The 115,343-nt window shown below is 62.4% G+C and carries 91 protein-coding genes, 5 tRNA genes and 2 pseudogenes (1 of these 98 running past the window's edge); 41 read left to right on the top strand and 57 right to left on the bottom strand.

From position 1 onward, the window contains the following. Together ADJ95_RS01220 and ADJ95_RS01215 are read right to left on the bottom strand one after the other, a co-directional pair. Nucleotides 1-459: the 5' portion of a MaoC family dehydratase gene (locus ADJ95_RS01220; protein WP_049331803.1), read on the bottom strand. It extends 3 nt beyond the left edge of the window; the window shows 459 of its 462 coding nt (coding positions 1-459); its start codon is at nt 457-459; its stop codon lies beyond the left edge, outside the window. Further along, nucleotides 459-911, bottom strand: a complete 453-nt coding sequence (locus tag ADJ95_RS01215; protein WP_049331801.1) for a MaoC family dehydratase N-terminal domain-containing protein — start codon at nt 909-911, stop codon at nt 459-461. The genes ADJ95_RS01220 and ADJ95_RS01215 overlap by 1 nt, the downstream gene beginning before the upstream one ends. Before the next feature lie 252 nt (nt 912-1,163). Here ADJ95_RS01215 and ADJ95_RS01210 point away from each other — a divergent pair, with 252 nt between their 5' ends. Further along, a complete protein-coding gene (locus ADJ95_RS01210) occupies nt 1,164-2,165 on the top strand; it encodes an LLM class flavin-dependent oxidoreductase (RefSeq protein WP_049331799.1) in 1,002 nt (333 codons plus the stop codon). 170 nt (nt 2,166-2,335) lie between these two features. Here ADJ95_RS01210 and ADJ95_RS01205 read toward each other — a convergent pair. From ADJ95_RS01205 to ADJ95_RS01185, 5 genes are all read right to left on the bottom strand, one after another. Then, nucleotides 2,336-2,407 (bottom strand) — tRNA-Thr (locus ADJ95_RS01205). Nucleotide 2,408: 1 nt separating this feature from the next. Continuing rightward, nucleotides 2,409-2,482: transfer RNA gene (locus tag ADJ95_RS01200), tRNA-Met, on the bottom strand. 34 nt (nt 2,483-2,516) lie between these two features. Next, a tRNA-Thr gene (locus ADJ95_RS01195) sits at nt 2,517-2,588 on the bottom strand. A 258-nt stretch (nt 2,589-2,846) separates the two neighbouring features. Continuing rightward, the gene (locus ADJ95_RS01190) at nt 2,847-4,961 is read right to left on the bottom strand and encodes a DEAD/DEAH box helicase (protein ID WP_049331797.1); all 2,115 of its coding nucleotides are present in this window, start codon (nt 4,959-4,961) and stop codon (nt 2,847-2,849) included. A gap of 645 nt (nt 4,962-5,606) precedes the next feature. Next, nucleotides 5,607-7,394 carry a DUF2079 domain-containing protein gene (locus ADJ95_RS01185; RefSeq protein ID WP_049331794.1) on the bottom strand — a complete coding sequence of 596 codons (1,788 nt, stop codon included), beginning with the start codon at nt 7,392-7,394 and terminating at the stop codon, nt 5,607-5,609. Nucleotides 7,395-7,563: 169 nt separating this feature from the next. On the opposite strand from ADJ95_RS01185, the gene ADJ95_RS01180 reads away from it, so the two are divergent. Continuing rightward, nucleotides 7,564-8,802 (top strand): DNA-3-methyladenine glycosylase family protein, encoded by a 1,239-nt coding sequence (locus ADJ95_RS01180; protein WP_049331791.1) that lies wholly within the window; start codon nt 7,564-7,566, stop codon nt 8,800-8,802. Between the two features lie 87 nt (nt 8,803-8,889). Here ADJ95_RS01180 and trxA read toward each other — a convergent pair whose 3' ends face one another. From trxA to ADJ95_RS01165, 3 genes are all read right to left on the bottom strand, one after another. After that, nucleotides 8,890-9,267, bottom strand: coding sequence for a thioredoxin (trxA, locus tag ADJ95_RS01175; protein WP_012902990.1), 378 nt, complete (start codon nt 9,265-9,267; stop codon nt 8,890-8,892). Between the two features lie 304 nt (nt 9,268-9,571). Beyond that, nucleotides 9,572-9,653, bottom strand: a tRNA-Tyr gene (locus ADJ95_RS01170). Nucleotides 9,654-9,830: 177 nt separating this feature from the next. Then, nucleotides 9,831-10,217, bottom strand: a complete 387-nt coding sequence (locus ADJ95_RS01165; RefSeq protein WP_049331788.1) for a hypothetical protein — start codon at nt 10,215-10,217, stop codon at nt 9,831-9,833. Nucleotides 10,218-10,358: 141 nt separating this feature from the next. Here ADJ95_RS01165 and ADJ95_RS01160 point away from each other — a divergent pair, with 141 nt between their 5' ends. After that, the gene (locus ADJ95_RS01160) at nt 10,359-10,850 is read left to right on the top strand and encodes a YajQ family cyclic di-GMP-binding protein (protein WP_049331785.1); all 492 of its coding nucleotides are present in this window, start codon (nt 10,359-10,361) and stop codon (nt 10,848-10,850) included. Between the two features lie 206 nt (nt 10,851-11,056). On the opposite strand, the gene htpX is transcribed toward ADJ95_RS01160, so the two are convergent. Beyond that, entirely contained in the window at nt 11,057-11,941 is an 885-nt protein-coding gene (htpX, locus tag ADJ95_RS01155; RefSeq protein ID WP_049331782.1) for a zinc metalloprotease HtpX, read from the bottom strand. Nucleotides 11,942-12,080: 139 nt separating this feature from the next. Continuing rightward, complete coding sequence (locus tag ADJ95_RS01150; protein WP_239662744.1) at nt 12,081-12,395, bottom strand: hypothetical protein; 315 nt, start codon at nt 12,393-12,395, stop codon at nt 12,081-12,083. A gap of 186 nt (nt 12,396-12,581) precedes the next feature. Between ADJ95_RS01150 and ADJ95_RS01145 the strand changes: the two genes are divergently transcribed. Next, on the top strand, nt 12,582-13,178 hold the full coding sequence (locus ADJ95_RS01145; RefSeq protein WP_080974909.1) for a Fur family transcriptional regulator: 597 nt from the start codon (nt 12,582-12,584) through the stop codon (nt 13,176-13,178). 133 nt (nt 13,179-13,311) lie between these two features. Here ADJ95_RS01145 and ADJ95_RS01140 read toward each other — a convergent pair whose 3' ends face one another. Continuing rightward, complete coding sequence (locus ADJ95_RS01140) at nt 13,312-14,646, bottom strand: SseB family protein (protein WP_049331777.1); 1,335 nt, start codon at nt 14,644-14,646, stop codon at nt 13,312-13,314. Between the two features lie 347 nt (nt 14,647-14,993). Between ADJ95_RS01140 and ADJ95_RS01135 the strand changes: the two genes are divergently transcribed. Then, on the top strand, nt 14,994-16,307 hold the full coding sequence (locus ADJ95_RS01135) for a DUF6882 domain-containing protein (RefSeq protein WP_049331775.1): 1,314 nt from the start codon (nt 14,994-14,996) through the stop codon (nt 16,305-16,307). Between the two features lie 184 nt (nt 16,308-16,491). Further along, nucleotides 16,492-17,517, top strand: a complete 1,026-nt coding sequence (rarD, locus tag ADJ95_RS01130) for an EamA family transporter RarD (protein ID WP_049331772.1) — start codon at nt 16,492-16,494, stop codon at nt 17,515-17,517. Between the two features lie 108 nt (nt 17,518-17,625). Here rarD and ADJ95_RS09080 read toward each other — a convergent pair whose 3' ends face one another. The 4 genes from ADJ95_RS09080 to ADJ95_RS01115 form a co-directional block, all read right to left on the bottom strand. Then, nucleotides 17,626-17,769 (bottom strand): methionine/alanine import family NSS transporter small subunit, encoded by a 144-nt coding sequence (locus tag ADJ95_RS09080; protein ID WP_080974908.1) that lies wholly within the window; start codon nt 17,767-17,769, stop codon nt 17,626-17,628. A gap of 8 nt (nt 17,770-17,777) precedes the next feature. Beyond that, nucleotides 17,778-19,361, bottom strand: a complete 1,584-nt coding sequence (locus ADJ95_RS01125; RefSeq protein ID WP_049331769.1) for a sodium-dependent transporter — start codon at nt 19,359-19,361, stop codon at nt 17,778-17,780. Nucleotides 19,362-19,717: 356 nt separating this feature from the next. Then, nucleotides 19,718-20,779, bottom strand: coding sequence for a polyprenyl synthetase family protein (locus tag ADJ95_RS01120; protein WP_049331767.1), 1,062 nt, complete (start codon nt 20,777-20,779; stop codon nt 19,718-19,720). 104 nt (nt 20,780-20,883) lie between these two features. Continuing rightward, entirely contained in the window at nt 20,884-21,615 is a 732-nt protein-coding gene (locus tag ADJ95_RS01115; protein WP_049331764.1) for a demethylmenaquinone methyltransferase, read from the bottom strand. Between the two features lie 276 nt (nt 21,616-21,891). Here ADJ95_RS01115 and ADJ95_RS01110 point away from each other — a divergent pair, with 276 nt between their 5' ends. The 3 genes from ADJ95_RS01110 (at nt 21,892) to ADJ95_RS01100 (ending at nt 24,476) form a co-directional block, all read left to right on the top strand. Further along, nucleotides 21,892-22,731, top strand: coding sequence for an ABC transporter substrate-binding protein (locus ADJ95_RS01110; protein ID WP_049331762.1), 840 nt, complete (start codon nt 21,892-21,894; stop codon nt 22,729-22,731). A 127-nt stretch (nt 22,732-22,858) separates the two neighbouring features. After that, complete coding sequence (locus tag ADJ95_RS01105) at nt 22,859-23,662, top strand: amino acid ABC transporter permease (RefSeq protein ID WP_049331760.1); 804 nt, start codon at nt 22,859-22,861, stop codon at nt 23,660-23,662. 34 nt (nt 23,663-23,696) lie between these two features. Further along, entirely contained in the window at nt 23,697-24,476 is a 780-nt protein-coding gene (locus tag ADJ95_RS01100) for an amino acid ABC transporter ATP-binding protein (protein WP_049331757.1), read from the top strand. A 100-nt stretch (nt 24,477-24,576) separates the two neighbouring features. On the opposite strand, the gene ADJ95_RS01095 is transcribed toward ADJ95_RS01100, so the two are convergent. The 3 genes from ADJ95_RS01095 to ADJ95_RS08965 all read right to left on the bottom strand — a co-directional run bounded on the left by ADJ95_RS01095 (nt 24,577) and on the right by ADJ95_RS08965 (nt 27,624). Continuing rightward, nucleotides 24,577-25,410 carry an oxidoreductase gene (locus ADJ95_RS01095; RefSeq protein WP_049331755.1) on the bottom strand — a complete coding sequence of 278 codons (834 nt, stop codon included), beginning with the start codon at nt 25,408-25,410 and terminating at the stop codon, nt 24,577-24,579. 224 nt (nt 25,411-25,634) lie between these two features. After that, nucleotides 25,635-26,012, bottom strand: a complete 378-nt coding sequence (locus ADJ95_RS01090) for a cupin domain-containing protein (RefSeq protein ID WP_049331751.1) — start codon at nt 26,010-26,012, stop codon at nt 25,635-25,637. A gap of 187 nt (nt 26,013-26,199) precedes the next feature. Beyond that, nucleotides 26,200-27,624: a phosphatase PAP2 family protein gene (locus ADJ95_RS08965; RefSeq protein ID WP_053088798.1), complete on the bottom strand. Its 1,425-nt coding sequence runs from the start codon at nt 27,622-27,624 to the stop codon at nt 26,200-26,202. Between the two features lie 399 nt (nt 27,625-28,023). On the opposite strand from ADJ95_RS08965, the gene ADJ95_RS01080 reads away from it, so the two are divergent. The 3 genes from ADJ95_RS01080 to ADJ95_RS01070 all read left to right on the top strand — a co-directional run bounded on the left by ADJ95_RS01080 (nt 28,024) and on the right by ADJ95_RS01070 (nt 32,327). Next, nucleotides 28,024-29,061, top strand: a complete 1,038-nt coding sequence (locus ADJ95_RS01080; protein WP_049332177.1) for an o-succinylbenzoate synthase — start codon at nt 28,024-28,026, stop codon at nt 29,059-29,061. 128 nt (nt 29,062-29,189) lie between these two features. Next, nucleotides 29,190-31,082 carry a 2-succinyl-5-enolpyruvyl-6-hydroxy-3-cyclohexene-1-carboxylic-acid synthase gene (gene menD, locus ADJ95_RS01075; protein WP_049331749.1) on the top strand — a complete coding sequence of 631 codons (1,893 nt, stop codon included), beginning with the start codon at nt 29,190-29,192 and terminating at the stop codon, nt 31,080-31,082. A gap of 225 nt (nt 31,083-31,307) precedes the next feature. Beyond that, nucleotides 31,308-32,327, top strand: coding sequence for a glycosyltransferase (locus ADJ95_RS01070; RefSeq protein ID WP_049331746.1), 1,020 nt, complete (start codon nt 31,308-31,310; stop codon nt 32,325-32,327). A gap of 165 nt (nt 32,328-32,492) precedes the next feature. Here ADJ95_RS01070 and ADJ95_RS01065 read toward each other — a convergent pair whose 3' ends face one another. After that, entirely contained in the window at nt 32,493-33,401 is a 909-nt protein-coding gene (locus ADJ95_RS01065; protein WP_049331743.1) for an MBL fold metallo-hydrolase, read from the bottom strand. Nucleotides 33,402-33,578: 177 nt separating this feature from the next. On the opposite strand from ADJ95_RS01065, the gene gluQRS reads away from it, so the two are divergent. The 6 genes from gluQRS to ADJ95_RS01035 all read left to right on the top strand — a co-directional run bounded on the left by gluQRS (nt 33,579) and on the right by ADJ95_RS01035 (nt 40,759). Continuing rightward, nucleotides 33,579-34,583, top strand: a complete 1,005-nt coding sequence (gene gluQRS, locus ADJ95_RS01060) for a tRNA glutamyl-Q(34) synthetase GluQRS (protein ID WP_049331740.1) — start codon at nt 33,579-33,581, stop codon at nt 34,581-34,583. A gap of 419 nt (nt 34,584-35,002) precedes the next feature. Further along, nucleotides 35,003-36,490 (top strand): sodium/proline symporter PutP, encoded by a 1,488-nt coding sequence (putP, locus tag ADJ95_RS01055; protein ID WP_049331739.1) that lies wholly within the window; start codon nt 35,003-35,005, stop codon nt 36,488-36,490. Between the two features lie 207 nt (nt 36,491-36,697). Beyond that, nucleotides 36,698-37,651, top strand: coding sequence for a 1,4-dihydroxy-2-naphthoyl-CoA synthase (locus ADJ95_RS01050; RefSeq protein ID WP_049331736.1), 954 nt, complete (start codon nt 36,698-36,700; stop codon nt 37,649-37,651). 173 nt (nt 37,652-37,824) lie between these two features. Beyond that, complete coding sequence (locus ADJ95_RS01045; protein ID WP_049331734.1) at nt 37,825-39,189, top strand: AMP-binding protein; 1,365 nt, start codon at nt 37,825-37,827, stop codon at nt 39,187-39,189. 91 nt (nt 39,190-39,280) lie between these two features. Then, on the top strand, nt 39,281-40,195 hold the full coding sequence (locus ADJ95_RS01040) for a 1,4-dihydroxy-2-naphthoate polyprenyltransferase (RefSeq protein ID WP_049331731.1): 915 nt from the start codon (nt 39,281-39,283) through the stop codon (nt 40,193-40,195). Nucleotides 40,196-40,306: 111 nt separating this feature from the next. Continuing rightward, nucleotides 40,307-40,759: a PLD nuclease N-terminal domain-containing protein gene (locus ADJ95_RS01035; RefSeq protein WP_049331729.1), complete on the top strand. Its 453-nt coding sequence runs from the start codon at nt 40,307-40,309 to the stop codon at nt 40,757-40,759. Between the two features lie 98 nt (nt 40,760-40,857). On the opposite strand, the gene ADJ95_RS01030 is transcribed toward ADJ95_RS01035, so the two are convergent. The 4 genes from ADJ95_RS01030 to ADJ95_RS01020 all read right to left on the bottom strand — a co-directional run bounded on the left by ADJ95_RS01030 (nt 40,858) and on the right by ADJ95_RS01020 (nt 45,404). Further along, entirely contained in the window at nt 40,858-41,547 is a 690-nt protein-coding gene (locus ADJ95_RS01030; protein ID WP_049331726.1) for a histidine phosphatase family protein, read from the bottom strand. A gap of 95 nt (nt 41,548-41,642) precedes the next feature. Continuing rightward, nucleotides 41,643-41,741: a 30S ribosomal protein bS22 gene (locus ADJ95_RS09075; protein WP_005504750.1), complete on the bottom strand. Its 99-nt coding sequence runs from the start codon at nt 41,739-41,741 to the stop codon at nt 41,643-41,645. A gap of 251 nt (nt 41,742-41,992) precedes the next feature. Further along, the gene (locus ADJ95_RS01025; protein ID WP_049331724.1) at nt 41,993-44,071 is read right to left on the bottom strand and encodes an FCD domain-containing protein; all 2,079 of its coding nucleotides are present in this window, start codon (nt 44,069-44,071) and stop codon (nt 41,993-41,995) included. An 85-nt stretch (nt 44,072-44,156) separates the two neighbouring features. Beyond that, on the bottom strand, nt 44,157-45,404 hold the full coding sequence (locus ADJ95_RS01020) for an ArsR/SmtB family transcription factor (protein ID WP_049331721.1): 1,248 nt from the start codon (nt 45,402-45,404) through the stop codon (nt 44,157-44,159). Between the two features lie 503 nt (nt 45,405-45,907). Here ADJ95_RS01020 and ADJ95_RS01015 point away from each other — a divergent pair. Together ADJ95_RS01015 and ADJ95_RS01010 are read left to right on the top strand one after the other, a co-directional pair. Continuing rightward, nucleotides 45,908-47,557, top strand: a complete 1,650-nt coding sequence (locus ADJ95_RS01015) for a TrkH family potassium uptake protein (protein WP_049331717.1) — start codon at nt 45,908-45,910, stop codon at nt 47,555-47,557. Beyond that, nucleotides 47,550-48,212 carry a potassium channel family protein gene (locus ADJ95_RS01010; RefSeq protein WP_049331713.1) on the top strand — a complete coding sequence of 221 codons (663 nt, stop codon included), beginning with the start codon at nt 47,550-47,552 and terminating at the stop codon, nt 48,210-48,212. Before ADJ95_RS01015 ends, ADJ95_RS01010 begins: the two co-directional genes overlap by 8 nt. A 137-nt stretch (nt 48,213-48,349) precedes the next feature. Here ADJ95_RS01010 and proC read toward each other — a convergent pair whose 3' ends face one another. Further along, complete coding sequence (proC, locus tag ADJ95_RS01005; RefSeq protein ID WP_049331710.1) at nt 48,350-49,195, bottom strand: pyrroline-5-carboxylate reductase; 846 nt, start codon at nt 49,193-49,195, stop codon at nt 48,350-48,352. Nucleotides 49,196-49,534: 339 nt separating this feature from the next. Between proC and ADJ95_RS01000 the strand changes: the two genes are divergently transcribed. Then, nucleotides 49,535-50,944, top strand: coding sequence for a chloride channel protein (locus tag ADJ95_RS01000; RefSeq protein ID WP_049331707.1), 1,410 nt, complete (start codon nt 49,535-49,537; stop codon nt 50,942-50,944). Nucleotides 50,945-51,018: 74 nt separating this feature from the next. Here ADJ95_RS01000 and ADJ95_RS09460 read toward each other — a convergent pair whose 3' ends face one another. The 5 genes from ADJ95_RS09460 to ADJ95_RS00975 form a co-directional block, all read right to left on the bottom strand. After that, complete coding sequence (locus ADJ95_RS09460; RefSeq protein ID WP_049331703.1) at nt 51,019-51,567, bottom strand: DUF6609 family protein; 549 nt, start codon at nt 51,565-51,567, stop codon at nt 51,019-51,021. Nucleotides 51,568-51,928: 361 nt separating this feature from the next. Beyond that, nucleotides 51,929-53,095 carry a hypothetical protein gene (locus ADJ95_RS09215; RefSeq protein WP_152691678.1) on the bottom strand — a complete coding sequence of 389 codons (1,167 nt, stop codon included), beginning with the start codon at nt 53,093-53,095 and terminating at the stop codon, nt 51,929-51,931. Nucleotides 53,096-53,293: 198 nt separating this feature from the next. Next, nucleotides 53,294-54,265 (bottom strand): Ppx/GppA phosphatase family protein, encoded by a 972-nt coding sequence (locus ADJ95_RS00985; RefSeq protein ID WP_049331697.1) that lies wholly within the window; start codon nt 54,263-54,265, stop codon nt 53,294-53,296. Nucleotides 54,266-54,519: 254 nt separating this feature from the next. Then, nucleotides 54,520-57,336 carry a type I DNA topoisomerase gene (gene topA / locus ADJ95_RS00980; protein WP_049331694.1) on the bottom strand — a complete coding sequence of 939 codons (2,817 nt, stop codon included), beginning with the start codon at nt 57,334-57,336 and terminating at the stop codon, nt 54,520-54,522. A gap of 303 nt (nt 57,337-57,639) precedes the next feature. Beyond that, nucleotides 57,640-58,098, bottom strand: a complete 459-nt coding sequence (locus ADJ95_RS00975; protein WP_049331691.1) for a pyridoxamine 5'-phosphate oxidase family protein — start codon at nt 58,096-58,098, stop codon at nt 57,640-57,642. 99 nt (nt 58,099-58,197) lie between these two features. Here ADJ95_RS00975 and ADJ95_RS00970 point away from each other — a divergent pair, with 99 nt between their 5' ends. Both ADJ95_RS00970 and ADJ95_RS00965 read left to right on the top strand, forming a co-directional pair. Next, a complete protein-coding gene (locus ADJ95_RS00970) occupies nt 58,198-59,958 on the top strand; it encodes a DUF7059 domain-containing protein (RefSeq protein WP_239662743.1) in 1,761 nt (586 codons plus the stop codon). A gap of 2 nt (nt 59,959-59,960) precedes the next feature. Further along, a complete protein-coding gene (locus ADJ95_RS00965; RefSeq protein WP_049331687.1) occupies nt 59,961-60,509 on the top strand; it encodes a pyrimidine dimer DNA glycosylase/endonuclease V in 549 nt (182 codons plus the stop codon). Between the two features lie 247 nt (nt 60,510-60,756). Here ADJ95_RS00965 and ADJ95_RS09585 read toward each other — a convergent pair. The 7 genes and pseudogenes from ADJ95_RS09585 to ADJ95_RS00930 all read right to left on the bottom strand — a co-directional run. Further along, nucleotides 60,757-60,843: pseudogene (locus tag ADJ95_RS09585) on the bottom strand (luciferase); the annotation flags it as partial. Nucleotides 60,844-60,881: 38 nt separating this feature from the next. Next, nucleotides 60,882-61,526, bottom strand: coding sequence for a cation diffusion facilitator family transporter (locus ADJ95_RS00955; RefSeq protein ID WP_049331681.1), 645 nt, complete (start codon nt 61,524-61,526; stop codon nt 60,882-60,884). Beyond that, a complete protein-coding gene (gene cmtR / locus ADJ95_RS00950; protein WP_049331677.1) occupies nt 61,523-61,882 on the bottom strand; it encodes a Cd(II)/Pb(II)-sensing metalloregulatory transcriptional regulator CmtR in 360 nt (119 codons plus the stop codon). Before cmtR ends, ADJ95_RS00955 begins: the two co-directional genes overlap by 4 nt. Nucleotides 61,883-62,674: 792 nt before the next feature. After that, on the bottom strand, nt 62,675-63,628 hold the full coding sequence (locus tag ADJ95_RS00945) for a hypothetical protein (protein ID WP_049331675.1): 954 nt from the start codon (nt 63,626-63,628) through the stop codon (nt 62,675-62,677). 869 nt (nt 63,629-64,497) lie between these two features. After that, nucleotides 64,498-65,589 carry an LLM class flavin-dependent oxidoreductase gene (locus tag ADJ95_RS00940; protein WP_049331672.1) on the bottom strand — a complete coding sequence of 364 codons (1,092 nt, stop codon included), beginning with the start codon at nt 65,587-65,589 and terminating at the stop codon, nt 64,498-64,500. A 312-nt stretch (nt 65,590-65,901) separates the two neighbouring features. Beyond that, nucleotides 65,902-66,399 carry a GyrI-like domain-containing protein gene (locus tag ADJ95_RS00935; protein WP_049331670.1) on the bottom strand — a complete coding sequence of 166 codons (498 nt, stop codon included), beginning with the start codon at nt 66,397-66,399 and terminating at the stop codon, nt 65,902-65,904. Further along, entirely contained in the window at nt 66,399-67,310 is a 912-nt protein-coding gene (locus tag ADJ95_RS00930; RefSeq protein WP_049331667.1) for a rhodanese-related sulfurtransferase, read from the bottom strand. The genes ADJ95_RS00935 and ADJ95_RS00930 overlap by 1 nt, the downstream gene beginning before the upstream one ends. A gap of 167 nt (nt 67,311-67,477) precedes the next feature. On the opposite strand from ADJ95_RS00930, the gene ADJ95_RS00925 reads away from it, so the two are divergent. Continuing rightward, nucleotides 67,478-70,225: a DEAD/DEAH box helicase gene (locus tag ADJ95_RS00925; protein ID WP_080974907.1), complete on the top strand. Its 2,748-nt coding sequence runs from the start codon at nt 67,478-67,480 to the stop codon at nt 70,223-70,225. Nucleotides 70,226-70,254: 29 nt separating this feature from the next. On the opposite strand, the gene ADJ95_RS00920 is transcribed toward ADJ95_RS00925, so the two are convergent. From ADJ95_RS00920 to ADJ95_RS08960, 6 genes and pseudogenes are all read right to left on the bottom strand, one after another. Next, nucleotides 70,255-70,767 carry an Rv3654c family TadE-like protein gene (locus ADJ95_RS00920; protein WP_080974906.1) on the bottom strand — a complete coding sequence of 171 codons (513 nt, stop codon included), beginning with the start codon at nt 70,765-70,767 and terminating at the stop codon, nt 70,255-70,257. Further along, complete coding sequence (locus ADJ95_RS00915; RefSeq protein WP_049331664.1) at nt 70,715-71,182, bottom strand: TadE family type IV pilus minor pilin; 468 nt, start codon at nt 71,180-71,182, stop codon at nt 70,715-70,717. The genes ADJ95_RS00920 and ADJ95_RS00915 overlap by 53 nt, the downstream gene beginning before the upstream one ends. 79 nt (nt 71,183-71,261) lie before the next feature. Then, nucleotides 71,262-71,951: a DUF4244 domain-containing protein gene (locus ADJ95_RS09070; protein ID WP_049331661.1), complete on the bottom strand. Its 690-nt coding sequence runs from the start codon at nt 71,949-71,951 to the stop codon at nt 71,262-71,264. 87 nt (nt 71,952-72,038) lie between these two features. Next, nucleotides 72,039-72,440: a type II secretion system F family protein gene (locus tag ADJ95_RS09455; protein WP_239662747.1), complete on the bottom strand. Its 402-nt coding sequence runs from the start codon at nt 72,438-72,440 to the stop codon at nt 72,039-72,041. A 360-nt stretch (nt 72,441-72,800) separates the two neighbouring features. Beyond that, nucleotides 72,801-73,112, bottom strand: a pseudogene (locus ADJ95_RS09450) (type II secretion protein F); the annotation flags it as partial. 131 nt (nt 73,113-73,243) lie between these two features. Next, nucleotides 73,244-74,740 (bottom strand): CpaF family protein, encoded by a 1,497-nt coding sequence (locus ADJ95_RS08960; protein ID WP_152691677.1) that lies wholly within the window; start codon nt 74,738-74,740, stop codon nt 73,244-73,246. A 525-nt stretch (nt 74,741-75,265) separates the two neighbouring features. On the opposite strand from ADJ95_RS08960, the gene ADJ95_RS00895 reads away from it, so the two are divergent. Further along, nucleotides 75,266-77,296, top strand: a complete 2,031-nt coding sequence (locus ADJ95_RS00895; protein ID WP_049331656.1) for a bifunctional 3'-5' exonuclease/DNA polymerase — start codon at nt 75,266-75,268, stop codon at nt 77,294-77,296. A gap of 85 nt (nt 77,297-77,381) precedes the next feature. Here ADJ95_RS00895 and ADJ95_RS00890 read toward each other — a convergent pair whose 3' ends face one another. Both ADJ95_RS00890 and nth read right to left on the bottom strand, forming a co-directional pair. Continuing rightward, a complete protein-coding gene (locus ADJ95_RS00890; RefSeq protein ID WP_049331653.1) occupies nt 77,382-78,137 on the bottom strand; it encodes an NUDIX hydrolase in 756 nt (251 codons plus the stop codon). 110 nt (nt 78,138-78,247) lie between these two features. Then, nucleotides 78,248-79,174: an endonuclease III gene (gene nth / locus ADJ95_RS00885; protein WP_049331651.1), complete on the bottom strand. Its 927-nt coding sequence runs from the start codon at nt 79,172-79,174 to the stop codon at nt 78,248-78,250. A 140-nt stretch (nt 79,175-79,314) separates the two neighbouring features. Here nth and aroQ point away from each other — a divergent pair, with 140 nt between their 5' ends. After that, the gene (gene aroQ / locus ADJ95_RS00880; protein WP_049331649.1) at nt 79,315-79,755 is read left to right on the top strand and encodes a type II 3-dehydroquinate dehydratase; all 441 of its coding nucleotides are present in this window, start codon (nt 79,315-79,317) and stop codon (nt 79,753-79,755) included. 167 nt (nt 79,756-79,922) lie between these two features. Here the strand turns inward: aroQ and ADJ95_RS00875 are convergent, their stop codons facing one another. Further along, nucleotides 79,923-81,098 (bottom strand): MarP family serine protease, encoded by a 1,176-nt coding sequence (locus ADJ95_RS00875; RefSeq protein WP_049331646.1) that lies wholly within the window; start codon nt 81,096-81,098, stop codon nt 79,923-79,925. Between the two features lie 327 nt (nt 81,099-81,425). Between ADJ95_RS00875 and ADJ95_RS00870 the strand changes: the two genes are divergently transcribed. After that, on the top strand, nt 81,426-82,103 hold the full coding sequence (locus tag ADJ95_RS00870; RefSeq protein WP_005504653.1) for a Crp/Fnr family transcriptional regulator: 678 nt from the start codon (nt 81,426-81,428) through the stop codon (nt 82,101-82,103). Between the two features lie 233 nt (nt 82,104-82,336). Here ADJ95_RS00870 and ADJ95_RS00865 read toward each other — a convergent pair whose 3' ends face one another. From ADJ95_RS00865 to ADJ95_RS00855, 3 genes are all read right to left on the bottom strand, one after another. Further along, a complete protein-coding gene (locus ADJ95_RS00865) occupies nt 82,337-83,533 on the bottom strand; it encodes an NUDIX hydrolase (protein ID WP_049331642.1) in 1,197 nt (398 codons plus the stop codon). Further along, nucleotides 83,526-84,008: a RidA family protein gene (locus tag ADJ95_RS00860; protein ID WP_049331639.1), complete on the bottom strand. Its 483-nt coding sequence runs from the start codon at nt 84,006-84,008 to the stop codon at nt 83,526-83,528. The genes ADJ95_RS00865 and ADJ95_RS00860 overlap by 8 nt, the downstream gene beginning before the upstream one ends. Before the next feature lie 217 nt (nt 84,009-84,225). Then, on the bottom strand, nt 84,226-84,429 hold the full coding sequence (locus tag ADJ95_RS00855; RefSeq protein WP_049331637.1) for a hypothetical protein: 204 nt from the start codon (nt 84,427-84,429) through the stop codon (nt 84,226-84,228). Nucleotides 84,430-84,617: 188 nt separating this feature from the next. Between ADJ95_RS00855 and ADJ95_RS00850 the strand changes: the two genes are divergently transcribed. The 5 genes from ADJ95_RS00850 to ADJ95_RS00830 all read left to right on the top strand — a co-directional run bounded on the left by ADJ95_RS00850 (nt 84,618) and on the right by ADJ95_RS00830 (nt 91,926). Beyond that, nucleotides 84,618-86,774: a transglycosylase domain-containing protein gene (locus ADJ95_RS00850; RefSeq protein ID WP_049331635.1), complete on the top strand. Its 2,157-nt coding sequence runs from the start codon at nt 84,618-84,620 to the stop codon at nt 86,772-86,774. Nucleotides 86,775-86,800: 26 nt separating this feature from the next. Continuing rightward, nucleotides 86,801-87,814 (top strand): metallophosphoesterase, encoded by a 1,014-nt coding sequence (locus ADJ95_RS00845; protein ID WP_049332171.1) that lies wholly within the window; start codon nt 86,801-86,803, stop codon nt 87,812-87,814. Next, the gene (locus ADJ95_RS00840; RefSeq protein WP_049331633.1) at nt 87,814-89,862 is read left to right on the top strand and encodes an ABC transporter ATP-binding protein; all 2,049 of its coding nucleotides are present in this window, start codon (nt 87,814-87,816) and stop codon (nt 89,860-89,862) included. The genes ADJ95_RS00845 and ADJ95_RS00840 overlap by 1 nt, the downstream gene beginning before the upstream one ends. Further along, entirely contained in the window at nt 89,862-91,724 is a 1,863-nt protein-coding gene (locus ADJ95_RS00835; protein WP_049331631.1) for an ABC transporter ATP-binding protein, read from the top strand. Before ADJ95_RS00840 ends, ADJ95_RS00835 begins: the two co-directional genes overlap by 1 nt. A 128-nt stretch (nt 91,725-91,852) precedes the next feature. Continuing rightward, a tRNA-Pro gene (locus tag ADJ95_RS00830) sits at nt 91,853-91,926 on the top strand. Between the two features lie 136 nt (nt 91,927-92,062). Here ADJ95_RS00830 and ADJ95_RS00825 read toward each other — a convergent pair. Then, on the bottom strand, nt 92,063-93,196 hold the full coding sequence (locus ADJ95_RS00825; protein ID WP_049331629.1) for a hypothetical protein: 1,134 nt from the start codon (nt 93,194-93,196) through the stop codon (nt 92,063-92,065). Between the two features lie 302 nt (nt 93,197-93,498). Between ADJ95_RS00825 and ADJ95_RS00820 the strand changes: the two genes are divergently transcribed. Next, on the top strand, nt 93,499-95,001 hold the full coding sequence (locus ADJ95_RS00820; RefSeq protein ID WP_049331627.1) for a cation:proton antiporter: 1,503 nt from the start codon (nt 93,499-93,501) through the stop codon (nt 94,999-95,001). 590 nt (nt 95,002-95,591) lie between these two features. Further along, nucleotides 95,592-97,151, top strand: a complete 1,560-nt coding sequence (locus tag ADJ95_RS00815) for a molybdopterin-dependent oxidoreductase (protein ID WP_049331625.1) — start codon at nt 95,592-95,594, stop codon at nt 97,149-97,151. Nucleotides 97,152-97,569: 418 nt separating this feature from the next. Here ADJ95_RS00815 and ADJ95_RS00810 read toward each other — a convergent pair whose 3' ends face one another. From ADJ95_RS00810 to ADJ95_RS00800, 3 genes are read right to left on the bottom strand one after another with little or no spacing between them, the layout of a single operon-like run. Further along, nucleotides 97,570-98,217 (bottom strand): LutC/YkgG family protein, encoded by a 648-nt coding sequence (locus tag ADJ95_RS00810; protein ID WP_049331623.1) that lies wholly within the window; start codon nt 98,215-98,217, stop codon nt 97,570-97,572. After that, the gene (locus ADJ95_RS00805) at nt 98,217-99,845 is read right to left on the bottom strand and encodes a LutB/LldF family L-lactate oxidation iron-sulfur protein (RefSeq protein WP_049331621.1); all 1,629 of its coding nucleotides are present in this window, start codon (nt 99,843-99,845) and stop codon (nt 98,217-98,219) included. Before ADJ95_RS00805 ends, ADJ95_RS00810 begins: the two co-directional genes overlap by 1 nt. A 16-nt stretch (nt 99,846-99,861) precedes the next feature. Next, a complete protein-coding gene (locus ADJ95_RS00800) occupies nt 99,862-100,656 on the bottom strand; it encodes a (Fe-S)-binding protein (protein ID WP_049331619.1) in 795 nt (264 codons plus the stop codon). Between the two features lie 806 nt (nt 100,657-101,462). Here ADJ95_RS00800 and ADJ95_RS00795 point away from each other — a divergent pair. Together ADJ95_RS00795 and ADJ95_RS00790 are read left to right on the top strand one after the other, a co-directional pair. Next, a complete protein-coding gene (locus ADJ95_RS00795) occupies nt 101,463-103,136 on the top strand; it encodes an L-lactate permease (RefSeq protein ID WP_049331617.1) in 1,674 nt (557 codons plus the stop codon). Nucleotides 103,137-103,348: 212 nt separating this feature from the next. After that, entirely contained in the window at nt 103,349-104,251 is a 903-nt protein-coding gene (locus tag ADJ95_RS00790; protein WP_080974905.1) for a FadR/GntR family transcriptional regulator, read from the top strand. 119 nt (nt 104,252-104,370) lie between these two features. Here ADJ95_RS00790 and ADJ95_RS00785 read toward each other — a convergent pair whose 3' ends face one another. The 3 genes from ADJ95_RS00785 to ADJ95_RS09445 all read right to left on the bottom strand — a co-directional run bounded on the left by ADJ95_RS00785 (nt 104,371) and on the right by ADJ95_RS09445 (nt 107,343). Continuing rightward, the gene (locus ADJ95_RS00785) at nt 104,371-105,297 is read right to left on the bottom strand and encodes a phosphoribosylaminoimidazolesuccinocarboxamide synthase (RefSeq protein ID WP_049331615.1); all 927 of its coding nucleotides are present in this window, start codon (nt 105,295-105,297) and stop codon (nt 104,371-104,373) included. 269 nt (nt 105,298-105,566) lie between these two features. Then, the gene (gene purD / locus ADJ95_RS00780; RefSeq protein WP_049331613.1) at nt 105,567-106,850 is read right to left on the bottom strand and encodes a phosphoribosylamine--glycine ligase; all 1,284 of its coding nucleotides are present in this window, start codon (nt 106,848-106,850) and stop codon (nt 105,567-105,569) included. A gap of 151 nt (nt 106,851-107,001) precedes the next feature. After that, the gene (locus tag ADJ95_RS09445; protein ID WP_049331610.1) at nt 107,002-107,343 is read right to left on the bottom strand and encodes a membrane protein; all 342 of its coding nucleotides are present in this window, start codon (nt 107,341-107,343) and stop codon (nt 107,002-107,004) included. A 574-nt stretch (nt 107,344-107,917) separates the two neighbouring features. Here ADJ95_RS09445 and ADJ95_RS00770 point away from each other — a divergent pair. The 5 genes from ADJ95_RS00770 to ADJ95_RS00750 all read left to right on the top strand — a co-directional run bounded on the left by ADJ95_RS00770 (nt 107,918) and on the right by ADJ95_RS00750 (nt 115,257). Next, a complete protein-coding gene (locus tag ADJ95_RS00770; RefSeq protein WP_049331609.1) occupies nt 107,918-109,045 on the top strand; it encodes an asparaginase in 1,128 nt (375 codons plus the stop codon). Between the two features lie 2 nt (nt 109,046-109,047). Continuing rightward, nucleotides 109,048-109,500 carry a sterol carrier family protein gene (locus ADJ95_RS00765; protein ID WP_065423969.1) on the top strand — a complete coding sequence of 151 codons (453 nt, stop codon included), beginning with the start codon at nt 109,048-109,050 and terminating at the stop codon, nt 109,498-109,500. A gap of 240 nt (nt 109,501-109,740) precedes the next feature. Continuing rightward, on the top strand, nt 109,741-111,492 hold the full coding sequence (gene purF / locus ADJ95_RS00760; protein WP_049331605.1) for an amidophosphoribosyltransferase: 1,752 nt from the start codon (nt 109,741-109,743) through the stop codon (nt 111,490-111,492). Further along, the gene (purM, locus tag ADJ95_RS00755) at nt 111,492-112,637 is read left to right on the top strand and encodes a phosphoribosylformylglycinamidine cyclo-ligase (RefSeq protein ID WP_049331602.1); all 1,146 of its coding nucleotides are present in this window, start codon (nt 111,492-111,494) and stop codon (nt 112,635-112,637) included. The genes purF and purM overlap by 1 nt, the downstream gene beginning before the upstream one ends. A gap of 643 nt (nt 112,638-113,280) precedes the next feature. Continuing rightward, nucleotides 113,281-115,257: a S8 family serine peptidase gene (locus ADJ95_RS00750; protein ID WP_152691676.1), complete on the top strand. Its 1,977-nt coding sequence runs from the start codon at nt 113,281-113,283 to the stop codon at nt 115,255-115,257. Nucleotides 115,258-115,343 lie beyond the last annotated feature (86 nt).

The following is a 115,343-nucleotide window of genomic DNA, read 5'->3' as shown; positions in this document are numbered from 1 at the left end:
TGCCGAGAGACGAACCACAACCTGGCTCTTCATCAGAACCTTCTGTTCCTTGCCTTCCTCATCACGAGCGGTGACGGTCAGGTCAATGCGGGCGGTGCGCTCTTCTTCATTCAGGGCACCCACCTTACCGCTGATGGTCAGGGCGTTCGTGGGGGTATCGGGGTTTTCGCCGCCGGGTGCATCCGCCACGGGAACGGGCTTGGTGAATCGAGTCTGGTAGTCCACAATCGCGCCGGGGTCGCCCACCCAGTCGCTCACGAGCTGCACGGCGGTACCCATGGTCAGCATGCCGTGGGCGATCACGCCGGACAGGCCCACGGACTGGGCAAAACGCTCGTTCCAGTGAATCGGGTTGAAGTCACCGGACGCGCCAGCGTAACGCACCAGCGAAGCGCGGGAAAGCTCCACGGTACGCGAACCAATCTCCTGGCCCTTTTCAAGATCTTCAAAACGCACCATTAGTTTTCCTCCTCAGCACGAACCAGCAGGGAAGAGATGCAGGTGGTGACCGGCTCGCCCTGCGCGTCAACGATTTCTTCGCGAGTGGTCAGCATGGCGCCGGCACCCATGACGCGTACGGAGTCCACGTGAACTTCGGTGCGCAGCTCATCACCGGCAACGATGGGGCGGTGGTGGGTGAAGCGCTGGTCGGCGTGCACCACGCGGGAGAAATCAATACCGGCGGAATCGTCGTTGATGAGTGCCGCGTCAGCTGCCTGTGCCAGGATAATGGCGAAGGTCGGCGGGGCAATCACATCTGCGTACCCTGCCGCGCGGGCTGCCTCAACGTCGTGGTGGAGGGGGTTTTCTGCGTGAACTGCTCGGGCAAATTCGCGGATCTTTTCACGGCCGACAACGTAGATGTTCTCGGACGGGTAGACTCTGCCCACAATCTCAGGGTTAATGCTCATGATTTCAGTCTACCGCTCTTATGCACAGTGTTCAGCTCGAACGCACAGAGTGGACAGACCATAGAGTGGACAGACCATAGAGTGGACAGACCGCTGTGCAGGTAATCGCCATGCAGGCAACCAGAATGCAGGCGTGTAGTATTTCGTCGCATTTTTTACCTGCTAGCGAAGGCGCCCGGCGCACCCCTACCCCTACAGCCTGAGCAGGCGTAGGCTGAATGAGTACCCGCAATCAATCAAGAAGGAAAAGTTATGTCTTCCAATGTAAAAATTTCGGTACTTGACCTGATGCCGCACCGCCCCGATCAGCGTCAGCACCAGACCATGCTCAACACCATCGATGCCGCCCGCGCAGCTGAGTCCTACGGCTACGAGCGTTTCTGGGTCGCCGAGCACCACAATGCCGGCTCCCTGCTGTCCTCGGCGACCGTCGTGGTCATGGCGGAGATTGCCGCCGCAACCGAGCGTATTCGCGTGGGTTCGGGCGGCATTATGCTCCCCAACCACGCACCCTACGTGGTGGCCGAGCAGTTCGGTACCCTCAACGCATTCCACCCCGGCCGCATTGACCTGGGTGTGGGCCGTGCGCCCGGCACCGACCCGATGACCGCCGCCGCTCTGCGCCGCGATGATTCTGCCGCCATGAGCTTCCCCGCTGAGGTGCAGCAGCTACAGCGCTTCCTGGGCGAGCCCTCCCCCATGCACCGCGTGCACGCCATCCCGGGCCAGGGTTCGAAGGTTCCCATGTACATTTTGGGTTCTTCCCTGTTCGGTGCGCAGCTTGCCGCGCAGCTGGGTCTGCCCTACGCCTTCGCCTCGCACTTTGCGCCCGCAATGCTGCAGGAGGCGGTGGACACCTACCGCGCAAACTTCAAGCCCTCGGAGCACCTGGAGCAGCCCTACGTCATGGTGGGTGCCACTGCAATGCTCGCCGATACCGATGAGCGCGCACGCTACCTGTACACGAGCCAGCAGCAGCATTTCCTGGGCGTGGTGCGCGGCAATCTGTCTTTCGCACCTCCCGTGGAAGATATGGACGCCGTCTGGACCGACGCGGAGAAGATGCACGTTGAACGCATGACCGCCGAGGCAATCGTAGGCTCTCCCGCCACCGCGCAGGCTCGTATTGAGGACCTGGTGGCACGCACGGGCGCTGACGAGCTTATCGTCATGACCGAGGCGTGGGAGCACGAGGACCGCCTGCGCTCCTACGAACTGCTGTCCCAGCTGCCGGTGGTGCGCCGCGCCTCCTAACGCTTAGATCAGAGCATAAAGACGAAGCCCCCGAGTTTTTCTCGGGGGCTTTGCTATACCCGGCATGCTCTACCCGGCATTGAGCCGTGCACTGAGCGCATGCAGACCAGGCTTTAGGCAAACAAATAGGTAAACAAAAAAGCCTGCCTCCGAAGAGACAGGCTTATCTGAGCCCCGACCGGGAATCGATCCCGGGACCTCCATCTTACCAAGATGGCGCTCTACCACTGAGCTATCGGGGCGTAGCGGTGGACGGGCTCGATCCGTCGACCTCACGATTATGAGTCGTGCGCTCTAACCAGCTGAGCTACACCGCCACATCATTAACGCCGCATAACGGGCTAATGACAGAGCCCCGACCGGGAATCGATCCCGGGACCTCCATCTTACCAAGATGGCGCTCTACCACTGAGCTATCGGGGCAACAGGTAAAACTATACATGGCTTTGGGGGCACCCGCAAGCGCGAATAGTATGGCATACACCACAATTTTATCCTCGGGAATCCACTCCTCCATGCTCCCCGCCATGCCGCCGCAATCGGACGCGCGAGACAAACAAAAGGCCGGCGGAGAAACGGATAATTCGTCCCCCACCGGCCTGGATGCTTTGGGTCCTCCCCGCGCTACGCGACGCTCCGGTCACGCGGCGCGGGATACGGCTTCCGGGCTACAACGCCCGCTTAGTAGCGTTTGCCGCGACCGCCGCGGTAGCCGTCGCGACGGTTATCGTCACGACGGTTATTACGGCCGCCGAAGTCGCGGTTACCGTACTCGCGACCGCCGCGGTCATCGCGGCGAGCACCGCGGTCGTCACGACGCTTGAAGTCGCGGTCGCCGCCAAAGTCACGACCACCGTCACGGTTACCGCGGTAACCACCCTCGCGACGGTTATCGTCACGACGGTTATTACGGCCACCCTCACGGCGGTCGAAGTCGCGGTATCCGCCCTCGCGACGGCCGCCGCCGAAGCCGCGTCCGCCACCCTTGGGGCCGTTGTCCTTACGGATGTTGATGAACTCACCGGCAATCTTGGTGTCGCGCAGACGATCGAAGAAGTCGCGCGGCAGGTCCTGGGGCAGGCCCACAATGGTGAAGTGCTGACGGATATCAATCGAGCCAATCTGCGAACCCTTGATGCCGCCCTCGTTAGCCAACGCACCCACGATGGCGCCCGCGGTCACGCGGGAGGAACGGCCAACGTTCAGCTTGTAGTTGACCATGCCCTCGTCGTTGTGCACGCGCTTGCCCTTGCGGCCGCCGCGGTCCGAATCATCATCGGAGAAGGGGCGGGAGTTGCGAGCGATGTCCTCAGACTCGTCCAGGAAGAACGGGCGACCCTGCTGAGCGATAACAGCCAGTGCGGCCGCAATGTCCTCAGCGGTGGTGTCGTGCTCGTTCTCGTAGTCTTCAATAATCTGGCGGAAGAAGCTCAGGTCCTCGGACTCGATGGTCTCGGTAATCTGCTCGGCGAAACGCTGCTTACGGGTCTCGTTCACGGCCTCCGCGGTCGGCATGTGCATGGGCTCGACCTTCTGGCGGGTAGCCTTCTCGATCTGGCGCAGCATGTACTTCTCGCGCGGGGTCACGAACAGAATGGCGGCACCCTCGCGGCCCGCACGGCCGGTACGGCCAATGCGGTGCACGTAGGACTCGGTGTCGTGGGGGATGTCGTAGTTGACGACCAGGGAGATGCGCTCCACATCCAGGCCGCGTGCCGCCACGTCGGTTGCCACGAGGATGTCGATGCGGCCGTCGCGCAGTGCATCCACGGTGCGCTCGCGCAGCTGCTGGGGAATGTCACCGTTGATGGCAGCCGCCGCAAAGCCGCGGGCCTTCAGCTTGTCGGCGACCTCCTCGGTCTCCTTCTTGGTGCGCACGAAGACGATAATGCCGTCGTAGTTTTCAACCTCGAGCACTCGGGTCATGGCGTCCAGCTTGTGGGAGTGCATGACCTGCATGTAGCGCTGGGAGATATTGGCGCTGGTGGTGGTCTTAGCCTTCACGCGAATCTCGACCGGATCGGTCAGGTACTGCTGAGCGATCTTGCGGATCGAGTTGGGCATGGTGGCGGAGAACAGGGCCACCTGCTTACTGTCGGGGGTGCCTTCGAGGATCTTCTCCACGTCTTCGGCGAAGCCCATGCGAAGCATTTCGTCGGCCTCGTCCAGAACCAGGTACTGCAGGTTGGACAGGTCCAGGGAGCCCTTTTCCAGGTGGTCAATCACGCGGCCGGGGGTACCGACGACGACCTGCGCACCGCGGCGCAGGCCGGCCAGCTGCGGGCCGTAGGGGGAGCCGCCGTAAATCGGCAGCACGGTGAAGTCCTCCATATGGGTTGCGTAGGAGGAGAAAGCCTCAGCAACCTGCAGAGCCAGCTCGCGGGTGGGAGCCAGGACCAGCACCTGGGTGTCGCGGGAGACACCGTTGATGTCGGCGAGTTCAGCCATGCGGGAGAGGGCCGGCAGCGCGAAGGCTGCGGTCTTACCGGTACCGGTCTGCGCCAGACCGACCACGTCGCGGCCCTCGAGCAGCAGCGGGATGGTCTGTTCCTGAATGGGGGACGGCTTCTCGTAGCCGACCTCTTCCAGAGCGGCCAGGACGCGGGCGTCCAGGCCCAGGTCGGTAAAGCGCACGCCCTCTTCCTCAGCCTTTTCGGTGGGGGCGTCTGCGGTGGTTTCTGCGGTAGTCTCCGCAGCGGTTTCTTCTGCGGCGGGGGTCTCAACGTTGTTCTCAGCGGTCACAACGGTCTCTGCCTCGGCGTTCAGTTCGGCCGGGGTAGCGGTATTCTCAGTCAATTTTTCCTCGTATACGGTAGGGGTGGATAGCGCACGCTCTTCGGCGCTTACCGGGTGTCCCCTTCACGGCCCAGCCACATGCGTCCGGCGTATTGTTCAGCCGACGGTTTCACCGCACACACCCGGTTATCCCCTCGCGCGGGGCGCAGAGGGCACAGTGAGGGTGTGAGGGTTACTGCTGGGAGCGGTCTTGAATTTCTCGCTGCACAATTGGAGACTCGTACGTCATCGCGCCGAGAACGCGCACCGGGCGCGCGGGGCGGAGAGGGGTACGGTCAATTGTGCTCACATAAGGCGTCACGTATTCCTGGCGTGGGGCCTCACCCGTATGGTGTATCAGTCTGTAACAGCAGACGCGTCAGGAGGCTTTGACCAGAGATCGTTCAGAGAAGCCCGAGTGCGGCGGAGCCGCAACTTTCGGGGCGTATCAATCGGTGATGGTGAGTACGGCGCACTTTCCAAAATGACACCACCTGGGGTGCTCGGTGCGCACAAGACCTTCATCGGGGGTTCCCGTGTTTATACAGTGTACCGCAGGGTCCCTTCCTCGGCTATAAAAAGGTGCTTAAAACCTCATCTCTTAGGCACGAGCGCCCACCCTCACTCTTGGAGGGTGGGCGCTCATCTAGAGGCTTAGCCGAGGGGCTAGTCGACGCGGCGCACGATATCGATCGTGCCGACGGTCGCGTGCTTAGCGTAGGAGTGGCCGTAACGGTCAGCGGCGTACTGGGCCACATTCGCCGGAGGATTACCACCCCAGGAGTTATTGCTGCGGTCAATCACCACGTACTCGGGGGCCGGCTCGCCGGTATGACCAATCCAGTAGACGGTGCGACCCGGAATCAGCTGCGTCAGAATGGACAAATCCGAGGCCACGGTAACGCCCTCGGGCACCTGCTGCACGGCCTTGAGCTTCATCTGATCGCTGGAAGTCAAAGCAGAGTCGGTAAACTGCGAGTTCGCCAGGGCTGCGAGAGGCTGCGTCGAGCCCGGCACGAAAATCGGGGAAGCGGCCAAGAAAAGCGCTACGACAGGAAGAATCCACACCGGCAGGTTGCGAACCCGGATGCGGCTGCGACCGGAAGGCTCCTTGGGGGCGTCGGGAACCTCGGCGGGCTCCGCGAGTTTGCGGGCCGGAATCGCACCGTAGCGCATCCGTAGCACGGTATCCAGCAGGGCGCAGAAGACGACCGGCATCAGCACCAGAGAGTAGTGCCAGGTGCTGGCCCAGTAGGACTCCATCGTGGAGAGCAGACGCCACGCGATGGTCGGCAGAGCCACCAGCGCAAGGGGCGAGCCAACCCACAGCACCGCACCCGTGATGAGTAGCAGGCCCAGGGTCGCCATCTTCGTGTTGTTATTCATCATCTGAATCAGGGAGCCGAAGGGATCCCCAACGGCAGCGGCAACATTCACCTTGTCGGCGTAGTCAAAGGTTCCGCCGCTGTTGAAGTAGGGCAGAATCACGGCGATTGAGACCACCGACCAGAAGATGCCCCACGCAATTACCATGCTCGACTCGGCAACCGCGCGAGTGCGGGCCCAGGAGTGGTACAGGGAACGCAGGCGAACGCGGAACGAAGCCGGTTCTCCCTCAGAGAGGCGGGGCAACAGAATATCGTACGCGACACCCAACCAGCCGCTACGAATCAGGGCCACAACGCCGATGACGGCCACGGTTACGCCCATATCCTCCTTGACGAAGGCGATGGGCAGCGCCCACCAGCAGGCGCGGGCAAGGTATCGGTTTCGTTCGTCGCCGCTCACGCGCGAGGCGAGCACCAGATAGCCCAGGCTCACGGTCAGCAGGGGCACAGCAAAGGCCACTTCGTGGAACTGCGCCGCGACGGCCTGCTGCACGCCAAAGCTCAGGGCGAAGCCCGCACCGAGCAGAAGACCGGTCAGCGTCGGCACGAACCGCTGGAACCGGGACGGCTCAGATTCCTCACCGGTTCGGGAGGCTCGAGCCAGGGTAAAGGCACGCTGGGTGAAGAAGACGATGGCACTCGTTGCGGCCGCAATTAGGGCGTTCTGCACAACGAGCAGGGTCGTGGGCGAGGGAAACATCCCGTAAATCGGCCCCAGCAGCATCAGAATGGGGTGGAAGTGATCGCCCCAGAGGTTAAAACCGGGCCCCTTAACCGGCACGATTGGTGCGGAGAAGTGCGAGTACGCCTGGGCCATCTGCGTGAAGATTGCCAGATCCCACGAGGGGGTCACCCAGTGCTTAACCTGCTGCAGCGAGTAGTAGGTGTACAGCGCCATAACGGCCACGCCCAGCACCAGTCCGGGGAACAGGTCAAGCAGACGGATGCGCTTGAAGCGCTCGCGGAGGCCCCCGGCGACGCCCGACCGGGAAGCTGAGCCGCCGGTGGTTCGAGGCCTCGTCGGAGCCGCGCTCTGGGCGGCTACTTCAGTCTCTTCCGATGCCATGGGCGTCCTTCCCTCGGGAGCGCATCCGTCGAAGCCCGGGTTTCACCGCCAGCCCTGTGATGCACTGTACACACTCCTTATCACTCTAGGGTAGCGTATGAGTCCGGGACGCTCCATCGCCGGGCTCCGTCGGCTCGAAGCCCAGAACCCGGCCGCGTAGACTGGTGCTGTGAGCACGCAACCCTCCTCAATCCCCCGGACGCTGCCCCCGGCGCCGGGCGCTAACCCGCACCCGCTGGCCGCGGCGCGCCTGCCCTATGCCCCGGGACCGTTGAGCGCCGAACCGCGCGTGACGATTCGCTCGCTCTCCCCTGCGGGTACGCGCTCCCTGCCGGGCACCCTCGCGCCCGAGTCCTGCGAGGTTATCGTCGAGCCGCAGGTTCCCGTGCACCTGGCGCAGACGCTGGGCGCGCTGAGCCGAGGCGCGAGCGATCCGGCCTACCGCGCGCTCAGCCGAGAGGCCGGAGCCGAACGCATCTGGATTACGGCCCGCACGCCGGAACATAGCTTTCCCGCGGTGCTCTTCGCAGAGCGCCTTCCCGATTCCGCGACGGGCTCTCCCGATTCCGCGGCGGCCGCCCTTCCGGCCCTGCACCGGCTGCTGATGCGCCCCGTCCGCGTTCGCATCTGGGCTTCCTACGACTCCGCCGAGCGGCAGCTGGCGGCACGCCACGACGTACGAGCGCTGGCCGATGAGATGACCTACTGGCTGGGTCTGCACGACCGTCCCGAGGATTTCGCGTCCCTTCCCTCGTTCGGGGAGCTCCCCGAGCGCGTCCGTACCGCGTGGCGGGCCAACCCCGGGCTACGGCTAAGCGCCTCGGGCCAGCTGGACCGGCACGTACTCAACGCCATTGTGGAACAGCGCATCACGCAGACCGAAGCCTTCAGGACGTTGCGGTGGATTCTGTACCGGCACGGCGAACCTGCCCCGGCAAGCGGCCTCTCCGCTCAGCCCGAGGGCATGCGCGTCTACCCCACGGCCCGCACCCTGGCGGCCATCCCCACCTGGGATTGGCACCGGGCGGGCGTGGATAAGAGCCGCTACGATGCGGTGCGCGCCTACGCCAGCTCCGCCCCCGCCATCGCTCGGGTCGCCGGCACCGGCGATGTCACCGCCCTGGCCCGGGCGCTCAACACGCTACGCGGAGTAGGCCCGTGGAGCATTGCCGAAACCCTCCAGCGCGTCTGCGGGCATCCGGACGCTATCAGCGTCGGCGATTACCATCTGGCCCACTCGGTTGGCGAACTGCTCGGGGGCCGCCGCACCGATGATGCGGGCATGCTCGCCTTGCTCGCCCCCTACAGCCCGCACCGGCAGCGCGTGGTGCGCTACATGTACGCCTCCGGCTTCTGGAAGCAGCGCTTCGGCGCGCGCATGAGCATTGAGGATCACCGCGAGCGCTGAGTGCCCGGTGAGAGCACAAGCAACGGGGCGCACCCTCCGGTTAATCCGGTGGGTGCACCCCGTTCAAGCTCTGATGCGTGGTTGAGCTTACTTCTTCTCTGCGGAACCTTCAGCCGCTGCAATCTCTGCACGGACCTTGTCCATGTCGAGCTCGCGAATCGAACCGATTACGGTCTCCAGCTGGTCTTCGCGCAGTGCGCCAGCCTGCTGGTAAACCAGGATACCGTCACGGAAGCCCATGATGGTGGGGATGGAGGTGATGCCTGCTGCCTGAGCGAGCTGGCCCTGGTCCTCGGTGTCGACCTTGCCGAAAACAATGTCGCTGTGCTTCTCCGAAGCCGCCTCGTAGACGGGGGAGAACTGCTTGCAGGGACCGCACCAATCTGCCCAGAAGTCCAGGAAGACGATGTCGTTGCTCTCGACGGTAGCAGTCAGGTTCTGCTGAGTAATTTCATTAGTAGCCATGAGATAAAGCTACACCCTCAAGACCCCAATCGCTAATTGTTCGCTCTGGGATTCAAACATTGTGAAAGATATGACAAGCAGCCGTCATAGTTAGCTCTTTACGCGGTAGTTTCCGCCGAGTTTTAGGCGTGTCGCGGGAACTCCGGTGAAGGTTCCTGTGGCCGATTGTGGAGGCGCGCTACCCGGCAGGCACAAACCGTACCGGGACTTCGCTGAGGAGCATCATCGCGCAGATGCGCCTCACCGCTAAGCTTTTGGTTTTAGATACACAAAAGCCCGGTTACTTTCGTAACCGGGCTATTTGTGGCAGGTGAGGGATTCGAACCCCCGTAGGCAGTGCCAGCTGATTTACAGTCAGCCCCCTTTGGCCGCTCGGGTAACCTGCCGCCTAGCTAGGTGCTAGTTGCTCGCTCACGCGAACAGAGACTACTCTACAGCAGATTGCGAGCCGTGTACACTTCAGAGCTAGATTTGTGACGAAGGTTATACTCGATGATGGCTCTTGGTCCGGAGCCCCGTAAGAACGGCAAACCTCACGACTATCAGTCTGGGAGGCACCCAGCCTAGAAGGAACGGGAGGGTATATCGCCGTCTTGCTCAAGCAACAGCACAATCTCAAGGTGCTCCAGGTAGCGGCGCGCCTGCTCAACCGTGCACATGCCGCCGGAAATTTCGCGCTCCAGGTCGCGACGAACGCCGCAGAATCGAGCTACGAGCGAAGGCTCCGTCAGGGTGATACCAATACCGTCGAAGGGGGAGGGCTCAGCATCTTCCCCATACAGGTCAAGATGAATCTCGTGGTGGTCAGATTCATTGAGACGCTCAGCCTCAGGAATACCCTCGGGTTCAGGACTCAGAGAATTATGCAAGTCCATAAAGAGAAGGGTCTGCAGGTCTCGAGCTTCTTCGCTCGCTTGCACGTCCGTCACGGACAGGTCATAAGTGGTCATGCTTCTATTATCCTCTTCAAAGATTAGAGTGACCTGTAAAACAGGTCGGCATTTCTGTTAGTTAGCTGTGAACAACTCCGCAGACCCGGTAGGCTAGTACTAACCGGTGCCTGTAGCACCTCATTCACGAAAGGAATATCCATGGCTAGCGAATCTTCGTTCGACATCGTCTCCAAGGTCGACAAGCAGGAAGTATCCAACGCCCTGCACCAGGCACAGAAGGAAATCTCCCAGCGCTACGACTTCCGCGGCGTCGGCGCCGAAATCGACTACTCCGGCGACAAGATCCTCATCAAGGCCAACGCTGAAGAGCGCGCCCTGGCAGTGCTCGACGTTTTCCAGTCCAAGCTGGTCAAGCGCGGCATCTCCCTAAAGTCCCTGGACTCCGGCAAGCCCTACGCATCCGGCAAGGAAACCCGCATCGAATGCTCCATCAAGGAAGGTATCGCTCAGGATCAGGCGAAGAAGATCTCCAAGATGATCCGCGAAGAGGGCCCCAAGGGCGTGAAGGCAACCATCCAGGGTGATGAACTGCGCGTCTCCTCCAAGTCCCGCGATGACCTGCAGGAAGTCATTACAATGCTCAAGTCCGCTGACCTTGAGGTTGACCTCCAGTTCGTCAACTACCGCTAAGCGCTCGGGGTCCAATGGAGCCGGCGGATGCACCCGTCGCATCCGACGCGCACCATCGAGCGCAAAAATCCTCGGGACGACTACTTCCACAGTAGCCACCCCGAGGATTTTTGTCTGTAGTCCCGTCATCGCGGGTCATAATCGTCACGCCGAGTCATCTTCCGACTCGGCGGGTTTGACGAAAAAACTATACGGGCTTGCTCAGCCTAGTACTGACCCATTTCGCGGGCCATCTGCTGCAGGCGCGCAATGCGCTGATTCATCGGCGGGTGGGTGGACATCACATTCTGCAGGGAACCGAAGGGGTTCGCAATCATCATGGCGCTTGCAGCCTGGGTGCTACGGTCGTCCGGATTCATCGGGTATAGAGAGACGCCGCGCTCAAGCTTATTCAGAGCGGAGGCCAGGGCGATGGGGTCGCGAGTCAGGCGTGCGCCATCCTCGTCCGCGTCATACTCGCGGGTACGGCTAATGGCCATCTGAATCACCTGCGTAGCAATAGGGGCCAGCAGAGCAATCACGAACGCCGCGAGGGGGTTGGCCCGGTTATCGTCGCGGTTCGAGCCGCCGAACATCGCACCAAAAGAAAGCACCTGGGCGATTATGCCGATGATGGAGGCGATACCCGCCGCCACGGAGGAGGTCAGAATATCGCGGTTGTACACGTGCATGAGCTCGTGGCCGAGCACGCCGCGCATCTCACGCTCGTCCAGCAGCTGCAGGATGCCCTCGGTGCAGCACACGGCCGCGTTCTGCGGATTACGGCCAGTCGCGAACGCGTTCGGGGTCATCGTGGGGGCCACGTAGAGGCGGGGCATCGGCTGGCCGGCGGTGCGTGAGAGCTCCTCCACGATGTCATAGAGCACCGGCACCTCATCGCGGGTGACCGGGTAGGCGTTCATCGAACGCAGAGCCAGCTTATCGGAGTTCCAGTAGGTGTACGCGACGCCGCCCAGGCTCAGCAGGCCCATAATCCAGATGAAGGATGAGGATTTAAAGGCTGCCGACAGCAGGCCGCCAATGAGCAGCATAAGGCCCACCATGGACCCCATAAGAAGGGTGGTTTTAAGGCCGTTGTGGTGACGATGCATGAGGAACCTCCTGAGCTCCAAAGTGCGGGTGGACAGCGCGGGTAGACCGCGCTTGACTCTTCAGGATACGGAAGCGGCCCGCCGGGCGCATCCCCAAAAGCGGCAGATTCACCCAGAGCGTCAGAACGGGGCAGGACGGCTAGGGTATAGCCCCGGGGATAGTCACGAGCGGCACCTGCTCCAGAACCTGCGCGGTTGCGGTAGGAAAGATACCCAGTATGAGGATGGTGCCGTAGGCTCCCAGAAAGATAATGAAGAGCAACCCCAGCATAATTTGCCCCTCCAGGTCAAATCCTGACCTGACGCTACGGTACTGGGCGTAGAGAACGGGAGTTACAAGGGGCGCACCAAAGAGCAGAACCATCAGCAGGATATAGATGGGGTTCGTGAAGTTGTAGACCACGTTCGTACCCTCCCCGGTGGTTCCTTGACGGTTTATCGGTCGCGCCTTCATTGCGCGGTCCTTCGTTCCCGATTGTACGGCATCGGTCGTCGCAGGAACGGGAGATACCACCAGTTCCTCGAGGACTGGAAAGAGGACCGAAAATGGTGAGCCGCTGCTGAGTCCCCCCTAAGGATTTATTATGAATTCATAATAATATAATGATGAATTCCTCATAATAACGTGTAGAATGGGATCATGACCGACGTACACAACACCACAGACGTTAAGACAACCCCCATCCCAGAACAACAACTAGCCGGGCCCGGATGCGCACACCTCACCGGGCTACCCGTCCTCTCCCCCATGAGCGACGAGCAGCTCGAGGAAGCCTGGACCACCGGCCTGCGCACCCGCGGACGCCGCGTCACCAAGCAGCGACTCGCAGTGCTCCACGCCGTGCAGGACCACCCGCACTCCACCGCGGACACCATCGTGCAGGCCGTGCGCGAGCGCATCCCCGCCATCACGGTCCAGTCCGTCTACGTCATTCTCGCGGACCTGACCGATATCGACCTGCTCCGCAAGTTCGAACCGCCCGGAACCCCCGCCCTGTACGAAACCCGTACCGGCGACAACCACCACCACGCCTTCTGCGTGCGCTGCGGCAAGGTTGAGGACGTCGACTGCGCCGTGGGCTCCGCCCCCTGCTTGACCCCCAGCGATTTTCACGGCATGGCGCTCTTCAGCGCCGATGTGCTCTACCAGGGCGTCTGCACCGACTGCCAGACCGAGGAAGAGGCCAAGCTCGCCCGCGCCCAGCGTGAGGCGGCGGCCCACCTGCTGGGTAACTAACCGTTAAGCGCGGCGGCGCCCCGCATCCTACGCGTCGGCTGGATCCCGGAGCGCATCCGCCTGCTAAAAGACTGACCGCTAGAGACGACCATCGGGTCGCCGCTAGCGGTCAGCTGTTTTAAGTATGTTGAAGCTACATGCCGGGACGGGGCTGCGAATCCACGATCTCCAGCAGCTCACGAATCTGCTGGGCGCTCAGCACGGTCGAGGGGTTAATCGCGTTTACCTTCACGCTCGGGGCGCCAATCTCCAGCGCGTAGCGCAGAATCTCCAGGGCGTTCGCCGAACGCACCTCAATATGCGGGTCCAGCGCCGCAATCTCAATCGGCGAGGTGAAGACCAGCAGACTCTGCGGGTTGCCGTTCTCGTCGGGATCAAACACGAACGAGGAACCCGAGGGGTCGTTCGGGTCCACGCCCACCAACAGCACCGAGGCAGGAGACACGAGCGAACCCAGCAGCATCTGCATGTTGTCCTGGGTCAGCGCCATCTTCGCGCCATCGTTGCGGGGAGAGGTCACAATCCACTGCACCTGAGCGCGCTCAATGTAGCACTCGTGATCGGTTCCGGGATCGACCACAATCAGGTCGAGCGCCTCGTTCGCGAGGAAATCCATGAAGACCTTCATCGCGGGCTCGCGAAGAATCAGCTCTTCACCCTCGGATTCCTGGCGCACGTAGCTCTTACCCACGTGCTCCGAGGATGAGAAGACGCACAGGGCCTGCATGCCGGTCTCAGGCATGCGAATCACCTGGTGGGTCAGCACGGATTCGGGGCCCATCGGGTCGGTCTCCGAGGGAATCAGCAGCGAACCGGTCGCGTCCAGCAGAACATCGCCGCCAAGCATCGTGCGCACCACGTTAATGAGGGTGCGCTCCTGCACATCGTTCCGGAAGGTCTGCAGCGCAGCCACCAGGTAGGGATTCGGAATCTCGTGCTCGCTCGAACCCAGAGCCGCTGCGGCCGAGTGGCGGGCGCGCCCCTCCATACGTTCGCGGGCCCACTCGGGCACGCGGGAAGCGTCACGCGGGAACTCAGCCAGGTGCTCGCGCACGTCCGTGGCGGTCAGGGTGCCTTCGTTCTTCCAGTTGTCCGGCTCGTCGTCGCGGTTGTACGATGCGCCCACGCTGAACTGCGGGTTGGGCCAGCCGGTAGCCGCCACCACGATAGATGCGGTGAACCAGGTGCCGCGGTTACCGTCGTAGGCTGCGCGCTGCAGCTTGCGCACCTCAGCGATAATGGGCGAACCCTCCTTGAGGGGGCCAACCGTACCGATGTACTCCTCGCCGTCACGGAATTCGCGTACCCGCACAAAAATCTGCCCCGCGAGAGGCTTCACGTCGAGTACCATTTCGCTCCAGCCGGGGTCGGCGTTCACAACGTCGAGCAGCCAGCTACCAATGTTATTGAGCGCGTCCTGGATGCGCGCAGCGCGGCTACTCGTCTCGGTGAGGCGGGGTTCAGTCATGTGTTCATACATCCTTGAGTGTTGAATTACGGCGCGGCAGAGTGCATCCGTGATTGCATGTGAAAGATTTATGGGCTTGCAGTGGTGCCGGAAAAAGCCGCTCACTTCGATTCTAACGAACGTGTCAGCTTCACGGTCATAGTTTACGCCGAAAGATGTATGTTCGCCCTCTCCTCGACGCTCCTTAAAACCCCGAATCAGACCCCCGCCCTCAACCTCAGCAAGAGGCTGAACCGAGGTCCGCGGCCTCCTCCATCGAGCCCTGCCCGCCACGCATCCGTCGAAAGAGCGCCCGAAACGGGGGATACAGGGCAGATACACCCTCAAAAGGTTGATAATCTTAAATCATGACGAATTCTCTGCAGGATCTTATCGACGCATCGATTTTTATCTCCACCGAGTACCAGGCTCGACTCGCCGAGCTCGTGGGTACCTCCGAGTGGAACGTGGACTTCACTTCTCAGTCCCTGGACTTTGAGACCGTTCCCCCGCTCTCGCTCAAGCCGCACCTGCTGGGCACCGAATCCGAAAACCGCGGCACCTGGATTTGGTCCTGGCAGCAGCTGGGCTACTTCCCCGACTCCGTGGTTTCCGCAGCCATTCAGGCCCGCGAAGCCGGCGAGCGCGACGGCCTGGTCGAACTGACCACCGATGAGCTTCCCCTCTCGGAGTCCCTGGCCCGCCGGCTCACCCTGGCGGCCAAGACCCTGAGCGGTCTCTACGCCCACTACCCGCTGCCCGCCGGTGCCGGTGTGCGCGCGTGGACTCTGCTGGAGGGTCACGAGCTGGCCCTCGAGGCCCCCACCTACAAGGGCATCGGCCGTGTTATCGCCAAGACCCTGCAGAGCGAAGAGATTCACAACCAGGTTCTGGCGGTGGATTCCTACGCCCAGCAGCGCGGCTTCCACATTGCCTGGGATACCGAGGCAACCGCCGTGCTGACCGCAACCGACGGTGCACTGCGCCTGTGGTTCGACGACGGTCGCATCAGCGGTATTGAGGAGGCCGAGCCGCAGGTTGGCCCCGAGGTTCTGGAGCAGTGCGCCGCCGCCGCTGCCCAGCGTCGCGAGTCGCTCGCAGCCGCCCGTACCGAGATTGAGCGCATCGCCGCTGCCGAGGCCGCCGCTCAGAGCGCCCAGCGCGAGCAGGAGGCCGCCGAGCGCGCCGCCGCCCGCGCCGAGGCCGAGCGCGCCGTCGAGATTGCGGAGCACGCACCGGTTGCTGATACCTACGAGGCACCCGCCACCGAAGCTCACGAGGAGTACGAGGCACCCGTCGCCGAGGCTCAGCCCGCCCCGGCGGAACAGCCCGTCGAGGAGCACGAGCCCGAGCAGGCCCGCGTCTACACCGACGCCTCGATTGGTGCCGAGGACGAGCAGCACGTTGAAACTCACGAGGCTCCCGCCGAGCAGGCACCGGCAGAGCAGCACGCCGAGGAGCCCGAAGCTTACGAGGCACAGGGCGAGTACACCGAAGAGGAAATCGCCGAGTACGTGGAGCCGATTCACAACGCCGGCGACGCCCCCGACCTGCCCGCCGAGCGCGAAGAAGCCGCTCACGAAGAGTACGAGCGTCAGCACTTCGAGGAGCGCCGCGAGGAAGAGCAGCAGAAGCCCGAGCCCAAGAAGAAGGGCTTCTTCTCCCGCTTCTTCGGCCTCTAAACCGAATACACAACACCCCGTCAGGCGCGGTATCCTCGTGGTACCGCGCCTGACGGCGTCCGGAGCACCTCTATCCGGTCCCCACGAGGATGTCTGCAGTGCGCGGGATTGATTGTGTGCGGCCCCAACCCGACGAATAACGCTCAAAGAACACGCACAGAAGAAAGTAGCTCAAGAAGAAACCATGTCAGAGACGCAGAAACACGCCACCCGTAACGGGTTTATCACCATCATCGGTACCTACCTCATCTGGGGTCTGCTCCCCCTCTACTTTGTGGTCATGGCGCCGGCCGGGCCGATTGAAATCGTCGTGGCCCGAGTGGTCTTCTCCCTCATCTTCTGCGCCCTGCTACTACCTCTTGTTCGGGCAACCGCCGACTTCCGCCGAACCCTGCGGAACCGCCGCATCATGCTGGTGCTGACGGCCGCCTCCATTCTCATCTGCGCAAACTGGCTCATCTACGTGGTGGCGACGACGACCGGCCACACGATTGATGTGTCGTTGGGATATTTCATCAATCCGCTGGTTTCGGTGGTGCTGGGCGTAATTTTCCTGCAGGAGCGGCTGCGCGCCGCGCAGTGGGTCTCGGTGGCGATTTCCTGTATCGCTGTGCTGATGATGAGCCTCATCTACGGGCAGGTGCCGTGGACCGGCCTGGGCGTGGCCTTTACTTTCGGCATCTACGGCCTGCTCAAGGCCCGTATCGCCCATGAGGTGAGCCCCATCGTCTCGCTGTCCCTCGAGACGCTAATCCTGGCTCCCTTCGGCGTTATTGCGCTCTTCGTCCTCAACGCACAGGGTCAGATGACCCTCTTCAGCGAGGGCACCGGGCACTTCTGGCTCCTGGCTTCCACCGGCGTGGTCACCGTTGTGCCGCTCATGCTCTTTGCGGCGGCAACCAAGGCCCTGCCGCTCTCGGTCATCGGCATGGTGCAATACCTGGGCCCGACCATCCAGTTCGTTCTGGCCATCACCGTGCTGCACGAGCACATGAGCCCCGATAAGGTGCTGGGCCTGGGCCTCATCTGGGTTGCGCTCATCATTTTCACGGTGGATGCTCTGCGTGCCTCTCGTTCCTACCGCGCCTCCGCGCTGTCGGATCCGGAGACCGGCATGATTCCGCTGGTTCAGGCGGAAAACGTACAGGCTGAGGATGCGCAGATTCTTCTGGAAGAGCAGGAGCAAACCCAGCGCTCCGAGAACAAATAGTTCCCTCCCCCGTTCTGTCCCCTCGGCACGCTCAACACCCGCATAAAATACAGTGATGCCCCGCCAACTATAAGCCGGCGGGGCATCACTGTATGTCGCGTTTACGCTCTAGAGCTCGGAGCCCTGAGCCTCAGCCGCTTCGTCCAGGGCATCCAGGTCCGGATGGCGGTGCAGGTTCAGCATCGCCAGGCCCAGGCCACCCCAGATAATCAGGATGGCCACAATCAGCATCACAATTGCAGAGATAGACATGAGGGCTCCTAACGGGTAATGGTCGTATCGACGTGGTCGTGCTCCACCTGACCGGCAATCACCGGAGGTGCCGGAGGCTTCTCAGCGGCACGAGACTTCTTCGACCAGGGCAAGAGAGAAACAACGATCGCGCCGACCAGCAGGAGCGCGCTCATACCCCAGCCGAAGATTGCCAGCATATCTGTCGGGTAACCCTCGTACGGAGTCTGAATCAGCTTGATGACGCTCTGAATCAGGGAGTAGCCAAGAACCAGCGGGGTCACGACGGCCAGCAGAACCATCCAAATCTTACCAACCTTGATGGAGGAGTAACGGTTCAGGTGCTCGGCCAGGGCGGGCAGCGCACGCACCACGTACGCCACGACGATGATGGCGCACAGGCCGGCGGCCAGAATACCGAAGAGGTTCACGAAGTTATCGAGAATATCGAGCACGTACAGGCCGGTAGTGGTCGGCATCAGCAACAGCGAAATCACGGCGACCGGAATAATCACCAGGGCGGTGGAAGCAAGACGCGAGGTGGCGAACTTGTCCTGAACACCCGCAATAATCACCTCAAGAATCGAGATGAGGGAGGTGAAGCCCGCGAAGAGCAGGGAGCCGAAGAAGAGAATACCGATCAGCACACCGCCGGGAGCCTGAGAAATAATGGTCGGGAACGCGATGAACGCCAGACCAATACCGCTGGTCGCGACATCGCTCACCTGGGTGCCCGCAGCCTGAGCCATGAAGCCCAGAGCCGAGAACACACCAATACCCGCAAGCAGCTCGAAACCGGAGTTTGCAAAGCCAACCACGGCACCCGAACCGGTCAGGTCAGCCTTGGGCTTCAGGTAGGAGGAGTAGGTGATCATAATGCCGAAGCCAATGGACAGCGAGAAGAAAATCTGGCCGTAGGCGGCAACCCACACATCCGGGTTAGCCAGCGAATCCCAGCTGGGGGTGAACAGCGCGTTCAGACCGTCAACTGCGCCGGGCAGGGTCAGGGAGTAAATCACCAGGCCCACGAACATGACCAGCAGCAGCGGGATAAAGACGATGTTGGCCGCGCCAACACCCTTCTGCACGCCCAGAGCCATCACAGCCAGCAGCACACCCCAGACGAGAACCATGGGAATCAGGATGTTCATGTTGAAGTCCAGGGAGACACCGGGGGTGTCCGCAACCTTCAAGAACTCACCCTGGAAGAACGCCTTCGGGTTATCGCCCCACGCATTGGTGAAGGAGAAAACCATGTAACGCAACGACCACGCCACAATAGCGGCGTAGTAGATAGCGATCACGAAGTTAATACCCATGTGCCACCAGCCGATGAACTCGGTCTTGCGGTTCAGGCGGCGGAAGGCCAGCGGCGACGAAGCACGCGCACGGTGACCAATGGCGTAGTCAAAGAACAGGAAAGTCAGGCCGGCGGTCAGCAGGGCGACAATGTAGGGGATCATGAAGGCGCCGCCGCCGTTGTCGAATGCGATGTAGGGGAAACGCCAAATATTGCCCAGACCAACAGCAGAACCGATGGCGGCAAAGATAAAGACGCGGCGGCTCGAGAAGCCTTCGCGCTTCGCGGGCGCCTTAGGGGTAGATGCTCCCATTGTTGTAAACCTCTAGATGTGGGGACGCGGATGGTTGGTGCGAGGGGAACCGCGGGTTGGCGGGACTTGCTCGCGTCCAAGAGAAGCGACGGCCCGTCCAACGCGGGGTGGGCGAGGGAGCCGTCGGGGGTCCAGAACGTGGTGGCACGTTTTAGACATGACTCTCAGGTTTACCTTAAAGAGCGAGAACCGGTCAAGAAATTCCCGCACAACCCCACCATGCGAAATATCGGAGCCCCGTTCAAACGAGACACGACACAAAATTCTGCCCGCAGATACGCCGTGAGGCCCCGCTCGTCCTGGTGGACGGGCGGGGCCTCACGGTCAAGAATCAGAAGGCAACCCTTTAGCTGAGACTAGCCCTCGCGGTGAACTACGGCGTGGGCGAAGGACTCCAGCGCAGCCTTCGCGGTGGAATCGGGCAGCGGAGCGATCGCCTCAATCGCGCGATCGGCCCAGTCGTAGGCAATCTGCCAGGCTTCCTGGGTGACCGGGTGGGCCGAGAGGGCCTCAACGGCCGTCTCCAGGGCCTCGTCGGAGCTGAGGTCGGCGTCCAGCAGGGCGCGTACCTCGCGGGCAGACTCGTCGCCGGCCGCCACAGCGCGGTCCAGCAGGATGGTCGGCAGGGTCGGAACGCCCTCGCGCAGGTCGGTGCCGCGGGTCTTACCGCTGGTCTTGCCGTCGCTAACAATGTCAATCACGTCGTCCGCCAGCTGGAAGGCCACACCCACCAGCTCGCCGTAGGTCTTGACCATCGAGATGACTTCCTCGGAGGCACCCGAAAGCAGGGAGCCGTACTCGCCGGCCGCGGCAATCAGGGAGCCGGTCTTGCCCTCGATGACGGCGATGTAGTGGTCAAGTAGGTCCTGGCCCTCGCGCGGGCCGGTGGTCTCGAAGAGCTGGCCGAGCACCAGGCGCTCGAAGGTCTGGGACTGGATCTTCATGGGGCGGGTACCCAGCTCAGAGACCAGCAGGGAGGCGCGGGAGAAGATCAGGTCGCCGGTCAGAATTGCGACGGAGTTACCCCAAATCATCTGGGCGCTGTCCACGCCGCGGCGCTTGGGGGCGTCGTCCATGACGTCGTCGTGGTAGAGGGTTGCCAGGTGGGTCAGCTCAACGACCACGGCGGCTTCGATAACCTCGTCGTTGATTTCGCCGTCCACGGCTGCCGAGAGCAGGGCCAGCAGCGGGCGCACGCGCTTGCCTCCGGCCAGAAGCAGGTGGCGGGAGGCGACGTCTGCCAGGTGGTCGGTCTGCGCGATGGCCTCGCCCAGGCGCTCCTCAATACGGGCGAGGGACGAGAGAATCTGCGGACCCAGCTTGGGGTCTGCGGCGATCAGTTCGAATCCCGCGGGAAGCTTCAGATCGAGGTCTCCCAGCAGGTCGGTGGCGGCGATGGGCTGCTCTGCGTTGGTCACGGTGTCTTCTATCTTCTTGGTGTTTTCTAGTGGTCCGTCCCTCGGAATGTCCTATCGGGGCGGCGTGAAAACGGTGCGGTGGGTATGTCGGGGTGGTGTGAACGTTATGCGTTGGATTCCGCAGGCTTGAAGCCGCGGTGAATGGCAACGATACCGCCGGTCAGGTTGCGGTACTGCACCGAGGTGAATCCCGCCTCCTTGAACTTTTCGGCCAGTGCCTGCTGGTTGGGCCAGGCGATGATGGACTCGGCGAGGTACTCGTAGGACTCGGGGTTGGAGGAAATTGCGCGCGCAATCGGCGGAATCGCCTTCATGATGTAGTTCTTATACACCGCGCCGAAGGGGGCGAAGGTCGGGGTCGAGAACTCGAGAATCACGATGCGGCCGCCGGGCTTGAGAACGCGGTAGATTTCGCTCAGCGCCTTGGGGTAGTCTGCGACGTTGCGCAGGCCGTAGGACATGGTGACCGCGTCGAAGGTGCCGTCTTCAAAGGGCAGGGCGGTGACGTCGGCCTGCACGAAGGTCATGTCGGGACGGCGACGACGACCAACGTCCAGCATGCCCTCGGAGAGGTCGGCGGCAATGACGTCTACACCTGCGTCGACGAAGGGTTCGGATGAGACGCCGGTTCCTGCGGCTACGTCCAGGACCTTCTGGCCGGGGTGCGCGTCGACGGCGGCGACGGCCTGCTTGCGCCAGTAGATGTGCTGGCCGAGGGAAAGGATGCCGTTCATCAGGTTGTATCGTTCGGCGACGGTATCGAACATTGCGGCGATGTCGCTGGTCTTCTTATCCAGGGTGGCGCGGGTGGCGCGGGTATTCTTCTCTGCGTTCACGCTCTCAATTGTGGCATGGAGGTTGGGGGATTCGATAGTTGGGTGAACCGTAGTTACGTCATGTGAGGGGTTCGCTGGCTCGCTCGGATGATTTTTGGGCCGCATAGGCGGGGTTTTATTCATCCTTCGAGGGTAAATTTATGTATATTCAGCAAAATATTATGAATATTTATGTATATGCTTGCATTTTTTAACATGCAGGCGCACAATAGACTCTAGATTTCATAGAACGCGCCGCTCAACGAGTGAACGCACACCGCACATAGGAGCACCCCGATGAACACCGCAATCCTCAAAAAGGCATCCCTCAAGCCGCTGGCCCTGCTGGCAGTACTGCCCCTAGCACTGACCGGCTGCGTCTCCACCGCCAACGAAAACTCTGACGCCAACGGCGAGGTCAGCCTCGTCAAGTCCGGCGTGCTCAGCGTCTGCACCAACACCCCCTACAAACCCTTCGAATACGAAGAGAACGGCACCATCGTGGGCCTGGACGCAGACATCGCCAACGCCATCGCCTCCGACCTGGGCGTGAAGGCACAGCTGACCTCCATCAGCTTCGAGGGCCTAGACTCCGGCACCGGTCTGTCCACCGGCCAGTGCGACATCGCGCTGGCGGGTATCGGCGTGACCGATGAACGTAAGAGCAAGATGGGGTTCACCACTGTCTACTTCGACGACAACCTGGCCATCCTGGTTCCCAAGGGCTCCTCCATCACCTCCGCAGCCGACCTGAAGGGCGTGGCCGTCGGTGCCCAGCAGGCTACCAGCGGTGAGACCTACGCCAAGGCTAACGGCGCAGAGGTCATCCAGTACGAAGACACCTCCCTCATGTTCTCCGCTCTGAAGACCGGTCAGGTCAAGGCCGTCGCAGCCAACCTCTCCGTGATTTCCGAGGCGCTGACCAACGACCCGGACTCCTTCAAGATTGCCTACCAGGATTCCGAGAACACCGAGGAAATCGCGGCAGCCGTCTCCTCCAACAACAAGGCACTGCTGGCCAAGGCCAACGCCACCATTGACAAGCTCAAGAAGAACGGCGAGCTCGACAAGATGAAGGCCAAGTGGGTGGGCACCACCTCCTCGGCCTCCGCGAGCGCCTCCTCCTCCGCGTCCTAACTCCCTCATCGGTTAGTTCCTCCCCCAATTCAGGAGTACCCTAATACTTTTGGGTTGGGGAGGTCCCAGCCTTTTTCCGCGAGCGTTTAGTACGCTCTTGACCGAACAGCACTCGATAAGAAAGCGCATGTCCTCTAAACTTTCACCCCGCCAGAAGCAGAAGCTCTTCCGCTACGCACAGTACGCCATCCTGGCCGTTATTGCCCTGGCTGCCATTCTGCTGGCTGACTGGAAGACCCTCAGCCAGCAGGTCTTCAACCTCGATGTGGCAGCTAAGCAGTTCCCCGACGTCATCACCGTGGCGCTGAAGAACACCCTGCTCTACACCGCGCTGGGCTTTGTTGTGGGCCTCTCCGGCGGTCTACTGTTGGCGCTCATGCGTATTTCCTCCATTGCCCCGTACCGTTGGATTGCCACCCTGTACGTTGAGCTCTTCCGCGGTATCCCGGCACTGCTGGTCTTCTTCGCCTTCGGTTACGGTATTCCGCTGGCCTTCAAGATTCGCTTCGTGGATAACCTAATTCCGGTGACCCTGTCTCTGGGTATGGTTTCGGCTGCCTACATCAGCGAGGTGCTGCGCGCGGGCCTGCAGGCCATTCCGAAGGGCCAGATGGAGGCGGCACGCTCCCTGGGTATGTCCCACACCCGCGCGATGATCTCGATCATCATCCCGCAGGCCTTCCGCGTGGTGCTTCCCCCGCTGACCAACGAGGTTATCCTGCTGACCAAGGACTCCTCCCTCGTCTACTTGCTGGGCGTGACCGTATCGCAGTACGAGCTGGCAAAGTTCGGCCGTGAGGGCCTGACCGCCGCCAATGCGGGCCTGACTCCCCTGGTGGTCGCCGGCCTGTGCTACCTCATCATCACCGTCCCGCTGGGCCAGCTCTCCGCATACTTTGAGCGCCGCACCCAGCTGACCGGCCGCAAGTAAGCGCAACGACGAGACAGAACGGATTACGGATACTATGACCGCTTCAATTTCATCCATGGCCGCCTCCTCGGTGCGCATTTCTAACCTGCACAAGTCCTACGGCAAGGTCCAGGTGCTCAAGGGTATCGATATGGAGGTCGCCCCCGGCGAGGTCGTGTGCCTCATCGGCCCCTCCGGTTCGGGCAAGTCCACCCTGCTGCGCTGCGTGAACCTACTGGAGGAGCCGAACGACGGCACCATCATGGTGGGCGATACCGAGGTCACCGACCCGGACGTGGACATTAACCGCGTGCGCACCCACATGGGCATGGTGTTCCAGCAGTTCAACCTCTTCGGTCACCTGAACATCCTGGATAACTGCACGATTGCCCAGATTAAGGTGCTGGGCCGCTCCAAGGAGGAGGCGGAGGCTGTGGCCCTCGAGCAGCTCGCTAAGGTGGGCCTGGCCGGCAAGGAAGACCGTTTTCCCGCTCAGCTTTCCGGCGGCCAGCAGCAGCGTGTGGCCATCGCCCGTGCGCTCTCCATGCACCCCGACCTGATGCTTTTTGACGAGCCCACCAGTGCGCTGGACCCGGAGATGGTCGGCGAGGTTCTGAGCATTATGCGTAACCTGGCCGACGAGGGCATGACCATGATTGTGGTGACCCACGAGATGGCGTTCGCCCGCGAGGTGGCCGACAAAGTCGTCTTCATGGCCGACGGCGTGGTCGTGGAGGAAGGCCCTGCCGACCAGGTGATTGGCGCCCCCAAGCACGAACGCACCCGGGCTTTCTTGGCTCGAGTGCTCGATCCGACCCACGCGGTTGTAAACTAGTAGTAGCTCTTGAAAATATAGCGGGCGGTGCTGTACGAAACATTCTGTTTCGCGCAGCACCGCCCGCTTTTTAATGCTCTAGTTCGCCGCTATTTCGGTTCTAGAAGATACGGCGCGCCACCTTGTCAAAGAGACGGTCCGGTAGCACGGTATGCAGGAACACGGAGGGCTTAGCACCGAAACCTACCAGGTAGCGGGTCTTGGGGCGGCGCGCTTCCAGGGCTCGCAGAATAGCGTTAGAGATAACCTTGGGCTCTGAAAGGTTGGAGGACGGCGAGTAGAGCTTACGCATATTTGCCGCAACGCGCTGTGCCTGAGCCGCGTAGACACCGTTTCGGGAGGATTCCTCGAGGTGGTCTGCCGCGATGAGCCCCCAGGGGGTCTTGATGCCGCCGGGCTCGATAATGACCACGTCAATACCGAACTCTTCAACCTCCATGCGCAGCGCAGCGCTGAACGCCTCGAGAGCGTACTTGGTGGCGTGATACCAGGCGCCCAGGGGCGAGGTAATACGCCCCGCCATTGAGGAGATGTTCAGGATGCGCCCGCTGCCCCGTGCGCGCATATGCGGCAGCACCAGCTGGGTGAGGCGCGCCAGGCCGAAGAGGTTCACCTCGAACTGGCGGCGTGCCTCGTCGATGGGGACGTCTTCAATGGCGCCGTAGGATCCGTAGCCTGCATTGTTAATGAGCACGTCAATGCGACCTTCTGCCTCAATAATCTGCTGTACGGCGGCTTCCATGGATGCTTCATCGGTAACGTCCAGGCTGAGCGCCTTCACGCCTTCGGAGGCGAGCTCTTCAATCTTCTCAACGCGGCGGGCGGCACCGTAGACGGTGTAGCCGTAGCGCACCAGCAGCGGCGCTACGTCGTAGCCGATACCGGAGCTGGCGCCGGTGAGAAGAACGACGGGGCGTTGCAGTGACTTGGGCATTGCGTATCCTTTCGGGTTGCTCCCTGTGAGGTTAGCGGGAGTGTACTTCTCAGGGTACGCCCGCGCGGGGGCGTATGAGCATGCAGAAAGCTCAGGGCGTAGCGTGAGGGTATTCTCGCCGACATATGTGAGGGCAGGAGGACAGAGAAAAAGCTCGCCGCGGCATCCTGTGCAGATGCGGCGGCGAGCTAAGGTTTTGGGGTCAGGGGTTTAGAGGCCGGGGTTTAAACCTCTTCCACCTCAACGGTGAGCTTGGGCTCGGGGTGCGATTCACCGGTCAGCATGGTCACCAGCAGGGTGGAGTCCTTCACGGCGCGCAGGGAGTGCAGAAGTTTGGCGGTCACGTGAATCGGCTTGCCCGGGACCAGGGTAATATCGCGATCCTTCACGTGAAAGATCACCTCGCCCTTGAGAACCTGCACGAAGATGGGGTGCACGCTGTGGTGCTCGTGCCAGGACTGGCCGGCCGCCAGCTCCATGAGGGTCAGGTTGCCGCCGTCGGCGTCCACAATCTTGCGGGCCTGGGGCTTGTCTTCGAAGGGCTTTAGCTCCTCGGTGAGCTGGGGGAAAATGATGACGCGGCCTTCATGGGTACCTGCCATGGTACGCACCTTTCTACTCGAGCCGGGCGGAGTATGCGGCCCGGCAGCTAGTCGCCAATACTGTTATTTGGTATCAAAAATACCAATTATCTCCATTGTATTCTGCGCTCCCCCGCGAGGCAACGCCCACACACAAAGCCAATAAAAACGCGTGCCCCGCCGTATGAGGGCGAGGCACGCATTTGGGTTACGCCTGACGCTTGCTATTGCGTGCGCGCAGCAGATTCACCGTCAGCGCCGTCGTACCGAAGCTCACCGCCACGATCATGCAGGTCGCTGCGGTAAACGCGCCTCCCGGGATGGGCGAGAAAATCGCAATCAGGTACAGAATCACGGAACAGAAGGAAAGGAAAAGCGTCGCAATCGTCAACAACGGCACCAACACCAGGCCGCCGCGCGAGGCAATCGTAAAGTCACCGCGACGCACGTAGCGCAGCAGGGCCATGCCCAGTACCGTCCACATGGAGGTCACGAGAATCGCGGTCACAACATCCACCGGGCGGTGCCAGCCGTTAATAATCGTGGAGGCACCCGTCAGGCAGGTCGCGACCGCCGCCAACAGGGCCACGGTCGGACGCATCAACCGGGGAGCCGCCAGGAAGAGGGCTGCACCGGCCGCCGCCGCGAACGTCGTGTGGCCGCTGGGCGCCGAATTGCTCACCGCCTCCTGAATACCCCAGTCGGGCTTCACGATGATGTAGTTCTTCAGCGCGTAGGTCGTGACGCAGGCTCCCACGCCGCAGAGCACCCCCACCAGTGCCGGGAGGAACCGGTGCTTCCATACCAGCACCGCAATCAGGCCGAGCACCGCCACCACACCGACAATCGTCGGCAACGAGTCCAGCGCGGTCAGGGTCGGACCGCGATAGTTGAGGAACTGGTTCGTGTACTCGGCGTAGGCCTGCTCATCCACCTGCTGGCCAACGTGCGTGTAGATGAAGAAACGGAAGGCCCCGAAAAGCGAGGCCCCCAAGAAGAGCAGGGCAAAGAGATGCCGCATCAGAAGGCCGGTACTCGGGAAGCTCTTCGGGTCGCCCTCACCCGGGCGGATTGGGTTGCCCATGGGGCTCATCGAGGTCACTCCAACCTGGGAATAGACGTTGCCCGTTTGAGAAGCGGGAGGGAAGGCCTCGTTGGGGTAGGGAACGCCGGAATACGAGGCTCCCCCGTAGGAAACGTTGGGGTTCGCCGCGCGAGGCGGCACCGGCGCGGCGGGTGCAGCCGGAGTCGCGGGCTCAACCCTGGGGGCCGCATAGGGCGAGCGAGAAGCCTGAATGGTCGGCTCCTCAAGCGTCTGGGTGGCCTGCATGAGGCGGGTGGAGCCGTCAGTGTTCGACAGCAAGCGGGTGTCGGGGCTTCGGGCGGGGAGCACCTCGGTGGGGTCCTGTGCATCGTGCGCGTACGCGCGCGCGGAAGAGGAACGGGTAGCCGAAATCGGCTGGGTCGCAGAGATAGGCTGGGTATCGGAGAGCTCGGCCGCGCGGTCCGCGACGGCCTCGGCGGAGAAGGGCAGGGTAGGGGCATTATCGCCGGTCTGAAGCGGGCGGGTTGCCTCAGAATCGCTCACCGCGCCGCTCGCGACGGTTTCGTGCGCGTTCCATCGATAGCTCATAAGCCCCTCCACACTTCGTTTCGTACCTTCTCCCTCATGGCGTTACCTCGCTGCGGTCCACCCGGCGGCGAAGACCCCCAAGCCTTCGCGCGAGTCGAATGCGGTCACCGCGCTGATAGAGTAACTACCTCACTATCTCAGGTTAAGCTATGAAAAGGTAAAGTTTTTGGGTCGCTAAGCTGAGAGTTTCCGCAAAATACGCAGGCTTAACGCGAGAGGTATCGAAAGTTCCCCAAGCCCCCCATTAAAAGCCCTGGTCAGCGGCGTGCCGAGCGCCCGGTTCGAGTTGGGACGTGCCCCATATCGAGGGGCTTGAACCGCTAAAAAAATTTTTAGCGGGAAAGGACAACAGTAAGCGTGCATCACAAATCATCACCCGCAGAGTCCACCCCGGGCGGCGTGCCGCCCCTGGGCTACGGTTTCCGCCTCGCGGGGCTTCCGCTACCCCCGCTGGACGAGGTGCTCGAATGCCTAGCCGTTGTTGATATCCCCATGAACGTCACCTTCCGCGGTGTGAACCGTCGCCAGAGCGCGCTCATTCGCGGCCCCCGAGGCTGGGGCGAGTTCGCGCCATTCCTCGAATACGGCGACGAAGAGGCGGCCGCCTGGCTCGCCTGCGCCCTCGAAGCGGCCTGGCTCCCCGCCCCCGAGCCGGTGCGCGAAAGTATTCCGCTCAACGCGACACTGCCCGCCGTCCCCGCCGAACGCGTGCCTGAGGTACTCGCCCGCTACGACGGCACCATCCGGGAGCTCAAAATCAAGGTCGCGGAGAAAGGCCAGAGCCTCGCCGACGACGTGGCCCGCGTGGCCGCCGCGCGCGAGGCGCTCCCCGAGGCTCGCCTCAAGATCGATGCGAATATGGGCTACACCCCCTCCGGCGCTCTTGAGGCGCTCCGCAAACTCTGCGAGTACGGCCTCATCTACGCCGAGCAGCCGGTCGCCACCATCGAGGACATGGCGGCGCTCCGTTACGCCGTGGCCAAGGAGGGACTGCCGGTCCGCATCGCCGCCGACGAGTCGATTCGCAAGGCCGAAGATCCGTTGCGCGTGGCCCGCGCCAATGCCGCCGACCTCATCATCATCAAGGCCGCTCCCCTGGGCGGTGTTCGCCGTGCCCTGGCCATCGTTGAGCAGACCCAGCTTCCGGCCGTCGTCTCTTCGGCCCTGGAAACCTCGGTGGGCATCGCAACCGGCGCCGCCCTGGCGGCCTCCCTGCCGACCCTGAAGTACGGGTGCGGCCTGGGAACCGTCTCGCTCATGGCCGAGGACGTCGCCGAGGACCCCATGATCGCCCACGACGGGCTCATGCGGGTGCGAGCCGTCGAGCCCGACCCGCAGCGCCTCGAGCGCCTGGCCGCCGACGAGCCGACCCGCCGGTGGTGGGCTGAGCGGGTGAGCCGCTGCTACCGCGTGCTGGAACGCATCCACCGCGGCTAGACCGCCGCTAGAGCATGGGGGCTTGAGCCTCTCAAGAACCGCGCGTCGTCACGAGCCCGTGCGTCATGAACCAGCGCGCGAAGGTAACCCATACCGGCCCGATATGGGCGCGGCATTAGAATGGTACGGTGACTAAACATCGCTCCATCCCCGCCATGCTGACCGCAATTTCCGTGCTCGACTCACTGATTCGCGCCGGAATGCGGCATATTGTCGTGTCCCCGGGCTCCCGCAGTGCGCCCCTGGCCTACGCCATCGCCGCGGCCGCCGAAGCCGGAGCACTCATCGCTCACGTGCGAGTGGACGAGCGAACCGCCGCCTTCACGGCTCTCGGCATCGCCAAAGCCTCGGGCCGCCCGGTGGGCCTTGTGTGCACCTCCGGTACCGCCCTGGGCGAGTACATGCCGGCCGTCATGGAGGCCTACCATGCCGGCATACCCCTCGCGATCATGAGCGCAGACCGCCCCGAGCGTCTGCGTGGAAGCGGCGTCAACCAGACCACCCACCAGGCCGGGTTCTTCTCTCCCTTTGTGCGCGCCGAGGCCGACCTGACCGCTTATCCCGAGCAGGAGGAAGGCGAGCAGACCTTTGCCTTCGCTGCCTGCCTCAACGCTTTGACCGGCCGCGCCGCAGAAAACTGGGCCCGCCCCTCGGCTGAGCCCATCGGCCCGGTTCACCTGAACCTCTGCTTCGATACGCCGCTCACCCCTACCGGGCAGTTCGCGCACGCCCTGCCGCAGTGGGCCCAGAGCCTGCTCGAGGACTACGACCCGCAGGAGGAGGCTCGCCTGCGCGCCGCCCGTGCCGAGGGGTCGGGGCTTTCCGCGCTAGAAAGGGAGTGGCTTCTGAGCTCCCTCAGCACCGGGGCCCAAACCATTGAGGCGAAGGCCCCCGCACCCCCCACCACCTCGCGTACCGTCGTGGTGGCCGCCGACGGGGCTGGGGAATTTGCCGCCGAGTTCGCGCGCGTGCTGAACCTGCCGCTACTGGCCGAGCCCTCCTCCGAGGCACGCCACGGCGCGACCGCCATTCCACACTACCCGCAGCTGCTCTCCTCAGAGGGATTCGAGCCTGCCGCGCGTATTGAGCGCGTGGTGCTCTTCGGTCACCCGACCCTTTCACGCCCCGTGACCGCTCTACTGGCCGACGAGAGCGTGCCCTGCGCCTACTACGCGCCGCGCCGCGCCAGCTGGTACGAGCCCGGAGCGCGTTCCTTTATCGAAATCTCCAGCCCGCAGCAGCTCGCCGAGTTCGCGCGCGGTGTCAAGGACGCCCCGGCCAAGGGCACCGACCCCGCAGAAGAAGAAACCGGTGAAACCGCCGAGGCCTGGGTCCAGCAGTGGATGCGTGCCGGCAAGCAATTGCAGCAGGCCGCACTGCGCGAAATTGAGACCTACGAGCACCGCGCGGACGGTGCCTCGGGCAATAGCCCAGAGGATGAGGAACGCTACCTCGACTACCGCAATCGCACCGCCGGACGCTCCTACGCCCGCCGCGTTTGGCGGGAAGCCGTGGAGCAGAAGCGGCTCCTCGTGCTGGGCTCCTCCAACCTTGTGCGTGATTTGGAGGCGGCGGCCCCCGCCCTGGGCGAGCCCGCCCCCGCGCGCGTCTTCGCCAACCGCGGTCTGGCCGGTATCGACGGCACCACGGCAACCGCCATCGGCGTTTCCCTCTCGGGCTACTACCCCGCCGGGACGGATTCCGAGGGCCGCCCCGTCATCGGCGGCTCCGCCCTGCCGGTGACCCTGCTCTGCGGCGACCTGACCTTCCAGCACGACATTGCGTCGCTCAATCTGCCGAGCACCGAGCTGCTACCCGACCTGCGCATCGAGGTCTTCGACGACGCCGGCGGCGGCATCTTCACGACCCTGGAACACGGAGAGCTGGCCCGCGACGAGCAATTCGCCGCCGCGGTGAGCCGCTTCTTCACGGTCGCGGCCGCCCCGAACACCAACCTGGCGCGCATGGCCGCCGGGTTTGGCGCCGAATCGGGTATCGAGGTGCGTATTCACACACCCTAGCGGGCGAGGCTGAACCCCGGAGAACCACGGGCTGCGGATATACTGAAGACTGCATGCGCCCCGCCGCGGGTTTACCCGGCAAATACCCGGTACCGGGGCCGCCGCAAGGGATTTTCCCGCTTAAATATCTGTCGTCCGTCCGCCCCGGGAGCGTGCCGCTCGTCCCGCCAATTGTGATGAGCATTGCGCGCATTTTCCCCGGCCGGATCCCTCTCAAGGAATCTTATGAGCTCACTCGATATTATTGTTGCCGTCCCCTCCGGCGCCGGTTGGGTTCCGGTGCACGCCATGGCGGACCTCCTGGCCCGCTACACCGGCGGCACCGTCCACACCGTCGACGTGGGGGCTTCTCTGTCCAAGGAAACGAAGCTTCTGGCTCGCCTACCGCGGCTCAAGGGCGGCTCTCGCCGCTGCGTGGTCATCGCCTCCGACCCCGGCCAGCTCTACGCCGTCGCGCAGCGTTCCTTCGCGTTCCGCCGCTACGGTGCCATCTACGGTTGGGTCATCGACAGCTTCTGGGACGACCGTATTCCCGCCATTGCGAAGTCCTCGGTCTACGACCGTATCTTCGTCGCCGACGCCGACGACGTCCAGCCCTGGACCGCGGCCGGCGTGAAGACCCCGGGCGTGCTGCCCTGGGGCGCGGACGTGTGGAGCTCCTTCTCGGAGCGTCTTGCGACCCTGCCCTCCAAGACCACCGATCTGCTGCGCGTGGGCCGACAGCCCGCCGCCTACGAGGACGACGAGGCAACCGCCCGCCTGGCCAAGGAGCTGGGTTTGAGCTTCGAGGGCCGCCCGCCCTTTGGCGCGAACGACCGCGAGTCGGCGCAGCACCTGCAGGATTCGCTGAACCGCGCGAAGTTCCTGCTGGCCTTTTCCACCTCGGTGAGCCCCGCCCCCTACACCCACCCCACGAAGGAGTACATCACCGGCCGCTGGACCGATGCTCTGGCCTCCGGCGTCACCGTGGTGGGTCAGGTTCCGAACACGAGCACCGTACGCGAGATTCTCTGGGACGGCGCGACCGTCGATATCGATCACGCGGATGCTTGCGCGGGCCTCGCGCAGGTTGCCGAGGCCGCCTCGCGTTGGACCCCCGAACAGGGTGAGCGTCAGATTCGTCGCGCCCTGGAGCACCTGGACTGGCGCCACCGCTTCGTGGAGCTCTGCGGCGCGATGGGCGAAGTTCCCGCTGCGCTGAAGACCGATTGTGAGGCCATGCGCGCGGAGTACGCCGCGGCGTAGATCCCCCTAGCGCACGACTGATATATAACGCAGGTGCGGGCCGGTTTCTGAGAAGAAACCGGCCCGCACCTGCGTTTATGCCGTATCGGCTATATTGAATACGCTGAGGCTCCGGCAAGGCGGTGGGGCACTCTACGTTCCCCCACCCATCGCGGAGTACAGGGCCTAGTAGGCAGCCTTGCCCAGCGTAATCGGGCCCGTAAAGCCGCTCGTGTCCGGGTGCTCCACGTCGAAGCTCTCAGAGTCGGGGGCGTTCTCGAGCTGGGCCAAACGGTCCAGCAGGAAGCGGGTCGCGCCCGGCGCATAGGGCAGCTGGTACATTGCGGCGGTGGTCGCCTCGTCCTCGCGGTCCAGGGTCGAAGCACGAATAGACTTGATTGCGCTAATCATGGTGTTGCGTTCGCGCTCCACGAAGGTGCGGTCCACGGGCTCGCCATTACCGGGCACGAACACGCGGTAGCGGTCGAATTCCAGCACGGCACCCAGGGTGTCAATCCAACGATCGGGGAAGGAATCCTCGAAGTACGGGTCGGTGCCTTCCTCAATGAGGCCACCCATAAAGAGCACGTCCTCAACGCCGACCATGATGTCGCCGTCCGTGTGGCCGGGACCCATGTACATGAGGGTTGCGCTACGTTCGCCCAGGTCGATCGGGGTGAAGGTGATGCCGTCGCCGTTGTTAGCGACCAGGTGGTTGGGCACGACGATATCGGTGGCGGCACCCTGGTGGTGCGCCATCTCGGGTTCGAGGGTCTCAACGTAGGATCGCTGCGCCGCGCCGTACTTGCGGATGGCGCGAGCGGCGCGGGGGTGCGCCCAGAACTCCTCGACCCCCATAGCCGCGAAGACGTCGTTACCAAAGAATCGTTCGTAGTGGCCGTGGGTGTTCACTACGGTAATCGGAAGTCGGGTGAGGCGGCGAACCTCATCATAAATTTCGGTGGCCTGACGGGGACCGGCGCCGGTATCTACGACCAGTGCCCGTTCCAGTCCGAGAACCAGTCCGGTATTGAGTCGGTAGTTATCCGTCGCGATGCGATACACGCCGTCGGCAAGTTCAATTGTGCGAGCCATAGATACAACCCTACTGGAATTTTTGAGCGATGTTGCGCCATTGCACTCTCAGAGAGCAAGATTTCCCTTTTTGGAAAAGGAAATTGGGCACACTCCGAGAGGTTTTCGGGTTCCGGAGCCCCAGCCGCCCGGCCCGGATCCGCCTTGGTTGCAGTGCTTTCCGCGTAGGATGGAACCATGATTTCTCCAGATTCTTCGAACGATGTTTCCGGTGCGGTTTTCCCCAGCGGCACGGGACGCTACGCCCCCTCCCCCTCGGGCGACCTGCACCTGGGTAATTTGCGCACCGCGATTCTGGCGTGGGCGATGGCTCGCCGCGGCGGTAAGCCCTTCTACGTGCGCGTTGAGGATTTGGACCGTGTGCGGCCCGGTGCTGCGGAACGCCAGCTAGCCGATCTGCAAGCCATGGGCCTGGATTGGGATGTCAGCCCGGGCAGCGCGGCAGAGAGTACCGAGGGTAAGAGGGCCGGCGTCCTCTACCAGAGCACGCGCCTTGCCGCCTACGAGCGTGCGGTTCAGCGCCTGCGCGAGGCGGGCCTCGTGTACGAGTGCTACTGCACCCGTCGCGAGATTCAGGAGGCCTCGAGCGCACCGCACGGCGCCCCGGGCGCCTACCCGGGCACCTGTCGCGGACTGAGCGAGGCGCAGCGCGAGGAGCGCCGCGCCCAGCGTCCGCCGGCTCTGCGCCTGCGCGCCGAGCGCACGAGCTACACGGTGCATGATGATTTTTACGGCCCCTACACCGGGCTGGTGGACGATTTCGTGCTGGTACGCAACGACGGCACCTACGCGTACAACCTGACCTCCGTGGTGGACGACACTTTCGTGGGGGTTGAGCAGATTGTGCGCGGCGATGACCTGCTGCCCTCCGCGCCTCGCCAGGCATATCTGGCGGGCCTGCTGGGTCTGCCGCAGCCGCGCTACGCGCACGTTCCCCTGGCGCTGAACGAAGAGGGTAAGCGCCTGGCCAAGCGTGATGGCGCGGTCACCCTGCCTCAGCTTCAGGAGGCGGGGGTGACCATCCCCGAGGTGCTCGGCTGGATTGCAGCCTCCATTCCGGTGCTGGACGATTCGGGCCGCCCGCATGAGGCTCGGGTTCCGGTGCCGGATGCTTCGGTGATTCTGGAGCGTTTTGACCCGGCCCTCATGTCGCGTGAGCCCTGGGTCGTGCGTAATCTTTAGACCTTCACACCACGTAACGCGGGCTCTTCCTGCCCCGTACCCCCTTCTATGGGCGACACGTTAGACGACACCCCGTCAAGGTTTTTAAACTTTTCGTTTTCTTCGTTTGCATTGAATATGCCGATGCGCGTTTGTGTTGCCTTTGCATAGCTAAGCCCGTGGCACAATGCCCGAAAGCCCTATCACCCCGGGTTTTCGGGCATTTTTTCACACAGATTCCCACTGTCTCCCACACATACGGTTACCCGCAATATTCTATTGATGCATATTTATTTGTTTACCGCATAACTAAATTTCGCAACGACGGTTTTATTTTCCGTTCTGAAGAATCTAGAATGTATCCCAGACCACTTATAAAGTTATGGAGTAGCGTATAAATACACACAGACGCTCACCAACACCAGGAGAGAAGGAAAACAATGGCCGCGAGTACATACCAAATCATCGCGCTGGCGATATATTTTGTCGCCATGATCGCGATTGGCCTGTGGGCCAATAGCAAGAACAACAGCCTCGACGACTACGTGCTGGGTGGACGACAGCTCTCCCCCACCGTCGCCGCACTCTCGGCTGGCGCATCTGACATGTCCGGCTGGCTCCTCATGGGCCTGCCCGGCGCCGTCTACCTCAGCGGCCTCTCCCAGGCTTGGCTCGCCGTCGGCCTGACCATCGGTGCGTGGTGCAACTGGAAGTTCGTGGCACCGCGACTGCGTAGCTACACCGAAGTTGCCGGCGACGCAGTGACCGTCCCCGTCTTCCTGAGCAACCGCCTCAAGGACACCAAGCGTGTGCTGCGCATCGTCTCCGGTGTCGTGATTCTGGTGTTCTTCACCTTCTACGTCTCCTCCGGTATGGTGTCCGGCGGCCTGTTCTTCAAGTCCTCCTTCGGCCAGGAATACCACACCGGCATGCTCCTGCTGGCGGGCATCACCGTGTTCTACACCCTCTTCGGCGGCTTCATGGGCGCCTCCTACACCGACATGGTTCAGGGTCTGCTCATGCTTGCAGCACTCATCGCCGTGCCGGTCATCACCATCATCGATCTTGGCGGTGTAGGCCCGGTGGTTGAATCCATCAGCCAGGTTCGCCCCGACGCCCTCAGCATCTTCGCGGGCACCACCTTCGCCGGTATTATTTCATCCCTCGCCTGGGGTCTGGGATACTTCGGCCAGCCGCACATCATCGTGCGCTTCATGGCAATGCGCACCTCCGCCGACGCAAAGTCCGGCCGCCGCATCGGCATCAGCTGGATGGTTCTGACCGTGTTCGGTGCACTCAGCGGCGCATTCATGGGTATCGCGTACTTTGCACGCCACCCCGAAGCATCCCTCACCAACCCCGAGACCGCAGAGTCCGTGTTCCTGGACCTCTCGCAGATTCTCTTCCACCCCTTCATCGCCGGTCTGATTCTGGCGGCGGTTCTGGCGGCTATTATGTCCACCCTCTCCTCGCAGCTGATTGTGTGCTCCTCCGCTCTGGTGGAGGACCTCTACGGCATCTTCTCCTCGAAGAAGCTCAGCGCCGGCAAGTCCCTGTGGCTCGGCCGTGCAGGCGTGGCAATCGTGGCGCTGGTCGCCGGTGCCCTGGCATGGAACCCCAACAGCTCGATTCTGCAGCTGGTCGCATTCGCTTGGGCTGGCTTCGGTTCGGCCTTCGGCCCGACCGTTCTGCTCTCCCTCTACTGGCGTAAGCTGACCACCCAGGGTGCACTGGCCTCCATGATTACCGGTGCCGTTGTGGCATTCGCATGGGGCCAGAGCCCCATGAAGTCCGTGCTCTACGAAATGGTTCCCGGCTTCGCTTCGGCGCTGCTTGTCGCCATCGTGGTTTCGCTCATGACCTACAAGAAGAACGACGCCATTGACGAAGAGTTCGACCGCGCGGTTGAGCTCGCCAAGGTCAAGTAAAGAGTCTCTTCCCCAAGGCTCGGGCCGCACACACGCGGTCCGGGCCTTGGCCTGTTTATAGGGTCTTAACTTGCCAAGATACAGGTATGAGCGCAAGGACAGAGACCCTTCCCCGCGCATCATATTCTGCTATTGGAATATTATGCCGAGCGTGCTTCGTTCCCCGGCCTCGACGAGCCGCACCGCGGGCACCGTAAAATAGGGTCTATGACTGCACAACTTCCCGAAAAGGTCTCGGACATCTTCAACCCCGCCGACTGGCGCGTCGTCGAAGGCTTCGAAGACTTCACCGACATCACCTACCACCGCCAGGTTGAGCGCGACGAAAACGGCGAAATCCTACGCGATCTGCCCACCGTGCGCATCGCATTCGACCGCCCCGAGGTCCGCAACGCATTCCGCCCGCACACCGTGGACGAACTCTACCGCGCCCTCGACCACGCCCGCATGACCTCCAACGTAGGCACCGTACTGCTCACCGGCAACGGCCCCTCCGCCAAGGACGGCGGCTGGGCATTCTGCTCCGGCGGCGACCAGCGCATCCGCGGCCGCGACGGCTACCACTACGCCAGCGGCGAGACCGCAGAAAGCATCGACCCGGCACGCGCGGGCCGACTGCACATCCTGGAAGTGCAGCGCCTCATCCGCACCATGCCCAAGGTTGTTATCGCCCTCGTCTCCGGCTGGGCAGCGGGTGGGGGCCATTCCCTGCACGTGGTAGCTGACCTGACCATCGCCTCCGAAGAGTACGGCAAGTTCAAGCAGACCGACGCAACCGTCGGCTCCTTCGATGCCGGCTACGGTTCGGCGCTGCTCGCACGCCAGGTGGGTCAGAAGTTCGCCCGCGAAATCTTCTTCCTCGCCAAGGAATACGACGCACAGCGCATGTACGAAATGGGCGCGGTCAACGACGTCGTCCCCCACGCAGAGCTCGAGAACAAGGGCCTAGAATACGCGGCGCACATTGCCCGCCAGTCCCCGCAGGCAATCCGCATGCTCAAGTACGCCTTCAACCTGCCCGACGACGGCATGCTCGGTCAGCAGGTCTTCGCCGGTGAGGCAACCCGTATGGCGTACATGACCGACGAGGCCGTGGAGGGTCGCGACGCGTTCTTGCAGAAGCGTGACCCGGACTGGTCCAACTACCCGTACTACTTCTAAGAGATACTCTTACGCAGAAGTAGTTTCAGATGCATAGGCTCGGAGCCGGATTCAACCCTGAGAACCTCAGTTAAGAATCCGGCTCCGGCGCGTTGTTGGGCGCGTTATTGCAGCCCCGGCGCATGACACGCCACTAGAGCACAGCCGCTACGAACAGCCGCTAAGGACTTTCTATGATTACCACCCCCGTACCCGGGCTCGAGCCCCTACCCGCCCCCGGGGAGGATGCCCTGCACCCTCACGCGGTACGCTTGCGGGCCGATCGACCCGCCGATCCGCGGGCCCTTCTGGATTCTTTCGGGCGAATCTTCGCGGGGAACGATCAGGATTCCGTCGCCCTGCTCGTGGGTACCTCCGGTTCCACCGGAATCCCCAAGCACACCGCGCTGAGCGCCCGGGCCCTGGGGGCGAGCGCGGAGGCTACCGAGGGCTTCTTCAAGAGCGCGGGAAGCGAGGCCTCCCAGTGGCTTCTAGCCTTACCCGCGCACTATGTTGCGGGCGCCCAGGTTCTGGCCCGCTCGGTGCTGGCCGGAACCGAGCCAGTCATCGCACGCTCCGTGACCGAGCCGGTGCACTTTAGCCCCGATGTCTTCCTGCGGGCGGTCGAGCGGCTGAGCTCCACCCGTCGCTTTGTTTCGCTCGTGCCCACCCAGCTGCACAAGCTTCTCGAGACGGCCCGGAACCAGCCGCGCACGGGCGAAGAAATTCACGCCGCGCTCCGCTCCTTTACCGGGATTCTGCTCGGAGGTGCCCCCGCCAGCGCTGACCTGCTCGCAGCCGCCCAAGAGCTGGGGCTCAACGTCGTGACCACCTACGGTAGCGCCGAGACCGCCGGCGGGTGCATCTACTCCGGCCGGGCGCTGCCCGGCGTGCGGGTGGAGCTCATCCCGGAAGAGGGCATGCCGAGCGTGCCCTCCGCGGGTATGGAGCTAACGAATGAGGACCCGGCGCATGAGGATCCGCCGCAGGTTGGTCGCATCTGGATCAGCGGCGCGCATCTGGCGCAGGGCTACCTGGGCGACCCCGGTCGTACCGCAGAGCATTTCTTCGCCGCTGCCGACGGCACCCGCTGGTACCGCACCGACGACTACGGCCTGCTGAGCACTCACGCCCCCGGTGAGCCGTGCATCCTACGCGTGCTGGGGCGTAGCGACGACATCGTCATCACCGGCGGCGTCAAAATTTCGGCCCGCGCGGTAGCTGAGGCTCTTGAGAGCCACCCCGCCGTGCGCGAAGCCCTCGTGTGCGGTCTGCCGGATGCACGCTGGGGCTCCGCCGTGACGGCCGCCCTCACGCTCGTGTCCCCGGCCGAGGGCGCGGCTACGGCCCTCGCCGAGAACGCGGCTACGGCCCTCGCCGAGAACGCGGAGCTACGCGAGGCCCTGCGGAGCCTCTGCATCAAACGCCTGGGTGTGGCGGCGGCGCCCAAGCTGTTGAGCTTCCTGCCCGACTTCCCGCTTACCAGCACTGGCAAACCGGACCGCCGCGAAATATACAGTATCCTGGACAGGGACTATCGGGAGGCCTCGCGCGGATAGTATTCGCGCCGCGGTTCTGCCTCACGGCGCCGTCCCGTACCTCCCGTAGCCCTCCTCACCGCAAACGCATCAACCCCTGGAAGGAACCCCCGTGGCCACTGCCGCTCAATGGATTGAAGGCGCGCGCCTGCGCACCCTGCCGCTTGCCGTCGCTCCCATTATTGCCGGTTCGGCCGCTGCCTACGAGATTGGCGAGTACAAGCCGCTGTACGCCTTCCTGGCCTTCCTGGTCGCGTTTTTCCTGCAGGTGGGCGTGAACTACGCCAACGACTACTCCGACGGCATTAAGGGTACCGACGAAGACCGCGTGGGGCCCCTGCGTCTGGTCGGTTCGGGCGTGGCCAGCCCCCGTTCGGTCAAGTACGCCGCATTCGCGTGCTTCGGTGCGGCAATGCTGGCGGGTCTGGTGCTGGTGGCCCTGGCAAACCAGTGGTGGTTCCTGGCGATTGGCGCCTCGAGCGTCTTTGCGGCCTGGGGCTACACGGGCGGCAAGCACCCCTACGGCTACATGGGCCTGGGTGATGTGTTCGTCTTCGTCTACTTTGGTCTGGTCGCCACCCTGGGCACCCTCTACACGCAGGCCCACACGCTGACCCTGCTGGGCTGGGTGGGGGCTATCGGTATTGGCCTGATTTCCTGCGCACTGCTCATGGCGAATAACGTGCGTGACATCCCCACCGATATCGAGGCCGGCAAGCTGACCCTTGCGGTGCGCCTGGGCGAGCGCTGGTCGCGCGTCGCCTACATCGCAGAGATGGCCCTCGCGCTGCTCCTGACCGTCCTGCTGCTCGACCAGAACCCCTGGTTCATGCTGGTCTTCGTGCTCGTGGGCCCGACCGTTCACTCCTGCATGACTGTGTGGATGCGTGGTGGCCGCGAGCTGATTCCCGTGCTGAAGCAGGCTGGCATCGTGGCGCTCGTGTACTCGGTGCTCCTGGCGCTGGCCGTGTGGCTGGGTTCGCTGGATATCATCAGCCACGAAATTCAGGTGTTCACCGGCTACTAAGCCGCCGGAGCCCTCCCAAAGTTTTGCTCCTTCGATACCGCACGGCGGCGGTGGATCAGTCCTGAGCTGACTCGCTTTTGGCGACGACCCGCGATATGTCATAGTGGTTCTATGTTTCGAGCCATGCTGATTATTGGTGCGGGCGCCCTCGTGGTGGGCCTGACCATCTACGCCCTTCTGGATGCCGTGCGCACCCCCGCGCGCGAGGAGCGTACCCTGCCCAAGTGGCTGTGGGTTCTCGTCACCCTGTTCTTCCCTGTGGTGGGTCCCGTGCTGTGGTTGCTGCTGGGCCGCCCCAAGCGGGAGCGCGGCGCCCGCGGCTCTATCTCTCTGCCCGGCGCGGCTCAGCGAGGCAACACCCCCTCGATGGCTTCCCCCGACGACGATGAGGCCTACCTGCGCTGGCTCAAGGCGAAGGCCGAGCGCGAACGCGCCAGCCGCGAGGCGGAGCGCGCATCTCGAGAAGCCGGCACCGACGGGCACAAGGATTCTAACCCCGAACATAAACGGCCCGAAAATGAAGGGACCGAAGGCGAACCTCCCGAGGACGACCCGAGCCGATAGCCCGGTACGATTCCCCATTCTTAACGCAGGCTGCGGGGCGCATCCCTCAATGGATGCGCCCCGCAGCCTTAGCTATACCCGCGAATAACGCGCGTGACTTAGCTTCCGGGAAGCTGGATAACGCCACCGTACAGCGGTGCGGCAGGCTCGGAGTAGCCCGCGAAGCGCGGCATCTCGTGCTCGAAGTCCACGGTGCTGAACGCGAGGGTCGTAATCGAGGCGAGGTTACACTCGCGGGAACGCGGGTCGTGCTGCAGCAGGCGACCCTCCACACCCAGGCGAGTAATCCAGATCGGTAGCTGGTGCGAGACGATGATCGCCTCCGCACCCTCGCCGCCGATTTCGTAGGCGCGACGGGCGGCGTCCTGAACGGCCGCGGCCATGCGGCGTACCTGCTCCAGGTAGGACTCGCCCCAGGAGGGACGGGCCGGGTTGTAGAGCTTCGTCCAGTGACGCGGGTTGCGCAGAAGCTCCTGCGCGTTCACGTGCAGGCCCTCAAAGTAGTTATCGGCCTCGATGACGCGTTCGTCAGGCTGGGCGGTCAGCCCCAGCAGCTCCTCGACGGGTGCGGCCGACTCGCGGGTGCGCTGCAGGGGTGAGCAGACCAGGTGCACGAAGCGGGCGCCGTCTTCAGCGCGTGCCGCGAACTCCTCGGCGCTCAGACGCACCATCTGCCGGCCCTTCTCGGACAGGCGGTAACCGGGAAGGCGGCCGTACACGATACGTTCGGGGTTGTGCACCTCACCGTGGCGCATGAGATGAACTTTAACGGTGTGAGTTTCAGTCATGGGTCCAGTCTCTCAGATAGCGGCCCCCACCCCCAAACAGCGAGAACGCGAAAGCCCCGCTCCTCGTGCAAGAGGGCGGGGCGAAAGAAGTCTATTTACTTCTTGTTGCGGCGCTGGTGGCGGGTCTTACGAAGCAGCTTGCGGTGCTTCTTCTTGGACATACGCTTGCGGCGCTTCTTGATAACGGAACCCATAGGATTTCCTCACTTTACTCGTACCCGGCCGAGCCATTCGACTCGGTAGCTACCCGGGAATATGTATACCGGTATAACCGATCCGGAACGCATTTTAGGCACAGAAATACCCTGCGTTTCGGAGCGCTACCTACCTAGAGTACTAGGTTTGCACCCATTTTCACCATTCGAGAGCCGGTTTTGAGGAGTTTTTCCCCGTTTTTCCGGATCTTCCCGGGGCTAAGCCGGGCTAAAACGGTGTTTCCGAAAGCCTAGCGACGCTTCTTCTTGGACTTCTTCGAGCCCTTGGAACGGCCCTTCGACAGGGCGGAGCCAGAGGTGTGAGTTGAAGAAGCGGCGTCGGCGTTTGCGGGTGCGGAGGTTTCGCCGGGCTCGACGGATTCGACCGGCTCTGCCTCGGAGCCCTCCACCGCGGGCTCCTCGAGGGCACCAGAATCAGCGGTAGCGAGCTCGGGCTCCTCATCGGCGGAGTCCTCGGATGCGGCGGCGTGGAAAGCCTTGAGACGCTCGGCGCGCTCGGCCTCGGCACGGGCCAGGGCCTCGGCGTCCGGTGCGGTTACCTTCTCCTCGGCGTCCTTTTCTTCAGCCGGTTCGGGGGCCTGCTCCGCGTCACCGCGCGAGGCGGGCTCGTACACGTCCACACCGAAGAATCGCTTCATCTTGGACAGCAGACCGCGGCGCTCCGGCTCCTGATCCTGCTCGTGCGGGAGCATCGCGTAGGTATCTTGAAGCGTCGCGGCCGCCTCTAGACGGTTCGAGAGCTCGGCCGAGGGCTCCTCATGCGCCTGCTGAGCGGCCGGCTGGGCGGACTCGGGGGCGGCGGCCTTCCGAGCGGGTGCCTCCACGCTTTCGCGCGAGGGAGCGCGCAGCACGCGGTCGCCGGAGGAAGCGGCGGGCTCGGCGGCGCGGGACGCAAGCACGCTCGGGGCAACCAGGGTGCGGCTACGATCCACGGGCTTGATGATGGTGGCGCGCACCGGGGAAATAATCTGGCCGCTACGGCGACGGGACGTACCGGATGCCGCACGCAGAACCTTTGCGGGTTCCGCCGGCTCCTCGGCGGGAGCGGACTGCAGGGTCCGCTGAGCGTCACGGGCATCGGCCCGAGCCGGCTCGGGGGTGTTCTGCGCGGAAAGGTTCTGCGCGGAGCCGCCCTGCCACGGGGCGCCGGCACTCTGCGCGGGCTGGGCTACCTGAGCCTGGGGAGCACGGGTCGCCGTGCGGGGGCGCGGGGTGCCGAAGCTCAGCGGCACATCCGCGCTCACGGAGCGCGCCGAGCGGGCGGGGGCCTCGGCGCGCGGAGACTCGGCCTTCTGGGGCTCGGTCTTCGAGCGGGCGGGCTGCGCCTGAACCGACTGTACGGGCTCGGGAGCCTTCACCTCGGCAGGTGCGGGGGCCGAAATCACGGGCGCAACGGTCTCACTCCGGGGTTCCTCCGCGGGACCATCCGAAACGGGCTGTGCATCGCCGGAAACCTCAACGCCGGCAACCGCAAAATCTGCATCCGAGAATGAGGGGTCATCGGCAATGGCCTCGTCGAAATCTTCAACCAGGTCGTCGGCCTCAAAATCCTCCAGCTCAACCGGGGCGAAGGAGGCCGCCGCCGGCTCACCGGGTAGCCCGTTCGCGGAGGTCGCTTCTTCCTCCAGGTCAATGCCCGCCTCGGAATACATGCCGCGTAGCTGGCCAATCACCAGTGCGCGCGCCGTCGCAGCATCGCCGGCCTTCAGGGCCTCGGCAATGGCACGGCTCTCGGCGCGCAGACGCTCCACGGCGCTACTCCACAGCGGCATGCGGCCAACCAGGGAGAGCATCGATTCGAAGCTCGGCTGACGCACGGACGCCAGAAGACCGACCAGTAGCTCGTTGCCGGCGCAACGCATCACCTGGTGGTGGAAGCTCAGCAGAAGCTCCAGGAAATCGCGGATGGACAGGTCGAAGTCTTCCATCTGGGCGAGGACGTCGTCCATCTCGGCAAAGGACACGGTCTTCGGATCAATACGCGCAATCGCCCAGCTCTCCAGCAGAATTCGTGTCTGCACCAGGTCACGCGTGGGGTAGCGCGAGCTCGACATGTGCAGGCGCAGGGCGGCACTTGCGGCGGCGGCAGGCTCATCACTCAGGTGAACCAGCATCTCCTTGCCACGACCGGTGTAGAGCTGCACCAGGTCCATGTCTTCAAGGGTTCGCAGGGCGTCGCGGGTGCGAGATCGTCCCACGCCAATCGCGCGCGCAATCTCGCTGTCCGTGGGCAGGTCCTGGCCCAGCTGAATATTACCTTCGAACAATTCGTTCTCGAGCCAGCGCAGAATTTTACGATGAATAGCCACGTGTATGCTGTCTTTCGCTTAAAGAGGTGAGTGAGAGTGGGTGTTTGAGGACAGGGGGTAGCGCGCAGGGCGCAGGATGCGTAGGCTAACGGCGGCGGCCACGCAGGAAGCCGAAGAGGCCACCGCGGTGTTCCTTCTCCTTGGACTCCTGGGCGGGGACGTACGCCGAGTTGTAGGCGGGCATCGTCTGGTATTCGGGTTCGCTCTGCGCGGGCTCGGCAGGTGCGGATTCGGGTTCCTCGGGGGTTTCCTCGGAGGCTTCTTCAGAGCCCTCGGCCTGTTCCGACGCCTCTTCTGCCGTCGCAGAATCCTCTGCCGGAGCAGCTGCGGAATCTTCTGCGGGTTCAATTGCAGGAGCCGCTACGGTAGCTTCTTCGGAGCTCTCGGAGGAGTCTTCCACGGCGGCGCTTGCCTCAGCGGTGCCTTCCTCAGCTGCGCTTTCCTCGACGATGGGCTGAACCGATCCGCCCACCACGGCAGCGGGATCGATGCCGTAGGAAGAGGCCGAGTCGAAGCCGTAACCGGAGGACACGGAAACCGCGGGGCTCTCCGTCTTCTCGACGGGCTTTTCGCTCTTTGCGGGTTCCTCGACGGGTTCTGCGGTGGCAGTGGGAGCAACCTGCACCTCGGGGTGGGCGGTGCGGCCCGCGTCGTAGCCATAGGAGGCGGGGGTGAAGGGACGCATCGGGGTGCTGTCTACCGCTTCCTCATGCTCGGGGATGCCCTGAGATTCAGAGTCTCGAGTGGTCTCGCTTGCGGCGGCGGGCGATGCTTCGGCGGGTGCCGGGTGCGCCGGGCGGGCGATGATGCGCGTGTTGGGGGTAATGTACTGGGCGCGGGCACGACGGATTCGCTCCTGCTCCAGTTCCTCCGCGGTGGGCTGGGCCTCGGCTGCAGGCTGCTCTGCGGACTGTGCCGCGGGCTTTTCCTCGGGGGCTTCAACAGCCTTGGGCTCGGCGACCTTCTCGGCTGCCGGCTCGGTGGCGACGGCTTCGACCTTTTCTGTGGGGGCGTGCTCGCTAGACAGGGTGGCACCGCCGGGCAGGGCCACCGGCGCTTCGCTGGCGCGGCGTGCAATCTGAACCGTCTCGTTAATCCAATCGGTGACGGTTGCGAACACCTCGGGGTTCAGCGAGTAGAGGCGACGCTGCCCCTCCACCGTCACGGAGACGACGTCTGCATCGCGGAGGACTTTAAGGTGCTTTGAGATGGTCGGCTGGCTCATGCTCAGCTTTTCAACAACAGCACCCACCGTATGGGTTTGCTCGGCGAGGATACGCACGATTCGACGACGGGTAGGGTCCGCGATGACAGAAAAAACATCAGAATGCATATAGCGATTATGACATATAAAAGGGGCACCTCAAGCTAAGAATGAGGGTGATGCGGAGAATCCCCTTAAATTTTTTATGCTCTGCACCCCATAAGAACCTCTCGCACGTTCGTTTCGGCTCGTCTTCTCTAGAAATCTCGACCAGATCCACGGCACATGCTCTTTTGATAGCCACCAAACGTTTCAGAGCATTAGAAATTGGGCATACACGGTTATCACGGCAATTTTTAGACAGAATATTCTTATAAGAGAATATAGTGTTTCCCGTGGATTTCTGGAGGTTCCGAGGCTCAATAGCCTTCGAATTCCCAAAAGCGCGAAGGCAAGCCCGCAGAAGAACCATCGGCCCCGCGCGAAGACTCCCGCGTCGTGTGCCTTCGCTCCTGTCCATCGCCTCGGTTCTGAACGCTCGGCGCGATACACTAGGAAGGCACCATTTTGTGCTTTTCTCTATCCTCGCACCCGCATCGCGCACCCCGTCCACGAGCTCATGAAGGAGGCGCATGGGAAACATATTCCGTCACCCACGGCGCCGTCCTCGACGCCCTTATCGCAGCCGCAACGGCTCGCAGAATCTTCTCAACCCCCGTTGGAGCTCCCTCAGCGGTATTCAGCATAAGTACCGCCCCGGCGAGCATAACGAGAGCTACCGCGAGCGCATCGAAGAGCTTGAAGGCCTGAGCGTCCTCGCGAGCGTCCCGGGTCTCAAACTGGACAGGTTGCCCGCGCTCCGCGACCGTCACGAGCACTCCGGTACCCGCCGTCAGCCGAAGGGCCCTCTCGGGTTCAACCGGTACACTCTCGAACGCTTCCGCGATTTCATTGACGCAACCGTTCTATCCTCGCCCTCGCGTACCGCAATCGGCGCGTTCCTTCTGGTCATCATCTTCTTCACGCTTGCCCTGCTACTGCCCATCTCTTCCAACGATGGGCAGCCGGCCCCCTTCCACCACGCCTTCTTTACCTCTACCAGCGCGGTGACCGTTACGGGTCTGACCACCGTCTCCACCGCCGAGCAGTGGTCAACCTTCGGGCAGGCCATGATTCTGGTGGCCTGCCAGGTGGGCGGTCTGGGTACTCTGACGATCACCTCGCTGCTGGCACTAGCCATCGGCCGCAAGATGGGCCTGCGCACCAAGCTCATCGCGCAGGAAGACCTGAACATCAGCCGTCTCGGCGAGGTCGGCGGCATCGTCAAAAGCGTTTCCTATGCTTCCTTCTCCATTGAGGCGATCATTGCGCTCGTGCTGATTCCGCGTTTCCTGACCCTGGGTGAAGACCCCTTCCAGGCCATCTGGCACAGCATTTTCTACTCTGTCTCGGCCTTCAACAATGCCGGTTTCACCCCGCACTCCGACGGCATTGTGCCCTACGGCCACGATCTTTTCCTACTCGTACCCATCTGTATTGCCGTGTTCCTGGGGTCGCTCGGTTTCCCCGTTTTCATTGCGATTCAGCGCAATCCTTTCCGCCCCCGGCACTGGTCGCTCACGGCTAAGCTGACCACCGTGACGACCCTGTTCTTTTTCGTCTTCGGCGCGTTCTTCTGGGGTCTTTTTGAATGGAATAACCCCGCCACCATCGGCGGCTACTCCCCCGGAGAGAAGGTTCTCAACGCGATATTCGCCTCCGTGATGATGCGTTCGGGCGGTTTTAACCTGGTCGATATGAGCAGTATCGCCCCCGTCTCCACGCTCCTGACGGATATGCTCATGTTCATTGGCGGCGGCTCCGGCTCCACCGCGGGCGGCGTGAAGGTCACCACCATCGCGGTCATTGCCCTGTCGATTCTTGCCGAAGCGCGAGGCGATCAGAAGGTCGTCGCGTTCAACCGCACCATCCCCGAGTCCTCCCTGCGCATTGCCATCTCCGTGATTGTTATGGGTGCTACCGTGGTGGGTGTTGGCTCAGCGGCAATTCTGATTATTAGCGGCGCGGACCTCAAGGAAGTAATCTTCGAGGTCATCTCCGCCTTCGCGACCTGCGGCCTCTCAGACGGCCTCTCCTCCAACCTGCCGCCGGCGGGCATCTACGTTCTCAGCGTGCTGATGCTCATCGGCCGTGTGGGTACAACAACCGCCGCGACCGGCCTGGCGCTACGTTCACGCCGCCGCCTCTACAAGTTCCCCGAAGAAAGGCCCACCATTGGCTAGTGCACATAACGATCCCGTCCTCGTGATTGGCCTGGGCCGCTTCGGTTCCGCGGTGGCCGCCCAGCTGCGCGTGCAGAACAAGGAGGTCCTCGCGATTGAGAAGGACCCCGAGCTGGTGCAGAAGTGGTCGGGCGTGCTGACCCACGTGGTCTCTGCAGACGCGACCGATATCGACACCCTGCACCAGTTGGGTGCAGATGATTTCGGGTCCGCCGTGGTGGGTGTGGGCACCTCGATTGAGGCGTCCGTGCTCATTACCGCAAACCTCGTGGACCTGGGCGTGGAACGCATCTGGGCGAAGGCCATCACCCCCGCGCACGGCAAGATTCTGGAGCGCATCGGCGCGCACCACGTGGTCTACCCGGAGGCTGACGCCGGCCGCCGCGCCGCGCACCTGGTCTCGGGCCGTCTGCTGGACTATATCGAGTTCGACGACGACTTCGCGATTGCGAAGATGCGCCCGCCGAAGGAGACCCACGGCTTCACGCTGGCGGAGTCGGATATTCGCGCAAAGTACGGCGTGTCCGTGGTCGGCATCAAGTCCCCCGGTGAGGATTTCACCTACGCGGACGCAACCACCCGCATTCATTCACGTGACATTCTGATCGTCTCGGGCCAGGTGGACCTGATTGAGCGCTTCGCGGCGCGGCCCTAAAAGCACTTTTCCTCGCTACTTTGAGGAGCCCGCGAATATACATAGAAAACAGCCTCTTCCCGAAGTTCCGGGAAGAGGCTGTTTTCATAGTTTTGCCCAGTAGTTTTACCCAGTGCGGGTGGCGCTACCGAACGGTATTAGTCCTCGTCAGCGGTATACAGCTTGCTCATTTCTGCCGAACGTTCCGCGCAGGCGCGCATCGCGTCCTCGGTCAGCTGGAAGAGGCCACCGTCCACGAAGGTGTTCAGCGCACGCTCGGTGGTGCCGTTCGGGCTGGTCACGGCGCGGCGTAGGGCGGGCGCATCCGGGTTGGCGTCGAGCAGGTAGCCCGCGCCGGCAACGGTTGCGCTGGCCAGCTTGAGGGCGGTGTCTGCGTCCAGGCCGAGCTTCTCGCCGGCGGCTGCCATCGCCTCCGCAAGCAGGAACGCGTATGCCGGGCCGGAACCGGAGACGGCGGTGACCGCATCCATCTGATCTTCGCGGACCTCAACGACCAAGCCGACGGTACCCAGGACCTCTTCGACGAGCTTCTTCTGCTCGTCCTTCACGGTGTCGGTGGTGGAGATGGCAAGCACGCCCTTGCCCACGGAGGAGGGGGTGTTCGGCATACAGCGAACAATGGGCTGACCTGCGGGAAGGCACTCGGCGAGGGTTTCGAGGGTCACGCCAGCAGCAACGGACACCACAACAGCGTTAGGTGCGAGGGCGGGTGCGATATCGCGGGCAAGCTCAACGATGCCGTAGGGCTTCACGCCGAGCAGCACAACGTCCGCGTGGGCGGTTGCCTTGTGGTTGCCGTCGGCTTCGCCGCCGGTGGTGATGATTTCTACCTTGTCGCCGAGGCGCTGGGCGAGGGCGGCGCGGGATTCTTCGCTACGCACGGTAGCGCGGATGTGTGCGGGGTCGTGGCCTGCAGCGAGCAGGCCCGCGGCGATGGAGCCGTTCATGGAGCCGGTGCCGAGAAAAGCAATAGTTGCGGTCATCGTTGATCCTTCCGTATGTGGTGCCTGCGCCGGGTGCCGCCGGTGTGTTCCGGGGCTACTGTTCTGTGCGCGGCGGGCGCGTGGAGGCGTACCCTTCCAGCATAGCGGGTGCGGCTACGGGCATGTGACCTGGCTCGTGTTTCTTCCGCGTTTTCTGGGCGGCGGCTTCACCTCATGCTCCACGACCCAATGCGCGGGGCTCCGCTTCTCACGTTCTGGCATGCCGGGGAGGGCGTAATTCTGCGGGCGTAGAATGAAAACAGCTCCACCCGCGGCAGTTTGTGCCGGGCATGAAGCCTTCAAACCACACAGCACGCAACACGCAAACCCCTTTTTTCTATGTCTTCTCATACTGGTTCTTCCTCGAATTCTTCCTCGAATAGCCCGCAGAATTCTGCGGGTTCCCGTTCTTTTTCGTTTCGCCTCCTGCTGGGGCTGACCCTCGCTGCGCTGGTCACGGGCGTGCTCAGCGGCTTGGGCGCGATTGCCCTGCACTATGTGCTGGACTTTATGCAGGAGCTCGCGTTCGGCCATTCTGAGGGCCACCACCCGATGGTGACCGACGGTGCCGACCCGGCACGCCGTGCGCTGGTGCTCGCGGCGTTGGGCCCGTTCGTGGCGCTGGTCTGGTACTACCTGCAGTCGGGTGGTCGGCGCGTGGTGAGCGTGAAGGCGCAGATTGCGGGCGCTACCGAGGAGGACCTTAAGCCTTCGCTGTGGCGGCAGATTTCCCATTCGGTGATTCAGATTGTTGCGGTGGGTGTGGGCTCTCCTGTGGGTAAGGAGGTCGCGCCGCGTGAGCTGGGGGCCCTGGCCGCGGGTCGATGCGCGCATCTGCTGGAGCGTATTGGCGGCACCCGTCCGGATGGTTCGCTACTGCTGGGCGATCGCGAGCGTCGCCTGCTGGTGGCGGCGGGTGCGGCGTCCGGCCTGGCGGCTGTGTATCAGGTGCCGATTGGTGGCCTGGTGTACCTCATCGAGGCGATGGCCGCGGGTCTGAGCCTGTGGTCGCTGTATGTGGGTGCGGTGACGGTGTGGACGGCGACGGTCACGGCGAATCTGGTGATTTCGAATGCGCCGACGTACCCGGTGCCGCAGCTTCCGTTGGATGGGACGACGCTGACCGTGGCGGCGTTGACGGGTGTGGTGTTGACTCCGCTGGCGTTGGGTTTTAGGGCGCTGTCGCAGCGTGCGGAGAAGATTAAGGCGAAGGACCGTTCTCTTCTGTGGCGTATTCCTGTGGCGTTTGCGCTGGTCGCGGTGGTTTCGCTGTGGCTTCCGGAGATTCTGGGCAATGGTCGTCTGCTGACTCAGCACACGTTTAATGTGTCGTTGGATGCGACGGCTGGCGGTCTGTCTGCGGCGGCGGCAGTGTATGTGTTGGCGTTGGCTGTTGCGAAGGCTGCCGTGGTGCTGTTGAGCCTGCGTTCGGGTTCGTACGGTGGCACGCTGACGCCGGGTTTGGCGTTGGGTGCGGCGGCCGCGTTTAGCGTGGCGGCGTTGGTACTGTGGGCGTTCCCCGCTTTGGGCGGGGTGCCGGGTGGTGCGTCGATGGTGTTATATGCGGCGGCGCTGACGGGCACGGCGGCGTTTTTGGGTATTTCGATGAATGCGCCGCTGTCTGCGCTGACTCTGTTGATTGGTTTTACGGGTCAGGGTGCGAGTGCGTGGCTGCCGATGGCGGTTGCGGTGGGTACGGCGGTGCTGACCCGCTGGGCGTGGACGCGAGTGTTCGGAGTCAAGAAGTAGATTGCAGAAATAGGGGCGGCCCCGGATGCGTGTGCGTCCGGGGCCGCCCTGATTTGTTGTGCCGAAGAACTGCCTTAAATTTGCTTTGACGGCTTTGAAAGGAATAGCAGATAGATTCCGAAGATGAGCTTAATCGCCGCGTCGATATATGCGATTACTTCTAACGGAATGTTGGTAAAAATATATCCTGCAAACACGTTGATGGCACAGATAAGACCCAGATATATCATTGACTTTCCATGCACAAAATAGTACGGGAAGAAATGCAGCGCGGTTGCCATCAGTGCTCCCAGCCAAATCAGTCTCCAATTTTCAGTTGCGAAGAATGGGCCGCCTAGCAAAACCATTAAGACAAATAATAGAATAACGGCACGTGAAGATACTTTCTTTTGAAATTCACTCGAAGGGCCATCGGATAGTCTATTCAGTACCTTTTTATTCATGTTGATTGAGAAAAAGCTGACGACGTACCCAATGCTGAATACTTGCATGTTTATTATTTGCTTTCCTCCAGCCAAGGTGGCTATTGCTATAACTGCCGCCACCACAATTAGCCACAACCCGCAGGCCCTCTTATAGTTAAATTCTAACTTTTCGTCTTTGTTATAGCCTAGAAAAGCCATCAATGCCTCCGATAGTCTCTCGTAAAATTAGCTCTCTTGTCGCGCCACTACGTTTTATTGTGAAAAATTCTGCTATGCATTAATATGCTCTACCCCTTCTTTCTGCTAATTACGCCCTCTGCAATTGTATCAAAATGGCAATAAAATTCCCCCAAGAAACGAGGGGTCAGCCCCGGATGCGTGCGGGTCCGGGACTGCCCCTCTTTACCGTGCCGTGCTGAAAGTTGTGCCATAGGTTAGCGTCTTTGGTCGTAGTTAAAAACCATGGCAGAAGACGCTAAACCATGGCACAAATTCTGCACGAGTTACGACCATCCCCATAGCGAAGAATCACTTAGGAAGAGAACCCAGCCAAAATTCGCTAACTACGATTCAAAGATTCCCACTTTTTAGAAATCCATAGAGCTATCCGCCTACTAATAGAAGTCTTTTTATCTTTCAGATTTCCATCTTGCTCGGCTTGTTCATCCTTCAAACTTTCCTCTGTAATTCCAAAAATTTCCGGTTTATACTCACCGTAGTTATAACCATTCTTCTTATATCTGAAATTCAATACCCAATAAGGCAAAGCAAGAACGAATGGCTGGAGAAGCAGCATGTATTTACCCTTCAATCGTTCGGGGTAATATATAGTCTCCCTATAGCCAGCATCCATAATCCCAAAATAAAGTCTTTGAGAATTATTAGTAACATTAGAGGAAGCTTTAACAATTTCCATAAATTTATCAGCCTCATTCTTTTCTTTAAGTAGGCACATATATCCATACTCTGCGAACTTCTCGCCGGAAACGCCAATACGCCAAGAGTCCCCCACGTTAATCAGGAAGTTAACCAATCCTATTAATAGTACAGAAACCACAAAGACTCCAACCGCTTCCCACATATCAAAAATAACATTTCCCTTTCCCCATGGGAATTTTAAATCGATAAATAAAATAAATTCCGGAAAAATCCAATAAATTACAGGATGAATAATTGAAAACCAAACAAGATATATAGATAGAAAAATCAGAATTACCGATAAAGGTACAACAACCAAAACTTCCGCCAAGAAAATTTTGCCCGACCTAAAGCTCGGAATATTTTTAGGAAAACCACCATTCTTAAAATCACTTATTATAAAACTTGGGGAAATTGTCATAAGGCACTTCTGGCCATTAATATCTGGACACGCAGAAATCACTTTGCGTTCCCATGCAGCACGGTTCAAAGCTACTTCTCGTAAACGTTCAATCTCTTTACGCTCTTCCGAAACCTCAGAAGATTCTACGTCTTCTTTGGTTCCCACAAGCTCTTTATAATCCTTAGAGATTTCAAGCCATTCCTTATAACGGGTCAGCTCAGGCGGTGTAGCTTGTTTTGATATTTCTATTTGTCTATCAACTCTGCGACCGCCCCACCACGCAACAAGGAATGATCCTAGAAGCGCAATAACAGCAGGAACCCAAGTCGCCCATACTGGCGCGCTCGATGCCTTAGCCTCCTGATTCCCATCAGCAACCAAATGTGCCAATAGCAGTAAGTCCATGTCTCTTTTTGTTCCTTTCCGACAACTTTGTTGGTGGATAAATTTCCTAGACAGCCGCGTTTTACATCGCTGTACAGCCGTCAACGTTCACAGATTATCACGAAACAATAAAGTACAACTTGAACCCCGCAGGCCGGTGCCCATTACACACCAGCCTGCGGGGTTCAGCTGTGGCTATTCGGCCACGTCACGCACCGGTTACGCGCCCAGGAGGGTCTTCGGGTTGACCGGAGTACCCGTACCCTCCGCCAGATGCTCAATACGCTTCAGAATCAGGCCCTCACGCAGCGCCCATGGGCACACGCGCATCGTCTCAATACCGAACGCCTCCATCGCCGCCTCCGCAGCGATAGCGCCCGCCAGCATCTGCTCCGCACGAGCCTTCGAAACACCCGGCAGGTCAGCACGCTCAGAGACAGTCATCGCCTCCATGCGACGAGTCCACAAACGCAAATCCTGCAGGTGCATCTCACGCTTCACGTGCGGGCCCGCCGAATACGGCGCCGCACCGCAAATACGCGCCAACGAACGGAACGTCTTCGACGTACCCACCGTCATATCCGGCGCACCATAACGCAACAGATTTTCCGCGACCGGGGCAATCTGCTCACGCACATACTTACGCAGACGCTTCACCTGCTTCGGCTTCGGCGGCTGCTCATCAAAAAACTCACGGGTCAGACGGCCCGCCCCCAACGGCACGCTCATCGCCGCATCCGGCAATGCATTCGTACCCGTCGAAAACTCGAAAGAGCCGCCACCAATATCAAAATCAAGGATGCGGCCCGCGCCCCAGCCCTGCCAGCGGCGCACCGCAAAGTACGTAATCGCCGCCTCCTGATCACCCGAAATACCGTTCAGGCTCACGCCGGTCTGCTCACGCACCTGATGCAGCACCGCCGCACCATTACCCGCCTCGCGGATAGCGCTCGTGGAGAACGCCAGCAGGTCCTCCGCCTCATTCTCTATCGCGAAGTCACGGGCACTGGTCACGAAGCGGGTCAGTGCGTCCGCGCCCTCCTGCGAGATGTTGCCCTCAGCGTCGAGGTACTGCACGAGCTGCAGCGGAATTTTATGGGACGCGTACGGTTCGGGGCGCGCTCCAGGGCTGCCGTCAATCAGTAGCAGGTGGACCGTATTCGACCCGACATCCAGAACTCCCAGGCGCACGATGCGCTCCCCTCCCCCGCCCGCGGCGGGATACTATCTGTGTGCGGTACCGCAGGTGCGGCGCCTCTCCCAGTCTGTCAGAGGCGCGGCTCACTCCGCAAACAATCCGGGCGGATGCCCAGCATCAGCACAGCGCGGGCATAAAAACGCGCCGAGCACGCAAAAGGCGCAGGAGGCGCCCCACCCCACTAAGGGGTTCGGGACGCATCCTGCGCCTTCAAGTAGAAACGCTACTCGGCTGGCAACGCGGCAGATTACTCGGCGGTCTTCTTCGCCGCGGTCTTACGAGTGGTCGTCTTCTTCGCGGTAGTAGACTTTGTGGTCGTCTTCTTAGCAGTCGTCTTCTTAGCCGTGGTGGTCTTCTTCGCGGCGGTCTTACGCTTGACCGGGCCCTTCGCACGCTTGTCAGCAAGCAGCTGCACCGCACGCTCGTGCGTCAGCGACTCGACCGACTCCGCACGCGGAACCGTAATGTTCGTAATACCGTCGGTGATGTACGGGCCAAAGCGGCCGTCCTTCACCACGATCTTCTTCTCGCTGACCGGGTCCACACCCAGCTCAGCCAGCGGAGGCTTAGCCGCCGCACGACCGCGCTGCTTCGGCTGGGAGTAAATCTCCAGCGCCTGCTCCAGCGTAATCGTGAAGATCTCGTCCTCGCTGCCAATCGAGCGGGAGTCCGTGCCCTTCTTCAGGTACGGGCCAAAGCGGCCGTTCTGCACGGTAATCTCCACGCCCTCAGCGTCGGTACCGAGCACGCGCGGCAGACTCATCAGCTGCAGTGCCTGCTCCAGGGTCACGGTCGCCAGGTCCATGGACTTGAACAGGGACGCGGTACGAGGCTTGGCGGGCTTCGGCTTCTTCTTCGGCTTGGGCTTGCCGTTCTTGTAGTATTCGGTCGGCTGCGCGTCCAGGTACGCCTGAATCTGCTCCTCGGTCATCTCTTCGATGACTTCGGTGACGTAGGGGCCGTAGCGACCGTCGCGAGCCACAATCTGGTTGCCGGAAACCGGGTCCACGCCGAGCACGCGGCCGTCGGACTTGCCCTGTTCGAGCAGTTCGCGTGCCTTCGCTTCGGTCAGTTCGTCCGGTGCCAGGTCGGCAGGTACATTCGCGCGGACCGGTTCGGTCAGCTCGCCGGTCTCGGTGTCGAGGGTGCCTTCGGCCTCCAGGTAGGGACCGAACTTGCCCACGCGCAGCACAATGCCGTCCGCAATCGGGATGGAGTTGATGCTGCGGGCGTCAATCTCGCCGAGGTTGTCGACGATGGGCTTTAGGCCGCGCTTGGAGTCGCCGCCGAAGTAGAACTCGTCCAACCACTCGACGCGGGACTCCTCACCGCGCGCGATGCGGTCGAGGTCTTCCTCCATCTGGGCGGTGAACTCGTAGTTCACGTAGGGGCCGAAGCTGGATTCGAGCAGGCGCACCACGGAGAACGCGGTCCAGGAGGGAATCAGCGAACCAGAACGAACGTTCACGTATCCGCGGTCCATGATGGTCGAAATAACCGCCGCGTAGGTGGACGGACGGCCAATGCCCAGCTCATCCAGGGTCTTCACGAGGGACGCCTCGGTGTAGCGCGGGGGCGGCAGGGTCTCGTGACCGGCGGGCTCAATCGCCTCTGCAGTCAGAGCCTCGCCGGTGGTCAGGTTCGGCAGGCGCTTCTCGGCATCCTTCGCCTCACGCTCGGCCACGCGAGATGCGTCAACGCCCTCCTCGTAAGCGGCGAGGAAGCCGCGGAAGGTGATGACGGTGCCGGATGCGGCGAACTCGGCGTCCTGACCGTTGGAGGCCACGGCGCCCAGGCGCACGGAGGCGGTGGAACCGGTCGCGTCGGCCATCTGGGAGGCGACGGTACGCTTCCAGATCAGCTCGTAGAGGCGGAACTCGTCGTTGGACAGGGAGCCGCGCACGGCGTCCGGGGTGCGGAAGGTGTCACCCGCGGGACGGATTGCCTCGTGGGCTTCCTGTGCGTTCTTGCTCTTGGAGGTGTACACGCGCGGTGCGGAGGGCACGAACTCGGCGCCGTACAGCTCGGAGGCCTGGCGGCGAGCGGCCTTGACGGCCTGATCGCTCAGCGCAACCGAGTCGGTGCGCATGTAGGTGATGTAACCGTTCTCGTACAGGCGCTGCGCAACCTGCATGGTCACGCGAGAGGAGAAGCGCAGCTTACGCGCGGCTTCCTGCTGCAGGGTGGAGGTCGTGAACGGCGCTGCCGGGCGGCGCTTGTACGGCTTGGTCTCGACCGAACGCACCGAGAACGCCGCTGGCTGCAGGGCGGCGGCGAGCGCGCGGGCCGCCTCCTCGTTCAGGTGGGTGACCTTGGAGGAGCTGAGGGTGCCGTCATCAGCGAAGTCCTTGCCGGTGGCGATGCGGTTGCCGTCCACGGCGACGAGCTTGGCGTCGAAGCCCTCGGAGGTCGCGTTCAGGAAGCGGCCGGACAGGTCCCAGTAGTTGGCGGCGACGAAGGCCATGCGTTCGCGTTCGCGCTCGACCACGAGGCGGGTCGCGACGGACTGCACGCGGCCTGCGGAGAGGCCGCGACCGACCTTGCGCCAGAGCACGGGGGAAATTTCGTAACCGTAGATACGGTCGAGGATGCGGCGGGTCTCCTGCGCATCGACCAGGTGCAGGTCGATGTCGCGCAGTTCGCCGAAGGCACGCTGGATGGCTTCCCGGGTGATTTCGGGGAAGGTCATGCGGTAGACGGGCACCTTGGGCTTGAGGACTTCCTTCAGGTGCCACGCGATGGCCTCACCCTCGCGGTCGCCATCGGTTGCCAGGTAGAGCGCGTCGACCTCTTTGAGCTTGCGCTTGAGCTCGGTAACCTTCTTCTTTTTGTCGGGGTTGACCACATAGTAGGGTTCGAAGCCGTCTTCAACGTCGACCGCGAACTTGCCGTAGGGCCCCTTCTTGAGGTTTTCGGGCAGCTCGGAGGGCTGCGGAAGGTCACGGATATGACCCATGGACGAGTCGACCAGGTAGTCCTCGCCGAGGTAGCCGCTAATGGTCTTGACCTTGGAGGGGGACTCCACGATTAGCAGGGCTTTTCCATTCTTGGCCTGAGCGGGCACGGCACTCCTCTATCTATGTGTTGTCGCTACGTATTCAACCATAACCCACACGAACGCCCGGTCCGGGCGGTCGGGGCGGTTCAATACGATGGGTGAGGTGTTTCGTTGAGCGATTAGTGTGTTGGACTCCCGGAGCGGGGGTCGAGGTTGCGCCCTGCACCGTGTGTGCGCTGAGACGCGGTGGTCGCAGGGTACTCGCTCCATCATACGGTACCGGTGGACTGATTGGTGCACGGGGCACCCGTTGACGTGCTCACCGGGGATCCCGCGGGGCCGCGTTTTCCGGGCTGTGGACGCTAACCGTTACCTCGTGAGGGTGTCGGAGTCCGGCTGGGTGCCGTCCAGGTAGGTGGGCAGCAGCGGGTATTCGCGGCCGTACACGTTTCGGGGTACGATGCGCACCCACTGCATTTCGTGCGTGTCAGAGTCCGGCAGGTCGAAGGTGCGCACGATCTGCGGGGTCATCTCGGGCGGGAGCCAGTGGGCAACACCGACCACGATGACCGAACGGATGCCGTCCTCGAGGGTTTCGTCGATTTCGAAGGCGACGCGGCGGCTGACCACCACGGAGGAGAACTTATTGCCGCGGGTGGTGCGGATGTAGATTTCCTGCTTGTCGTCTTGGCTGGCGACGGCGTAGAGCACGGGCAGCACATCGACGTGCTGCCCGTCGGTCATGACGAGTCGGCCGAGGGTGTTCGCGTGCAGGCGCTCCCAGCATTTCTCGGCGCTGATGCTTTCATCGGGGTAGAGATTGCTCATGCTCTACAGTGTATGCGATGTTGGGCCCGCGTCAGGGCAGCGGCGGGTCGCTGTGGATAACGGGAAGGTGGTGTGGGCCCGGTGCGTAGAATGGTGTGCATGACTATTTCTGCCCCCGACTTCGCCCCCGAGTACGCCGCTGTTGCGGATGCGCCCCGCAGCGACGACTACGCCCGCCTCGTGCGCCTGCGCGAGCGCCTCACTGTCCTGAACTACACGTACGACGCCGTGCAGGAGCTTCTGGGCGCGAACGCCGCGGATGCGATGGCCCGCGACCAGGTGGTCCCCGGAATTTGGCGTGTCGAGCAGATTTTGCGCGGCGAGTACAGTGCGGAACAGAAGAACCTGGCGCGCCTGCTGGCGTTTTTCCTGCTGGCCCGCCCGCTGACCGAGGTGGAGGCCGCAGAGGTCTTCGGCGAGACCCTGCAGGACTTCGCGGAGGCATCCCTGATTGAGCGCGACGCGGCAGGTCGCTGGACCGCGAGCGTTGACCTGCGCCCGCACGCCGCCGACGACGGCACCGAGATTTACGTGGCCGCAGACCTGGGCGCGCATCAGCGTCCCGGCGTGCTCCGCAAGGATCACGTGCTCGGCATCGGTCACGCGTCCCTGACCCTGGCGCAGATTACCGAGCGCACCCCCGTCAAGCGTGCCCTGGATGTAGGCACCGGCTGCGGTATTCAGACCTTCCACCTGCTCGCCCACGCTGAGCACGTGACCGCCACCGACATTTCGGAGCGCGCCCTGGCCTTCACCCGTTTTAACCTGCTGCTGAACGCTCCCGCCCTTGATATTGACCCGCAGAACCCGCAGGATCGCGTGAGCCTGCGTGAGGGTTCCCTGCTGGACCCGGTGGCCGGTGAACGCTTCGACCTGGTGGTGTCGAACCCGCCGTTCGTGATTACCCCGCGCGTGGCCGGTGAGAGCGCCGAGGAGCAGTTCACCTACCGCGACGGCGGCCTGCCCGGCGACGAGATTGTCAGCACGATGGTGCGCCGCCTGCCCTCGGTTCTGGTGCCCGGCGGCCGCGCGCAGATGCTGGGCAACTGGGAGATTATTCGCGATTCCGAGGACCCCTCGCAGCCGCGTTCCTGGGACGAGCGCGTGCGCGCCTGGGTTGAAGATGCCGCCGCCGAGGCCTGGATTATTCAGCGCGAGACGCTGAGCCCCGAGTCCTACGCCGAGACCTGGCTGAAGGATGCGAGCGAGAACCGCGACCGCAAGCACTACGAGCAGACCTACCTGGCGTATCTAAACGACTTCGAATCCCGGAACGTTCATTCTATTGGCTTCGGCATGATTTGGCTACGCCGCCCCAGCGAGGTGACCGCGGCAGGCGTGACCGAGCCCCTGCAGCGTTTCGAGGAGATTACCTACCCGATTCAGCAGCCCATCGCCCGCGCCCTCACCGAGTCCGTGCGCCGCTACGACCGCCTGGCCGCCATGGACGACGAGGCGCTCCTCGCCGCGCACCTGGAGGTCGCCGAGGACGTCACCGAGGAACGCCACGGCCGACCCGGCGCCGAGCACCCGAGCGTTATTCTGCTGCGTGCCGGATCGGGTCTGTGCCGCACCCAGCTGCTCTCCACCGAGACGGCGGGTTTCACTTCCGCGAGCGATGGCGAGCTGGCCGTGGGCCAGATTGTGGCGGCCCTGGCGATGCTACTCTCCTGGCCCGAATACGACGAGGCGGCCGCCGCCTCGCGCGGTACGCAGGAACAGCATCCGCGCGACACCCTGCTGCACGCGGTGCGCGAGCTGGTGCTCAAGAGCTTCCTGCACTTTAGCGACGAGCACACGGGCGCAGCATCGGCTGGTGAAAATGCCGCTGAGGTATATGTGGCAGAAGCACAGGGCTAGGCGTGCGCATTTGGTCCCTTCACCCCTATCTGCTCGATCGCCGCGCCCTAGTCGCCTGCTGGCGTGAAACCCTGCTGGCGCAGAAGGTTCTGCGGGGTCTGACTCGCGGGTACACGAACCATCCGCAGCTGATTCGTTTTCGCGCGCATCCGCAGCCGCTGGAGGCGGTTGCCGCCTACCTGTCCGGGCTGGCGGATGAGGCGGATGCCCGCGGCTACTCGTTCAACCGTGCGCTGATTGGTGCGGGCGAACACGGTGCGGGCGAAAATAGCACAAACAAAAATAGCGCAGGCAAAAACGGCACAGGTAAAAACTGCGCCGACAAGGCAGGAAACCCGTATCCTTCGGTCGCGCATATTCCCGTTCCTTTGGGTCAGCTGGAGTACGAGCTCGCCTTTCTGCGGCACAAGGTGGCCGGGCGCGACCCCGAGTGGGAGCACCGGTTGAGCGAGCGCCTGGCGGCACGCGGGGAGCTGGCGGCGTGTGCGCATCCGCTCTTTGAGGTGGTTCCGGGCGCTATTGAGCCTTGGGAAAAGACGAAAGACTTTTAGACAGAAGGATTTCTAAGAACGTGAGCATAGTAATGCCCCGGCAGAACCCTTGCGGGTGCCTGCCGGGGCATCGCTGTATGTGTGGCTCACACTGCATGGGAACAAACATCTCAGCGCGTTACAGAGCGATGGAAACAGCTTGGCAAGGGGTCTTTACCCCAGGACCTTCACCTCATGGTCTTTACTTGGTGGTCAGCGCGGGCTTAATCTCCTTCACGATTGCCTCAAGCATCTTCAGGTTGAAGTCCACACCCAGCTGCAGTCGACCCGCCGCAATGAGATCGGCCATGGAGGCAAGTTCAGCCATGTAGAGCGAGTTTTCGTAGCGCATGTCTGGGTTGCAGCACTGGCTCTTCATCGTCGGGTGACGGGTCAGTCGTCTTCGAGGTCCTCTAGCACTTCGAACGGCGACTCGACGTCGCCGCGCCAGGCCTCCAGGCCTTCGCGCACCGCGAGCACCGCCACGACCAGCGCCGCGACCGAGTCAGCCCACCACCAGCCGAACAGGCTGTCGAGGACGAGGCCGATGAACACTGCACCGGAGAGGTAGATGCACAGGATGAGCTGCTTGGCGTCGGCCATCACGCTCTTGGAGCCCAGCTCCCGCCCGGTGCGGACCTCAATCCACGCCAGCAGAGGCATGACGACCAGGCTCAGCGCGGTGATACCGAGACCCAGCGGGCTGCGGTCGGGGCCCTCCTGGCCGACCAGGGCCAGCACCGCGTCGATCGAGACGTAGGCCGCCAGCGCGAAGAACGCGATGCCGATGGCCTTGACGGTGACCGTTTCCCACCGCTCAGGGTCCTTGCGGGTGAACTGCCAGGTGACGGCCGCGGCCGAGAGTACCTCGACAACCGAGTCGAGCCCGAAGCCAATGAGCGCCGCGGACGAGGCGAGGACGCCTGCCCAGACTGCGACGATTGCCTCGATTACGTTGTACGTGATCGTGAAGCCGACGATGAAGCGGACGCGCCGGTGCAGCATCGCGCGGCGCGCGGTGGTCAGGGTCTCACTCATGCTCCCGCCGCCGTTCCACAGCAGCCCGACACCGAGCATGCCGGGTCGATGCACGGCGCGGCCTCGTCCACCGCGAGCGTGACGTCGATCAGGGACGTCAGCGCCGCGGCGAGGTGCGGGTCGGCGATCTCGTAGCGCGTCTGGCGGCCCTCGGGCTCGGCAACGACGATTCCGCAATCGCGCAAGCAGGTCAGGTGGTTGGACACGTTCGAGCGGGTCAGCTCCAGCTCGCGCGAGAGCACGGCTGGATAGCTCGGGCCGCCGAGGAGGGTCATCAGAATCCGGGAACGTGTCGGGTCGGCCATGGCGCGGCCGAGCCGGTTCATGACGTCGAGGTGTGAAGCAATAGTCAGCATACGATGACTATACAGTGATAACTGACCAATTGTCCACTTGTGCGGGCTGCCGCACGTGCTCCGCGCCCTTGCCCTCGGGAGGCGGCAGAGTTCGCGCTCATCAGCGACCACCGCCCATCACGGAAGCGACGGCGGCACGCTGGCGGCACGCGGCGAGCTGGCGGCGTGTGCGCATCCGCTCTTTGAGGTGGTTCCGGGCGCTATTGAGCCTTGGGAAAAGACGAAGGACTTTTAGACAGAGGGATTTCTAGGCAGAGGGATTCTAGAACTTCTGCATCTGAAAACACTTGCGAGAGCTTTTAAAGCGCGGTAAAGCCCCGCTCCCAAGCTATGGGGGCGAGGCTTTACCGATGTGACTGAGGGCTGTCTTCTACACCGGGTATCTACCGGGTAGCGCCGTGGTACGTCACGTATGACACAGGTTTTTACCCCGGTCCCTATCGGCTGAGTGTGAAGGTGACAGGGCTTGAAAACCATTACGTTTGCGCATGATCTGACAGATTCTGAAGGTGCGTGATGAGCCCGGAGCGAGGTTTATTCTTCCTCTAGCTTCCGCACCCCCATTTTTCCATTTCATTCAGGGTGTCAACATTCGGGGCACCAAACACCGTCTGCCTGCTCTGATATGCTCCGCGCGGTCACTCTCATCCACAGGGTGCAACTTCTACAGGAGCGGTGCATATACCGTCGTCCGCGTAGCGCTTGATGTACCATCTGCGCCGAACATCGGCGCCAATATATTCCCTGTTTTCTTCCTCTCAACTGCCTAATGTAGAAGACTTATCCCTGGGATTAGCAGCTACGAATAGTAGCGGTGGTCTGTAGCTCGTTATTCAGCTGAACGTTCGGCACCTCAGCACCCGAGTAGGTGATGGTAGCCGATTCCACCTGCGAGGTCAGGGAGAAGCTCTTAAAACCGTATGCCGGGTAAACTTCAATCACACCGGGCAGAATAACAACCTGACCGTAGTACTTAGAACCGGTCTGAGTCAGAGTGTAATCTCGGCTGGTCGTGTAAGTAATCGTGCCGGTAAAGGTTGCGGTGCCGTCGCCGTTATCCTTGATGGTCGGCACAGAAGCATTCCAGGTGCCAGCCACGTTCGCGGTACCCAGGTACGGAGCGGTAGCGTTCAAATCAGACATACGGCCGTTGAGAGCCTTAGTCCACTTCTGAGCAGATTGCTGAAGGGCAATATTGTTGAGAGCCCACTTCCAGTTGGAGGTAGTCGGGACGACCACGGTCACCAGGGTGCTGAAACGCGCACCCGCCTTCAGAACTGCCTTAGAACCAGAGACGTAACCGGTACCGGTCTTCACCGCAGTGGTGGGTACAGAGAACCAGAAGCCGGTCGAGCTAACATAACCACCGTTAGAACCGTTACCAGAGTTGGTCACAGGAGTGTAGCTACCCGCGCCAACCTTTGCCATACCATCGGTGAAGCAGCCTTCAGAAGTAACATTCATGGTCGGGGTATAGGTGCCACCGTTAGCCCAGTATGCCTGGGGGCTGGTGGGGCCGTTAAAACCAGCGTCATCACTGTGGGTATAACCTACAAAACCACCGTTATAAGCGGTGGTCACGAAGAGACCGTATTCGCTGCCGGCAGTATCACCGGTGCTGGCAGCATATGCCGGAACGACAGCGGATGCGGCGATAACGGGGGTTGCCCAGGCTGCACCGGCTGCCAACTGGCGGCGGCTCAAACCGGGCTGCTGAGCCTCGATAGAGGATTTTTCAGAAGTCATGAGGACTAGTCCTTATCTCGTATGTTGAGTGATAATTCACGATGCACTACCGAAGATGCTCTGAAAGGGTCGGTACAGGAAGAAGTATCCACCTGGAAGAACGCTCTTATCTCCGGGCTTTCCGGATGAGCACTCGATCTACCCTTTTCACGACGGTTCATCGTCGTTGGAAAATCCTGGGTGGCGTGTTAAGACTAGGCATATTCAAAAGATAATAAAAATGCATTGAGATGCATTAAATAAAATTTTTAAATAAATTGCATTTATACGCTTTGAATTATTTATTTTCAGTGCGGAGAAATATGTGGCTTTAATACGACCCACAACAGGCAATGCCCCTTTTTCCGGGTATTCATTCTTGCAGAAAGCCACAAAAAACCACGCTCTTCACCCCCGAAGCCAACATTTACCTTCAGGCAGAAGAAGAGACTCGCCGCTATTATCGTGACGTTTATCACCTTTGCCTACCCAACACAAATATTACTCGAAAGTGCCGCCCTGCACCGTCAAATCAACAAGTCGGACGACTTTATGAAACGCAGGAAAAACCCACTCCCCCACCCTTGAAAGGTTCAGGACGCAAGGCAACAGACCTTCCACCTAGGATGCGCCTCGATAGGATGTGCCCCGACCCCACATATTCTCAACCCTCACATGCGGATTCAAATAGCCCGATAGCACACAGATCGCCCCGGAATCATAGCTCCGGGGGCGATCTTCATAATGAAAATTAGTTTAGGGAATAAAGTGCAAACTTACACGTGGACGATACACCCAGACAGCATACTGTTTTTACACCGTTCTGCACCCTATTTATTTACCAATAAATATTTCTAAAATAACCAATAAATTCAATAATTTTATGATATTTACTTGGTGGTCAGCGCGGGCTTAATCTCCTTGACGATGGCATCCAGCATCTTCAGATTGAAGTCCACGCCCAGCTGGTTCGGTACGGTCAGCAGCACGGTGTCCGCTGCCTGAACCGCCTCGTCACGAGCGAGCTCCTCGGCAATCTCCGCCGGGTCACCAATGTAGCTACGGCCGAAGCGAGAGAAGCTGTTGTCGATAATGCCGGTGTAATCCTGTGAATCCTCCGCGGCGCGGCGACCGAAGTAGCGCGCCGAGGTCTCATCAACCACCGGCAGCACCGAGCGGGAGACCGAAACACGCGGAACACCCGAGTTACCCGCCTTCACCCACTCGGAGCGGAAGAGGCGAATCTGCTGCGCCTGCTGCTGGTCGAAGGGAATACCCTTATCTTCAAGCATCAGAGTCGAAGACATGAGGTTCAGGCCCTTCTGCGCGGTCCACACGGCGGTGCTATCGGTGCCCGCGCCCCACCAGATGCGGTCACGCAGGCCCGGCGACTGCGGCTGGACGGGGGCGTACTTGCCGGGAACGCGAGCACTGGGTGCCATACCCTCACCCTCGATTGCCTTGAGGAAGATGTCGAGGTGACGGCGCGCCATGTCGCTCTCGTTTTCACCTTCTGCCGGGTAGTAGCCGAAGCTCTCAAAACCGCGAATCACGGATTCGGGCGAACCACGGGAGACACCGAGCTGCAGTCGGCCCGCCGCGATGAGGTCTGCCATGGCGGCAAGTTCTGCCATGTAGAGCGGGTTTTCGTAGCGCATATCAATCACGCCGGTGCCCAGTTCGATGCGTTCGGTCTTCGCCGCGATGGCGGAGAGCAGCGGGTAGGGGGTTGCCTGCTGCTGGTCGAAGTGGTGCACGCGGAAGAACGCGCCGTCCAGGCCGATGTCTTCGGCCCCTACCGCCAGGTCGATGGCCTGGTGCAGGGATTCTGCGGCGTTCGGTACGCGGGAGCCGGGAACCTCAGCCCAGTGGCCGAAGGAGAGGAAGCCGAGCTTCTTTTCGGTGCCAGCCTTGGGTTCGAGGTGGCTGATGCGGATGGACTCGTCGAGTTGCGGAGTGCCGGGGTTGGTGGGGGTGCTCATTGTTTTTTCCTTTGCGGGTTGTGCCCGATTCTCTTGTAGTGCCGGGCTGGTGTTTTAAATCTAACCCCAAATACTTTACATGTCAAGTATTTTATTTCGGAGTATTACACCCAGAGCACCGCTCCCCAGCTTTCGCCGCACGCCTCACCCGCACGGGGCACACATACCGCCACAAAATACCGCTACAAAATACTGGCGCAAAATATAGTCGAAAAGGGCGCAGAAAAGCCCGGTGGCACGAACACATCGCACCACCGGGCTCTTCTACTCAACAGCTAAAAACTGCAACTATAACCGCAGAAACAAGCTACATTAGGAACGCTTCGCCAGCGGAACCCACAGTTCCATACGGTAATCAGCCGCCTGCATATCGCCGCGGCCGTAAACCTCCAGGCCACCAACCGGGCGGTACTGCGGATTCTTCGCGAAGAACGCCTCCTCAAAGCTCGCAAAGCCAGCCGGAATGGACTCCGAAATCGGGCCGGTCACCTCAACCACCGCATAGGTGCTCGCAGGCAACTCCAGCACGCCCAGACCTAGCTTCGCCGCGCTCGCCGGCTCCGACACCAGGAAGCCCGCGGTGTAGCGGACCTGCCCCTTCGGGTTCGGCTGAGTGCACACGCCCAGGTACTGGGTCACATTCAGAACGTCCAGCATTGCCGGGGAGGCCTTCTGATTCAGCTCATCCCACAGCGGGGAGAAGTCCTCATCCAGGGAAAACACCCGCGAAACGCCGGCAACGACCATCGCCGGGTGTTCCTCAACGCGGGGCTCTGAAATCTGAACCGCGTTCTCCTTGGCGGAGGCCATTAGGCCCTCACCTCGGCGGCTTCGCGGTCCACCGAGCACTCGGGCACGCAGTGGCGCTTCGCATCATCAGCTGCGCACTCGGGGCAGAGCAGAACCAGCTCACGGCAGTTCTCGTTGGAGCAGTTCTCGAACTTATTCGAGGGCGCGCCGCACTGTTCGCACTTGCCGATGGTGACGGTGTCGGGGGTGAACTCCATGTGCATGCGCTTGTCGAAGACGTAGAGCGAGCCTTCCCACAGTTCCTTATCGCCGTACTTCTCGCCGTAGCGCACGATGCCGCCGTCGATCTGATAGATCTCCTTGAAGCCGCGGTTCTTCATGAGCGCGGAGAGAATCTCGCAGCGGATGCCGCCGGTGCAGTAGGTGACGACCGGCTTGTCCTTAATGTCGTCATACTTGCCGGACTCAATCTCGCGAATGAAGTCGTGGGTGGTGCGCACGTCGGGGACAATGGCGTTCTTGAACTTGCCAATCTTCGCTTCGAAGGCATTACGGCCGTCAAAGAAGACCACCTCGTCGCCGCGCTCTTCAACGAGCTTGTTGACCTCTTCGGGCTTCAGGTGCACGCCGCCGCCAACGACGCCGGTCTCGTCCACCTGCAGCTCGTCGGGAGCGCCGAAAGCCACAATCTCGTCGCGAGCTTTCACGGACAGGCGAGGGAAGTCCTCCGCACCACCCTCGGACCACTTGAACTCCATGTTCTTGAAGCCGGGGTACTTGCGGGTTTCCTTGGTGTACGCCTTGACCGCGTTAATCTCGCCGCCGAGGGTGCCGTTAATGCCGTGCTTGGAAATCAGGATGCGCCCGCGCAGGCCGAGCTTCTCGCAGAGGGCACGCTGCCAGAGCATGACCGCCTGCGGGTCGGCGATGGGGGCGAACTGGTAATACAGAATAATCTTATTTTGAGCCACGAAACTATTTTAACGTGCAATACCCTCAATACATACAGAATCCTTGATGCGTGCGAACCCTCGGCACAGAAATACGCCCGATGCCCCGGAACGCCTCCGACCGAAGACGGATGGGCCCGTAACGAACGAGGGAGTTCGCGCGCGAGCCGAGACCTACAATTGAAGCCATGCCCCAGCACGCAGCTCATCACCCCGCAGACCCCCAATCCGCGAACGTAGACCGTTCGGGCCCACCGGCGGCACCCGGCGTGCCCCGCCGCCTCGGCGACCTTCCGGGCACCACCCAGCAGGCTCTGAGCGCCCTCCTCCCCGAGCTGTCGCCCGCCTCCGCTCTGCCCGAGCAGATCACCCACGTGCACGCCATCCCGGCCCGCGAGGCGGAGCACGCCCCCTGGCCGCAGTGGATGCATCCGCGCGTGGTGGAGGCCTTCGAATCTCTCGGTATTTCGGAGCCATACGCTCACCAGGTCGCCGCCGCGCAGGCGGCCCACGCCGGTCTTGACGCCGCCCTGGAGGCGAGCGCCGCCCGCTACGGCTGGCGGAGCGGGCACCCCACAGCTTCGCCCGGCGACCAGATGTCCGCGCCGGGTCGCGCGCACGCGGAGGGACCGGGTAGCGGCGGGCACGTTATCGTTGCCACGGGCACGGCATCGGGCAAGACCCTGAGCTACCTGATGCCCACGCTGGACGCCGTTTACCGAGCTTCGTGCGGCGAACCGGTGAGCTCAACTTCCGCGTATTCCGGGGCTGAGAACCTCAATAATAGAGCGAATATTCTTTATATTTCTCCGGCGAAGGCACTCTCCGCAGACCAACTCACCGCCCTCACCTCCTACAATCTTCCCGGGCTTTACCCGGCCAGCTACGACGGGGACACCCCCACCGGCGAACGCCGCTGGATTCGCGAGCACGCCAACTTCATCCTCACCACCCCGGACATGCTCAACTACTCGATTCTGAGCAACCACCGGCAGTGGGCCTCCTTCCTGCGCGGGCTGCGCTACGTGGTGCTCGACGAGGCCCACAGCTATCGAGGGGTCTTCGGCGCGCACATCGCCAATCTGATGCGCCGTCTACGGCGCGTCTGCGCCCTTTACCGCAGCGTGCCCGTGTTCTACGGCGCCTCGGCCACCAGCTCCAACCCGGTCGAGTCCTTCGCCAAGCTCATTGGCGTGCCGCAGCGGGCGGTCACCGCCATCACCGAATCCACGGCTGCCCGCGGCGAGACTGCGGTGGTGCTCTGGGAACCCGAGCTACTCCCGCCCGCAGCAACCGACCGCCTGGCCGCCGGTGCCCGCAGCACCCAGCAGGAGGCCCTCAAATCCGAAGCCGAACAGAATGCCCCGCGCCGCCTCTCCCCCATCGAGCAGGGTGCGCAGATGCTCACCGACCTGGTGCTATCGCGCACCCGCTCGCTGGTCTTTGCGGGCTCCCGTCGCAGCGTGGAGGTCCTCTCACAGAAGACCCAACGCTACCTCGACGAGGTTGAGCCCGGCCTCGCCCACCGTGTCGCCGCGTACCGGGCAGGATACACCCCCGAAGAGCGCCGCGAACTCGAACGCAGGCTCCGCAACGGCGAGCTGCTGGGCCTGGCCAGCACCTCCGCACTGGAGCTGGGTATCGACATTTCCGGGCTGGACGCGGTCATCGTGGCCGGCTGGCCCGGCACCCGCGCATCCTTTACCCAGCGCATCGGCAGAGCCGGACGAGGCGGCCAGGACGCGCTCGCCGTTCTCATCGCCGACGACAACCCGCTCGATACCTACCTGGTGCACCACCCGGAGGCGATTTTTGGGCAGGACGTTGAAGCCACCGTTTTCGACCCAACCAACCCCTATGTGCTCTCCCCTCAGCTCTGTGCGGCCGCCCAGGAGGCCCCCATCCGCGTTGAGGAGCTGAACCTTTTCGGCCCACACACCGAGGCGCTCCTGGATCGCCTGGTGCAGCAGGGGTACCTGCGCCGCCGCGCCGACGGCTGGTTCTGGACGCACGCCGAGTCTGCCGCCGACCTGGTCGACATCCGCGGAACCGGTGGTGGCCCCTACCAGCTCATCGACGGGCAGGAGGGTACGCTCGTCGGCACCATGGACGCCGCACACGCCATGAGTCAGGGGCACCCCGGAGCGGTATATATTCACCAGAACGTTCTCTACGTGGTCGAATCCCTCAGCGAGGACGAGCGCGTGATTCTGCTCAGCCGCGCCAACCCGGACTTCTACACGCGAGCTATCGAAACCACCGAGGTGCGAGTGCTCGCCGAGCGGGCGCGCGTACGCTTCGAGGAGGCCCGCAGCGTAGGCCCCGGCGAAAGTTCCGACACCGTCCTCACGATGCACCGTGGCCAGGTTCAGGTCACCAACCAGGTGACCGGCTACAAACGTTTCTCGGTCTACGGCGGTGAGCACCTGGGTAACGAGCCCATGCCCATGCCCCCGGAGGTGCTCATCACCGAAGCCGTCTGGTTCACGTTCGAGCCCAGCTACCTCTTCGGGGCCGGAGTGACCGAAGAGGACGGCCCGGGCGCCCTGCATGCCGCCGAGCACGCCGCCATCGGCCTGCTGCCCCTCATCGCCACCAGCGATCGCTGGGATCTGGGAGGGCTCTCCACGCTCTACCACGTCGATACCGGCCAGCCCACGATCTTCGTTTACGATGCCGCGCCGGGCGGTGCGGGCATCAGCGAGCGCGGCTTCAACGCGGTTCGGCGGTGGCTGAGCGCCACCCTCGAGGCCATCGAAAGCTGCGGATGCGAGCAGGGGTGCCCCTCCTGCGTACACTCGCCCAAGTGCGGTAACCGCAACGAGCCCCTCAGCAAGGCCGGCGCGATGGCCCTGCTGAGGGCCATGCTGAAGAGCATCGACGGAAGCACCGATACGGAAGAGGGGGCGACTCCCGGGATAGTCGCCAGGGATTAGAAAGCCGTCGAGGGCTAGACTCCCGAAGCTCAGTCCGTCGGTGGCGCTTCCTCCGCGGGCATCTCCTCGGGAGGGTCCTCAACCTCGGGGACTTCCGGGGCGTGCTCCCCCAGCGGGTGCGCGGCTCCCGCCCGGGCTCGCGCTCTCGCCGGGCCCAGCACGCTCATCGGGCCGCTGACCGGCACTGCGACCGTCACCTCCACGGTTTCGGGTCGGTCCGGGAAGATGCACGCCTCCAGCCGGGCACCGTTCTTGACGGCCCATTCCTTGGCCACCTCGCAGGGGTCTCCGGAGGCAAGACCCCTGTAGGCGTCCGCCGCGGCCAGGGCGCTGAGATCGGCTGCGGAGGAGGCCCGTCGATTGGCGGAAACCGCCCCGATGAGTCCGGCCACAGTCACCGTCATAATCAGCAGAACGGCCACGATGCCCAACGCGAGAACTGTGCCGCTGCCCTCCTCCCGGGACCCCGCGGATACCGGGTCGCCCACCCTAGCCGGGGTCGCCAGAGTCGGCGCTGTGCCCTCCCGGTTCTTCCGGTTCATCGATGCCTCCTTCCTGTCGGGCATGGGCCTCGGCTCGCAGGGTCCATCCCGTCGCGGAGCCGATAACGCCGGGAGCGGGGCGGGTCACCACGACCTGCACCTGCGAGACCTCACCAGGCTCCCCGTTCGCCGCGCTCACCTGCACGCTCTGCGCCGGGTCGATGCGTTCGACGACCGCACGAATCTCGGCTTCCGAGTCGCCCCGGGCGGCTGCACGGGCCGCCGCCCGGGCCGATTCTTCCAGCTTTACCTGGGCCACGCCGGTGGAGGCTGCCCCCAGGCAGAGGGCGAGCACCGCGGTCACGGCGGGCAGGGCCACCGCGAACTCGGCGGTTACGGCGCCCAGTTCCTCGGGCCGAGGGTTGCGCCTCCGAGACCTACCCACAATACGACCTAAAATGACACGAACGGTCATTCTTTATTCCTCCTTTCTGTGCTGATATTCCAGGTGTTTCTACCGGTCACAATTAGGCCTGGCCCAATATCTTATAGCCCTATATCAGGCCCGTGTTTCCCGCAATCGAGAGGGCGTTACGCACGATGTCCAGGAGCATTGAACGCACCTCGTCCGATTTGAGGATGACCACCAGCAGCCCCGCGAAGCCGACCGCCGCAAGCATGACGATTCCGTACTCCGCGGTGGATGCACCCTCCTCCACGTCACCGGCGGGGGCGTAACGTTCGGCTTCGTGCGTTTCACGCTCCGCGGCACCGAGAGCAGTGGAGAGCTCGAGCGGTTCGTCCCCGTATGAAGTCCCGTAACACCCGGTCGAATCAGCGACCGCAGTCCCATCTCCCGCAGCGCGCGAGCTACGTTCTTCACCTTCGTCAAGCGCGCAACCCAGCGCGCAGCAGGTGGGGCCACAAGAGTCTAGGGTGCATCCCTCGGCCAGGGCACGGGCAATATTCAGAACGCGTTCTTCGCGCCGAGCCAGCTCCTGCGGGAGCCCCATCGGGGCCTCGCTCGAGGCGCCGGGCAGGGTAATCTTGGGGGCCTTCGTATCGGGCAATTCATCCCCGTCGAAGAGGTCCGCACATTCCTCGCGCAATTGTTTGAGGGTCGTGGCGATAGCAACCGAGAGCGGCACGGGCCCGAGGATAGTCTGGGCAGCCTCCGCCTCGTAGCGGTCGGCTTCGTTCTCTCCACGTCGTTCGGGGTAGGTGGGGGTCAGAATGTTCGTCATTGGTCTTCCTTTCTCAAGGTATTTGGGATTGCGCACCGAGCGGTTCGTTCAACTCGGCGCGAGAATGTGGGATCGTTCCCGCGGGGCCTACCCGGTGAGGGTCGGCAGGAGCGAAATGAGGATGGGCACGATGCCCAGGCAGATGAATGCCGGTAGGGAGCAGAGTCCGAGGGGCACGACCAGGGCAACCGAAAGTTTTCCGGCGGCCCGCTCCGCGGCGCGACGCTCACTCAGGCGTTGCGCGTCGGCGAGGGCCCTGAGCAGGGGCGCGCTCGGGCTACCGGCGGTGTAGGCCGGGGCGAGTGCGTCCCTCAGCGGACCCCAGCTTCCCGTGGCGGTTCCGGCCCAGGCCGCCTCCCAGGTGGCTCCCATCTGCAGTCGGCGGCATATCGCTCGCAGTTGCCCGCTGTTCAGGGCCTCGGCGAGAGCCGTCAGGGCCGAAAGTGGCGAGAGCCCGGCCCTCAGCTGCGCGGCGAGCAGCTCCAACATGAGAGCTGTGTCCACTCCGGGTGGAGCGCAGGCTTCCGTGTGCCCCAAAGACGTGTGCCCCAAAGAGCCGAAGCGTCGAGCCTCACGACCGGTCGGTTCCCTCGCGAGGTGCCCACCGAGTCGGACGGGCTGAGCGGCCGGGGAGCTCCTGCCCTCGCTCTCCTCCTCGGCCCGGCGCATCAGCCGGGCCGTCCACCCTCGCCCTATCAGGGCCAGCGCGAGTCCGAGCAAGCCCGCGAGGGCACCAGCCACCGAGCCGGTGAGCACGCCCAGCGGGTCGCTGCCCATCAACATTCCCAGCCCCAGCCCGATGAGCGGTAGCCACGAGAGGATTCGACCGGTAGCTCGAGGCGCCGCCAGCGCGCTCTGCCGTCCCAGGAGCGCATCGATACGTTCCTCGGCGTGCTCGGCGGCTCGCTCCAGACTGGTGGCCAGGGGCGCTCCGGCGTTTTCGCTCATGCGCAGGCTGAGGGACAGGTCGCGCAGGCGTTCTCGGCTGTGAGGTCGCAGGCTGCGTTCGCCCTCGCTAAGAACCTGTTCGCAGGCCAGATGCGGCGATAGTCCCCAGGCCGAGGTGGTCTCCAGAGCCCGGATAAACCGGCGAATATCTTCACCGATCCGTGGGTGCTCTTCGGGGTACGAGAGGGATTGCACCGCCTCGTGCAGACTCATCCCCGACCGCAGGTTGAGGGCCAGGGAACGCAACACGAGCGGCCATACGCGCATCTCGTCGGCATCCGCTACGCCGGGGCGGCGATTCTTCCAGCGCTCCCGCAGGTTCAGCGATGCGGTTCGTGCGGCTCTCATGCTCTCCCCCTTTCCTGGGCGCCTCCGGCTGACTCGGACGGGGCTACCCCTCGATCGGACTCCGGATTAATGGGAATCCTCCGCACCCGCAACCGCTCTTCGGGCCCCTCAACGTGCAGGCTATACACGCCCTCAATGCGGCGGCGGCCGCCCTGCTGCTCGAGGTGAATAATGCGCTCAAAAGCCGTCACCGTATGCAGAGCAACCGTTCTATAATCCAGGCCCGCGAGCGCGCCCAGGGCAATCAGTCGGCGAGGCACCGCCTCGGCGCTATTGGCGTGCAGCGTGGTCCCGGCACCGCGGTGACCGGTGTTCATGGCGGTCAGCAGGTGCACCACCTCCGCCCCGCGGCACTCCCCCACCACCAGGCGGTCCGGGCCCATGCGCAGGGCTTGCACGATGAGTTCGCCCAGGCCGATAGCGCCCGCACCCTCTGAATTCGCGGCTCGGGTTCTAAGGGCAACGACCTGCTCGTGTTCGGGGGCGAGCTCCGGGGTGTCCTCCAGAATGACGATGCGCTCGGCCGGTTCACACAGCCCCAGCAGGGCGTTGAGGAGCGTCGTCTTACCGGTTCCCGTACCGCCGCTGATGACGAATCCACGGCGCTCGGCCACCATGCGACGCAGGTAGTCGGCGGTTGCGGCATCGCACAATCCGGCGCTGACGAGGCGGTTTAGGCCAGGGCGTTCCCTTGCCGGCAATCGGATGGACAGGCGGGTGCGCTCGCTCAGGGGCGGAATGATGGCGTGGATGCGTCGCCCCACCTCGTCGCTGACGTCGGTAGCCGGATGCGCGGTATCCAGTTGCCCACCGCGGCGGCGAATAAGGCGCTCGGCCAAGGCACGCACTCGCTGCTCGTTGCCGAGGCTCAGGGCGACGGGGCGAACCTCACCGCCGATGCCCGCCCAAATATCGCAGGGTGAGTTCACATAGATATCGGTGATGGCGGCGCCGAGTTTTTCCCCCGCTTCGAGGAGCAAATCGAGCGCGCCAAACCCGTAGAGCTCAGACCCCAGGTAGCGCAGAGCCAGTTCTCGGTCGACGGGTACGTGTTCGACGCTGGGGTAGCTCCACGGGGCGGTCCCCCGTTCGGCGGCGCGCGGACCTGCGGGATGTGCAGTAAAAACGCCCGGCAGCTTCCCCGGCTTTCTCCGCAGGGAGAGGGTACCCGAGAAGACCCGGGGCATAAAACGGTGCAGAATCCCCGGGGCTACCCGGGACGGCCCCGGGAGCGCACCGGGCGGCGGGGCTCCGTCTATCTCGGCGATAACCTCCTCCACGACCCCCTCGAGGAGAGGACGCAACGGCGACTCGAAGAAGGGCTGTGCTGATGAGGGCCCGTTGAAGGCCGCGGCTCCGTCGAGCGCGAGGGAGCTGAATTCCGGGGAACGCAGGATGCGCTCCCTCGCCTGTACGGCCACGGCGCGGGCCCGGTAGTCTTCGGGCACCATCAGCGCGGAAACACTCGCCCCGGCAGACACCCCGCTAGGCATAGGCACCCCGTGAGGCGCCCCAGCTGGCGGTGTGGGGGCAAGGCCCTGTTCCGACTCCCGCGGAGGAATCTGCGCCCTCACGCGCGGCGAGTCAGCGAGTAGGGTGCGCTGCGGGTTCTGTAGCTGGTCGGTATTCTTCATGGGTTCATCACACCACGTGAGGAAAACCCCCAAATATAGAACAATCGTTCTGTGGATAATTCCGGCTTAAACCCCGAAAAATCCGTTATCCACAGGGCGTTTTCGCCTCGTTTTGGCCGCTCAGCCTCCGTTCCGACGGCTTTATGACGAAACGCGAAAACCGCACAGCCCCAAAGTCGTCCGCCCCAAAACTCGCTTACTCCAAAACTCACCCGCTTCAAGACCCGCCCCCGCTTCGCACAGCACCCCTGTCTCACACGGCATCCCGGCCTCGCACAGCGCCCCCAGCCTCGCACAACCCCTTCAGCCGCTCAGCCGCTCCTACTATCCACAGGCTCGACGCCCCGTCACGGCCCGCACCCGGTCGTCACCGATAATGGAACTATGTACATCCTCCTCAGCCCCGCCACCGGTGCGGACATCACGGCCCGCACCGGCACCGCGAATCAGCCCGTCACCGCCCGCATTGCGGCGGGCGTGCCCGCGCGCGGCCGGGCGGAGAGCCCGGTGACGTCCTGGGGAGCTTTCCACTACGAAGACCCCACCGCCGAGCAGCTGGCCGACCCTTCCTTCATTCCGCAGATTCTGCGCGCAGACCGGGTCAGCGCCGCGAACCTGGCGGCCTACGTGCGCGAGGTTGAGCGGAGGGCCGAGCGGTCCTCGGACCGCCGACCCCCGCGCTGGATCTGGGCCGATACCCGCCACATCGCACCCCTGCTATTACGGCGCGGGGTGCGCGTGCACCAGTGCTACGATCTGCGGCTCGTGCAGCGTATTCTGCGGACCGCAGCCACGCATCCCAGCCGCTTTGTCAGCTACGAAACCGAGCTGGACCTCTCGGAACTCGCCGAGGCTCTAGAGCCCCAGGGATACCTGCCAGTGGCCCGCCAAATTCAGGGGCAGGAGGAACTATTCGGCGCGGATTTCCTGAGCGGTGCCGCTCAGAAGAACGCCGGTTCAGCCGGTGCTTCCTCAAAGAATCCCACGCAGGCCTCGGGGACCCACGATCTTCTTGAGCCGGCGCCTCACGAGCCTTTCGAGGCACAGCTTTCGGCCGGGCCCGTCCGTCTTTTGCCGGAACACCCCGTCGTGCGCGCCCTCATGGGCGAATGGCTGGCCCAGGCGCGGGCCATCAGCTCCTCGAAGCATCCCGAACGTCTGCGATTGCTGGCGGCGGCCGAATCGGCGGGCGCCCTCGTCGCTGCCGAAATCGGGTACTACGGCATCCCCTTTAACGTGAGGGCTCACCACGAACACCTGCAGGAACTACTGGGCCCCCGGCCCGAGCCCGGCCAACGCCCACAAAAGATGCAGGAGCTGGTCGAAGAGATCCAGCGCATGCTGTTCATGCCCACGCTTAACCCCGACTCACCGCAGGAGCTTCTACACGCCCTGCAGTCGGCGGGTGCCTCGGTGACGTCGACCCGGTCCTGGGAGCTCAAGAGCTGGGCGAAGGCCGTGCCCTCGCAGCGGCAGAAGCGGCAGGCCCTCATTGAACCGATTCTGCGCTACAAGAAGCTGTACCGCATCTGGACCGCCAACGGCTGGGCGTGGTCCGACACCTGGGTTTCTGAGGGCGCTTTCCGCCCGCACCTTGAGGTGGGCGGGGCCGCGACCGGGCGCTGGGGCGCTTCGGGCGGCGGTGCCCTGCAGCTTCCCGCCGAGATTCGGCAGGCAATTCAGGCCCCCGAGGGGCAGATTCTGACGGTGACGGACGGCTCGCAGATTGAGCCGCGCATCCTGGCGGCCCTCAGCCGGGATGAGGCGCTCGCATCGGCCGGACGAGGCGCCGACCTGTACGCCGGCATCGCCGAGTTGGCGCGTCTCAAGGGCGTGGGGTTGACGGAGCGCGCCCATGCCAAGGTGGGCATGCTCGCCATCATGTACGGCGGACGCAGCGGCGAGATTGGGGCGCTTCTTCCGCACGTTGCGGCCCTCTTCCCGCAGGCCATGGAGTTCACGGAGCGGGCGGCGCGCATCGGTGAGGCGGGTGGTCAGGTGACGACTTTTCTGGGGCGCACTTCACCGCCGGTGAGCGATCGTTTTCGCGAGATTGTGGCGGATCGTTCCTCACCGGCGGCCGAATCGCGTGCGGTGTCGACCGCGCGTGCTCACGGCCGTATGACCCGCAACTTTATTGTTCAGGGAACCGCCGCGGAGTGGGCGCTGTGCTGGATGGGTTCGGTGCGCACCCGCCTGCTGACGGAGACGATTTTCGGCATGCCCATGCGCACCCGCATCGTCTATTTTCTGCACGATGAGCTGCTGCTGTGCGGTCCGGAGCTGGAGGCCGAGCGCGTGGCTCGCATCGTGCGCGAGTGTGCGGCGGAGGCGGCACGTCTGCTTTTCGGCAGGGTCCCGGTGGATTTTCCCGTCTCGGTGCACCACGTGCACGATTACTCCGAAGGTAAATAACCCGCGGCGGGCTGTGCGGGCCGCCGCGGGGTGGGGCCGCGTTCGTTTCCACCGGCTGGCCGGCACGCCATACGACCGGCGGGTTCTAGGGCTCGTACCCGGGTGCCGGACGTAGATCGTTGCGGTTCCAAGGCACGGTCCAGCCGAGCGAGTCGAAGATGCGGTCCAGCAAAATCGCGGTGAATCCCCACACCGTGAACTCCTCACCGCCGGGCATGCGCACATCGAAGGCGGGGGTGCGGTGCGAGGTGCGGCCGCGTTTGATGTAGGCGGTGTGCCGGTTGGCGGGGTTCAGCAGATCGTGCACCGGAACCCGCGCGATGAGGGCCGATTCGTTGCGGTCGACCACGCTGACGGGCACGGGGCTGTTCCACCAACCGATGACGGGGGTGACCATGAAGTCGCTGATGGGAAGCGGCAGGGTGCGTAGCTGGCCGAGGACCTGCACGCCGGCGGGGTCCAGGCCGGTCTCCTCCACGGCCTCGCGCAGTGCGGCGATGTGTGCGACCGGTTCGCCCGTGGACTCGGCGAGCGTGTAGTCTTCGGGGTCGATTTTCCCGCCGGGGAAGGCGGGCTGACCGGCGTGCGCGCGAAGTGTTGCGGCGCGCACGAGCAGAAGCACGTCCAGGTCGGCACCCACGTTCTCGGGGCATCCTTCGAATTCGCCGGTGGAGGGCGAGTCATCGAGAACGCCGAAGAGAATCAGCACGGCGGCCTCCTTGCTCAGGGGGCTGGCGGGGGCGCTGCGTAGCAGGGCGTCCACGTCAAATTCGACCCCGCCGCTGGCGAGGGCCTCGAGAAGGTCACGGGCAGGGTGCTCGGTTCCGCTGGTCACGGTCATAGTTGGTTGCTCTCCGCATCGTATGCAGGCGTGGGGTTGTGCTCGTCCATGGCTCGCGCTATCCGGGCGGGCCGTCTACGGCGATTTCACCAGTGTACGGCAGGGGCCGGCTAGGCGCTGAGCGGGTACCCCTCGGCCTGTAGCTGGCGGCGGGTTGCGCCCTGCAGAAAGCGAAGGTGCAGGTCCTCGCGGCCGGGGGCCATTTCGTATTTCATGAGCTTGCGGGCCTTCTGCTCGTTGGTCTCGCCGATGCCGTAAGAGGGGCAGAGATCTGCAACCGGGCATACGCCGCAGGCGGGCTTCTTGGCGTGGCAGATGCGGCGGCCGTGGTAGACCATGCGGTGCGAGAAGATGGTCCAGTCCTTGCGTTCGATGAGCTCTGCAACGTCTTTTTCGACCGCTTCGGGGGCCTCGGCGGTGGTGAATCCCATGCGGCGGGCCAGGCGGCCAAAGTGCGTGTCGACGGTCAGTCCGGGCACGCCGAAGGCGTTGCCGAGCACCACATTTGCGGTTTTGCGGCCGACTCCGGCGAGCTTGACGAGCTCCTCGAGGGTGGAGGGCACCTGCCCGCCGTGCTCCTCGACGAGCTGGCGCGAGAGGTTCACGATGGAGCGTGCCTTGGCGCGGAAGAAGCCGAGGGACTGGATGTAGGGCTCGACCTCCTCGTAGCGTGCGGAGGCGAGCGCGGTGGCATCCGGGTAGCGGGCGAAGAGCGCACCGGTCACGGAGTTGACGCGCACGTCGGTGGTCTGCGCCGAGAGCACGGTGGCGATGAGTAGCTCGAAGGGGGTGTCGAAGTCGAGTTCGGCGACCGCGTAGGGGTAGGTTTCGCCGAGGATGCGGTTGATTTTGCGGGCGCGGCGCACGGTGGCGAGGTGGCTTTCGGGTGCGCGTGCGCTGAGGCGGCGTGCGGCGGCTGCGGCTTTGAACTCTGGGACGACGCGAATCTGCAGGAGTGATTCGGTGTTGTCTGCCGCAGTGTCTTGGGCCGGGGTGTTCTGTGCGGCCGTTGCGGGGTGGGTGGCGTTCTCGGTCATAGCGTGAGGGTACCGGGCTTTGGGGTGCGGACGGTAGCGAGGTTCACCGTAGTTGGCCTCCGTCTTCTATACCGCGTCATTTTCTGGGCAGTTCGCGTTGGCTCGTACTGTGCGGGTGCCTGCTGTGCCACACTGGTTCTATGTCAGATACGATTTTTGTGCTTAACGGCCCGAACTTGAACCTGCTCGGGCATCGCCGCCCCGAGGTGTACGGCTACACGACCCTGCACGATATTGAGCGTTCAGTGCGTGAGCGTGCCGCCGCCCACGGTTTCGACGTTGAATTCATGCAGTCCAACCACGAGGGTGTTCTGGTGGACGAGATTCAGCGTGCCCGCACGCGCGGGGCCGCCATCATTATCAATCCGGCGGCGTACACGCATACCTCCGTGGCGCTTCACGACGCTCTGGAGGCGGCGGAGCTTCCGGTGGTTGAGGTGCACCTGTCGAACGTTCACCGCCGTGAGGAGTTCCGTCACCGTTCCTTCGTATCCCCGCAGGCCACCGCGGTGATTGCCGGCGCCGGCGCTTACGGTTACGTCATGGCGGTTGATTTCCTGGCGCAGCATCTGGCGGAATAGCAGCGCAGCATCTGGCGGAATAGCAGCGCAGCATCTGGCGGAATAGCAGCGCAGCATCTCGCTGAGTAACTTGCCCTCCCCCGTTCGTGAAATAGTTCAGGCTCCCGTTCCTCGTGCGAGGGCGGGAGCCTGATCTGTTGTGCCACTGTTCCGCGGCTCGACACTAGCTACTTACGGCAGGATCCAGTGGAGACCGCGGCGGTGTTGTTACCGCCCTCGGCCAGGGCCTGCTTGAGGGTGGTCGCGGTGATGGCGTAGCCGGTCTGGCCGGTGGTTGCCTTACCGAAAATCACGCCAACCACGTTGCCGTTCTCGTCGAGGACGGGACCACCGGAGTTGCCGTGCTGAACGTCGGCTGCCAGCTGATAGACCTGGCGCATGGCGTTGGCTCGGCCGGTGTCGGCGTCGATGGTCTGGGTGTTGCCGATGCCCTGCACGGTGGCGGGCAGCGCCTTGAACGGGCCGCCCTTGGGGTAGCCCATGAAGGTCACGAGGCTACCCGCGGAGGCGTTCTTACCGATGGTAAGCGGCTTCAGGGGAAGCTTCGGCACGCTGATGAACGCGAGGTCCTGTTCACTATCCATGTAGACCACGGTGCCGGGCCAGGTGCGTCCGCGGGAGTCCTGCACGACCGGTGAGGTCACGCCGGCAACCACGTGGGCGTTGGTGACGACCAGGCCCGTGTCGGCCACGAAGCCGGAGCCGGTGGAGGTGTAGCCGCACTGCTCTGCGGCTCCCAGGATCTCCACGACGGAGGCGCTGGCGGCGTCAAGCGCATCGGACTCAACGCTCTGGGTCGGGGCGGATGCTTCGGGGGCGATGAGCTCGCTGACCTCGGGAATGGAGGTGGAGGCGAGCACGTTGTTACGGACCGAGTCAATCTGGTCTTTAAGGGCGTCGGGGGTGCTGGTGACCATCCAGGTCAGGGTCTTGGACTGGCTGAGCGCAGTGTTCAGCTGCGGGATGGGCACGGTGCGCATCGAGATGGTCAGCACGACCAGCACGAGGGCGCAGGCGGCGAGGTTGAGCACGCCGCCGAAGAATCGTTCGATGCCCTTCAGCGGGGTAACGTCGGTGACCTTCCGGATGGTACGTCCGGCGACGATGCCCAGCCACTGCCCGATGGTCAGGCAGAGGATGAGCACGCCAACCGCGGTGATAAGGCTCCACTGGGTCCCGACGGAGGCGACGGCCAGGGGCACGAGCCAGGCAGCGGCGCAAACGCCCAGGCCGAGGCCAAGGAAGGTGCCGAGGGTCGTGAAGAAGCCGCTACGGATTCCGGCGAGGAAGTAGAGCAGTAGAAGAATGGGGATGACGATATCAAGGGGGTTAATGTCAGCCATTTTGACGGGGCCTCCTTGGGGGTGGGTAGAAATGATCAGGGATGCACCCACGATATGCGGCCCGTCGGTGGGCACACCCAATGGACCGATAGTAGACCCATAAGCTGTGCTAAACCTTAGAATTTACCGGGAATGAAAAACTTTTGTTGTAAAGCTCCGGATTCTGAGTGCTTAAACCAAAATTTTAGGGTACGCTCTTATCAGTTGAATATGTCACACCCGCTTGAGCCGTCTCACACTGCAGTCGTGAGATACTTTACATAGGTTCAGGCTCACTCACTGAACATCACGGGCTTCGGCTCTTCACCTCATATCTAGGAGAACTTCATGGATCTCGAGATCCTCCGTCGCACCCCTCTTTTTGCGAACCTTGACGACGCAGCATTTGCCCTGCTGACCGATGACATTCAGGAGATTGACCTCTCCCGTAACGCCGTCCTCTTCTACGAGGGTGACCAGGACGATCAGCTCTTTGCCGTACTCTCCGGCAAGGTGAAGCTGGGTCGCACCGCCGCCGATGGCCGCGAGAACATGGTCGCCATCATGGGCCCCGGCGACGTGTTCGGCGAGATGGCTCTCTTCGATCCTTCGCCCCGTTCGACCAACGCGGTGGCTGTTTCCGAGACCCGCCTGGCAGCTATTAAGCACGAGTCCTTCAAACGTGCCCAGCAGCTCGACCCCTCGATTTCCGACCAGGTTATCAAGACCCTGGCTCGCCGCCTGCGCCACGCTAACGAGGCCCTGGCCGACCTGGTCTTCTCCGATGTTCCCGGCCGCCTGGCCAAGGCTCTGCTGGATCTGGCCGACCGCTTCGGCCGCCCCGCAACCGACGGTGTGCTCGTTGCACACGAGCTGACCCAGGAAGAGCTGGCACAGCTGGTTGGCGCATCCCGCGAGACCGTGAACAAGGCTCTGGCCGAGTTTGTTTCCCGCGGCTGGATTCGTCTGGAAGCACGCGCCGTGGTCATCCTCGACCTGCCCCGCCTGCGCCAGCGTTCCCGCTAGGCGGTAGCGGCATAACCGCTATCATTCTTCGACCTTGCGGTCTTTCGTCCCGGCTCTGCCAGGCAGGATGAGTGCCGCAACGTTACGCTTTACATACGGCAGGAGCCGCCTCCTTTGCATGGGGAGGCGGCTCCTGCCGTTAATTTATGCGTCGAGCGGTGCGGTCGAGGCGACCTGAGCCTCGGTAATGGTCGGTCTGAGAGTGTACATGCCCAGCGTGCGCAGGCCCGAGGCTATGCGACGCGTCCGTCCAGCTCGCTTCCGGTCTGGGGCACCGCGCCCAGGCCTCCGGTGAAGACCGGCCCGGTCGGAGCGGGAGGCTCCACCTCGGTGAAGGAGAGCATGCAAGCGCCGTTATGGCTCACGAGCACGGCCTTGCGCACCTCGATGCGGCGGCGCTTCGACAGCCACGCCACCGAGGTTTGGGCCCTCGCGAGAGACTCCAGCATGCACATGACGCCGGGGGTCACGAGCTCTTCCAGGCGGCGACCCACAGTATTGGGCTGGCCGATGCGGTCGCCCAGCTCGCTCGTATCGCGCGCTTCCAGAAGCTCACGCACGTTCAGCCAATCACCCCACACGCCCTTGCCGAGCAGCAGCTTCGGGTCCTGCCCCACCGGCAGGGCGGTGGTGAAGTAGGCGATGTCGTAGCGCTTGAGGAAGAAGTCCGGGGACTGCCAGCGCGCTACGGGGCGCAGCAGGTCAGCGCGAATACTGAGTCCGCTCGAAGACAGGAAGTGCGCGAAGCTCTTGTCCTGATCGGCCACGGCCTCGCGCCAGGCCATCAGCTCGGGGGTGCTGGAGCGTTCCACGACGTCCTGTTCATCCTCGCCGGCCAGTAGAATACCCGTCTCCTCGAAGGATTCGCGCACAGCGGCCATGACGCTGCGGCGCGCTTTCGTCACGTCGGAGTAGTGAAATTGCTTCTGCCAGTATTCGGCTCCGGGGCCCACCCAGGAGGCGGATTCGTCGTCACCCGGGAGCGCGGTACCGCCGGGGAAGGCCACCACGCCCAGCGGCGAAGTGCCCGGGCGGTAGGTCAAGATGGTCTCCAGGCCGTTGTCGCCGTCGCGCACGAAGATGACGGAGGCCGCCTGGCGCATCGTGCAACCGGGGGTTCCCTCGTTACCCTCTTCGCACCAGCTTTCCGCGGCGGCTCGCATGAACTCCGGGATCACGTAGAGGCGCTGAATGGCCTCGGTGCGGGGTGCGGGCGAGGAGTTGCGGCCCGTGAACATGCGGGGATGTTCGGGCTCGGCAGATACCTCCGCGGTGCCGAATCGGCGCTCCTGCACGGGCAGGGGCAGCGTCTTCAGGTCGTGGGCGCCGCCGGGAGTCTCAACCTGGCGACCTTCCTGAGAGGCGCGCTGCGCCTGGGCCGCGCGGATAGCCGACAGCGGCAGTGCGCCGGTGTACAGCTGATTAGACATATTCAACAATAATCTCGACCTCGACGGGCGAATCCAGGGGCAGCACGGGCACGCCCACGGCGGAACGGGCGTGCTGGCCAGCCTCGCCGAAAATCTCGCCGAGCAGCTCGGATGCACCGTTGATTACGGCCGGCTGAGCGGTGAAGTTCACCTCAGAGGCCACGAAGCCCACAACCTTTACGACGCGCTGAACGCGGTCCAGGTCACCAATCACGGACTTAACGGCGGCCAGGGCGTTCAGCACGCTGATGCCCGCGTACTTCTTCGCGTCCTCGGGGTTCACGAAGCCCTCTTCACCGGAGCCGGAGACCTTACCGGTGGCGGGCAGAACGCCGTCGACGAAGGGCAGCTGGCCGGAGGTGTACACGTAGGAGCCGGAGGTCACCGCGGGAACGTAGGCGGCGACGGGGGCGGGTGCGACGGGCAGCTCGTAGCCGAGTTCGCGGATGCGGGCTTCGATGCGAGATTCAGTCATGATTACTCCAGAAGGATTGCGGGTGTTCACACCCGGACGGTGATGAGATGTGTGCGTTGCGTGCCGTTATACAGTTCTTTCCACGGGTCCGCGGTGTACCCTTCACTTTTCGAAGGGTTAAACGGCTAACCGGCGGCCCGCCTCAGCTATTCCCAATTGCAGCCACGTTTTCGGCGCGGAGCGAAGATAGCTGGGGGAGCCGCCGGAGGGGCGACGTTTAGTCGGCCTTCTCGCGCTTAAAGTAGGCGATGGGGTTACCCTGAGTGGGCGCGACCATGTTCGATGCGGGGGCTGCGCCGGCGGGTGCGGAGGCACCGGGGAGCACGGTGACGAGCTCCCAGCCGTCCTCGCCCCAGTTATCGAGGATTGCCTTGGTCGTGTGGATCATCAGCGGTACAGTTGCGTATTCCCATTTCTTCATACCCTCTAGCCTAGCTTTCGGGGCCCTACTTGTAAAAGGGATTGTCACATTGTGTTTTTCACGTGCTGCGCCTCCCTTTCCGCGTCTCCGGCGGCTATCTAGCGGTCGGAAAACCCGAGTGAGCGCCTCAACCGAGGTTCTCTCCAGAGAGGGCTTCCTCTCACAGCTTCATGGGTTAAACTGAATGAATGGCTTCATCTAAGAAAACCCGTGCGCGTCGCCGCCCGGGAGATTTTTTGCAGTTCCTCGCGTTCAGCGTGATTGCCGGTTTCCTCGCGGCAATCATTGTCGTGCCTCCGGCCGTGAGTGCCGGCATGGTCGCGAACGCATCGATGTCATGGTTCCAGGACCTCCCCGAAGATATTGCGGAAGGTCCCTTCTCGCGTCCCTCGACGATTTACGCTGCGGACGGCACCACCGAAATCGCGACCTTCTTCGACGAGAACCGCGACCCGGTCAAGCTGGACCAGATTTCTCAGCACATGAAGGACGCCATCGTTTCGGTTGAGGACCGCGACTTCTACAAGCACGGTGCGGTCTCCGCGATCGGTATTGGCCGTGCGTTCCTCAACAACATCGTTAACTCCAATAGCGGCCGCCGCCAGGGTGCTTCCACCCTGACCCAGCAGTACGTCAACAACCTGATCGTGGACGCCGCGGTGTCCCGCGGTGAGGACGCTACCGCGACCCTCAACGGTAACAAGACGTACGCTGCAAAGATTCGCGAGATGAAGCTTGCGATTTCGATGGAGCAGAACAAGTCCAAGGATGAAATCCTTGAGGGCTACCTGAACATCGTGAACCTGGGTGGTTCCAACTACGGTGTCGAAGCTGCCGCACAGTACTACTGGGGCATCTCCGCTAAGGACCTGAACGTGGCCCAGTCCGCGCTTCTTGCCGGTCTGGTGCAGGCACCGAACGTGTACGACCCAACCGTGAACCCCGAGCTGGCCCGTGAACGCCGCGACGTGGTGCTTGGCACCATGCTGCGCGACGGCAAGATTTCCGATAAGGAATACAGCGAGGCTATCGCCAGCGATATTAAGCTCGACGTCCACCCCAAGTCGCAGGGTTGCTCCCTGAGCGGCGATAAGGCCTTCTTCTGCCGCTACGTGGTGAACTACCTGCTGCAGGACGAAAGCTTGGGCGCTACCGCCGAGCTGCGCAACACCGCGATTAAGCGCGGCGGTCTGAAGATTGTGACCACCCTGAACCCCGAGGCTCAGACCGTGGCCAAGCAGGCTGTGGACTCCACCCAGCCGGCCGCCACCAACTGGAACGACGTGAACTCCGCGCTGACCAGTGTCGAGCCGGGTACCGGTCGCGTGATTGCCATGGCTCAGAACACCGAGCTCGGTACCCCCGCCGACGCGAACGACCACTCCAAGACCGAGTACAACTACAACGTTGACGCGGCCTACGGCGGTACCAGCGGCTTCCAGCCCGGTTCGACCTTCAAGCCGATTATTCTGGCTCAGTGGCTGATTTCCGGCCGCGGTGCTAACGGTACCGTGAACGGTACCCAGCTGTTCTGGCCCACCAGCTTCGGCTGGAACGCCCGTTGCTACGACGGCGGCAAGTACTACTACACCGGCCAGGCAAACGGCTGGTCCTACAAGAACGCGTTCAACGGTGGCCTAGGCTACAACACCGCGGCGTACGGTATCCGCCAGTCGCTGAACTCGTACCTGTACGGCATGCTCTCCCAGCTGGATTTGTGCGATGTGCACGACCTGTCCATCAAGATGCACGCGCTGGACGGTACCGGCGAACCGCTGCACAGCATCCCCGACCTGGGTACCAACATTGGTGGTACCAAGTACGGTATCTCCCCGCTGACCAGCGCTTCGATGTACGCGATCTTCGCTTCCGAAGGTAAGTACTGCACCCCGCGCCCCGTCGATAAGATTCTGAAGAACAACGGCGACACCATGAAGGAATACCAGAACCAGTGCGAGCAGGTTCTGGATCCGGATATCGCAAACGGTGTCAGCTGGGTTCTGAAGGGCGTTATCCAGCCTGGCGGTTCTGCTTCTCAGCGCGGTATCGGCCTGCCGAACGGTTCGGCTGCGAAGACCGGTACGAACGATAACTCCTCGCAGACCTGGCAGGTGGGTTACACCCGCGGCCTGGCCACCGCATCGTGGGTTGGTTCGAACAACCTCGGTTTCCGCTCTCTGAACGGTGTGGGCATTAACGGTCGCGTGCTGAACTACGTGGATGGTGCAACCTACGCTGGTGCCCAGTGGCAGACCTTCATGAAGGCCATCGCCCCGAAGTACGATACGAAGGACTTCACCATCCCCAGCGATAAGGTTCTGTCTTATAACTCCAACCCCAGCTAAGGCTGAGGTTTGAAAGGCGATTGATGATGTGTGAAAACGCAGTCAACGCCCGCGTCCCCGTGGCGGTCCCCGGCGCACGCGGCTCCTCCCCGCTCCTGAAGAAGGTTGCGGGGGCGGTAGCCGCCACTGCAGCCTTGGGGGCCGCCACGGCGGCATACGGGCACTTTGTTGAGCTGAACAATTTTCAGCTCCGCACCGAGTCCCTGCCGGTGCTGCCCGCCGGTAGCCCCGACTTCAGGATTCTGCACATCTCGGACATGCACATGATTCCGGGGCAGCGGAAGAAGAACGAGTTTATGCACTCGCTGGCCGCACTCGAGCCGGATCTGGTCATGAACACGGGCGACAATCTCTCTCACGTGGGCGGTATGGAGCCGCTGTTGGAGGCGCTCGACCCGCTGATGGATTTCCCCGGCGTGTTTGTGCCCGGCTCGAATTGCTATTTCGCGCCCATTTTCAAGAATCCGGCACGCTACCTGTGGCAGCCGCGCACCCCTCAGACGATTGAGGAGGGTTCGCGCGTGGCCCTGCCCATAGAGCAGATGCACGAGGCCTTCGAATCGCGCGGGTGGACCGGCCTGGTCAACCGCTACGATACGCTGAAGCTAAACGGTCTGCGCCTGGAGTTCTCGGGCGTGGACGATCCGCACCTGCGCTACGATAAGCACCCCGGTTTTGCCCCCGGAGCCTTCGACGAGAGCACCGAGCCGAGCGTGCGCATCGGCGTGGCCCACGCTCCCTACATGCGCACTCTGCACCGCTTCGTGCAGGACGGCGCGCAGGCCATCTTTGCCGGTCACACGCACGGCGGCCAGGTCTGTCTGCCGGGCGGTCGGGCGCTGGTCAGCAATTGCGATTTGCCGGCCTCGCGCGCCAAGGGCGTGAGCGAGCAGTCCGGCATCCCGGTGCAGGTTTCCGCCGGCCTGGGCACCTCCCGCTTTGCGCCGGTGCGCCTGTTCTGCCCGCCCGAAGCAGTCCTGGTGACCCTGACGGCCCGCGACGCCGGTGAGCCCGCCGGCACGGCGGGTGGTCGCCGCTAATGTCCGAGGCTTCAACAACGCACACAGGAAAGCAACGCCGCAACCCGTTCCTCGAGACGGCGCCCGAACCGATTCCCGCGCCCATCGACTACGCCGAGGGCAACCGGGCTCCCCGCACCCTGGCCGCCTACGCGCGTCCGATTCGCCTGCGCTGGAGCGTGGGCCTGCTGGTGGCCTTCGGGGCCGGCGTGCTGGAAATTTCGATTCCGCAGGTGCTCCAGATGATTGTGGATCACCTCTCGCACAGCGCCACTGAGAGCGCCATCTGGGCGGCGGGCGGCCTGGTGCTGGTCCTAGCCATTGCGCATGCATCCTTCGCGTACTGGCGACGCTGGCTGCTGGTGGATCCGACCTCCACCATCGAGATGTCCATGCGCATGAACTTCTTCGATCGCCTGCTCAGCGCGCCAATTGCGCTGCTGGACCGTTGGCCTTCCGGCCAGCTGCTGACGCGTTCGATGAGCGATTTGGGCACGATACGCCGCTGGCTTTCTTTCGGCATCGTACAGCTGCTGACGGTGATCGTCATGTTCCTGGGCGGCGCCTTCTACATGCTGCAGTCATCGCCCCTGCTGGCGCTGGTCTTCGTGGTGACGGTGCCGGTGCTGGTGCTGTCGCTGGTGAACTTCACGCGCAAGTACTACCGGGTCTCCCATGAGATTCAGCAGCTGACCGGTGACCTTTCGACCCGCATCGAAGAGTCGGTGCGCGGCATCCGCGTGATTAAGGCGCTGGGACGCTCCCCCGAGCAGATTCGCGGCTACGCCCAGGCCGTGGATGCTCTGCAGGAGCGCGAGTACGGCAGATCGATGCTCGTGGCCCGCGTGGCGCTGAACCAGACCCTGATTGTGGGTATCTCCACGGCAGTCGCGCTGGCTCTTGGCGCTTCGCAGGTCGCCAACGGCGCGCTGAGCCTGGGCGCGATGACCGCCTATTTTGCGGTGCAGACGACCGTGCTGAGCCACGTGATTCGTTCGACCTCGCTCATGTCCGCGTACCTGAGCTATAAGGTGGCTCTTGAACGTCATAACGAGGTCATGGACGAGCCCGGCTTTGAGATTGTGCGGCTGATAGACCCGGCGAAGGCCGACGAGTACTCCCCGAACCCCGCGAACGCTCAGGATTCCGCGCAGCGCTCTTCTCTTTCTTCTCATCCTTCTGACGCCTCTGGAGCGGCACGCTCCGGAAAGGAAAGCATGCAGTACCCCAGCGGTGGCGCCGTATCGGTGGCCTTTAACCAGGTTTCCTTCAGCTACGAGGAGTCCGCCCCCGCGCCCAATCCGGCGGCTGATTCTTCGCTGGGTGTACAGCTTCCGCGGGCTGACGTGCTACACGACGTGACGTTCAAGGCATTCCCGGGCGAGATTCTAGCTCTGGTGGGTGCAACCGGTAGCGGCAAGTCCACGGTGCTCTCGCTGGTGCCTCGCTTCTACGAGCCGACCTCCGGCTCGCTCCGCCTGGGCTCGCACGATATGGCGGATCTTTCGGTGGAGCAGGTGCGAGCGCAGACCGCGTTCGTTTTTGAGGAGGCGGTCCTCTTCTCCGGTTCGGTGCGCGAGAACGTGCTGATGGGCGTGGCCGACCAGTACGAGGGCGGCACCTCCGACGAGGATTACCCCGGCAGCGACGAGCTGGAGGCAACTCTGAACACCGCGCTGAAGCTGGCTGCCTGCGAGTTCGCCTACGAGCTGCCGCAGGGGCTGGACACGATTATCGGTGAGGAGGGTCTGAGCCTTTCGGGTGGCCAGCGTCAGCGCCTGTCCCTGGCGCGTGCCCTGGCGAAGCGTCCCTCCGTGCTGCTGCTGGATGACCCGTTCTCTGCGCTGGATGTTGATACCGAGGAGCGCATCATCAACGGTCTGCGCGAGGGCCTGGAGGGCCTGGGCGGCGCCACGACCCTGCTGACGGCGCACCGCCCCTCGACGGTGGCCTTGGCGGACCGCGTGCTGCTGATGGTTGACGGCACGATCACGGCAGAGGGTACCCACGCCGAGCTGATGGAATCTTCGGAGCAGTACCGCCGGCTGATGACCATGGAGGAGGGCTAATGCCAGCCCATTTCCCGGTGCCTTCCGGGCGGGAAGCCAGCCCCGAGGAACGAGCCGAGACGAGGAGGCGCTCCCTCGCCCTGCTGAGCCACTCCCTGCGTCCGCATCGCGTGGCGCTCATCGTGTCAATTCTGTCGGTTTTTGTGGTCACGATTGCCTCGGCGGTTCAGCCGTTGCTGATTGCCCGCGTGCTGGACAGCGCCATCGCGCCCCTGCGTCAGGGGGATTCGGGGCCGCTGACGGTTCTCGTGGTGCTCTTCGCGGTGACGGTTGCGGTGGGCGCTCTCTGCAGCTGGCTTAACGTGGCCTGCACGGTGCGGGTTTCGCTGGGCGTGGTGGTGTACCTACGCAAGCGAGTCTTTGCGCACGCCCAGTCGCTGAGCGTTTCTTTCCACGAGAAATACACCTCGGGTAAGGTTATTTCGCGCCTGACCAACGATATCGATACGGTGCGTTCCTTCCTGGACAGCGGCATCAGCCAGCTGGCCATCACCCTGCTGTCGATGGTTATTTCTGCGGCCGCTATTTTTGCGCTGGACTGGCGAATCGGCCTGCTGATGATGTTCATGGGTGTACCGATTTACTATCTGACGCGCTGGTTCCAGAGCCGTGCTACCCCGGTGTACCGCCGTATGCGCACCGAGTCGGCACGCCTGACGAGCCGTTTTGTCGAGACTTTTGCCGGTATCCGCGCGGTCAAGGCTTTTGGTGCGGAGGCGAAGCTCCGTTCCGAGTATGCGCAGACGGCAGAAAGCTACCGTGTGCGGGTCATGGACTCGGTTAAGGTCTTCGGCATCTACTCCCCCGTGCTGATCCTTCTGGGTGATGTGTTTATCGCGGCGGCCCTGGTGCTGGGCGGTTACGCGGTGCTCGGCGGCGATATGCAGGTCGGTACCCTGCTGGCGCTGGTGATTTACGCGCGGCGCGTGTTTGAGCCGGTCATGCAGCTTTCGGAGTTTTACAACATGTTCCAGTCCGCGATGTCGGCGTTGGAGAAGCTGTCTGCCTTCCTCGCGGAGAAGCCCGAGGTCGCCGATCCCGAGAATCCCGTTTCTCCCGTTCTCGAGAAGACCGGTCCTGCGGTTTCTTCGCCTGAAGACTCGGCACACGGCGCCCTGGTGGAGTTGGATAATGCGGTCTTCGGCTACACGAGTGAACGCCACGCCCTGCAAAAGACGAGCCTGCGTATCGAACCGGGTACGACGGTGGCTCTGGTGGGTCCGACAGGTGCCGGCAAGTCGACGATTGCCAAGCTCGTGGCGCGATTCTACGACGTGTCCTCGGGTGCTGTTCACATCGACGGTGTGGATGTGCGCGACCTGACCGACGCGCAGCTACGCCGCGAGGTGCTTATGCTGACGCAGGAGGTATTCCTGTTCTCCACGAGTATCCTAGAGAACATCCGCATGGGTAACCCGCAGGCGAGCGATGAGCAGGTGAAGGCGGCCGCGAAGGCGGTGGGCGCCGATGCGTTCATTGAGCGGCTACGCGATGGCTACGACTCGCTTTTGGGCCGCGGCGGTATCTCCCTGTCCGCGGGTCAGCGTCAACTGGTGTCCTTTGCCCGCGTTTTCCTTGCCGATCCGCGCCTGCTGATTCTTGACGAGGCGACCGCCTCACTGGACATTCCGAGCGAACGCGCCGTGCAGAAGGCCCTGCACACACTGTTGAGGGGGCGCACGGCCCTGGTGATTGCCCATCGCCTCTCAACGGTGCTCAGCGCCGACCGCGTGCTGGTGATTCGGGATGGCGCCGTGGTGGAGGATGGCTCCCCGCAGCAGCTGATTGCCGCCGGTGGTCGCTTCGCGGCGATGTACGCCTCCTGGGATGAGCTGAACCGGGCGCCGGAGGAAGGCGAATAACCCGGCTCCGAGGCTTGCTTCAGCCTCTAGCACGGGTCGAGCGATTTTTTGGTTGCTCTGTTTGCGTTCCGTATTTTTTTGGGTTATCCTAGGTGAGTTGCCTACGGTATTCGCCGATAGGTTAACCTCGGGATGTGGCGCAGCTTGGTAGCGCGCGTCGTTCGGGACGACGAGGTCGCAGGTTCAAATCCTGTCATCCCGACAGATAGCCCCGGTCATGGTTTCATGACCGGGGCTTTGTCGTATCTGCGGTATTCTTCCCGAGCAGATTCTGGGCATATACAGACGACCCCCTACCCGCGGTACGCAGATAGGGGGTCATCGTTCACGCTATGTTTCTAGCCGCGCCCGGAGATAAGGGCGAGGATTGCCTCCAGGGGGCCGCGGCCGGCCAGGGAGCGCGCCATGCGGGCCCAGAGTGCGCAGAATCCCACCGCGATGATGATGCCCAGAATCAGGAAGGCGGTCCAGTACACGGCGGTGCCCCAACCTCCCGTGGCGATGTAGTGCTCACCCACGGTAAAGGCCTTGATGGTGGGGCCGGCGTAGATAATGAGCGCGCTCAGCACGATGGAGGCGCTCAGCGACATCTGCCCGAGGCGGGCAACGGGGGTGAGGGCACCCGCCTGTGCGGAAAGTAGTCGCGCACATTCGGCCCAGAAGTAGAGCGTGGCGGCCAGGCTGAGGGTCAGCTGCACGTGGGGCGCATCCAGCACGCCGAGCCCGGTGTAGGGGTTGAAGACGCGGTAGACGGAGAGCGCCAGCACTGCGAGCACGACGGGCACCGCGATCTTGGCCCCCAGGCTCGTGTAGAGGCGCACCAGCAGAATACCCAGGCACATGACCCAGAGCAGCTGGGCGCTGGCGGTAAGGTTCAGACCGTTGGCTTTGAGGAAGGGAAAGGCACCGGCGCTCCACGCATCGGCCCGCGCTGCGGCTTCGAGGAGAATGTCGTGGGTCCAGGAGAGGTACGGGCTCGCGGCAATGGTCAGCACGGCGAGGACCCAGAGCGGCAGGTACACGACGGCCAGGGTCAGCAGGGTCAGGATTGCCAGGTGAATGAGCATATCGAAGGGCAGCGAGTATGCGAAGCCCTGGGCGGGCGTGGTCACGCCCGGTAGCGGAACGTAGGCCGCGCCCTGCACGACGGCGACGCCCAGCACGAGCAGGGCGAGGAAACGCACGATGGTCCCGGCGAAGAGCTGCGGGAAGCTTGCGGTACGCGCGTAGTGCCAGGCCGCGGCTCCAAGGATGGCGGCGAAGAGCGGCTCGGCGGGGGTGACCAGTTGCGGCACCCAGAACCTCCACGAGACGGGGATAAGTTGCAGCCAGTACCCGAAGGCGATGAGCAGGGTGAGCACGGCGTAGGCGCGGGCCAGGTCGAGTCCGAGGTCGCGTCGCGTTCCGCCGAGGGAGGCGGCACGCAGGGTGGAGCCGCCGGAGGTGGTGGGCGCTGTGGTTCGTGCTGCCATGTGTCGCTCTTTCGGGTGGTTCGGTGTGGTGAGTGCGCACCGGGTGGCGATGCCTCCGGCACAGGTGTTAAGTGTAGCGTCGATTGCTGTGCGAGCCGGGGCGCGACCGGTGGAGCCCTCGTCACGTTGCCCGATGCTTCTTGTGCATCGACTTGCGTGTCGGTCTGCCGATATCCCATGGAGTGACGAGGTGAGAGGCTCTCGAATAGGAACGACGGTGTGAAGTATGTAGTATAGGTAGGTTCTTTAATGGCGTTCCCGGACACCGCCCACTATATTCTTTAGTCTGCATATGAGGTTCTATGTTTCCTACTCTGCCATCCCTTTTAACGGTGGCCCCGGAGGTTTCCGGTACTGTGCTCGCTTCGGGAACTACCCTGAGCGACGCCGCACCCGTTGAGAGTAACGCCCAGTTCATTTCCATTTTTTGGATTACGCTGGTCGCGTTGATTTCTCCGATACTCTCGCGGCTGACGGCCAAGCGCATCCCCGATGTGGTGTTCCTGCTCATTTTTGGCATGCTCATCGGCCCGAACGTGCTACATTTGGCCGGTACCGAGGGCGGCATCCCCCTGCTGAAGGAGCTGGGCCTGGGTATGCTTTTCCTCATTGCGGGCTTTGAGATTAACGTTTCCTCCCTGCGTAGCCGCCAGGGCTCTACCGCGCTGGTGACCTGGGGTGTGTGTTTTGGCTTGGGTATGTTGGGCGCAGCGCTGATCACCGGTTTCTCTCACGAGGTGAATACCTATGTCGCGGTAGGCGTGGCGCTGAGCTCCACGGCGCTCGGCACCCTCTTGCCGATGCTGAAGTCGCACGGTGCGGCCGGCACGGCGGTTGGCAATGCGGTGCTGGTGCACGGAGCGGTGGGTGAGCTTCTGCCGGTTTTTGCTATTTCTCTGCTGCTTTCTTCGCGATCGCCGGGCATGGCGTTTGTGGTGCTACTGGCATTCATGGTCGTGGCTCTGGTGACGGCTCTGATTCCGCATCGTCTGTTTACGCACCTGCCGGGTCTGCGCCAGATTATTGCGGCTGAAGCCAATACGACCGGCCAGACGATTCTGCGTCTTGCGATGTTCCTGCTCGCGACCCTTATCATGTGCACCGCTCTCTTTGATCTGGATGCGGTGCTGGGCGCTTTTGCGGCGGGCATTATCCTGCGTTCGCTGACTCCTCCCGCGGCTCTGCACCTGATTACGCGCCGTCTGGAGACGGTGGGTTTTGCCTTCACTATTCCGCTCTTCTTCGTGGTGAGCGGCATGGGCATCAGTGTTTCCGCAGTGGCTTCGAATCCGTTGGGCCTGGTCGCGGTGGTTCTGGGTATTCTGCTCTGCCGCGGCGTACCGGTGTTCCTGGCCGATATGCTGGTGGATACCCGTTCGGGCCTGACCTCGAAGAGCCAGAAGGCCCAGATGGCTCTCTATTCTGCGGCCGGTCTGCCCATTATCGTGGCGGTGACGGAAGTTGCGACCAGTTCGGGTCTTCTGGAGGAGTCCACGTCCTCGCTGCTGGTGGCAGGTGGCGCCCTAACGGTTCTGCTCTTCCCTCTGCTTGCACTGTCCATTCGTCGCGCTTTGGGTGATTCGGATTCCGCCTCGGAACCGCCGAGCCGTAAGGAGCAGATGAACGCAAAGAAGGCTCAGCGTAACGCGCAGGTGAAGCTGACAACCGGGCTCATCCCGACGGTCCGCGCCGAGGGCACGGCGCAGAGCCGCGATGAGGAGGGTGCCCCCACCCGCGCTACCGCGAAGAAACGTGCGGTTGCGCGCTCCTCTTCTCGAGATTCTTCACGCAATCTCTCGGACTAGGTTCCTCCCGACCACATAGAGTGGCTGTATTCCTACTCTGCGCCCATCGCGCTGAGTATAAGGTTACATCCACTCTATGTGGTTTTTGTCTATAAAACCCAAACACTCGCTATTCCTTGCATAATACCTCTATTCCCTCAAGTTTTTGCACTCCAGGCACTGAAGTAAACTTTCCAGGATGCTCTTTAGTGGACAGCTACCCTTGAGAACCCTGTTTATTCCTGCCTTCGGAGCCCTTTTTTCATTAAATTCGGATTTTTCACGCAAATATTACGAGACATGACGTGTCTTAGCTTTTGCGGGTGACAGCCTGTCTTATAAAATTGAAAGTACACAGGGCTCGGTCCCTAAACACACATAAAACAACTACATACGCAGAGCCGCTTCTGCCTTGGCAGGAGCTGGTGCGCACCCTCTCACACGGGGTGTGCTCTTGCCGGAGATATAGCACCCGTTATACCCCCGAAGGCTCTCAATGATGAGGAGGAATATATGAGCGAGAGAGTTTACTCTCCTTAGATAGCACCTCTAGGCCTCGCACTGAATCCTAACGATTGTCTGCACACACAGTCACTTCCGAAGGAAATATCATGCACCAACTACTCCTCACCGCGAGCACTGGTGGCGTAGAGCTGGACTTCCCGTCATGGCTCCGAATTACGCACTTCATCAACTTCATTATGATGGGCTTCCTGATTCGTTCAGGTTGGGAAGTTCTCGCCTCTCACCCCCGTCTGTACTGGAACAACCACTGCACCCCGGGGTCCGAGTGGATTAAGTTCACCAAGGACAAGGTCCCTACCACCCCCGGCGCATATACTGCCCGTGACGATCAGCGTTCCCTGTCGCCGCTCATCTCTCTGCCCGGCAAGGGCCAGATTGGTCTGGGCCGCGCATGGCACGCACTGGTCACCTTCATCTGGATTGCTAACGGCCTGATTTACGTGGGCCTGCTGTTCCTGACCGGTCAGTGGCGCCGCATCGTCCCCACCAGCTGGGACATCATTCCCCAGGCTTGGGAGTCCATCCAGATTTACGCTGGCCTGCATATCCCTTCGATTGAGCACTTCCAGCCCTACGATGCTCTGCAGCAGATTATGTACTTCACCGTGGTGTTCATCGTCGCACCGCTGATGATTGCAACCGGCCCGATTATGAGCCCGGCCTTCTGCGGTCGCTTCCCCGGCTACGTGCGCCTGTTCCGTAACCGCCAGACCGCCCGTTCCATCCACTTCCTGGGTATGGCCTTCTACTGCGTGTTCACCGTCATCCACGTGGCTCTGGTGTTCGTTGTTCACCCGCAGTACAACATCGCCCACATGATGCTGAACAAGCCCTACAACGAGATTGACGCTGCTCAGTTCGCACAGGCAGTGACCATGCTGATTGGCGGCATCGTCTTCGCTGTGGCCCTGTGGCTCCTGGCTTCCTACTGGTCCCTGCGCGACCTGCGATTCACCCAGACCTTCATTTGGGGTCTGACCCAGCCGATTCGTAACGTCCTGCTGGATCGCATCTCCTCGCGTCAGGTTCAGAAGAAGACCTTCACTGATGCTGACATCTCCCCCTTCCACTGGGTCAACACTCGTCCCCCGACAGAGCGTGAGAGCACCGAGTGGAACCGCTTGAAGGAGCAGGAGTTCGTTGACTACCGCCTCGAAATTGGCGGCCTGGTCAAGGAGCCGAAGTCCCTGAGCATCGACGACCTGAAGAAGCTCGGCAAGGAAGTCAACATCACCATGCACACCTGTATGCAGGGTTGGACCGGTATTGCTAAGTGGGAGGGCGTGCGCCTGCGTGATGTCCTCGCACTGGTAGAGAAGACCGACGAAGCTCGCTACGTTATGGTGACCTCCTTCGGCCACGTGGGCCACACCTACGACGGCCGCCCGACCGAACCCTACTACGAGTGCCTGGACGTCTCCATGGCAATGGAAGACGAAACCATCCTGGCATGGGGCATGAACGACAAGCCGCTGCCCGACGTTTACGGTGGCCCGCTCCGTCTGCGTGCTGACTCCATGCACGGCTACAAGATGGTGAAGTGGGTCAAGAAGATCGAGTGGATTAACGATTACCGCGACGTTGGCGACGGCCAGGGCGGTAGCCGTGAGGACTCCGGTCTGCAGCACTTCGACGCACGTGCCTAATTCGTAGCGCATCCTCTCAGACCATTCGGTCCGTGTGTATCTGGCGGACCCGGCTCTGAGGAGCACACACCCTGGGCGGGGGAAGAGCAATCTTCCCCCGCCCTTGTTTTGCGTCCCTGCGCCGCGCATAGCCCAGCTGTCGATCCCCGGGGAACCCGCGAACAACTCGGCGGCCGTTCCCGCACCGGATATTTCGCGCAGAAGCGTCTATGCAGGAGCGCCTGTACAGGAGGTATTCTCTCAGCAGGAGCCTCGGCCGGAGCGCCGCAGCGCTGACTCGAGCACTCCTAAAACGCCATAGATTCTCCGCTGACGGCCTGAGATATATCGTGCGATAGAAGGGGATAGGCATAAACGTAAGGAACCGCCTAGCGGGCTTTGAAAGCCTGCTAGGCGGTTCCTTATCTAGAGGTTCCGCTTACTTGGCGTCGTAGATGATGACGTCCAGGGTACGGGGGCCGTGCACACCCTCCACGCGAATCAGCTCAATATCGCTGGTTGCGGAGGGGCCGGAGATCATGGTCACCGGGCGGGTGTAGGTGATACGCTCAATCGCCTCGGGCACCAGCTCCACCACGGTGGAACGCGGGACCACACAGATGTGGTGGTCGGGCACCAGGGTGATGGCGCGGCGGCCTTCCTCCGGGTTGGTGTTCAAGAAGATGGTACCGGTCTCTGCGCAAGAGACAGTCGAACCGGTCACCACGGCGTCCACGGCGTCCAGTTCCTTCAGGCTCAGGCAACCGGGCTTGAGGGTGCTACCGGAGTCGGTGACGTGCTTACGCTCGGCGGTATCGGCGGGCAGCCACTTCTTATCCAGGCCCTCGGGCACCACGTAGGTGGACTTCTCACCCAGGCGCTCCGCGATAACCTCGGAGATGTTCTCCGGGGTGGCGAAGAAGACGTTAGCCTTGTAGTCGATCAGACGGCCGACGAGCATGTCGATGGTCTGCTCCTCGGTCAGCTCGCTGACGCGACGGTAGTTACGAACCGGCTCCGGTGCGGGGCCTACGCCCTCGAGAGAGGAGCGGATGCGTGCGAGGATATCTTCCTTAGCAGAGGACATTAGTTGTTCTCCTTAGCTTCGCGGGCTTCCTGAGCAGCCTTAGCGTTTGCAGCCGCTTCAGCTGCCTTACCCTTGTTGGCCTCGATGAGTGCCTGAATGTCAACGCGCGGTGCGTTATCGCGTGCCGGAGCCTGACCCTTCTCCTTCTTCCACCAGTTGCGGAAGGATTCCTTGGGGGGCTCGGGGATGTCGCGGTACTCGGTCCAACCGCCGACGATACCGGGAACAGCGGTGATCTTGTGCTTGCGACCGGCGATGAGGCGGGACATGGGCAGACCGCGCTCCGCGACCGACATCATCTTGCCGGAGGTGAAGAGCTTCTTCGCGCCGAGCATCATGGCGTCCATCTGCGAGAAGGGAGCCTTCTTGTTGCCCTCGAACTCGCGGACAGCGTGCTGGGACTCAACATCCTTAGCGCGCAGATGCACGAGGACTTCAGGGAAGTTAATCTTCACGGGGCAAACCTCGTAGCAAGCGCCACAGAGAGAGGATGCGTACGGCAGGGAGTTGTTCTCTGCAGCCTCGATACCGGAGAGCTGCGGGGACAGAATCGCGCCGATGGGGCCCGGGTAGGTGGAGCCGTAGGCGTGACCGCCGGCGCGCTCGTACACGGGGCACACGTTCATGCAGGCGGAGCAACGGATGCAACGCAGAGCCTGGCGGCCAACCTCGTCGGCCAGAACGGCGGTACGACCGTTGTCGATGAGGATGACGTGCATGTTCTGCGGGCCGTCACCGGGGGTGACGCCGGTCCACATGGAGGTGTAGGGGTTCATGCGCTCACCGGTGGAGGAACGGGGCAGCAGCTGCAGGAAGGCCTCGTAGTCCTGGAAGGTGGGCAGAATCTTCTCGATACCCATGAAGGTAATCAGGGTGTCGGGCAGGGTGAGGCACATACGGCCGTTACCCTCGGACTCCACGATGGTCAGGGTACCGGTCTCGGCGATGCCGAAGTTAGTGCCGGAGACTGCCACGGTGGTGTTCAGGAACTTGTTGCGCAGGCGGTTACGGGATGCCTCTGCCAGTTCTGCAGGCTCATCGGTGATGTCCGGGTTGATACCCTCAATCTCGCGCAGGAAGATGTCGCGAATCTCGCGGCGGTTGCGGTGAATTGCGGGCACCAGAATGTGGGAGGGGCGGTCGTGGCCCAGCTGCACGATTTCCTCGGCGAGGTCGGTCTCGATGGCGTTAATGCCGTTTTCCTCGAGGAACTCGTTCAGACCGGTCTCTGCGGTTGCCATGGACTTGATCTTGATGATTTCGTCCACGCCCTGCTCGCGGATCAGGTCCAGGGCGATCTGGTTTGCCTCGGAGGCGTTGCGGGCCCAGTGCACGTGGCCACCGGCAGCGGTGAAGTTGCGCTCGAACTGCTCGAGCAGCTCGGGGAGGTTTGCCAGAACGTAGTTCTTGACGCTCTCACCGGTGTTGCGCAGCTCCTGCCAGTCGGGCAGCTCTGCGGTGACGCGGGCGCGCTTGTTACGAATCGCGTGGGTCACGAAGCGCAGGTTGGAGCGCAGCTGCTCGTTCTTGAGCTCTTCCTTGGCGTACTTGGGGAAGGGGATTTCTTCGAAAATGTTGCCCTCGCCGTAATGAACGACCTTGGGCATACCAAGCTGAATAGCGGTCATGAGGTCTTGTCTTTCCTTAGGCGATCGAGAGCTCGATGTTCTTCGAGTCAATCTTGAGCGGGTTTTCCTTGGTGGAGGCGAGGATCTCAGCGAAATGGATGGTCTTCACGTCGGAGCCGCGGCGCGAGAGCGCACCACCGATGTTCATGAGGCAGGAGCAGTCGCCGCCGGTGCAGATGGATGCGCCGGTTGCCTCGACGTTGTCGGCCTTGTCGTTGACCATGGCGCCGGAAACATCGGGGTTCTTGAAGGAGAAGGTACCGCCGAAGCCGCAGCACTGGTCCATGCCCTCAATCTGGGTGTACTTGATGCCCTCAACGGTGCGGACCAGGTCCTGCTGACGGGTGCCCAGGCGGAGCAGACGCATACCGTGGCAGGAGCTGTGGTAGGTGACGTGCTCGGGGAAGTAGGAGCCGAGCTGCTCGGCTGCGTTGGTGATGCCGAGGACGTCAATCAGCAGCTGGGAGAGCTCGAAGGTGCGAGAGGCAATCTGCTCAGCCTTCAGAGCCAGGGCCTCGTCGCCGCGGCTGCGGGCTACCATAGCCTGCTGGTCGCGCAGGGAGGCAACGCAGGAACCCGAGGGGGCAACGGCCACATCCCAGTCCCAGGAGTCGAAGGCCTCGACGTGGTTCTTGATAATTTCGTAGCCGTCGTCGAAGTAACCCGAGTTGACGTGCATCTGGGAGCAACAGGTCTGGTTCGGGGGGAAGACAACCTCGTGGCCCAGGCGCTCAAGAATTTCGACGGTGGCGCGAGCTACGCGGGGGTACATGCCGTCAACAATGCACGTGGAGAAGAGTGCAATACGCATGACTTGCCGTCCTTTCCTCTGTATTCAGAGTTTCTCGGTCTCACCGCCTGCGTCTGGGGCAGGCGGAGCATTGTTCTGCGTACTTTGCCGGGCCGTTGGTGGGATACCCATAAGCACGAACAGACGGTGCACGCCCCAAGTGGAGGTGGGATGCGGTGGGATCAGAAACCGTGGTGATGTCTTATCTAGTCCTTGCTATTTAACACTGTTACGTTTCTTTTCTCTACTCGGAATAGGGCATACTTTCCTTGTTAAATAAAGGGTTAGGTCATCCTGACTCTAAGGTACACTTTCTTACCTTCCGGTATATGTGACCCCATCTCTTCTTGAATCGCGAATCAGAGCATCTCGCCGGAGCGTATTTGAACGCTCATCAAACGCAGATATACAATGTGAGAATTCGCGGAAAATAGGCACAAACCCCCTTTCTTTCAATGTTTTTAGGGGCATTATTTTTCACGAAACCAACAATCGGTGTGCATTTTTCCCGCGTCACATTCGATTCCCTGACGTACAGAAATGGGTACCCTTAGGTCGGTCTCGCGAGTTGTGTGTCAGAACCTGGAATTAACTATCAGCGCCGCAACATAGCGGCAAATTCACAGAAAAATTTCGAGCCCGACCCGCTCGACGACCCGTAACGAAGCTGTGTGCTTTTGGCGAAACCGCAATACGTCGGGTATGGTTCTATACATGCGATGAATGGTCTGACCACATCCCCCGCGAGAGAACAAAGATCCGTTCGCTCACGCACCGTTAAATGGTCAGACCATACACAAGACACACCCTGAACCAAAGGAGTTCCAGTGGAAACTTACACCGCTGTAACCAACGCAGTTGGAGGTAGCCTCGGGCTAAGCGCGCTCGTCGCAACGATCCCCCTCCTCACCTTCTTTGTCATGCTGCTGGGCGTCAAGGCACGCGCCCACTGGTCCGCAATCGTGGCCCTGGTAGCATCCATCCTCGTGGCAGTCCTCGGCTTCCACATGCCCGCAGATCTCGGCGGCCTGAGCGCCGTCCGCGGCGCCATCTACGGCCTGGTCATCTGCTGGGTGATTCTGGGCGCCATCTGGTTCTACCAGATCACCGTTCTCTCCGGTCGATTCGAAGACCTGCGCCGCGTGTTTGACCGCCTCGGCGGCGGCGACCTGCGCATCCAGGCCATCCTGATTGCCTTCTGCTTCGGTGGTCTGCTCGAGGCGCTGGCTGGCTTCGGTGCCCCCGTCGCGATTACCGCAACCATGATTCTGGCCCTGGGCGTTAAGCCCCTCAAGGCCGCTATTACCGTTCTGCTCGCTAACACCGCTCCCGTGGCCTTCGGTGCCGTCGCCGTCCCGATTACCACCGCAGCTGACGTCGGCGGCAAGGACGCACACGTTATCGCAACCATCGTTGGTCACCAGGCTCCGTTCCTGGCAATGCTCGTTCCGCTCATCCTGCTCGTCATCCTCGACGGTATGAAGGGCCTGAAGGACGCTTGGCTGCCCGCACTGATCATCGGTGTTTCCTTCGCAATTACCCAGTGGGTCACCGCTGCTACCCCCGCGTTCAACCTGACCGACGTTGTTGCTTGCATCGTCTCCATGGGTGTTGCTGTTATCTTCCTGCAGTTCTGGAAGCCGCGCGGCGTCGAGGGCGTTCGTGAACGCTACGGCCTGCCCGCACAGGCTGAAGAGAAGGAAGCTCTGCCCGCCGTTCGCGTCTGGATGGCACTGCTGCCCTACGTCATCGTCGTTGCAATCTTCGGTGTTGCTAACCTGCACGCTGGCCTGAAGGCATGGCTGAAGAGCTTCGTCCTCAAGATCGACATCCAGGCTCTGAGCTCCCGCCTCGTCACCGCCGACGGCAAGCCCGTCAAGGATGCAGTCTACAACTTCGCGTGGATGTCCAACCCCGGCACCCTGCTGATCATCTCCGGTCTGGTTGTTGCTGTGGTCTACTTCTTCTTCAACGAGAAGGGCCGCTACGCCTTCAAGTTCCCGGCAATCTTCACCGAGTTCGGTTCCGTTGTCTACCGCATGCGTTGGTCCATCCTGACCATTGCTTCGGTTCTGGCACTGGCATACGTCATGAACTTCTCCGGTCAGACCATTGCTATGGGTACCTTCCTGGCAGGCCTGGGCACCGTCTACGCGTTCCTCGCACCGGCTCTGGGCTGGATCGGTACCGCTGTGACCGGTTCGGACACCAGTGCGAACGCACTGTTCTCCAAGCTGCAGGTGTCTGCTGCTGAGAACCTGCAGCACGCAGGTATCCACGGCGCAACCCCCGAGCTCATGCTGGCTGCTAACACCACCGGTGGTGTGGTCGGTAAGATGATCTCCCCGCAGTCGCTGGCTATTGCTGCTACCTCCGTGGACATGGAAGGCAAGGAATCCGACATCCTCAAGGCTGTCCTCCCCTGGTCCTTCGCTATGCTCCTGTTCGTCTGCGTCCTGGTCTTCCTGCAGACCAACGTTCTGTCCTTCCTGGTTCCCTAATCTGAGGCTCACCCCTTAGAGAGTTCTTGAGGTGAAAGCCTCAAGGGCCGTAGGACATTCGCCCCGGTATTTTCCGGTGGCCACGGCGGGGCGGCGAACCTTCTCGGTTCTGCCGCCCCGCTTTCTTTGTCCCTCGGCTTCCCTTCACTTCGCTTCAGCCGCTCGGAGCTTCCGCTCTTCCATACTCCCCCCCCTCGTTATTAGGAGATTTCATGCCGCAGACTTCTCAGGATGACCTTCGGCCCGGTGCCTCCCCATCCGATGCGACAGCGTCCGAGCCGGTCCAGCCTGCGCGGCTCCACGCTCATGAACCAATACTGAAGGACCGCAGCTACAGCATCGTTCTGGAGACTTTTGAGCGTCGCCTGCGTCTGGGTGAGCTACGCGTGGGCGATAAGCTCCCCTCCGAGCGTGAGCTGGCGGCGCGGTACGGCATTTCCCGCCCCTCGGTGCGTGAGGGGCTGCGGGTTCTAAATGCGCTGGGTCTGATTCGCTCGAGCACGGGTTCGGGCCCGAAGTCGGGTGCGATTATCATTTCGGAGCCGTCGGATGCGCTCAGCTGGGCGCTACGCATGCACATTGCGACCCGTAGCCTGCCGGTGAAGGACGTCGTCTCAACCCGCCTGCTGTTGGAGGGCCCGGCGGCGCGTGCGGCGGCGGCTGCACCGGATTCCCCGGAGCGTGAGGCGGCGTTGGAGCGGGCGCGCGTACACCTTACGGAGATGGATGAGCAGATTAGTGATGAGCGTTTCCATTTCTGCGATACGCGTTTTCACTATGAACTGTCGAAGCTTGGCGGCAATATTGTGCTTGATACGGTCATTGACTCTCTGCACATGGCGACGATGAGTTATGTGCAGGAGGCGGTTCCTTTCCTGAAGGATTGGGAGGCGGTCAAGCGCACGTTGCAGGAGCAGCATTACGGCATTATTGAGGCGATCACTTCGCACGATGAGCAGGCCGCCTATGAGCGGGTGTGCGAGCATATTACGTGGTTCTATTCGCTGTCTGACCGTGCTGCGGAGGAGCGGGCACGGCAGCATCCGGCGCGGGATATTCTGCACGAGGATTTGTGCCACGAAGGTGTGCACGATGAAGACGCTCACGACGGCTAGGCTTTGCCCCTCAACCGCATAAACCCATATAGCTAAAGGGTGGTGCCCCGGAAGAATGACCTTCCGGGGCACCGCCCTTTAGCTATCTCTAAGACTTATTTCAGCCCGAAATATTGAGTTTAGAACTTCGTGCCGGTCAGACGCTCATACGCCTCAACGTAACGGGCACGAGTCTTCTCCACAACCTCCTCAGGCAGGTGCGGCACGTTATCCGAACCGTCCCAACCCGACTCCGGCGAACGCAGCCAGTCACGCACATACTGCTTATCGAAGCTCGGCTGCGGACGACCCGGCTCGTACTGCTGAGCGTCCCAGAAACGCGAAGAATCCGGAGTCAGAACCTCATCACCCAGAGTAATCTCGCCGCGGTACGAATCAGTACCGAACTCCATCTTGGTATCCGCCAGAATAATGCCCTGCTCGCGAGCAATCTTCTCCGCAGTGGTGTACAGGCTCAGGCTCAGCTCCTCCAGGCGCTCGCCCACCGGCTGACCCACCTCAGCGTACAGCTCCTCACGAGTCACCAGCTCATCATGCTCACCCACCTCAGCCTTACCGGTCGGAGTGAAAATCGGGGTGTCCAGGCGGGAACCATCCACCAGGCCCGCAGGCAGCTTCACACCAGCAATCTCACCGGTCTCGTTGTACACAGCCAAACCCGAACCGGTCAGGTAACCGCGCACAATGCACTCCACCGGGAACATGTTCAGGGAGCGGCAAATCATCGCGCGACCAGCCACAACATCCGGAACGTCAGTGGACAGCACGTGGTTCGGAACCTGCTTAAGCTGCTCAAACCACCACAGGGACATCTGAGTCAGAATCTTGCCCTTATCCGGGATCTCGGTGGGCAGAATACGGTCAAAAGCGCTAATACGGTCCGAGGCGACAACCATAACCGAACCGGCACGCAGCTCAGCGTCATCATTGACGGTCAAGCCGGTGGCGTCAAAACGTTCCTCATTCGGAACATACAGGTCGCGGACCTTGCCGGAATAAATGTGAGTCCAGCCAGGAATTTCCACGGGGTTAGAACGAGAAGTCATGAGAATTTCTCCTGATGAGGTGGTGTGATGTGGATGCAAAAAGTCTGTGTAATTACAATACCGCGACAGGCACGGCTCCCGATAGTGCCAATTGAGCATCAATACGGCACAATCTTGAGAACCCCACCTGCCCCGGTCGTCGCCGCCAGCACCCCCGAGCCGAGGAAATGAACCCGGGAAAAGCTGAGGCGGCGAGGAATAAAGAAGCGAGTGGCAAAGAAGCGACCGGCTCCCCCACCCTCAAGCGGGGAAGCCGGTCACCTTAGGTTTTAGTCGCGCGGGGCGGGAATGTGGATGCGGTTCTCCACAGCCTTCAGCGCAATATCGGTGCGGTACTGCGCGCCAGCCCAAGAGATAGCGCGAACACCCTCGTAGGCGGCGTTACGGGCGGCAGCCAGGTCATCGCCGAGAGCAACAACAGCCAGCACACGACCGCCAGCAGTCAGCACGCCCTCCTCGGATGCGACGGTGCCCGCGTGAATCACGTGCACGCCCTCCAGGGCGTTCGCCTTATCCAGGCCGGAGATGACGTCACCCTTGCGGGGAGTGCCCGGGTAGTTCTCGGCGGCCATGACCACGTCCACCGCGGTGCGGGGATCCCAATCCAGCTCGGTACCCTCAGAAATCTCGCCGCGAGCGGCCGCACGCAGCAGCTGACCCAGCGGGGTGCGCAGGCGCGCCAGAACCGCCTGAGTTTCGGGGTCGCCAAAGCGGGCGTTAAACTCGATGACGCGCACGCCGCGGTTGGTCACAGCCAGGCCGCAGAAGAGCACGCCCACGAACGGGGTGCCGCGCTCAGCCATGCGCGCTACGGTCGGGCGGGCAACCTTCTCCACGACCTCCTGCACGAAGCCCTCGGGCAGCCAGGGAAGCGGGGTGTAGGCGCCCATACCGCCGGTGTTCGGGCCCTCGTCGTTGTCGAAAATGCGTTTGAAGTCCTGAGCCGGGGACAGCGGCAGAACGTTCTTGCCGTCAGAGATGACGAAAAGGGACACCTCGGGGCCGTCCAGGAACTCTTCGATGACCACGGTGCCGCCAGCGTTGAAGCAAGCCTGAGCGTGCTCCAGTGCCGCGGTGCGGTCCTCGGTCACCACAACGCCCTTACCCGCAGCCAGGCCGTCGTCCTTCACCACGTAGGGGGAGCCGAACTCGTCCAGCGCTGCCTCAGCCTCGGGGAGAGTGCGTGCCTCGTGGGCGCGCGCGGTCGGCACGGAAGCCTCTTCCATGACCTGCTTAGCGAAGGCCTTGGAGCCCTCCAGCTGCGCGGCAGCTGCGGAGGGGCCGAAAACGTCAAAACCCGCCTCACGCAGTGCATCAGAAACACCTGCGACCAAGGGCGCCTCCGGGCCAATAACGACCAGGTCGGCGCTCAGTTCGCGCGCCAGGGCGGTTGCCTGGGCGGGGTCATTCGCATCAATTGCGTGGACGGGAACATCCTGGGCAATGCCGGCGTTGCCGGGGGCGCTGTGCACCTCGGTTACCTCAGGGTCGCGCAGAAGCGCTCGAATAATTGCGTGTTCGCGGCCGCCGGGGCCCAGTACCAAAACCTTCATAGTATTTAGGGTACCCGGTACCCTCTCAAAAATGTGAGCTGGGCTCACTAAAAATGCGGCTCTTCTCATGTAGCGGCACATTCGTAAGAATGAGCGCTAGAGAAGAGCCGCACAGCTTACGTAGCCGAAGCTACCGAATCAAGCTAAAGCCTTAGATAAGGGCGGTAATAGAAGCCAGGCCGCCGAAGACAATACCGGGAGCGTTCGCAATAATAATCGGAATGTCCTTCTTGGGGCGCCACAGACCGTACAGAACCCACAGGGTGCAGTTCACGGCAGCAACCAGAGGCTGAATCCAGTCACCCTTGTGACCGTTCAGGTTACCGATAATCTGCGGGAAGTAGAACACGTACATGAGCACTGCAGTTACAGAAGCAACGCGAGCCAGGATGGGGAAGAACTTTGCATGGAATTCAGAATCCACGCCCACGCCGCCCTTGGGGGAGGTGTTCTGTGCGGAGGTGGTTGCGGAGGTGTTGTTCTGCTCTGCCATGGATGTACTCCTTTACATGGTTTGCCGCTCACCATCAAGAGTGAGTTGAGGGGGTGAGGGGCACTAAGGATGCATACTCGTACCGGGCCGCGCCTAACTAGTTGCGCCTAGACGTGGGGACCCGGGGGGGTGCATCACTTGCGTGCTGAATACATATTACGCCCGTTCTCAGACTGCATATCGGGGCATGTCAGAGATGATGAACCGTGGATACACTCATAGCTCATCGACTGACGGGGTTGGGGTTTTGCTCATCTGCCGCTGCCTTGGTCATCGCCGTATTCATGAGGCGGTACGTCGAGACGCCGGAATGGTTCGTCGGGCGTCGATCGCGGTCGGTCCTATGCGGTGCTGGGTTCTTTGGTTCGTGCGGGCGGTGCCTCGCTCACGTACCTTGGTCTTACCCGTAGCGCTTGAGCACACTTCAATTATAAAAATGAATTACTCATAACTTCAACCCGCAGTGAAGGTGAATCTATTCACACGTCCCTCCCTCGACCGCGCCAGCCCATCCTAGCTCCGCGCCACCAGACACAAATAGGGGCAAGCCGCACACCCCGTTTAAACTAGAAGAATGACCAACAGCACCACCCCACAGGCAACCACTCACACCACCAACCACAGCAGCGCCTTCGACGTAGAACTCGCGCAGCTCACCCGCAACAACTTCATTGAGGCACGCCACCGCGGCCGCCTCATCCTGCTGGACCCCGACGGTGATGTGCAGCTTGCCCTCGGCGATATTCACGAGCCCTTCTACCTGCGCTCCGCCGCCAAGCCACTGCAGGCCATCGGATCCATGAAGGCGGGCGCGCCCCTGCGCGGCTCCCAGGTCGCTATCGCCTGCGGCTCGCACCGCGGCACCTTCGAGCAGATGCGCGCCGTGCAGGACGTACTCACCCAGGGCAGCACCGAAACCACCCCGCTCACCCCGGCGAACCTGGCGCTCAAGCCCTCCTACCCCTCCGACTCACAGGCGTACAAGGCCATGATTCAGGCGAACCTTGCCGCCACGCCCCTGGCGCATCCCTGCTCCGGCAAGCACGCCGCATTCCTGTGGGCGTGCACCGCCAAGCTTGAGCGCGGCGACCTTGAAGAGGGCTCGCAGAATTGGACCCTGCACAACTACCTCGACCCCGCGCACCCGCTGCAGCAGGTCATCACCGAAGAAATTGAGGCGTTCACCGGCGAGCCCGTAGCCGCAATCGGCGTTGACGGCTGCGGTGCGCCCGTGCACGCCGTTTCCCTGACCGGTGCCGCACGCGCCTACTCGACCCTGGGTGCGGCAATCCGCAACCTCGGGGCGGATGCGCGCGCCTCCACGGTCGCGACCGCCATGGTGGACTACCCCGAGCTGATTCAGGCGCCCGGCTCCCCCGACACCGTGCTCAGCGAAGAACTGGACGCGATCGTCAAGGGCGGCGCGGAGGGCGTGCTCTGCATTGGTCTGCGTTCGGGCGCGTCCGTGGTGGTGAAGATGAGCGACGGTTCGCACCGCGCCATGTACGCCGTGGCTCTGCGTGCTCTCGCCGCTGGCGGCTACCTGAGCGCCGAAGAATGCGAGCGCCTGCTGCCGCTCGTGGTGCGCCCGGTGACCGGCGGCTACGTGGACGGCAAGCCGGTTGAGGTGGGCGAGCTGCGCGTGCATGAGGAGCTTTTCACCCGCGAGGATTTGGTTCCCGGCACCCCGGAAGAGGACTAATCGTGGCGATTCGACGTAAAACTTCCGAAGCAGACGGCATGGCGGCGGTACGCGAAGTGCGTGCTTTCTTTGAGGCGCAGCGTGCGGCAGCCGGCGAGCCTGTGGATTCGCACGCCCGAGGCGAGTACCTGCTGAGCGCCCCCGAGGTAGAGCAGGCGTTCGCGACACTCCCCCGCTCCGTGCGCGCAACCTTCGTGCGCTTTACCCTCGAAGAACTGGCCACCCTCGCCCCCGGCAATAGTGTGGAGGTGCGCGTACCCCCGCTGGGCGTGACCCAGTGCGTGGCGGGTCCTCGCCATACGCGCGGTACCCCGCCGTCCGTGGTGGAGGCGCGTCCACTCGTGTGGGCGGCGCTGGTTCTGGGTGCCTGTTCGTGGGCGCAGGCGGTGAGTGCCGGTGCGCTGGATGCGTCGGGTGAGCGTAGTGACCTTTCGGGTTTGTTGCCGCTCTTCTAGAATTCGCTACGAGCTCACAGGTCCACGCAGTTTTCGTGATTTGGCGTGTTTGGTGCCTGTTCTAGTGGTCCATCCTGAGGTATTTAGCGCATCTTTCACCGCATCGGCTCCGAAACCCGGTACACTTTTAAAGGTCTGGTGTATGCTACGGCACACACAGGCAGGTGTGAGTGCGGCAACACGCCCTAATCTTGCGCTTGCACAGACGCATCCGCAGTCCCATCGTCGAAAAGAAGTGAATTGATTCGCCCCGACGGAAAACTCACTCACGACCTCGATCCGATTGACCACGGCCCCAAGGACGCCTGCGGCGTCTTCGGTGTCTGGGCTCCCGGCGAGGACGTGGCAAAGCTAACCTACTACGGCCTGTACGCGCTCCAGCACCGCGGCCAGGAATCAGCAGGTATCGCAACCAGTAACGGCAAACGCATCCACGTGTACAAAGATATGGGACTGGTCTCCCAGGTCTTTGACGAAGCCACCCTCAGTTCCATGCCCGGCGACCACGCTATCGGCCACGCCCGATACTCCACCACCGGCGCATCCCACTGGGCTAACGCGCAGCCGACTCTCGGTACCACCCCGCACGGCACGCTCTGCCTGGCGCACAACGGTAACCTCACCAACTCGGCAGACCTCTACGAGCGTCTGATTGAAAAGAACGGCGGCAAGCCCCCCAAGCACGGCGAACTCGCCCAGGGCAACACCACCGACACCGCACTCGTCACCGCCCTGCTGGCGGAGCACGACTTCGATTCCCTCGAAGAAGCAGCACTCGACCTATTGCCGACCCTTCGCGGTGCTTTCTGCCTCACCTTCATGGATGAGCACACCCTCTACGCTGCACGCGACCCGCAGGGTGTACGCCCCCTCGTGCTCGGTCGTCTGGAGCGTGGCTGGGTTGTCGCATCCGAAACCGCGGCACTTGATATTGTCGGTGCGTCCTTCGTGCGTGAAGTGGAGCCCGGCGAGCTCATCACCATTGATGAGAACGGTCTGCGTTCCCAGCGTTTCGCAAAAGCTAAGCCCGCCGGCTGCGTCTTCGAGTACGTTTACCTGGCCCGCCCTGACACCTCCATCGCCGGCCGCAGCGTCTACGAATCCCGCGTAGAAATGGGCCGTCAGCTTGCCCGCGAACACGCTGTTGAAGCTGACCTGGTCATGCCCACTCCCGAATCCGGTGTTCCGGCTGCTATTGGTTACGCCGAAGAGTCCGGCATTCCCTACGGTAACGGCCTGGTCAAGAACGCCTACGTGGGCCGAACCTTCATTCAGCCCTCGCAGACTATCCGCCAGCTCGGTATTCGACTCAAGCTGAACCCACTCAAGTCTGTGGTTGCCGGTAAGCGCCTCGTCGTTATTGACGACTCCATTGTTCGCGGTAACACTCAGCGTGCCCTCGTGCGTATGCTCCGTGAGGCCGGCGCGAAGGAAGTGCACGTGCGCATCTCCTCCCCGCCCGTGAAGTGGCCTTGCTTCTACGGTATTGACTTCGCCTCCCGTGCGGAGCTGATTGCGAACGGTCTGTCCGTGGACGAAATCGCGTCCTCCCTGGGTGCCGATTCGCTCGGCTTCATCTCTCAGGACGGCATGATGGCAGCCACCGAGCAGCCCGCCGAAAACATGTGCACCGCATGCTTCACCGGCAAATACCCGATTGAGTTGCCGAGCGAGGAACGACGCGGCAAGTCCCTCTTCGACTCCTCGGAGAAGGGCAAGGGCGGACCCCTCGCCGGTAAGGCAGCTGAGGTGACCGTGGAGCGCCCCGTCCCCTCCAAGCCTGAGCATGCTGAGGCCGTTTCGATTGACACCCGCGAAGGCACCGAAACTCTCGAAACGAAGTTCGATCCCTCCGCAGTACAGGTTGCCGCAGACGACGCCGGTATGGGCATGTGCAGCCCCGGCCCCGACGCCGATCTCGAGGGCCTGCTGACCGAGGCGGACCGCATCCCCGCAAGCTCCTCCGCTACCGCTACCCCGAAGGAATCCTAATGAGCGAGAACACCACCACCGTAACCTACGCGAGCGCAGGTGTTGACGTTGAGGCTGGCGATCGCGCCGTTGAGCTGATGAAGGGCGCTATCAAGGCGACCCACAACTCCTCCGTTGTTGGTGGCGTGGGCGGCTTCGCGGGCCTGTACGACGTCTCCGAACTCGTCAAGTACCGCAAGCCCTACCTGGCCACCTCCACCGACGGCGTGGGCACCAAGGTTGCCATTGCTCAGGCCCTGGATATTCACGACACCATCGGTTACGACCTGGTTGGCATGGTTGTAGACGATATCGTGGTTTGTGGCGCCAAGCCCCTGTTCATGACCGACTACATTGCCACCGGCAAGGTCGTTCCCGAGCGCATCGCCGATATCGTGCGCGGTATCGCTGGCGCATGTGCACAGGCCGGTACCGCCCTGGTTGGCGGCGAGACCGCCGAGCACCCCGGCCTGCTGGCCGAGGACGAGTACGATGTCGCCGGTGCCGCAACCGGTCTGGTTGAAGCGGACGAGCTGCTCGGCCCGGACCGTGTGCGCGAGGGTGACGTGCTGATTGCCATGGCCTCCTCTGGTATTCACTCCAACGGCTACTCCCTGGTCCGCAAGGTCCTGAACGTGGCCGGCTGGGGCCTGGAGCGCCAGGTGGACGAGCTGGGTCGCACCATCGGTGAGGAACTGCTCGAACCCACCCGTGTGTACGCGGCGGACTGCCTGGATCTGGCGGCTGCCTTCCCCGTCAACGGCGAGGACGGCACCACCGGTAGCGGTGTGCGTGGCTTCTCTCACGTGACCGGTGGCGGCCTGGCTGCTAACCTGGCACGCGTGCTGCCCCAGGGCCTGGAGGGTCGCGTGGACCGCTCCACCTGGCAGATTCCCGCCATCTTCTCCCTGATTGGTTCGCTGGGCAACGTGCCGCTGGCCGACCTGGAGCGCACCCTGAACCTGGGCGTGGGCATGATCGCCATCGTTGACCCCTCCGTGGCTGAGGCTGCTACCAAGCGCCTGAACGACCGCGGTATCCCCTCCTGGATTATGGGTGATGTTGTTGTTGCCGGCGAGCCCGAGGCTAACAACCCCGATTACGTTCAGGGCGCTAAGGGCGTGGATGGCGGCGCGGTTCGCCTGCTGGGCTCTTACGCCTCCTAACGTACTTGAGCGGTCATGAGACCGTACCAAAGGGCCGGGGTGGCTCCACTCGTGTGGGACCACCCCGGCCCTCTGTGTACCGGCCCTCTGTGTACCGGCCCCTCCTGTACTTTGGGTCTCCTGTACTTTGGGCATTCCACCATTTTGGCTTCCCCTGGGAATCCCCCCTATTTTCGAGGCACTCTTAGTTTTACTTCACGTTCTTTTAATTCTCTTTATTTTAATGACAAGAACATTTTCTCTGCATTAAAGTGCTTACACTATAGTGCTAATAAGCGCCCAGGTTCGAATCGGGACTGCACCACCCACCTATTGAGTACTTAACTTTCAACCTTAAGCTCAGAATTCCTTCAGCCGCGGGCAGGCTATTCCATTCCACAAGGAAAAATTCACATCTTGATATAAAAAATATAGTAGAGATATACCTCAATCTCTTCTTTAGGTGATAGCTTAATGAGGTACCTTTATACGCCATCCAAAAGATATGCGCGATTCCATGCTTCTTAGCGTATCGGCGGAAAATCTTTTCCTGCGTTCCTCGGTTTACGTCGCTTAGCAATACCTAACCGTAGACGAAAAACGCAGGACGGCTCCGGTACACACCACACTATCCGCGTACTCTCAACTCTTCAGGAGATTTCTCATGAAGCTCCACTGGCCCGTGCCCTCAGCTGGCCACTCCACAGCGTCACACAGAGCCAACCATCCCACCGTCATGAAACCCTTCCGCGCAGGCCTCGCCCTGCTGGCCACAGGCTCCCTCATCTTCGGCGGCAACCTTCCTGCAGCCCTTGCGCAGGCGCCCCACGAGGATGCCACTCAGGCCGACCAGACCGAGGCTGCCACTCCCGCTTCCCCCTTTAGCGTTCCCACCAACGCGGGATCGCCCCAGGGTGCTCCGCGAAGTGCCGCTCCCGGTTCCCTTCCCCAGCAGAAGTTTGACCAGTTCATCGTCACCTACACCGACGATGCAAAGCAGCGAGCCGAGGAGCGTAGCGGAGATGCCGAGGTGGCCGGAGGAGTAACCCCCGGTGACCTGGACAGCGGCATCCAGCAGACCATCGACTCCTCCGCGGCTTCTCTCGAAACCAGCGGCGGGGTTGTCCGCACCACCACTTCCAACGACGCAATTGTCCAGACCTCCAAGAAGCTGGATAAGCAGCAGGCCCAGGAGTTCATGGACCGCTTGGCTTCCAACCCCAACGTGGCCTCCGTGGAGCCCGACTACGTCAACTACCCGGCGGTCGAAAGCACCTTCGTCTTCAACGACCCCCTGTACTCCAAGCAGTGGAACCTCACCAACCCCACCGTCGGCATCGGCAACACCGGCAACGCGCGCCTGTATCGCGGCCTGAAGACGACCGTTGCGGTGATTGATACCGGTTACACCCGCCACCCCGAGCTCATCCACTCTCTAGTGCCGGGTTACGACTTCATTAGCAATCCGGTGAGCGGCCGCGACGGCAATGGCCGCGACGCCGACCCCACCGACGAGGGCGATCAGGCTCCCTTCAACCTCTGCGGCGACATGCAGAACGCGCAGATTTCAACCTGGCACGGCACGCACGTTGCCGGCATCATTGCCGCGCGCGGCCAGAACCGCCAGGGTATTGCGGGTGTCTCTGACTTGGCCGCCATCCAGCCGATTCGCGTGCTCGGTCGATGCGGTGGTCAGACCTCCGACATCGCCGATGCCATCATGTGGGCGGCGGGCGGTCACATCAACGGCGTTCCCGATAATAAGCATCCCGCACAGATTATCAACCTGTCCCTGGGCGGCGTTCGAGCATGCCCCAACGCCTACCAGAAGGCCATCAATTTCGCGCTCTCTAAGGGCGCTATCGTGGTCGCAGCCGCCGGCAACGCCGGGATTGATGCCTCGCAGTTTGCTCCGGCCAATTGCAAGGGCGTCATCGCGGTGGGTAACAGCACCAAGAACGGCACCCGCGCATCGGACTCGAACTACGGCAAGACCGTTACCGTCTCTGCCCCGGGTACCGATATCCTCTCTCTGGGTATTGACAGCATCAACCGCCCCAACGGCAAGTACAACTACGTCTACAGGAGCGGCACCTCCATGGCGGCACCGCACGTGTCCGGTATCCTGGCTCAGCAGTTTGTGAACGGCGCAAACGTCAGCCGCCAGAAGGTCTACAGCTCCGCTTTCAACGCCGCGGCCAACCCAATTAAGTGCGACAAGGGCTACTGCGGACGCGGTATCATCAGTAGCCGTAAGATTGCTCAGTACGTAGGCAACCTGGACGCGCAGGGCAAGATGTCCTTTAGCCGCCCGCGCACCATTTACACCTCCAGGGTAATTACCTCCGCCCACCGCACGGCCCTGTCCGATATTGATGCGCAGGATACCTCCGTTGAGGTTCAGGGCGGACAGGCCCCGGATAGCGCCGAAGAGCCGGCTACGATGACCAACGATAACGCAGAGGCCATCAACCCCGATGCCGTCTCGGCCGACGCGGATTCCTCCGAGGAATCCGGCACCCAGTCGCAGGATGCGAACGACCTGAGCGACGACGGGGACTCCCAGCAGGATGGGGACTACACGGTGACTTCCCCCGTGCAGAAGCCCCGTGAGGCCGGTGAACTCACCCTGGTGAGCTAAGCCCCCCCACATCGGGCAGGCTCTACCTTCTGGACGAGCACTTTAAGCGCTTCATCCCGCAAGCCCGGTTGTGCGTCAGGCGGGGC

Origin of the sequence: Rothia mucilaginosa (assembly GCF_001061665.1) — a bacterium.
GTDB lineage: Bacteria > Actinomycetota > Actinomycetes > Actinomycetales > Micrococcaceae > Rothia > Rothia mucilaginosa_A.
Note: the sequence above shows the minus strand (reverse complement) of the source record. Positions and strands in the feature narration are given on the sequence as shown.

Coding starts and splice junctions, on each gene's coding strand:
- ADJ95_RS00835 (WP_049331631.1), top strand. CDS start 89,862: ATGCCAGCCCATTTCCCGGTGCCTTCCGGGCGGGAAGCCAGCCCCGAG.
- ADJ95_RS09455 (WP_239662747.1), bottom strand. CDS start 72,440: ATGTTGGAGCTGCTCGCCGCGCAGCTGAGGGCCGGGCTCTCGCCACTT.
- ADJ95_RS01090 (WP_049331751.1), bottom strand. CDS start 26,012: ATGGCAGGTACCCATGAAGGCCGCGTCATCATTTTCCCCCAGCTCACC.
- ADJ95_RS01100 (WP_049331757.1), top strand. CDS start 23,697: ATGACCGCTTCAATTTCATCCATGGCCGCCTCCTCGGTGCGCATTTCT.
- ADJ95_RS00925 (WP_080974907.1), top strand. CDS start 67,478: ATGCCCCAGCACGCAGCTCATCACCCCGCAGACCCCCAATCCGCGAAC.
- cmtR (WP_049331677.1), bottom strand. CDS start 61,882: ATGCTGACTATTGCTTCACACCTCGACGTCATGAACCGGCTCGGCCGC.
- ADJ95_RS00805 (WP_049331621.1), bottom strand. CDS start 99,845: ATGACCGCTATTCAGCTTGGTATGCCCAAGGTCGTTCATTACGGCGAG.
- ADJ95_RS01145 (WP_080974909.1), top strand. CDS start 12,582: ATGACCGACGTACACAACACCACAGACGTTAAGACAACCCCCATCCCA.
- ADJ95_RS01125 (WP_049331769.1), bottom strand. CDS start 19,361: ATGGGAGCATCTACCCCTAAGGCGCCCGCGAAGCGCGAAGGCTTCTCG.
- ADJ95_RS00975 (WP_049331691.1), bottom strand. CDS start 58,098: ATGAGCAATCTCTACCCCGATGAAAGCATCAGCGCCGAGAAATGCTGG.
- ADJ95_RS00785 (WP_049331615.1), bottom strand. CDS start 105,297: ATGACTTCTCGTTCTAACCCCGTGGAAATTCCTGGCTGGACTCACATT.
- ADJ95_RS01065 (WP_049331743.1), bottom strand. CDS start 33,401: ATGGCTCGCACAATTGAACTTGCCGACGGCGTGTATCGCATCGCGACG.
- ADJ95_RS01095 (WP_049331755.1), bottom strand. CDS start 25,410: ATGCCCAAGTCACTGCAACGCCCCGTCGTTCTTCTCACCGGCGCCAGC.
- ADJ95_RS00940 (WP_049331672.1), bottom strand. CDS start 65,589: ATGAGCACCCCCACCAACCCCGGCACTCCGCAACTCGACGAGTCCATC.
- ADJ95_RS01000 (WP_049331707.1), top strand. CDS start 49,535: ATGTCTTCTCATACTGGTTCTTCCTCGAATTCTTCCTCGAATAGCCCG.
- ADJ95_RS08960 (WP_152691677.1), bottom strand. CDS start 74,740: ATGCCTAGCGGGGTGTCTGCCGGGGCGAGTGTTTCCGCGCTGATGGTG.
- ADJ95_RS00915 (WP_049331664.1), bottom strand. CDS start 71,182: ATGACCGTTCGTGTCATTTTAGGTCGTATTGTGGGTAGGTCTCGGAGG.
- ADJ95_RS01070 (WP_049331746.1), top strand. CDS start 31,308: ATGAGCTCACTCGATATTATTGTTGCCGTCCCCTCCGGCGCCGGTTGG.
- ADJ95_RS00890 (WP_049331653.1), bottom strand. CDS start 78,137: ATGACCGTGACCAGCGGAACCGAGCACCCTGCCCGTGACCTTCTCGAG.
- ADJ95_RS00800 (WP_049331619.1), bottom strand. CDS start 100,656: ATGCGTATTGCACTCTTCTCCACGTGCATTGTTGACGGCATGTACCCC.
- ADJ95_RS09215 (WP_152691678.1), bottom strand. CDS start 53,095: ATGGACTTACTGCTATTGGCACATTTGGTTGCTGATGGGAATCAGGAG.
- ADJ95_RS00870 (WP_005504653.1), top strand. CDS start 81,426: ATGGATCTCGAGATCCTCCGTCGCACCCCTCTTTTTGCGAACCTTGAC.
- ADJ95_RS01015 (WP_049331717.1), top strand. CDS start 45,908: ATGGGAAACATATTCCGTCACCCACGGCGCCGTCCTCGACGCCCTTAT.
- ADJ95_RS09445 (WP_049331610.1), bottom strand. CDS start 107,343: ATGGCAGAGCAGAACAACACCTCCGCAACCACCTCCGCACAGAACACC.
- ADJ95_RS01215 (WP_049331801.1), bottom strand. CDS start 911: ATGAGCATTAACCCTGAGATTGTGGGCAGAGTCTACCCGTCCGAGAAC.
- aroQ (WP_049331649.1), top strand. CDS start 79,315: ATGTCAGATACGATTTTTGTGCTTAACGGCCCGAACTTGAACCTGCTC.
- htpX (WP_049331782.1), bottom strand. CDS start 11,941: ATGCATCGTCACCACAACGGCCTTAAAACCACCCTTCTTATGGGGTCC.
- ADJ95_RS01035 (WP_049331729.1), top strand. CDS start 40,307: ATGTTTCGAGCCATGCTGATTATTGGTGCGGGCGCCCTCGTGGTGGGC.
- ADJ95_RS00855 (WP_049331637.1), bottom strand. CDS start 84,429: ATGAAGAAATGGGAATACGCAACTGTACCGCTGATGATCCACACGACC.
- ADJ95_RS01185 (WP_049331794.1), bottom strand. CDS start 7,394: ATGGCATCGGAAGAGACTGAAGTAGCCGCCCAGAGCGCGGCTCCGACG.
- rarD (WP_049331772.1), top strand. CDS start 16,492: ATGTCAGAGACGCAGAAACACGCCACCCGTAACGGGTTTATCACCATC.
- ADJ95_RS00935 (WP_049331670.1), bottom strand. CDS start 66,399: ATGGCCTCCGCCAAGGAGAACGCGGTTCAGATTTCAGAGCCCCGCGTT.
- ADJ95_RS01110 (WP_049331762.1), top strand. CDS start 21,892: ATGAACACCGCAATCCTCAAAAAGGCATCCCTCAAGCCGCTGGCCCTG.
- ADJ95_RS01135 (WP_049331775.1), top strand. CDS start 14,994: ATGACGAATTCTCTGCAGGATCTTATCGACGCATCGATTTTTATCTCC.
- gluQRS (WP_049331740.1), top strand. CDS start 33,579: ATGATTTCTCCAGATTCTTCGAACGATGTTTCCGGTGCGGTTTTCCCC.
- ADJ95_RS00750 (WP_152691676.1), top strand. CDS start 113,281: ATGAAGCTCCACTGGCCCGTGCCCTCAGCTGGCCACTCCACAGCGTCA.
- ADJ95_RS00840 (WP_049331633.1), top strand. CDS start 87,814: ATGTCCGAGGCTTCAACAACGCACACAGGAAAGCAACGCCGCAACCCG.
- purM (WP_049331602.1), top strand. CDS start 111,492: ATGAGCGAGAACACCACCACCGTAACCTACGCGAGCGCAGGTGTTGAC.
- ADJ95_RS09075 (WP_005504750.1), bottom strand. CDS start 41,741: ATGGGTTCCGTTATCAAGAAGCGCCGCAAGCGTATGTCCAAGAAGAAG.
- trxA (WP_012902990.1), bottom strand. CDS start 9,267: ATGGCTACTAATGAAATTACTCAGCAGAACCTGACTGCTACCGTCGAG.
- ADJ95_RS01160 (WP_049331785.1), top strand. CDS start 10,359: ATGGCTAGCGAATCTTCGTTCGACATCGTCTCCAAGGTCGACAAGCAG.
- nth (WP_049331651.1), bottom strand. CDS start 79,174: ATGACCGAGAACGCCACCCACCCCGCAACGGCCGCACAGAACACCCCG.
- ADJ95_RS00895 (WP_049331656.1), top strand. CDS start 75,266: ATGTACATCCTCCTCAGCCCCGCCACCGGTGCGGACATCACGGCCCGC.
- ADJ95_RS00820 (WP_049331627.1), top strand. CDS start 93,499: ATGTTTCCTACTCTGCCATCCCTTTTAACGGTGGCCCCGGAGGTTTCC.
- ADJ95_RS00770 (WP_049331609.1), top strand. CDS start 107,918: ATGACCAACAGCACCACCCCACAGGCAACCACTCACACCACCAACCAC.
- ADJ95_RS01045 (WP_049331734.1), top strand. CDS start 37,825: ATGATTACCACCCCCGTACCCGGGCTCGAGCCCCTACCCGCCCCCGGG.
- ADJ95_RS00970 (WP_239662743.1), top strand. CDS start 58,198: ATGACTATTTCTGCCCCCGACTTCGCCCCCGAGTACGCCGCTGTTGCG.
- ADJ95_RS01105 (WP_049331760.1), top strand. CDS start 22,859: ATGTCCTCTAAACTTTCACCCCGCCAGAAGCAGAAGCTCTTCCGCTAC.
- ADJ95_RS00810 (WP_049331623.1), bottom strand. CDS start 98,217: ATGTCCTCTGCTAAGGAAGATATCCTCGCACGCATCCGCTCCTCTCTC.
- ADJ95_RS09080 (WP_080974908.1), bottom strand. CDS start 17,769: ATGTCTATCTCTGCAATTGTGATGCTGATTGTGGCCATCCTGATTATC.
- ADJ95_RS01150 (WP_239662744.1), bottom strand. CDS start 12,395: ATGAAGGCGCGACCGATAAACCGTCAAGGAACCACCGGGGAGGGTACG.
- ADJ95_RS09070 (WP_049331661.1), bottom strand. CDS start 71,951: ATGACGAACATTCTGACCCCCACCTACCCCGAACGACGTGGAGAGAAC.
- ADJ95_RS00860 (WP_049331639.1), bottom strand. CDS start 84,008: ATGACTGAATCTCGCATCGAAGCCCGCATCCGCGAACTCGGCTACGAG.
- proC (WP_049331710.1), bottom strand. CDS start 49,195: ATGACCGCAACTATTGCTTTTCTCGGCACCGGCTCCATGAACGGCTCC.
- purD (WP_049331613.1), bottom strand. CDS start 106,850: ATGAAGGTTTTGGTACTGGGCCCCGGCGGCCGCGAACACGCAATTATT.
- ADJ95_RS01165 (WP_049331788.1), bottom strand. CDS start 10,217: ATGACCACTTATGACCTGTCCGTGACGGACGTGCAAGCGAGCGAAGAA.
- ADJ95_RS01050 (WP_049331736.1), top strand. CDS start 36,698: ATGACTGCACAACTTCCCGAAAAGGTCTCGGACATCTTCAACCCCGCC.
- ADJ95_RS01030 (WP_049331726.1), bottom strand. CDS start 41,547: ATGACTGAAACTCACACCGTTAAAGTTCATCTCATGCGCCACGGTGAG.
- ADJ95_RS00875 (WP_049331646.1), bottom strand. CDS start 81,098: ATGGCTGACATTAACCCCCTTGATATCGTCATCCCCATTCTTCTACTG.
- ADJ95_RS00815 (WP_049331625.1), top strand. CDS start 95,592: ATGCACCAACTACTCCTCACCGCGAGCACTGGTGGCGTAGAGCTGGAC.
- ADJ95_RS00945 (WP_049331675.1), bottom strand. CDS start 63,628: ATGACTTCTGAAAAATCCTCTATCGAGGCTCAGCAGCCCGGTTTGAGC.
- ADJ95_RS09460 (WP_049331703.1), bottom strand. CDS start 51,567: ATGGCTTTTCTAGGCTATAACAAAGACGAAAAGTTAGAATTTAACTAT.
- ADJ95_RS00955 (WP_049331681.1), bottom strand. CDS start 61,526: ATGAGTGAGACCCTGACCACCGCGCGCCGCGCGATGCTGCACCGGCGC.
- ADJ95_RS01020 (WP_049331721.1), bottom strand. CDS start 45,404: ATGCATTCTGATGTTTTTTCTGTCATCGCGGACCCTACCCGTCGTCGA.
- ADJ95_RS00825 (WP_049331629.1), bottom strand. CDS start 93,196: ATGGCAGCACGAACCACAGCGCCCACCACCTCCGGCGGCTCCACCCTG.
- ADJ95_RS00920 (WP_080974906.1), bottom strand. CDS start 70,767: ATGAACCGGAAGAACCGGGAGGGCACAGCGCCGACTCTGGCGACCCCG.
- ADJ95_RS00865 (WP_049331642.1), bottom strand. CDS start 83,533: ATGTCTAATCAGCTGTACACCGGCGCACTGCCGCTGTCGGCTATCCGC.
- ADJ95_RS01140 (WP_049331777.1), bottom strand. CDS start 14,646: ATGACTGAACCCCGCCTCACCGAGACGAGTAGCCGCGCTGCGCGCATC.
- putP (WP_049331739.1), top strand. CDS start 35,003: ATGGCCGCGAGTACATACCAAATCATCGCGCTGGCGATATATTTTGTC.
- ADJ95_RS00850 (WP_049331635.1), top strand. CDS start 84,618: ATGGCTTCATCTAAGAAAACCCGTGCGCGTCGCCGCCCGGGAGATTTT.
- ADJ95_RS00845 (WP_049332171.1), top strand. CDS start 86,801: ATGTGTGAAAACGCAGTCAACGCCCGCGTCCCCGTGGCGGTCCCCGGC.
- ADJ95_RS08965 (WP_053088798.1), bottom strand. CDS start 27,624: ATGAGCTATCGATGGAACGCGCACGAAACCGTCGCGAGCGGCGCGGTG.
- ADJ95_RS00790 (WP_080974905.1), top strand. CDS start 103,349: ATGCCGCAGACTTCTCAGGATGACCTTCGGCCCGGTGCCTCCCCATCC.
- ADJ95_RS01210 (WP_049331799.1), top strand. CDS start 1,164: ATGTCTTCCAATGTAAAAATTTCGGTACTTGACCTGATGCCGCACCGC.